The sequence below is a fragment of the Paenibacillus sp. sgz302164 genome (assembly GCF_056120505.1).
The window spans coordinates 170,905-284,923 of record NZ_JBVYOL010000006.1; the positions used below are offsets into that span (position 1 = coordinate 170,905).

General features: G+C 53.5%; 114 protein-coding genes, 2 pseudogenes and 1 riboswitch (1 of these 117 cut by a window edge). Of the genes and pseudogenes, 16 read left to right on the plus strand and 100 right to left on the minus strand.

The window, feature by feature from the left end:
* From AC0LWT_RS11980 to AC0LWT_RS12100, 25 genes and pseudogenes are all read right to left on the minus strand, one after another.
* A protein-coding gene (locus AC0LWT_RS11980; protein ID WP_474681480.1) for a non-ribosomal peptide synthase/polyketide synthase crosses the window boundary here: on the minus strand, positions 1 to 17,554 show its 5' portion. 9,818 nt of this gene lie to the left of the window's left edge; 17,554 of the gene's 27,372 nt are visible here — the first part of the coding sequence; it begins with the start codon at positions 17,552 to 17,554; its stop codon lies off the left edge, out of view.
* Between the two features lie 126 nt (positions 17,555 to 17,680).
* Complete coding sequence (locus tag AC0LWT_RS11985) at positions 17,681 to 19,477, minus strand: ABC transporter ATP-binding protein (RefSeq protein ID WP_474681481.1); 1,797 nt, start codon at positions 19,475 to 19,477, stop codon at positions 17,681 to 17,683.
* A complete protein-coding gene (locus AC0LWT_RS11990) occupies positions 19,452 to 21,245 on the minus strand; it encodes an ABC transporter ATP-binding protein (RefSeq protein WP_474681482.1) in 1,794 nt (597 codons plus the stop codon). The genes AC0LWT_RS11985 and AC0LWT_RS11990 overlap by 26 nt, the downstream gene beginning before the upstream one ends.
* Before the next feature lie 42 nt (positions 21,246 to 21,287).
* The gene (ectB, locus tag AC0LWT_RS11995; RefSeq protein ID WP_474681483.1) at positions 21,288 to 22,562 is read right to left on the minus strand and encodes a diaminobutyrate--2-oxoglutarate transaminase; all 1,275 of its coding nucleotides are present in this window, start codon (positions 22,560 to 22,562) and stop codon (positions 21,288 to 21,290) included.
* A gap of 129 nt (positions 22,563 to 22,691) precedes the next feature.
* Positions 22,692 to 23,495: a thioesterase II family protein gene (locus AC0LWT_RS12000; protein WP_474681484.1), complete on the minus strand. Its 804-nt coding sequence runs from the start codon at positions 23,493 to 23,495 to the stop codon at positions 22,692 to 22,694.
* Between the two features lie 741 nt (positions 23,496 to 24,236).
* The gene (locus AC0LWT_RS12005) at positions 24,237 to 24,731 is read right to left on the minus strand and encodes a methyl-accepting chemotaxis protein (RefSeq protein WP_474681680.1); all 495 of its coding nucleotides are present in this window, start codon (positions 24,729 to 24,731) and stop codon (positions 24,237 to 24,239) included.
* A 39-nt stretch (positions 24,732 to 24,770) separates the two neighbouring features.
* A pseudogene (locus AC0LWT_RS12010) lies at positions 24,771 to 25,166 on the minus strand (PAS domain-containing protein); the annotation flags it as partial.
* Between the two features lie 231 nt (positions 25,167 to 25,397).
* Positions 25,398 to 26,153 (minus strand): RNA polymerase sporulation sigma factor SigF, encoded by a 756-nt coding sequence (gene sigF, locus AC0LWT_RS12015; protein ID WP_474681485.1) that lies wholly within the window; start codon positions 26,151 to 26,153, stop codon positions 25,398 to 25,400.
* A gap of 11 nt (positions 26,154 to 26,164) precedes the next feature.
* Positions 26,165 to 26,611 (minus strand): anti-sigma F factor, encoded by a 447-nt coding sequence (gene spoIIAB, locus AC0LWT_RS12020; RefSeq protein WP_474681486.1) that lies wholly within the window; start codon positions 26,609 to 26,611, stop codon positions 26,165 to 26,167.
* A complete protein-coding gene (gene spoIIAA, locus AC0LWT_RS12025; RefSeq protein ID WP_474681487.1) occupies positions 26,608 to 26,961 on the minus strand; it encodes an anti-sigma F factor antagonist in 354 nt (117 codons plus the stop codon). The genes spoIIAB and spoIIAA overlap by 4 nt, the downstream gene beginning before the upstream one ends.
* A gap of 130 nt (positions 26,962 to 27,091) precedes the next feature.
* A complete protein-coding gene (locus AC0LWT_RS12030; RefSeq protein ID WP_474681681.1) occupies positions 27,092 to 28,267 on the minus strand; it encodes a D-alanyl-D-alanine carboxypeptidase family protein in 1,176 nt (391 codons plus the stop codon).
* Between the two features lie 2 nt (positions 28,268 to 28,269).
* On the minus strand, positions 28,270 to 28,755 hold the full coding sequence (locus tag AC0LWT_RS12035) for a hypothetical protein (RefSeq protein WP_474681488.1): 486 nt from the start codon (positions 28,753 to 28,755) through the stop codon (positions 28,270 to 28,272).
* A gap of 134 nt (positions 28,756 to 28,889) precedes the next feature.
* The gene (locus AC0LWT_RS12040) at positions 28,890 to 30,191 is read right to left on the minus strand and encodes a pyrimidine-nucleoside phosphorylase (protein WP_474681489.1); all 1,302 of its coding nucleotides are present in this window, start codon (positions 30,189 to 30,191) and stop codon (positions 28,890 to 28,892) included.
* Between the two features lie 65 nt (positions 30,192 to 30,256).
* A complete protein-coding gene (locus tag AC0LWT_RS12045) occupies positions 30,257 to 30,646 on the minus strand; it encodes a cupredoxin domain-containing protein (RefSeq protein WP_474681490.1) in 390 nt (129 codons plus the stop codon).
* 177 nt (positions 30,647 to 30,823) lie between these two features.
* Positions 30,824 to 31,255, minus strand: a complete 432-nt coding sequence (locus tag AC0LWT_RS12050) for a flagellar protein (protein WP_474681491.1) — start codon at positions 31,253 to 31,255, stop codon at positions 30,824 to 30,826.
* A 202-nt stretch (positions 31,256 to 31,457) separates the two neighbouring features.
* Positions 31,458 to 32,312, minus strand: a complete 855-nt coding sequence (locus tag AC0LWT_RS12055; RefSeq protein WP_474681492.1) for a purine-nucleoside phosphorylase — start codon at positions 32,310 to 32,312, stop codon at positions 31,458 to 31,460.
* Between the two features lie 21 nt (positions 32,313 to 32,333).
* The gene (locus AC0LWT_RS12060; RefSeq protein WP_474681682.1) at positions 32,334 to 33,152 is read right to left on the minus strand and encodes a purine-nucleoside phosphorylase; all 819 of its coding nucleotides are present in this window, start codon (positions 33,150 to 33,152) and stop codon (positions 32,334 to 32,336) included.
* Positions 33,153 to 33,183: 31 nt separating this feature from the next.
* A complete protein-coding gene (gene deoB, locus AC0LWT_RS12065; RefSeq protein ID WP_474681493.1) occupies positions 33,184 to 34,359 on the minus strand; it encodes a phosphopentomutase in 1,176 nt (391 codons plus the stop codon).
* A 106-nt stretch (positions 34,360 to 34,465) separates the two neighbouring features.
* Positions 34,466 to 35,359: a site-specific tyrosine recombinase XerD gene (xerD, locus tag AC0LWT_RS12070; RefSeq protein ID WP_474681683.1), complete on the minus strand. Its 894-nt coding sequence runs from the start codon at positions 35,357 to 35,359 to the stop codon at positions 34,466 to 34,468.
* A gap of 85 nt (positions 35,360 to 35,444) precedes the next feature.
* Positions 35,445 to 35,684 (minus strand): DUF4227 family protein, encoded by a 240-nt coding sequence (locus tag AC0LWT_RS12075; RefSeq protein ID WP_474681494.1) that lies wholly within the window; start codon positions 35,682 to 35,684, stop codon positions 35,445 to 35,447.
* Positions 35,685 to 35,742: 58 nt separating this feature from the next.
* Positions 35,743 to 36,873 (minus strand): alanine dehydrogenase, encoded by a 1,131-nt coding sequence (ald, locus tag AC0LWT_RS12080; RefSeq protein ID WP_474681495.1) that lies wholly within the window; start codon positions 36,871 to 36,873, stop codon positions 35,743 to 35,745.
* Positions 36,874 to 36,999: 126 nt separating this feature from the next.
* Positions 37,000 to 37,470 (minus strand): ferric iron uptake transcriptional regulator, encoded by a 471-nt coding sequence (gene fur, locus AC0LWT_RS12085; protein ID WP_474681496.1) that lies wholly within the window; start codon positions 37,468 to 37,470, stop codon positions 37,000 to 37,002.
* Between the two features lie 106 nt (positions 37,471 to 37,576).
* The gene (gene spoIIM, locus AC0LWT_RS12090) at positions 37,577 to 38,215 is read right to left on the minus strand and encodes a stage II sporulation protein M (protein WP_474681497.1); all 639 of its coding nucleotides are present in this window, start codon (positions 38,213 to 38,215) and stop codon (positions 37,577 to 37,579) included.
* A 64-nt stretch (positions 38,216 to 38,279) separates the two neighbouring features.
* Positions 38,280 to 39,461 (minus strand): endonuclease Q family protein, encoded by a 1,182-nt coding sequence (locus tag AC0LWT_RS12095; RefSeq protein ID WP_474681498.1) that lies wholly within the window; start codon positions 39,459 to 39,461, stop codon positions 38,280 to 38,282.
* Positions 39,462 to 39,463: 2 nt separating this feature from the next.
* A complete protein-coding gene (locus tag AC0LWT_RS12100) occupies positions 39,464 to 40,021 on the minus strand; it encodes an NUDIX hydrolase (protein ID WP_474681499.1) in 558 nt (185 codons plus the stop codon).
* Between the two features lie 114 nt (positions 40,022 to 40,135).
* On the opposite strand from AC0LWT_RS12100, the pseudogene mciZ reads away from it, so the two are divergent.
* Positions 40,136 to 40,207, plus strand: a pseudogene (gene mciZ / locus AC0LWT_RS12105) (Z-ring formation inhibitor MciZ); the annotation flags it as partial.
* Between the two features lie 28 nt (positions 40,208 to 40,235).
* Here the strand turns inward: mciZ and AC0LWT_RS12110 are convergent.
* Positions 40,236 to 41,348 (minus strand): DUF3866 family protein, encoded by a 1,113-nt coding sequence (locus AC0LWT_RS12110; RefSeq protein WP_474681500.1) that lies wholly within the window; start codon positions 41,346 to 41,348, stop codon positions 40,236 to 40,238.
* Between the two features lie 136 nt (positions 41,349 to 41,484).
* Between AC0LWT_RS12110 and AC0LWT_RS12115 the strand changes: the two genes are divergently transcribed.
* Complete coding sequence (locus tag AC0LWT_RS12115) at positions 41,485 to 43,551, plus strand: methyl-accepting chemotaxis protein (protein ID WP_474681501.1); 2,067 nt, start codon at positions 41,485 to 41,487, stop codon at positions 43,549 to 43,551.
* 820 nt (positions 43,552 to 44,371) lie between these two features.
* On the opposite strand, the gene AC0LWT_RS12120 is transcribed toward AC0LWT_RS12115, so the two are convergent.
* Complete coding sequence (locus AC0LWT_RS12120) at positions 44,372 to 45,502, minus strand: M20/M25/M40 family metallo-hydrolase (protein ID WP_474681502.1); 1,131 nt, start codon at positions 45,500 to 45,502, stop codon at positions 44,372 to 44,374.
* A gap of 90 nt (positions 45,503 to 45,592) precedes the next feature.
* Here AC0LWT_RS12120 and prli42 point away from each other — a divergent pair, with 90 nt between their 5' ends.
* Positions 45,593 to 45,691: a stressosome-associated protein Prli42 gene (gene prli42 / locus AC0LWT_RS12125; RefSeq protein WP_474681503.1), complete on the plus strand. Its 99-nt coding sequence runs from the start codon at positions 45,593 to 45,595 to the stop codon at positions 45,689 to 45,691.
* Positions 45,692 to 45,720: 29 nt separating this feature from the next.
* Here prli42 and AC0LWT_RS12130 read toward each other — a convergent pair whose 3' ends face one another.
* The 4 genes from AC0LWT_RS12130 to lpdA all read right to left on the minus strand — a co-directional run bounded on the left by AC0LWT_RS12130 (position 45,721) and on the right by lpdA (position 50,846).
* On the minus strand, positions 45,721 to 47,112 hold the full coding sequence (locus tag AC0LWT_RS12130; RefSeq protein ID WP_474681504.1) for a dihydrolipoamide acetyltransferase family protein: 1,392 nt from the start codon (positions 47,110 to 47,112) through the stop codon (positions 45,721 to 45,723).
* A gap of 201 nt (positions 47,113 to 47,313) precedes the next feature.
* A complete protein-coding gene (locus AC0LWT_RS12135) occupies positions 47,314 to 48,294 on the minus strand; it encodes an alpha-ketoacid dehydrogenase subunit beta (protein WP_474681505.1) in 981 nt (326 codons plus the stop codon).
* 3 nt (positions 48,295 to 48,297) lie between these two features.
* Positions 48,298 to 49,308, minus strand: a complete 1,011-nt coding sequence (locus AC0LWT_RS12140; protein WP_474681506.1) for a thiamine pyrophosphate-dependent dehydrogenase E1 component subunit alpha — start codon at positions 49,306 to 49,308, stop codon at positions 48,298 to 48,300.
* 113 nt (positions 49,309 to 49,421) lie between these two features.
* A complete protein-coding gene (gene lpdA / locus AC0LWT_RS12145; protein ID WP_474681507.1) occupies positions 49,422 to 50,846 on the minus strand; it encodes a dihydrolipoyl dehydrogenase in 1,425 nt (474 codons plus the stop codon).
* A 167-nt stretch (positions 50,847 to 51,013) separates the two neighbouring features.
* Here lpdA and AC0LWT_RS12150 point away from each other — a divergent pair, with 167 nt between their 5' ends.
* Positions 51,014 to 51,274: a DUF2627 domain-containing protein gene (locus AC0LWT_RS12150; protein WP_474681508.1), complete on the plus strand. Its 261-nt coding sequence runs from the start codon at positions 51,014 to 51,016 to the stop codon at positions 51,272 to 51,274.
* Between the two features lie 4 nt (positions 51,275 to 51,278).
* Here the strand turns inward: AC0LWT_RS12150 and AC0LWT_RS12155 are convergent, their stop codons facing one another.
* The 4 genes from AC0LWT_RS12155 to steA form a co-directional block, all read right to left on the minus strand.
* Positions 51,279 to 51,497: a hypothetical protein gene (locus AC0LWT_RS12155; RefSeq protein WP_474681509.1), complete on the minus strand. Its 219-nt coding sequence runs from the start codon at positions 51,495 to 51,497 to the stop codon at positions 51,279 to 51,281.
* A 658-nt stretch (positions 51,498 to 52,155) separates the two neighbouring features.
* Complete coding sequence (locus tag AC0LWT_RS12160) at positions 52,156 to 53,040, minus strand: hypothetical protein (RefSeq protein WP_474681510.1); 885 nt, start codon at positions 53,038 to 53,040, stop codon at positions 52,156 to 52,158.
* Positions 53,013 to 53,795, minus strand: coding sequence for a glycosyltransferase family 2 protein (locus tag AC0LWT_RS12165; RefSeq protein ID WP_474681511.1), 783 nt, complete (start codon positions 53,793 to 53,795; stop codon positions 53,013 to 53,015). Before AC0LWT_RS12165 ends, AC0LWT_RS12160 begins: the two co-directional genes overlap by 28 nt.
* Positions 53,792 to 54,946, minus strand: coding sequence for a putative cytokinetic ring protein SteA (gene steA, locus AC0LWT_RS12170; protein ID WP_474681512.1), 1,155 nt, complete (start codon positions 54,944 to 54,946; stop codon positions 53,792 to 53,794). The genes AC0LWT_RS12165 and steA overlap by 4 nt, the downstream gene beginning before the upstream one ends.
* A 134-nt stretch (positions 54,947 to 55,080) precedes the next feature.
* Between steA and AC0LWT_RS12175 the strand changes: the two genes are divergently transcribed.
* The gene (locus AC0LWT_RS12175) at positions 55,081 to 55,263 is read left to right on the plus strand and encodes a hypothetical protein (protein ID WP_474681513.1); all 183 of its coding nucleotides are present in this window, start codon (positions 55,081 to 55,083) and stop codon (positions 55,261 to 55,263) included.
* Positions 55,264 to 55,333: 70 nt separating this feature from the next.
* Here AC0LWT_RS12175 and AC0LWT_RS12180 read toward each other — a convergent pair whose 3' ends face one another.
* Positions 55,334 to 55,510, minus strand: a complete 177-nt coding sequence (locus AC0LWT_RS12180) for a hypothetical protein (RefSeq protein WP_474681514.1) — start codon at positions 55,508 to 55,510, stop codon at positions 55,334 to 55,336.
* Between the two features lie 114 nt (positions 55,511 to 55,624).
* Between AC0LWT_RS12180 and AC0LWT_RS38960 the strand changes: the two genes are divergently transcribed.
* Positions 55,625 to 55,873 carry a hypothetical protein gene (locus AC0LWT_RS38960; RefSeq protein ID WP_488199538.1) on the plus strand — a complete coding sequence of 83 codons (249 nt, stop codon included), beginning with the start codon at positions 55,625 to 55,627 and terminating at the stop codon, positions 55,871 to 55,873.
* On the opposite strand, the gene AC0LWT_RS12185 is transcribed toward AC0LWT_RS38960, so the two are convergent.
* Positions 55,823 to 56,074: a hypothetical protein gene (locus tag AC0LWT_RS12185; protein WP_474681515.1), complete on the minus strand. Its 252-nt coding sequence runs from the start codon at positions 56,072 to 56,074 to the stop codon at positions 55,823 to 55,825. The genes AC0LWT_RS38960 and AC0LWT_RS12185 overlap by 51 nt on opposite strands.
* A 103-nt stretch (positions 56,075 to 56,177) precedes the next feature.
* On the opposite strand from AC0LWT_RS12185, the gene AC0LWT_RS12190 reads away from it, so the two are divergent.
* On the plus strand, positions 56,178 to 56,444 hold the full coding sequence (locus tag AC0LWT_RS12190) for a hypothetical protein (protein ID WP_474681516.1): 267 nt from the start codon (positions 56,178 to 56,180) through the stop codon (positions 56,442 to 56,444).
* Positions 56,445 to 56,549: 105 nt separating this feature from the next.
* Here the strand turns inward: AC0LWT_RS12190 and AC0LWT_RS12195 are convergent, their stop codons facing one another.
* The 12 genes from AC0LWT_RS12195 to AC0LWT_RS12250 form a co-directional block, all read right to left on the minus strand.
* Positions 56,550 to 57,959 carry a cobyrinic acid a,c-diamide synthase CobB gene (locus AC0LWT_RS12195; protein WP_474681517.1) on the minus strand — a complete coding sequence of 470 codons (1,410 nt, stop codon included), beginning with the start codon at positions 57,957 to 57,959 and terminating at the stop codon, positions 56,550 to 56,552.
* Complete coding sequence (locus AC0LWT_RS12200) at positions 57,956 to 59,113, minus strand: cobalt-precorrin 5A hydrolase (protein WP_474681518.1); 1,158 nt, start codon at positions 59,111 to 59,113, stop codon at positions 57,956 to 57,958. The genes AC0LWT_RS12195 and AC0LWT_RS12200 overlap by 4 nt, the downstream gene beginning before the upstream one ends.
* A complete protein-coding gene (gene cobM, locus AC0LWT_RS12205; protein WP_474681519.1) occupies positions 59,110 to 59,886 on the minus strand; it encodes a precorrin-4 C(11)-methyltransferase in 777 nt (258 codons plus the stop codon). The genes AC0LWT_RS12200 and cobM overlap by 4 nt, the downstream gene beginning before the upstream one ends.
* Positions 59,887 to 60,597, minus strand: coding sequence for a precorrin-2 C(20)-methyltransferase (cobI, locus tag AC0LWT_RS12210; RefSeq protein ID WP_474681520.1), 711 nt, complete (start codon positions 60,595 to 60,597; stop codon positions 59,887 to 59,889).
* The gene (gene cbiE, locus AC0LWT_RS12215) at positions 60,590 to 61,825 is read right to left on the minus strand and encodes a precorrin-6y C5,15-methyltransferase (decarboxylating) subunit CbiE (RefSeq protein ID WP_474681521.1); all 1,236 of its coding nucleotides are present in this window, start codon (positions 61,823 to 61,825) and stop codon (positions 60,590 to 60,592) included. The genes cobI and cbiE overlap by 8 nt, the downstream gene beginning before the upstream one ends.
* A gap of 18 nt (positions 61,826 to 61,843) precedes the next feature.
* Positions 61,844 to 62,947: a cobalt-precorrin-5B (C(1))-methyltransferase gene (locus AC0LWT_RS12220; protein ID WP_474681522.1), complete on the minus strand. Its 1,104-nt coding sequence runs from the start codon at positions 62,945 to 62,947 to the stop codon at positions 61,844 to 61,846.
* Between the two features lie 7 nt (positions 62,948 to 62,954).
* Positions 62,955 to 63,605: a precorrin-8X methylmutase gene (locus AC0LWT_RS12225; RefSeq protein ID WP_474681523.1), complete on the minus strand. Its 651-nt coding sequence runs from the start codon at positions 63,603 to 63,605 to the stop codon at positions 62,955 to 62,957.
* A 6-nt stretch (positions 63,606 to 63,611) separates the two neighbouring features.
* Positions 63,612 to 64,388, minus strand: a complete 777-nt coding sequence (cobK, locus tag AC0LWT_RS12230; protein WP_474681524.1) for a precorrin-6A reductase — start codon at positions 64,386 to 64,388, stop codon at positions 63,612 to 63,614.
* Complete coding sequence (locus AC0LWT_RS12235) at positions 64,385 to 65,347, minus strand: sirohydrochlorin chelatase (protein ID WP_474681525.1); 963 nt, start codon at positions 65,345 to 65,347, stop codon at positions 64,385 to 64,387. The genes cobK and AC0LWT_RS12235 overlap by 4 nt, the downstream gene beginning before the upstream one ends.
* A gap of 67 nt (positions 65,348 to 65,414) precedes the next feature.
* Positions 65,415 to 67,088: a precorrin-3B C(17)-methyltransferase gene (gene cobJ, locus AC0LWT_RS12240; protein WP_474681526.1), complete on the minus strand. Its 1,674-nt coding sequence runs from the start codon at positions 67,086 to 67,088 to the stop codon at positions 65,415 to 65,417.
* 145 nt (positions 67,089 to 67,233) lie between these two features.
* A riboswitch (cobalamin riboswitch) is annotated at positions 67,234 to 67,437 on the minus strand.
* Positions 67,438 to 67,480: 43 nt separating this feature from the next.
* Positions 67,481 to 67,711, minus strand: a complete 231-nt coding sequence (locus AC0LWT_RS12245) for a hypothetical protein (protein ID WP_474681527.1) — start codon at positions 67,709 to 67,711, stop codon at positions 67,481 to 67,483.
* Positions 67,712 to 67,725: 14 nt separating this feature from the next.
* Entirely contained in the window at positions 67,726 to 68,394 is a 669-nt protein-coding gene (locus AC0LWT_RS12250; RefSeq protein ID WP_474681528.1) for a DUF1361 domain-containing protein, read from the minus strand.
* A gap of 167 nt (positions 68,395 to 68,561) precedes the next feature.
* Between AC0LWT_RS12250 and AC0LWT_RS12255 the strand changes: the two genes are divergently transcribed.
* Positions 68,562 to 69,140, plus strand: a complete 579-nt coding sequence (locus AC0LWT_RS12255) for a guanylate kinase (RefSeq protein ID WP_474681529.1) — start codon at positions 68,562 to 68,564, stop codon at positions 69,138 to 69,140.
* Positions 69,141 to 69,185: 45 nt separating this feature from the next.
* Here AC0LWT_RS12255 and AC0LWT_RS12260 read toward each other — a convergent pair whose 3' ends face one another.
* Positions 69,186 to 69,473, minus strand: a complete 288-nt coding sequence (locus AC0LWT_RS12260) for a hypothetical protein (protein WP_474681530.1) — start codon at positions 69,471 to 69,473, stop codon at positions 69,186 to 69,188.
* A gap of 259 nt (positions 69,474 to 69,732) precedes the next feature.
* Positions 69,733 to 70,242 (minus strand): S-layer homology domain-containing protein, encoded by a 510-nt coding sequence (locus AC0LWT_RS12265; RefSeq protein WP_474681531.1) that lies wholly within the window; start codon positions 70,240 to 70,242, stop codon positions 69,733 to 69,735.
* A 752-nt stretch (positions 70,243 to 70,994) separates the two neighbouring features.
* Between AC0LWT_RS12265 and AC0LWT_RS12270 the strand changes: the two genes are divergently transcribed.
* Positions 70,995 to 72,578: a M4 family metallopeptidase gene (locus AC0LWT_RS12270; RefSeq protein ID WP_474681532.1), complete on the plus strand. Its 1,584-nt coding sequence runs from the start codon at positions 70,995 to 70,997 to the stop codon at positions 72,576 to 72,578.
* Positions 72,579 to 72,833: 255 nt separating this feature from the next.
* On the opposite strand, the gene AC0LWT_RS12275 is transcribed toward AC0LWT_RS12270, so the two are convergent.
* Positions 72,834 to 73,289: a GNAT family N-acetyltransferase gene (locus AC0LWT_RS12275; protein WP_474681533.1), complete on the minus strand. Its 456-nt coding sequence runs from the start codon at positions 73,287 to 73,289 to the stop codon at positions 72,834 to 72,836.
* Between the two features lie 226 nt (positions 73,290 to 73,515).
* Positions 73,516 to 73,776 (minus strand): hypothetical protein, encoded by a 261-nt coding sequence (locus AC0LWT_RS12280; RefSeq protein WP_474681534.1) that lies wholly within the window; start codon positions 73,774 to 73,776, stop codon positions 73,516 to 73,518.
* Between the two features lie 311 nt (positions 73,777 to 74,087).
* On the opposite strand from AC0LWT_RS12280, the gene AC0LWT_RS12285 reads away from it, so the two are divergent.
* The 3 genes from AC0LWT_RS12285 (at position 74,088) to AC0LWT_RS12295 (ending at position 76,148) form a co-directional block, all read left to right on the plus strand.
* Entirely contained in the window at positions 74,088 to 74,411 is a 324-nt protein-coding gene (locus AC0LWT_RS12285; protein ID WP_474681535.1) for a YciI family protein, read from the plus strand.
* Between the two features lie 53 nt (positions 74,412 to 74,464).
* Complete coding sequence (locus tag AC0LWT_RS12290) at positions 74,465 to 74,758, plus strand: type II toxin-antitoxin system HicB family antitoxin (RefSeq protein WP_474681536.1); 294 nt, start codon at positions 74,465 to 74,467, stop codon at positions 74,756 to 74,758.
* Between the two features lie 346 nt (positions 74,759 to 75,104).
* A complete protein-coding gene (locus tag AC0LWT_RS12295; RefSeq protein WP_474681537.1) occupies positions 75,105 to 76,148 on the plus strand; it encodes a tyrosine-type recombinase/integrase in 1,044 nt (347 codons plus the stop codon).
* A 732-nt stretch (positions 76,149 to 76,880) separates the two neighbouring features.
* Here the strand turns inward: AC0LWT_RS12295 and AC0LWT_RS12300 are convergent.
* The 20 genes from AC0LWT_RS12300 to AC0LWT_RS12395 all read right to left on the minus strand — a co-directional run bounded on the left by AC0LWT_RS12300 (position 76,881) and on the right by AC0LWT_RS12395 (position 88,499).
* Positions 76,881 to 77,336: a phBC6A51 family helix-turn-helix protein gene (locus tag AC0LWT_RS12300; protein ID WP_474681538.1), complete on the minus strand. Its 456-nt coding sequence runs from the start codon at positions 77,334 to 77,336 to the stop codon at positions 76,881 to 76,883.
* Between the two features lie 13 nt (positions 77,337 to 77,349).
* Positions 77,350 to 77,979 (minus strand): hypothetical protein, encoded by a 630-nt coding sequence (locus AC0LWT_RS12305; protein ID WP_474681539.1) that lies wholly within the window; start codon positions 77,977 to 77,979, stop codon positions 77,350 to 77,352.
* 53 nt (positions 77,980 to 78,032) lie between these two features.
* Positions 78,033 to 79,700 (minus strand): tape measure protein, encoded by a 1,668-nt coding sequence (locus AC0LWT_RS12310; protein ID WP_474681540.1) that lies wholly within the window; start codon positions 79,698 to 79,700, stop codon positions 78,033 to 78,035.
* 69 nt (positions 79,701 to 79,769) lie between these two features.
* On the minus strand, positions 79,770 to 79,916 hold the full coding sequence (locus AC0LWT_RS12315) for a hypothetical protein (protein ID WP_474681541.1): 147 nt from the start codon (positions 79,914 to 79,916) through the stop codon (positions 79,770 to 79,772).
* Positions 79,917 to 79,930: 14 nt separating this feature from the next.
* The gene (locus tag AC0LWT_RS12320) at positions 79,931 to 80,329 is read right to left on the minus strand and encodes a phage tail assembly chaperone (protein WP_474681542.1); all 399 of its coding nucleotides are present in this window, start codon (positions 80,327 to 80,329) and stop codon (positions 79,931 to 79,933) included.
* A gap of 65 nt (positions 80,330 to 80,394) precedes the next feature.
* Positions 80,395 to 80,727 carry a hypothetical protein gene (locus AC0LWT_RS12325; protein WP_474681543.1) on the minus strand — a complete coding sequence of 111 codons (333 nt, stop codon included), beginning with the start codon at positions 80,725 to 80,727 and terminating at the stop codon, positions 80,395 to 80,397.
* A gap of 48 nt (positions 80,728 to 80,775) precedes the next feature.
* The gene (locus tag AC0LWT_RS12330; RefSeq protein WP_474681544.1) at positions 80,776 to 80,958 is read right to left on the minus strand and encodes a hypothetical protein; all 183 of its coding nucleotides are present in this window, start codon (positions 80,956 to 80,958) and stop codon (positions 80,776 to 80,778) included.
* A complete protein-coding gene (locus AC0LWT_RS12335) occupies positions 80,958 to 81,590 on the minus strand; it encodes a hypothetical protein (RefSeq protein ID WP_474681545.1) in 633 nt (210 codons plus the stop codon). Before AC0LWT_RS12335 ends, AC0LWT_RS12330 begins: the two co-directional genes overlap by 1 nt.
* Entirely contained in the window at positions 81,559 to 82,011 is a 453-nt protein-coding gene (locus tag AC0LWT_RS12340; RefSeq protein WP_474681546.1) for a hypothetical protein, read from the minus strand. The genes AC0LWT_RS12335 and AC0LWT_RS12340 overlap by 32 nt, the downstream gene beginning before the upstream one ends.
* A complete protein-coding gene (locus tag AC0LWT_RS12345; RefSeq protein ID WP_474681547.1) occupies positions 82,008 to 82,349 on the minus strand; it encodes a cold-shock protein in 342 nt (113 codons plus the stop codon). The genes AC0LWT_RS12340 and AC0LWT_RS12345 overlap by 4 nt, the downstream gene beginning before the upstream one ends.
* Entirely contained in the window at positions 82,346 to 82,567 is a 222-nt protein-coding gene (locus tag AC0LWT_RS12350; protein WP_474681548.1) for a hypothetical protein, read from the minus strand. The genes AC0LWT_RS12345 and AC0LWT_RS12350 overlap by 4 nt, the downstream gene beginning before the upstream one ends.
* Positions 82,560 to 82,856 carry a hypothetical protein gene (locus AC0LWT_RS12355; RefSeq protein ID WP_474681549.1) on the minus strand — a complete coding sequence of 99 codons (297 nt, stop codon included), beginning with the start codon at positions 82,854 to 82,856 and terminating at the stop codon, positions 82,560 to 82,562. Before AC0LWT_RS12355 ends, AC0LWT_RS12350 begins: the two co-directional genes overlap by 8 nt.
* Positions 82,853 to 83,089 carry a helix-turn-helix domain-containing protein gene (locus tag AC0LWT_RS12360; protein ID WP_474681550.1) on the minus strand — a complete coding sequence of 79 codons (237 nt, stop codon included), beginning with the start codon at positions 83,087 to 83,089 and terminating at the stop codon, positions 82,853 to 82,855. Before AC0LWT_RS12360 ends, AC0LWT_RS12355 begins: the two co-directional genes overlap by 4 nt.
* A gap of 140 nt (positions 83,090 to 83,229) precedes the next feature.
* Positions 83,230 to 84,054 carry a hypothetical protein gene (locus tag AC0LWT_RS12365; RefSeq protein WP_474681551.1) on the minus strand — a complete coding sequence of 275 codons (825 nt, stop codon included), beginning with the start codon at positions 84,052 to 84,054 and terminating at the stop codon, positions 83,230 to 83,232.
* Between the two features lie 12 nt (positions 84,055 to 84,066).
* Complete coding sequence (locus tag AC0LWT_RS12370; protein WP_474681552.1) at positions 84,067 to 85,269, minus strand: DEAD/DEAH box helicase family protein; 1,203 nt, start codon at positions 85,267 to 85,269, stop codon at positions 84,067 to 84,069.
* Positions 85,270 to 85,628: 359 nt separating this feature from the next.
* Positions 85,629 to 85,823 (minus strand): hypothetical protein, encoded by a 195-nt coding sequence (locus tag AC0LWT_RS12375; RefSeq protein WP_474681553.1) that lies wholly within the window; start codon positions 85,821 to 85,823, stop codon positions 85,629 to 85,631.
* A gap of 465 nt (positions 85,824 to 86,288) precedes the next feature.
* Positions 86,289 to 86,837 carry a DUF3102 domain-containing protein gene (locus AC0LWT_RS12380; RefSeq protein ID WP_474681554.1) on the minus strand — a complete coding sequence of 183 codons (549 nt, stop codon included), beginning with the start codon at positions 86,835 to 86,837 and terminating at the stop codon, positions 86,289 to 86,291.
* A gap of 813 nt (positions 86,838 to 87,650) precedes the next feature.
* Positions 87,651 to 87,830 carry a hypothetical protein gene (locus tag AC0LWT_RS12385; protein ID WP_474681555.1) on the minus strand — a complete coding sequence of 60 codons (180 nt, stop codon included), beginning with the start codon at positions 87,828 to 87,830 and terminating at the stop codon, positions 87,651 to 87,653.
* Positions 87,831 to 88,155: 325 nt separating this feature from the next.
* Positions 88,156 to 88,278, minus strand: coding sequence for a hypothetical protein (locus AC0LWT_RS12390; RefSeq protein ID WP_474681556.1), 123 nt, complete (start codon positions 88,276 to 88,278; stop codon positions 88,156 to 88,158).
* Entirely contained in the window at positions 88,275 to 88,499 is a 225-nt protein-coding gene (locus AC0LWT_RS12395; protein WP_474681557.1) for a hypothetical protein, read from the minus strand. Before AC0LWT_RS12395 ends, AC0LWT_RS12390 begins: the two co-directional genes overlap by 4 nt.
* 169 nt (positions 88,500 to 88,668) lie before the next feature.
* On the opposite strand from AC0LWT_RS12395, the gene AC0LWT_RS12400 reads away from it, so the two are divergent.
* The 4 genes from AC0LWT_RS12400 (at position 88,669) to AC0LWT_RS12415 (ending at position 90,849) form a co-directional block, all read left to right on the plus strand.
* Positions 88,669 to 88,905 (plus strand): helix-turn-helix domain-containing protein, encoded by a 237-nt coding sequence (locus tag AC0LWT_RS12400; protein WP_474681558.1) that lies wholly within the window; start codon positions 88,669 to 88,671, stop codon positions 88,903 to 88,905.
* Between the two features lie 48 nt (positions 88,906 to 88,953).
* Complete coding sequence (locus tag AC0LWT_RS12405) at positions 88,954 to 89,574, plus strand: MltR family transcriptional regulator (protein ID WP_474681559.1); 621 nt, start codon at positions 88,954 to 88,956, stop codon at positions 89,572 to 89,574.
* 586 nt (positions 89,575 to 90,160) lie between these two features.
* Positions 90,161 to 90,376: a type II toxin-antitoxin system HicA family toxin gene (locus tag AC0LWT_RS12410; protein WP_474681560.1), complete on the plus strand. Its 216-nt coding sequence runs from the start codon at positions 90,161 to 90,163 to the stop codon at positions 90,374 to 90,376.
* 53 nt (positions 90,377 to 90,429) lie between these two features.
* The gene (locus tag AC0LWT_RS12415) at positions 90,430 to 90,849 is read left to right on the plus strand and encodes a type II toxin-antitoxin system HicB family antitoxin (protein ID WP_474681561.1); all 420 of its coding nucleotides are present in this window, start codon (positions 90,430 to 90,432) and stop codon (positions 90,847 to 90,849) included.
* Positions 90,850 to 91,168: 319 nt separating this feature from the next.
* Here the strand turns inward: AC0LWT_RS12415 and AC0LWT_RS12420 are convergent, their stop codons facing one another.
* The 27 genes from AC0LWT_RS12420 to AC0LWT_RS12550 form a co-directional block, all read right to left on the minus strand.
* On the minus strand, positions 91,169 to 91,594 hold the full coding sequence (locus AC0LWT_RS12420; protein WP_474681562.1) for a hypothetical protein: 426 nt from the start codon (positions 91,592 to 91,594) through the stop codon (positions 91,169 to 91,171).
* A gap of 427 nt (positions 91,595 to 92,021) precedes the next feature.
* Complete coding sequence (gene spo0A / locus AC0LWT_RS12425) at positions 92,022 to 92,819, minus strand: sporulation transcription factor Spo0A (RefSeq protein ID WP_474681563.1); 798 nt, start codon at positions 92,817 to 92,819, stop codon at positions 92,022 to 92,024.
* A gap of 239 nt (positions 92,820 to 93,058) precedes the next feature.
* Complete coding sequence (gene spoIVB / locus AC0LWT_RS12430) at positions 93,059 to 94,387, minus strand: SpoIVB peptidase (RefSeq protein WP_474681564.1); 1,329 nt, start codon at positions 94,385 to 94,387, stop codon at positions 93,059 to 93,061.
* A 117-nt stretch (positions 94,388 to 94,504) separates the two neighbouring features.
* On the minus strand, positions 94,505 to 96,232 hold the full coding sequence (gene recN / locus AC0LWT_RS12435; RefSeq protein WP_474681565.1) for a DNA repair protein RecN: 1,728 nt from the start codon (positions 96,230 to 96,232) through the stop codon (positions 94,505 to 94,507).
* A 15-nt stretch (positions 96,233 to 96,247) separates the two neighbouring features.
* Positions 96,248 to 96,697 (minus strand): transcriptional regulator AhrC/ArgR, encoded by a 450-nt coding sequence (gene ahrC / locus AC0LWT_RS12440; protein WP_474681566.1) that lies wholly within the window; start codon positions 96,695 to 96,697, stop codon positions 96,248 to 96,250.
* A 3-nt stretch (positions 96,698 to 96,700) separates the two neighbouring features.
* Positions 96,701 to 97,153 (minus strand): hypothetical protein, encoded by a 453-nt coding sequence (locus AC0LWT_RS12445; protein ID WP_474681567.1) that lies wholly within the window; start codon positions 97,151 to 97,153, stop codon positions 96,701 to 96,703.
* A 107-nt stretch (positions 97,154 to 97,260) separates the two neighbouring features.
* Positions 97,261 to 98,088: a TlyA family RNA methyltransferase gene (locus tag AC0LWT_RS12450; protein ID WP_474681568.1), complete on the minus strand. Its 828-nt coding sequence runs from the start codon at positions 98,086 to 98,088 to the stop codon at positions 97,261 to 97,263.
* Positions 98,089 to 98,155: 67 nt separating this feature from the next.
* Positions 98,156 to 100,042 carry a 1-deoxy-D-xylulose-5-phosphate synthase gene (dxs, locus tag AC0LWT_RS12455; protein WP_474681684.1) on the minus strand — a complete coding sequence of 629 codons (1,887 nt, stop codon included), beginning with the start codon at positions 100,040 to 100,042 and terminating at the stop codon, positions 98,156 to 98,158.
* An 87-nt stretch (positions 100,043 to 100,129) separates the two neighbouring features.
* Complete coding sequence (locus tag AC0LWT_RS12460; protein WP_474681685.1) at positions 100,130 to 101,026, minus strand: polyprenyl synthetase family protein; 897 nt, start codon at positions 101,024 to 101,026, stop codon at positions 100,130 to 100,132.
* A 1-nt stretch (position 101,027) separates the two neighbouring features.
* Complete coding sequence (gene xseB / locus AC0LWT_RS12465; protein ID WP_474681569.1) at positions 101,028 to 101,288, minus strand: exodeoxyribonuclease VII small subunit; 261 nt, start codon at positions 101,286 to 101,288, stop codon at positions 101,028 to 101,030.
* The gene (gene xseA / locus AC0LWT_RS12470; protein ID WP_474681570.1) at positions 101,278 to 102,645 is read right to left on the minus strand and encodes an exodeoxyribonuclease VII large subunit; all 1,368 of its coding nucleotides are present in this window, start codon (positions 102,643 to 102,645) and stop codon (positions 101,278 to 101,280) included. The genes xseB and xseA overlap by 11 nt, the downstream gene beginning before the upstream one ends.
* Positions 102,646 to 102,654: 9 nt before the next feature.
* A complete protein-coding gene (gene folD, locus AC0LWT_RS12475; protein ID WP_474681571.1) occupies positions 102,655 to 103,521 on the minus strand; it encodes a bifunctional methylenetetrahydrofolate dehydrogenase/methenyltetrahydrofolate cyclohydrolase FolD in 867 nt (288 codons plus the stop codon).
* A gap of 57 nt (positions 103,522 to 103,578) precedes the next feature.
* Positions 103,579 to 104,034, minus strand: coding sequence for a transcription antitermination factor NusB (gene nusB / locus AC0LWT_RS12480; protein ID WP_474681572.1), 456 nt, complete (start codon positions 104,032 to 104,034; stop codon positions 103,579 to 103,581).
* Between the two features lie 110 nt (positions 104,035 to 104,144).
* Positions 104,145 to 104,372, minus strand: a complete 228-nt coding sequence (locus tag AC0LWT_RS12485) for a DUF2273 domain-containing protein (RefSeq protein WP_474681573.1) — start codon at positions 104,370 to 104,372, stop codon at positions 104,145 to 104,147.
* Between the two features lie 14 nt (positions 104,373 to 104,386).
* Positions 104,387 to 104,947, minus strand: coding sequence for an alkaline shock response membrane anchor protein AmaP (gene amaP / locus AC0LWT_RS12490; protein WP_474681574.1), 561 nt, complete (start codon positions 104,945 to 104,947; stop codon positions 104,387 to 104,389).
* A gap of 64 nt (positions 104,948 to 105,011) precedes the next feature.
* The gene (locus AC0LWT_RS12495) at positions 105,012 to 105,425 is read right to left on the minus strand and encodes an Asp23/Gls24 family envelope stress response protein (RefSeq protein ID WP_474681575.1); all 414 of its coding nucleotides are present in this window, start codon (positions 105,423 to 105,425) and stop codon (positions 105,012 to 105,014) included.
* A 195-nt stretch (positions 105,426 to 105,620) separates the two neighbouring features.
* Complete coding sequence (gene accC, locus AC0LWT_RS12500; RefSeq protein WP_474681576.1) at positions 105,621 to 106,979, minus strand: acetyl-CoA carboxylase biotin carboxylase subunit; 1,359 nt, start codon at positions 106,977 to 106,979, stop codon at positions 105,621 to 105,623.
* A gap of 26 nt (positions 106,980 to 107,005) precedes the next feature.
* Positions 107,006 to 107,503 carry an acetyl-CoA carboxylase biotin carboxyl carrier protein gene (gene accB, locus AC0LWT_RS12505; RefSeq protein WP_474681577.1) on the minus strand — a complete coding sequence of 166 codons (498 nt, stop codon included), beginning with the start codon at positions 107,501 to 107,503 and terminating at the stop codon, positions 107,006 to 107,008.
* 175 nt (positions 107,504 to 107,678) lie between these two features.
* Positions 107,679 to 108,491, minus strand: a complete 813-nt coding sequence (locus AC0LWT_RS12510) for a SpoIIIAH-like family protein (protein WP_474681578.1) — start codon at positions 108,489 to 108,491, stop codon at positions 107,679 to 107,681.
* Between the two features lie 66 nt (positions 108,492 to 108,557).
* Complete coding sequence (gene spoIIIAG, locus AC0LWT_RS12515; protein ID WP_474681579.1) at positions 108,558 to 109,193, minus strand: stage III sporulation protein AG; 636 nt, start codon at positions 109,191 to 109,193, stop codon at positions 108,558 to 108,560.
* Positions 109,194 to 109,241: 48 nt separating this feature from the next.
* Complete coding sequence (gene spoIIIAF, locus AC0LWT_RS12520; protein ID WP_474681580.1) at positions 109,242 to 109,967, minus strand: stage III sporulation protein AF; 726 nt, start codon at positions 109,965 to 109,967, stop codon at positions 109,242 to 109,244.
* Between the two features lie 112 nt (positions 109,968 to 110,079).
* On the minus strand, positions 110,080 to 111,225 hold the full coding sequence (gene spoIIIAE, locus AC0LWT_RS12525) for a stage III sporulation protein AE (RefSeq protein WP_474681686.1): 1,146 nt from the start codon (positions 111,223 to 111,225) through the stop codon (positions 110,080 to 110,082).
* Between the two features lie 84 nt (positions 111,226 to 111,309).
* The gene (gene spoIIIAD / locus AC0LWT_RS12530; RefSeq protein ID WP_474681581.1) at positions 111,310 to 111,699 is read right to left on the minus strand and encodes a stage III sporulation protein AD; all 390 of its coding nucleotides are present in this window, start codon (positions 111,697 to 111,699) and stop codon (positions 111,310 to 111,312) included.
* A 12-nt stretch (positions 111,700 to 111,711) separates the two neighbouring features.
* Positions 111,712 to 111,915 (minus strand): stage III sporulation protein AC, encoded by a 204-nt coding sequence (gene spoIIIAC, locus AC0LWT_RS12535; RefSeq protein WP_029197158.1) that lies wholly within the window; start codon positions 111,913 to 111,915, stop codon positions 111,712 to 111,714.
* Between the two features lie 60 nt (positions 111,916 to 111,975).
* On the minus strand, positions 111,976 to 112,500 hold the full coding sequence (gene spoIIIAB, locus AC0LWT_RS12540; protein WP_474681687.1) for a stage III sporulation protein SpoIIIAB: 525 nt from the start codon (positions 112,498 to 112,500) through the stop codon (positions 111,976 to 111,978).
* 6 nt (positions 112,501 to 112,506) lie between these two features.
* Entirely contained in the window at positions 112,507 to 113,511 is a 1,005-nt protein-coding gene (gene spoIIIAA, locus AC0LWT_RS12545; protein WP_474681582.1) for a stage III sporulation protein AA, read from the minus strand.
* Between the two features lie 72 nt (positions 113,512 to 113,583).
* Positions 113,584 to 113,850, minus strand: a complete 267-nt coding sequence (locus AC0LWT_RS12550; protein ID WP_474681583.1) for a YqhV family protein — start codon at positions 113,848 to 113,850, stop codon at positions 113,584 to 113,586.
* Positions 113,851 to 114,019: the final 169 nt, after the last annotated feature.

A 114,019-nucleotide genomic window follows, 5' to 3' on the forward strand; every position in this document is an offset into this window, starting at 1 on the left:
CGTGCGCGAAATCTTTGGGCAGCGGACTATAAACCGTCTGTTCGACCCGCTCCCAGTACGCCCGCTCACGCTCCAGCGCCTCGCTTGCCGCATAGCTGGAAAGCCGCTGCGCCCAGGCTTGGAACGAATCCGTTTTAAGAGGCAGACGAATCGTTTCGCCTTGCAGGAACTGCCCGTAAGCCGCAGCGAGATCTTCGAACAAAATGCGCCAGGATACGGCGTCTATGGCCAAATGGTGCACAGCGATCAGCAAGTGGTCGCCATCCGTGCAGCGGAACAATCCGAGTTTCAAAAGCGGTCCTTCGCCAAGCTTCATCGAACCTTGAATGTCGGTCGACTTGGACTCGACGATTGCTGTGCAGTCGGGTTCGTGCTGCAGATCGGCGACAACGAGTTCGAACAGCTCTCCCTCGCTTGCGCTCCGGTATCGCGCCTCATGAACGCCGCCGTCCGTCGGGAACACCATCCGCAGCGCGTCGTGATGCTCGGCAATTTTCTTCATGGCGGCGCGCAGCGCGCCTTCATGGAACCGCTCCGGCCGGTACAGCATGACCGATTGGTTAAAATGGTGCGCATCCGTCTGATGATGCTCAAAGAACCAGCGCTGCACCGGCGTTAGCTCGGCCGCGCCCGTAACTTCCCCTTGGTCGGCAATGCGCGTCAGCGTCTTGATATAAGGGCCCAGAGCCGCTATGGTCGGGTACTTGAACAAGTCCTTCATGTCCAGCTTGTAGCCCGCCTGCAGCAATCGGGACGATACTTGAATGGATTTAATCGAATCTCCGCCCAGATCGAAGAAATTGTCTAAAATGCCTACCGCACCGACGCCCAAAACGGTTTGCCAAATCGCGCAAAGCGTCCGCTCCACGTGCGTGCGCGGTGCGGCGTATTCCGCTCCGCTGCGGATGCCGGCATGCGGCTCCGGCAGCTGTTTGCGGTCGATTTTGCCGTTCGGGCTGAGCGGCATCTTGGCAAGCTGCACGAAGAACGACGGCACCATGTAGCCCGGCAGCTCCTGCGACAACGCTGCGCGAAGCCGGTCGGCGGACAGCTCTCGGTCCGCGACAAAGTAAGCGCACAGCTGTTTTTGCCCTTGACCGTCCGTACGGGCGACGACGACCGCTTCATCCACGTGCTCCACGTTCAGCAGCTGCGACTCCACTTCGCCCAGCTCGATCCGGTAGCCGCGGATTTTTACCTGGTGGTCGATCCGGCCCAGGTATTCGATATTGCCGTCCGGCAGCCAGCGCGCCAAGTCCCCGGTCCGGTACATCCGGCCCCCGTCCGCGAACGGATCGGCCACGAATTTCTCCGCCGTCAGCTCCGCACGGTTCAGGTAGCCCCGCGCCACGCCGACGCCGCCGATGCACAGCTCCCCGGCCACACCCACAGGCTGCAATTGCAGCGTGCCTTCTTTCACGATGTACAGCCGCGTATTGTGGATCGGCTTGCCGATCGGGATGACCGGATAATGCACATCCGGCTCGCAGTCGAAGTACGACACGTCCACCGTCGCTTCCGTCGGTCCGTACAGGTTGATCAGCCGCGCGCGGTTCACCCACGCTACCGCCTGCTGGAACCGGGTCACGTGCTGCGGCGGCAATGCTTCGCCGCTGGCGAATACTTGGCGCAGCGTTCCCAACTGCCCGGCCAGCTTCGCTCCCGGCTGCTGTTCCGCGTAATCGAGGAACGCGTGCAGCATCGCAGGCACGAAGTGCATCGTCGTCACGCCGCTGCGCTCGATCGTTTCCAAAATCCGCTCGGGGCTCTTCTCGCCCCCGACGGACAGCAAGCACATGCTGGAGCCGACCATCGCCCACCAGAACAGCTCCCACACCGACACGTCGAACGTGAACGCCGTTTTTTGCAAAATAACGTCGCTCTCGCCGATCGGATACCGCTCATGCATCCACAAAATCCGGTTGATGACCGAGTGGTGCTCGATCATAACGCCCTTCGGCTTGCCCGTCGAACCCGACGTGTAGATTACATAAGCAACGTCGCGAGGCCCGGCGAGCGGCTCCAGAGGCGAGCCGTCGTGCGTGTACGCGCCGCTGTCGTTCAGATCGATCAGCCCGGCCGCTTCCGCAGCGATGGCCGGCAGACGATCGAGCACATGCCGCTGGCTGAGCAGCACCTGTGCGCCGGAATCTTCGAGGATGTAGCGAATCCGCTCCTCGGGATACTCGGGGTCGATCGGCACGTAGGCGCCTCCGGCTTTCAGAATCGCGTAGATGCCGACGATCATCTCCATCGACCGCTCGGCCAGGATGCCGACCTTGCCGTCCGGCCTCACACCTGCGGCGCGCAGCTTGCGGGCCAGCCGGTTCGCCCGCTCGTCCAGCTCGCCGTAAGTCATCACGGCGTCTTCGAAACGCACCGCGATCTTCTCCGGCGTACGCACAGCGTGCTCCTCGAACATCGCGTGGATCGTCGTATCGTTCGGATACGCCGCCGCCGTGTCGTTGAACTGCTGCATGATCAGCGTTTTTTCCGCCGGAGCGATCAGCTCCAGTTCGTTCACTTTTGCGTACGGGTTCGCTGCAAGCTGCTCCAGAAGATGAACATAGTGCGATCGTATCCGCTCGATGACGTGCGCATCGTACACGCTCGCGTTATATTCGAAATCGACGCGAATCTCCCGTCCCGGCATGACGATCAGGTTGAAATCGTAAGTCGTTTGCTCGGACAAAGCTGCGTTCCTAATGGCAAAGCCGCCGTCCTTGCTTCCGCCTCCAAGCTGTTCCACCTGCTGCTCCACCGGATAATTTTCAAAGATCATCAAATGACAGATCAAATCCTGCTTTTGGCTCGTCAAGCCTTGAATCTCAAACAACGGATGCGTATCGAACGCGCTTGATTCCAGCGCCTGCTTCTGCATGCGCTGCATGACGCCTGCGGCCGTTTCGCCGGGCTCGCTCTGCATGCGGACCGGAATCGTATTGATGAACAGGCCGATCATGTTCTCTACGCCTTGAATCTCGGCCGGGCGTCCCGATACGACGCTGCCGAACACAACGTCATTGCTGTTGTTGTAATTTTGCAGTGCAATCGCCCAAGCCGTCTGCATCAGCGTATTGATGGTGACCTGCTGCTGTTTCGCCGTCTCGTTCAGGCTGTCGGTCAGCTCCGCGCCGAGCATGCAAACCAGTTTCTCGGCGGCGTAAGGCCGTTCCTCGCCAGACACATTCGATTTCGGCAGCAGCGTTTGCTGCTCGTAGCCGGACAAATAGGCGGACCAATAGTGGGAAGCCTCTTCGGCGTTCCGGCTCTCCAGCCACTGCACATAAGTGCTGAATGGCGTTACCGGAGGCAGCGAAGGCTGCTTTTGAGCGGCAAATTCAAAATAGCTGCCGAATACTTCCCCTGTCATCAGCGACAAGCACCAGCCGTCCATCAAAATATGATGGAAGCTCCATATGAACCGGTACGCCCGATCGTCGATTTGCAAAATCGCAACGCGCATCAGCGCTTCTCCGCCCAAATCGAAGCCGCGTTCCTTATCCCTGGCGGCAAAAGCTTCCGCATAAGCGAACCGCTCGGACCGCTCCATGGCGCGCAAATCCTCATACGCGAAGCCGGCCGCCCGATCGCGGAATACAACCTGGAACGGCTGCTCTCCAAGACCTGCATAGAAATTGGAGCGCAAAATCGCGTGTCTTTGCACGAGCAAATCCAAACTTTTCCTGAACGCTTCCACTTGGAAGACGCCTTCCAGATCAAAGGTCGCCTGCTCAAAATAGGCGCCGGACAGCGGCTCCATCATGCTGTGGAACAGCATCCCTTTTTGCAGCGGCGTGAGCGCGTACACGGTTTCGATCTCGCCGATCGCCCGCGTCTGGTCTTCAATCTGCTCCAGTTGGTACTGCTCGATGCCTTTGAGCAGCACATCGCTCGGCGTCAGGCTCGGATATTCCTTTGATACGCAATGCGTCAATACTTGGCGCAAGCTTTCCTGCAGCAGACCTGCGAACCGCTCCATGGTTTGCCTGTGATAGGCAAGGCCGTTATATCTGATCTCAAGCTCCAGAACGCCGCCGCTGATCATGCCGCTGACGTCGAGCTGATGCTGTACTTTGGTCCGCTCGCTGACGACGGAACCGATGGAATACGGCGAAAATTTCATGCCGCTGTGCTGCAAATCCTGATCGAACTGGCCCAGGTAGTTGAAGCTGATTTCCGGTTCCTGCAGGAGGGCCGGCTTGTCTTCGGAAGCGGACAAATAGCGGATGATGCCGTAGCCGATGCCTTTGTTCGGAATGCGGCGCAGGCTCTCTTTGACCGTTTTGATATGCTGCGCTTCGGTTCTGCCTTCGCCCAAATCCAGCACGATCGGGAATTGGCTCGTAAACCATCCGACCGTCCGCGAAATATCGGTGACGCCGGTCACATCTTCGCGGCCATGGCCTTCCAGATTCACATAGATGCGTTCCATTCCCGTCCATTCGCGAATCGCCATGCCGAGCGCGGTCAGCAGCAAGTCGTTGATTTCCGTCTTGTAGGCGCGATTCGCTTGTTGCAGCAGCTGTCTCGTTTCCTCTTCCGTCCACTGAACGGCCAGGAGTCCGGTGTCGCGAACCTCGAGAGCGCCGGGGTTAGCCGTGTCTTTCGGCAGCGTATCGTGCGGCGCAGCGGCGCCTGTTTGCCGCCAATAGGCGAACTCTTCTTCTATAGCCTGACTGCCCGCATATTCGTTCAACCGCTTCGCCCATGTTTGGAACGATTCCGTCTTGGCCGGCAGACGTATCTCCTGCCCTTGCTCGGCTTGCTCGTAGCCTGCGGCCAAATCCTCGAACAAGATCCGCCAAGACACGCCGTCCACAGCCAGATGGTGAATGGCTATGAGCAAATGGTCGCCGTCCGCGCATTGGAACAGTCCGAGCCTCACGAGCGGCCCCGAAGCAAGGTTCATGCCCCTCTGGATCTCGCTCGCCCGAGCTTCTATAAAGGAAGCGCAATCCGCATCCGTTCTGCAGTCGAATACGTCCAGCGTGTACAGTTCGCCGTCCGCCGAGCTGCGGTTCCAAGCCTCGATGCCTTGATCCGCGCTGCGGAAAACGAGCCTCAGCGCATCGTGGTGCTCCACGATCTTCGCGATCGACCGGTGCAGCGCCGTTTCTTCAAAGCCCGCTTCCCGGTAAAGCATGACGGCCTGGTTGAAATGGTGCGGCTCCGCCTGCTCTTGCTCAAAGAACCAGCGCAGGATCGGCGTCAGCTCGACACGGCCTGCCGCATCCCCCTGGAAGACGTCGCTTCCGGCGCGGGCAACCAGGTGGCCGAGCTCCGCAATGGTCGGATGCTGGAACAGGTCTTTGATTTGCAGCTTGTAGCCGGCCTGCAGCAGGCGCGAGGATACTTGGATCGATTTGATCGAATCCCCGCCGAGATGGAAGAAATTATCATGAATGCCAATCTGTTTGAGTCCGAGAACGGATTGCCATACAGCGGCCAGCGTTTGCTCCTCAGCCGTACGCGGTGCCGCGTAGTCCGCTCCGCCTTCCAGCCCTTCTTCGGGGGCCGGCAGCGCTTTGCGGTCTACTTTGCCGTTGACGGTGAGCGGGAATTCGTCCATCCGCACGAAATGCGCCGGTACCATGTAAGCCGGCAAATCTTTGGCCATTTCATTGCGCAGCTCGCCGGCACCCAGCTCGCTATCGGCCACGAAGTAAGCGCAGATGTATTTTTGTCCGCCTGCATCTTCCCTCGCGAGAACAATAGCGTCTTGAACTGCCGCTATATTTAACAGCCGCGCTTCTATTTCGCCGAGTTCGATCCTGTAGCCGCGAATTTTCACCTGAGCGTCAATCCGTCCCACAAAATCGATACTGCCGTCAGGCAGCCATTTTGCAAGGTCGCCCGTCCGGTACATCCGCTCGCCGGGAACGAACGGGTTGTCTATGAACTTGTCGGCCGTCACGTCAGGCCGGTTCAAATACCCTCTGGCCACGCCGTCGCCGGCAATGAGCAGCTCGCCCGCTGCCCCGACAGGGCACAGTGTGCCGCCCGGGCTGACGATATAAGCGGAGGTGTGGCTGATCGGTTTGCCGATCGGCAGGCTCAATGCATGCTCGTTAACATGGTCTACCGGATAAAACGTTGCGAATACGGTCGTTTCGGTCGGTCCGTACACGTGGAGCAATTTGCCTGCGCCGAGGAAGTCCAGCGCTTTGCGCACGTGATTGACGGATGCCCGTTCGCCGCCGAACAGCACTTTGCGAACCGTCCGCAGCGCTTGAATATTCACGTCTACCAAGACGTTAAACAGCGCCGTCGTGATGAACATGACCGATATTTGCTCGTGTTCGATCAAATCCGAAAGCTTTTCCATTTCCAGGAAATGTTCTTTGGAAACGAGCACAAGCTTCGCGCCGTTAAGCAATGCGCCGAAGATGTCAAAGGTCGAACCGTCAAACGCGTAGCTGGACAGCTGCAGCACGATATCCTCTTCGGAGATTTCGATATAGTTGGTCTGCTTGACGACGCGAACAATGTTGCGGTGCGTGGTCAAGTTTCCTTTTGGCTTGCCCGTCGTACCCGACGTGTAGATGACATAGGCCAGACTGCCGGCGTCATCGGCCGCATTCAGATTCGTGCCGTCCTCCTCATAGGACGATGCGTCGTCGAGCAGAACGAGCTTGCCTTCAAACGCCGCTTGTTCCAGCAAGCGGGATTGCAGCAGCAGCACTTTGGCGCCGGAATCCTCCAGCAAGAAGCGGATCCGCTCTTCCGGGTATTCGGGATCGATCGGGACGTATGCCGCTCCGGCCTTCAAAACGGCGAGGATGCCGACAATCATCTCCAAAGACCGTTCGGTCATTAAACCGACGAAGTCTTCCGTCTGCACGCCCGACGCCCGCAGCGTTCTGGCCAGGCGGTTCGCTCTTGCGTTCAGCTCGGCGTAAGTAAGCTGTTCCGCGCCGAAAACGACGGCTGTACGGTCCGGATGCCTGAGCGCCTGCTCCTCGAACAACGAATGAAGCGTTCGTTCGCGCGGATATGCCGATGGCGCACGGTTAAACCCGCCCACGAGTTGCGCTTTCTCCTGCGGAGTGACGACTTCCAGCTCATCCACCCGGACATTCGGATTGATGACGATCTGCTCCATCGCCTGCGCGATATGGCCGCGAATCCGCTGAATATCCGCCTCGTCAAAGCGCAAAGCGTTATAGGATATCCGCATAAGAATGTCTTCGCCAGGCATAACGATCAGATTGAAGTCATAATTCGTTTGCTCGGTCGACTGCACGTTCGCGATGAAGAAGCGGTGTGCGCTATCTTTTCCGACTTGTTCGACTTCCTGCTCGACAGGATAGTTTTCGAACGCGACGATATGGCCGATCAGCTCCTGTTTCAGCTCGGACAAATGCTGGATCTCATACAAAGGCGTCGTTTCATACCGGTTGGACGCAATCGCCTGCTCCTGAACGCGTCTGAGCAGCGCCGGCAGTTCTTCGCCTGCCTCCGAGCGAATCCGCACCGGAATCGTATTGATAAACAAGCCGATCATGCTTTCCACGCCCGGAATCTCCGCAGGTCTTCCGGCAACGACGCTGCCGAACACGACATCCCGGTGATGGTTGTAGCGCTGCAAAACAATGCCCCAGACGGTTTGAATCAGCGTATTGACCGTCACCTGCTGCCCTCTCGCCAGCCGTTCGATCCGGCCCGTCAATTCGCGTCCGAGACTGAAATCGAGTCTCGCCGCTTCGTAGCCTTCCGCTGAAGCCGATACAGGCAGTGAGGCAGGCAGCGCCGTGCGGCTTTCGCAATCCCGCAAATATTCGCTCCAATACGCGGCCGCCTGGTCGCGGTCTTGTTCGACAAGCCACTCGATATACCGGCTGTAAGAAACCGCAGGCGGAAGCTGCAGCTTCGCGCCGCCGCAAATGGCAAAGTAGCTGTCAAACACTTCCTTCGTCATCAAGGACATGCACCAGCCGTCCATCAGCATATGATGGAAGCTCCAGACGAATTTGTAGCGCTCTTCGCCCGTGCGCAGTATCGCTACCCGCATCAGCGTGTCCTGCTCCAAATTAAAGCCCAGCTCGCGGTCTTTCTTGGCGAACGCCTCCAAATAAGCGGGAAGCTCCGCTTCCTCCAGCCCGCGCAGGTCTTCCACATGAAGGGCTCCTTTGCGGCTGCGGAAAACGACCTGCACCGGCTCTTCGGCGAAATCTCTATAAACGTTCGTGCGCAGCGCTTCATGCCTTTGCACCAGCATATCCAGGCTTTGCCGGAAAGCTTCGGCATCAAAACTCCCGGACAAATCAAAGGTTGCCTGTTCGAAATACGCGCCAAGCTGCGGGTCCATCAAACTGTGGAACAGCATGCCTTTTTGCATCGGCGTCAGCGCATATACATTTTCGACCTCACCGAGGCGGGACGTTTGCTTTTGCAGCTTGTCCAGCTCTTGGATCGTCAGACCTTTGAACGACACGTCGCTAGGGGTCAGCTCTGCCGACGTTTTGGACAAGCAGTGTTCGATCAGCTGCCGGACGCTCGCTTTTAACGATTGCGCAAAACGTTCCATCGTCCCGGCTTCGTATTGTCCTTTGCTGTAACGAATGATGATTTGCAGGACGCCGCCCGTCACAATGCCGTTAATATCCAGGTTATGCTCCAAAAACGCATTGCCGCTAACGTGATCGCCCTCGGCGAACGGCGACTTCATCAGGCCGCTGTGCGCGAAATCCTGATCGAACTGCCCCATGTAGTTGAAGCTGATTTCCGGTTTCGCGGACAGTCCGGCTTCGCGCGCGGAACCTTGGCCGCTCAAATATTTCAAAATGCCGTAGCCGATTCCCTTATGCGGAATTTGACGCAGCCCTTCCTTGACTTGCTTGATCGATTCCGAAAGCTGCCCGGTGCCTGCCACATCGATGACAACCGGGAACATGCTCGTAAACCATCCGACCGTACGGGCGATATCGATGTCAGGCATAATCGATTCTCTTCCGTGTCCTTCCAGATTTACCAGAAGGCGACCGATTCCGCTCCAATCCTTAACAGCCATACCGAGCGCCGTAAGCAGCAGATCGTTCATATCCGTGTTGTACGCGCGATGAACAGGCTTCAAGAGCTGCTCCGTCTCCAGCTCGCTCCACTCGACAATCAGCAGTTCGCTGTCCTTGAGCAGCGTAACGGGACATTCCTTGTCTTTAGGCAGCGGAGCAGCCTCGGTTTGGCTGACCCCCTCCCAGTACGCCCGCTCGCTCTCGATGGCTAAGCTGTTGGCATAGTCGAGCAGTTTTGCCGACCAAAGTTGGAAGGAATCCGTCTTTTGCGGCAGGCGGATCGCCTCTCCGTTAATGGCTTGATCGTAGCCCGCTGCGAGATCTTCGATAATAATCCGCCACGAAACGCCGTCGACAACCGCGTGATGGATGACCATCAGCAAATGATCCCCTTCCGCACAGTGGAAAAGCCCCAGCTTGACAAGAGGTCCCGCTTCCAGCTGAATGCCGGATTGAATTCGGTTAGCCAACGCTTCTATTTTTGCGGCGGTATCCGTTCCCGTTTCATGCTTCAGATCAAACGTATCTAAAGTGAACAATTCCCCTTCGCGAACGCTGCGGTTCAAAAGCTCATGGCCTTGTTCATTTACCCGCACCACCATCCGCAGGGCGTCGTGATGTCGGGTAATGCTTGCCATTACCCGGCGCAAAGCCTTTTCGTCAAAGCCTTCCCGGCGGTAAAACATCATGGCCTGATTGTAATGGTGCGCATCGCCATGCTGCTGTTCGAAAAACGCCCGCAAAATCGGCGTAGCGGCTACGCTTCCGGTTACTTCGCCTTGATCGGCGATGCGGCCGGCCAGACGAATGCGCGGGCTCAGCTCCGCCACCGCCGGATATTGGAACAAATCCTTCATCTCCAGCTTGTAGCCGGCTTGCAGCAGCCTGGAAGAAACTTGCAGCGCTTTGATGGAGTCGCCGCCAAGCTCAAAGAAATTGTCGCGGATGCCTACAGCCCGCACGCCCAGCACGTCTTGCCAAATCGCGGCAAGCGTCTGTTCCACGGCTGTACGCGGAGCCTCGTAGCTGCCGCCGGCATGAACCGGCTCCTCCGGAACCGGCAGCGCCTTGCGGTTCACTTTGCCGTTCGGCGTCAAAGGAATTTGCTCCAGCAGCATCAGGCGCGCCGGCACCATATGAGGCGGAAGCACCTGCTGAAGATGCGCTTGCAGCGAAGCGAGATCGCCATCTTGCTCAGGCACGGCGTAGCCGCACAAATATTTGTTTCCGCGTTCATCCGTCAGATCGGTCACTACGGCTTGACGGACGCCCGGACAGCGGAGCATGGCCGACTCAATTTCGCCGAGCTCAATGCGGTATCCGCGAATTTTCACCTGATGGTCGATCCGGCCGATAAAGTCCACATTGCCGTCCGCCATCCAACGCGCCAAATCCCCCGTGCGGTACAGCTTTTCTCCAGGCTTGTACGGATTGGCGACAAACTTGTCGGCCGAAAGCTCCGGACGGTTTAAATAACCGCGGGCGACGCCAGGACCGCCGATGCACAGCTCGCCGTCCACGCCGACCGGCACCGGATTCAGATGCGCGTCGAGAATGTAAAAGCGGGCGTTCAGCAGCGCCTTGCCGATCGGCACGCTGCCGGATGCAGGCAGCTTCGCCAATGGCTCGTCGTAGAAGCTGGAATCGATGGCCGCTTCGGTTACGCCATAGCTGTTAATAATGCGCATGTGCCCGCCGAAACGCTCCTGAAGCTTCCGGTAATCCAGCACGCTGCAGCTGTCCGAGCTTGTAATCAGCAATTTCATGGAAGAAATATCCAGATTGTTATTTGCAATATATTCCATAAACGGCACGATCAGTGCAGGCGTCGATTCGAAAACCGTAATCTGGTGATCGCGCAAATACCCGTATAAACGTTCCGGATCGATTCTGTCCTCCTTCGGACAGATGACCATCGTCCCGCCGTTCAAAAGCGTCCGGGCGATATCGCCGGTAAATACGTCAAAGGAGAAGCTGGCGAGCTGCAAAAGACGGACCGGGAACTCGGTTAACCGGTAGTCCCTGCGGTAGGCAACCGCCGTATTCACGAAGCTGCGGTGCTCGATCATAACTCCTTTCGGACGCCCCGTCGTACCCGAAGTGTAGATCACATAAGCCAAATCGTGCGGCTCATTGACGGAAGGCCGGTCAGCCGGGTCGCCGGTATAACTCGCTTCATCGTCGAGGCATAGAACCGCGCGCGAAGCCTGCTGCTCGCCGGACTGGCCGGACTGCCCGGGCTGCGCCACATGCAGCAAATGCGTTTGCGTCAAAAGCACAGCCGCAGCGCTGTCTTCCAACATAAATTGAATGCGGTCGGCAGGATAGTCCGGATCCAGCGGAACGTAAGCCCCGCCCGCTTTCCAGACAGCCAGACAGGCAACGACCAACTCCGCGCAGCGGTCTGCGAGAATGCCTACTACAGTCTCACGTCCGACGCCCAAATCGCGCAATTCGCCGGCCAGACGGTTCGCCCGCTCGTTCAATTCGCGGTAAGTCAGCTGCTTGCCGGCATAGATGACGGCGATATGCCCGGGAGCTTTTTGCGCCTGCTCTTCGACGTAGGCGCAGAACGGTTTTTCAAGCAGCAGCTCATCTCCCTCGGCGCCCTTGCCGCTGAACGCGTCTACGACCACCGCCATCTCCTGCGCGTTCACAAGCTTCAGCTCGCACACAGGGAGTGCCGGATTGTCGACAATTTGCTCCAGCATGTAAAGCAAATGCCCATGAATGCGCGCAATGCTCGCTTCATCAAAAGCCAATGCATTGAATTCATAGTCAATTCGGATATCTTCACCCGGGGTAACGCAAAGATTGAAATCGTAATTCGTTTGCTCGCTCATTGCGGCGTTGGCAATCGTAAAGCCGGCTTCACCGCTGCTGCCGGACTGTTCCATATTCAGCTCGACCGGATAATTCTCGAACACCATGATATGGTTGATGAGGTCCTGCCTGAGCTCCGTTAAAGCTTGAATCTCATAAAGCGGGAACGTTTCGAATTCGCGCGCATCCAGCGTTTGTTCATTGTTCCATTTCAGCAGGTCGGCGAATAATGTCTCCGCTTCGCAGCGTATGCGCACCGGCACCGTATTGATAAACAACCCGATCATCGTTTCGATGCCGGCGATATCCGCCGATCTGCCCGACACGACGCTGCCGAAGACGACATCCCGGCTGTTGCTGTATTTTTGCAGCATAACGCCCCAAACGGTTTGCAGCAAAGTATTGATCGTCACCTGCTGCCCTCTCGCCGTCCGGTTCATTCGTCCGGTAAGCTCACGGCCTATCGTGTATGTGCGTTTAACGGCAGCATAACCTTCTTCGCGATGGACCAAATCGGACTTGGGCAGCACAGCCTGCTGCTCATATCCTTCCAGATAGGCGCGCCAGTAGTCGGCCGCTTCGAAGCTATCCTGCGTTTGCAGCCACGAAATGTAGGTGCTGTAAGGCGCGACCTCCGGAAGTACAGGCTGCCTGCGCTCCAATATGGCGAAGTACGTATCGAACACTTCCTTCACCATTAAAGGCAAGCACCAGCCGTCCATAATAATGTGATGGAAGCTCCAGAGCACATAATAATTTTCGTCGCCCGTTCTGAGCACGGTGACGCGCATGAGCGTATCTTTCGTCAGATCGAAGCCTTGACGCTTATCTTGCTCGATGGCTGCCATTTGGAGCGCCCGGCGCTGTCCTTCCTCATGCTCGCGCAAATCTTCGACGCGGAATTGCACCTTTTTATGTTTAAATACGACCTGTACAGGCTGATCTTTCCAACTGTTGTTAAAATTCGTCCGCAGAATCGGATGCCGCCCGATCAACGAATCCAGGCTTTGCTCGAATATTTCCGTATGGAATGCGCCGTGCAAATCGAAAGAAGCTTGTTCGAAATAAGATCCCGATTGCGGGTTCATCAGCGAATGGAACAGCATCCCTTTCTGCATCGGGGAAAGCGGATAAAGATCTTCCACTTCTCCGGCAGGACGGCTCACCTCGGTAAACCGTTCCAGCTCTTCGATCGTCAAGCCTTGCAGCGTGACATCGCTTGGCGTCAGCTCCGTGCGCTCTTGCGACAGGCAATGGGCGATGATAACGCGAAGACTTTCGCGGAACAGTCCGGCCAAACGCTCGACCGTTGCGCGCTCATACTGCTTTATGCTATAGCTGACGGTAAAGGTCAGCACGCTTTTGGAAATCATGCCGTTCCAATCGAGCGCAGCATGCCGTTTGGCTTGCCCGCCGACGGAAGCTCCTACGGAGTAAGGCGAAAATTCCAGGCCGCTGCTGCTCAAATCCTGATCAAACTGGCCCAGGTAGTTGAATCCGATCTCCGGCTGACGCTGCTGGCCTGCCGAAAGCGAAAGTTCGCCATTCCCCCTCAAGTAACGCAGCATGCCGTAGCCGATGCCTTTGCGGGGAATGCGGCGCAGCTCTTCCTTGACGTTCTTGATCCGCTTCGTCACATCCTGGCCCGGATCCATGTCAATCACGACCGGATATTGGCTCGTAAACCAGCCTACCGTCCGCGATACGTCAAGATCCGCAAAAAGATCCTCTCTGCCGTGCCCTTCCAGATTGACGGCGATTCGCTCCAAGCCCGACCAGGCTTGTACCGCCGAGGCGAGAGCCGTCAGCAGCAAATCGTTCACATCCGTGCGATAGGCGCGATGGACGTGTTTCAGCAGCTGCTCCGTTTCCTGCTCTGTCCATTCCACGGTCACGGTAGCGCTGTCGCTGACAGCGTTGTGTTCCTCGTCCCTGTCCTTCGGAATCGGCGGCATGCCCGTTTGAAGCTTGCCGTTCCAGTAGGCCAGTTCGGATTCCATGTCCGGACCGTTCGCATACTCGGCCAGGCGCTCGCTCCACAATTGGAACGAATCCGACTTAAGCGGAAGCCGCAGCTCCTCTCCTTTGGCCGCCTGTTCATAGCCGTTGGCCAGATCTTCCATCAAGATGCGCCACGATACGCCGTCAACCGCCGTATGGTGAATAACGACCAGCAGATGGTCTCCGTCTGCACAGTGGAACAAGCCCAGTTTCATTAACGGGCCTTCGCTCAAATCGAAGCTGCCTTGCAGCTCGTTTGCTATGGCTTCAATTTGCGAACCGCAGTCCGCTGCGTCGCGAAAATCGTACTCGTCCAGGCTGAACAGCACGCCTTCGTTCAAGCTGCGTTTCCGCGCTTCGTATTCGCCGCCAGCCCCTTGGCGGAAAACTAGGCGCAGCGCGTCGTGGTGCTCGGCGATCTTTTGCACCGTTTTACGCAGGACGGCTGCATCAAAACCTTGCTTGCGCAGCAGCATCAGCGCTTGATTAAAATGATGCGTATCGCTCGTTTGATGCTCAAAGAACCACCGCTGGATCGGACTCAGCCTGACTTCGCCTGTGACTTCGCTCTGGTCGGCCGTCCGGTGCACGGATTGCACCCTCGGGCTCAGTTCCGCAATCGTCGGATGCTGGAAGAAATCTCTTGTCTCCAGCTTGTATCCTTCCTGGAACAAGCGGGAAGACACTTGTATCGACTTGATCGAGTCGCCGCCAAGCTCAAAGAAGTTATCGTAAATGCCCACCGATGCCGCACCCAGTACCTTTTGCCACATCGAAACGAGCATTTCCTCGATCGGCGTGCGGGGCGCAGCGTACTCGGTACCGGTTTGCGCGCTTTCCTGCGGCGACGGCAGCGCTTTGCGGTCGATTTTTCCGTTTGGCGTAAGCGGCATTTGTTCCAACTGCACGAAGTAAGACGGAATCATGTAAGCGGGAAGTTCCTGCGCCAGCAGCGCGCGCAATTCGCCGGACGGCACCTGAGTGCCCGCGACAAAATAAGCCGCCAGCTGCTTCTGGCCGTGTTCGTCGTCCAAAGCGACAACAACAGCCTCCTGCATGGAGCTTCCTTTCATCAATTGCGCTTCGATCTCGCTCAGTTCGATGCGGTATCCGCGAATTTTGACCTGATGGTCGATCCGTCCCAAATATTCAATATTGCCGTCAGGCAGCCATCTGGCCAAATCTCCGGTTTTGTACATGCGCCCGCCTTGCACAAACGGGTTCCGCACAAACTTCTCTTCGGTCAACTCCGGACGGTGGAGATACCCTCTGGCGAGCCCTTCGCCTCCGATGCACAGCTCGCCCGCCACGCCGACAGGCAGCAGATGATGGTTCGCATCGACGATGTAAACCTGGTGATTGCATATCGGCCGGCCGATTGAAACGAACTTCTGGCTGCTCAGCTCCTCCTGATAAGCCCAAACGGTTGAACAAATCGAATCTTCCGTCGGACCGTAGGCGTTGAAATACTCTACATGATCTTTCCATGCTTGAACAAGTTCTGCGGAAGGAGCCGAACCGGCCGTAATGAGCTTCTTCAAGCTTGGCAAACGCTCAGGCTCCAAATAAACCGCATAGGTCGGCGGCAATGTCGCAACGGTAATTCCATGCTCGGTCATATAATTTTCAAACAAGCGGTAGTTAAAGATGACCGAAGACGAAGGCAGGTATAACGTAGCGCCGAAAAATAAAGCCATATAAGTTTCCCAGCTCGCAGCATCGAATGAAAAGCTGGCGAATTGGATAATCCGGTCGCTCGCATCGATACGCAGGTCCTGTTCGAAAAAAGTTCTCAAATTGCCGAGCCCGTGATGCTCGACCATAACCCCTTTCGGCCTGCCGGTCGTTCCGGATGTATAGATGACATAGGCTAAATGGTCCGATTGTACAATGTGCTGCAAATTCGAACCGTCATGATGGTACACGCCGACGTCGTCCAGGGAAAGAATCTTCCCGCCGAAAGCCGCCTGATTCCGCAAATGCTCCTTGATAAGCAGCAGCCCGGCTCCCGAATCTTCCAGCATGTAGCGGATCCGTTCTTCCGGATATTCGGGATCGATCGGGATATAGGCGCCTCCCGCTTTCAAAATCCCCAAAATACCGACGATCATTTCCAGGGACCGGTCCGTCATAAGTCCGACCAACCGGTCCGGTCCGACGCCTTCGGCCCGCAGCGTCCTGGCCAGCCTGTTGGCCCGCTCGTTCAATTCCCGGTACGTCAAACGCTCGTTCTCGAAGACGACGGCCGCATGATCCGGCGTGCGTTCCGCTTGTTCTTCGAACCATTGGTGAATCGTTTTGTCTTTGGCGTACGGCACGTCGGCCCGGTTGAACACAGTAAGTACCGTGTCCGCTTCCTCTTTGCCGATCAGGGACAACTGCTCGATTGCGCTCTCCGGCTGCTGCGTGATTTGTTCGACAATCGTCAAATACTGTTTGAAAATTTGTGCGATTTCGTCCTCGTCAAACAACTGCGTTCTATAGTCGATATGCAAAAGAAACTGCTGATCGTCGAGCATTTCCACGATATGGACATCGAAGTCATTGCCGGTATGCCCGGCGAACGGGGTGTCCACTTGATAGCTGATCTCTTCGTTCTCCAGCCAGCTGAGTGTCCGGTATTGAACGCTGACGCCAAAAAGCCGCTGAATATCTTGATAGTTGTGAATTTCCCGCAAGTCCTGAATCAGCTTGTTGTACGGATAGCGCTGATGGCGAAGAATCGCCGCCTGTTCCTTGCTTAAGGTTTGCAGGAAAGCCGTCAGCTTGGCCGCCGGCTCGACATATGCGCGTGTGGCGACCGTACTGACGTACATACCCAGCGTTTCTTTTTCTTTCTTCGTTGTCCGGTTGGCGTATGCGGTTCCGATCGCAATATCCTGCAGATTGGTTGCTTTGTGCATATAAATGTAAAACGCACCAAGGAAGAACGTAAACAAGCTCACATTGTTGTTTGCGCAAAAGTCTTTGACATTTTGAAACATGTCATCGGACATTTGCACTGTCGCTCTGACCGCTTCCGTGCTCATAGCAACGGGATTGTACAGCTTTAATCCGAGCGCCTCCGGCAAAGTCCGAAATTTTTCGAACCAGTAATCTTTATCTTTTTGATAACGCTCCGATGCTTCGTAGTCCTGTTCCGTTTGTAAAAAGTCTATATACGCCGGACGCTTGTCACCGCTAGGCTCTACCCCTTTTAAATATTCCAAATAAAACTGCGTGATCCAATTGACCGCCGCATTCGTCGAGACGCCGTCTGTTGCGATATGGTGCGTTTTGATGTTATACCAATGCTCGTCATCGCTGATTTTCAAAATGACGAACTCGTACAAATCCGCTTCCATCATTTCCATCGGCTGCCGAATGTGCCGGGATACCCACGCTAAGGCGGACTGAGCGCTGTCGTCCTCGCCGGAGAAATCGACCCAGGGAATCTCCTTGGGCGAAAACGGCTCCATATACTGCTGCGGATTGTCGTTAACGGTAGTAATCCGGATGCGGAATGCATCGTTTTGCCGGATCACTTCATGAATGGCGCGAGTCAACGCATCGGCGTCGAAGCGGCCTCGAATGCGGACCGTCACCGTCACCGTCGAGATGCTTGTGCCGGGATTCATAATATCCATGTACCAGATGCGCTGCTGCGGTTGTGTTAATGCAAATGTTTGACGCGATTTGGGACTGACACGCTTTTTGCTAGTTAATTCACGACTCATGATACGCACGCACACTCCTGTCAAATTATAAAGATGGAATCCAGGGACAGCCCCTTCTATGTGTGAGGAGTCTGTCCGAGGAACTCCGTAGAAGGTTTGCACAAAAGCAACCCGTCGGACAGACTCCTAGGCCGGCTCTTTCTCTAAATGCGAATGAAATTGCAGGTTGTAAAGTTCGGCGTACAAGCCGTCCTTATCCAGCAGTTCTTGATGTGTGCCCTGTTCTTCCAATTGGCCGCCGGCAATTACGCAAATTGAATCCGCCTTTTCGATCGTCTTCAGCCGATGAGCGATCACAAGCGTCGTTCGGTTCGCCATGAGCGTCTCCAGCGCGAGCTGGACTTCGTGCTCCGACACCGGATCCAAAGCAGCGGTCGCTTCGTCCAGCAATAAAATCGGCGAATCTTTCAGCAGCGCTCTGGCGATGGCGATCCGCTGACGCTGGCCGCCGGACAGATTGGCTCCCCGCTCGCCGACGACAGCGTTATAGCCGTCTGGGAGCTCGGCAATAAACGAATGCGCGTTGGCCGCCCTGGCCGCCCGCTCCACTTCATCGTCGCCGGCATCCAACCGGCCGATGCGTATGTTTTCGGCAATCGTGCCGTGAAACAGGAACGCCTCCTGAGGCACATAGGCGATCCGCCCTCTGATCTCTTCGAGCGAATACTGCGCCGCCGGCTTCCCGTTTATTTTCAGCATGCCTCCGCTCGGCGGATACAGCCCCAGCAATACTTTCATTATGGTGCTTTTGCCGCCCCCGCTCGGACCGACGAGCGCTGTTACGGAGCCTTCATGCACGCTCAAAGTCAAATCGCGAAGCACGGGCCGCTCGGCCTCATAGCCGAACGAAATGCCGCTCAGCTCAATAGCCGCCGGCTCTCCGCCCGTCACATCGGCAATCGAACCTTTATCCGGATCGGCAGGCAGAACCTGCCTCCTCGCATGCTCCCCTTCTGTCGGTTCCTGCAAAATTTCCGTGACTCGCGCAGCGCCGGCAAAAGAGTTCTGTATCAACGCTACAGCCGCTCCGAGCTGAAAAAACGTACGCGAAATGTTGCTTTGCAAATGAACGATTTGACCAAGCACACCCAGCTCCAACTGCTGTTTGGATACGAGGAACAATCCGATGAACAACATGCCGCCCATGCTCAGAAACTGGATTAGGAAGTTGCCCGCCTCAAGCAGCCCGGACTGGTGCCCCTGCTTGATGCCTGACTCGCAGATGTCTTCGCTCATCTCTTCGCAGCGCCGTCCCACCCTGTTTGACAAACCGAACAGTTTGACGACCTGCAATCCGGCGATCAAGTCGCCCATCCGCTCCGTAAATGCGCTCATTTGAAGCTGCAGCTTATCGCTGATTTTGCGCATCGGCTTTGCATACTGCGTATTGAAAAGCACGGTGAACAGGCTGAGCACGATCAGCACCGAAGCGAAGCGCCAATCGACAACGATCAGCACCATGATTGAGCCTGCAAAAGTAATGATTTGGGATACGATCGATTTCAAATGCTCGTTGTAGGTCTGCTCGATCGTCTGCACGTCATTGGTTAAACGGGAAAGGAGGTCCCCTGAATGACGGCGCTCCGCAGCCGGGTAGGAAAGCTCTCCAATGTGTCCGAACAGCCTCGTGCGGATTTGACCAAGCGTTATTTTGATACTGCGGAGAAATAAATAGCTGAACAGGGGCGACAAAAGACTTAGCGCCGCCACGGACACGCTAACGAGCAGCACCGCCCGCGTAAGCTCGTCCGTTCGGCCGGATTGCGCATAATTAAGCAAATGCTGGATGACGAAGGACATCACAATCGTCAGACTCGCATTCACGAAACTGTCCCCGACAAGCCCTGTAACATACATGTTTCGTTGAGGTTTCATAAATGACATCAGTTGGCGAAAATCAGCGAAGGCCTGACGGAACGGCATAAGCAGCCCCCCTTTCTCGAGACTTATCTTCGCCTTCCGGCTCCGTTTCCGTAAGGGAAAGCTGATGCAAATAGAGCTTTTTATACACGCCGTTAAACTCAAGCAGTTGGTCGTGCGTTCCGCTCTCCGCAATCGTCCCTTGATCGAGAACCACAATGCGGTCAGCCTGCTTCACCGTCGAAAGGCGGTGCGCGATGACGATAACCGACGTGTTCGTCATCAACTGCTTCAAAGCTTGCTGGACTAATGCTTCGGACATCGTATCGAGCGCGGATGTGGGCTCGTCCAGCAGCAGCAGCTGCGCTTTTTTCAAAAACGCTCTCGCGATGGCGACGCGCTGCCTTTGCCCTCCCGACAAGCCGCCGCCCCGCTCGCCAAGAAGCGTGTCATAGCCGTTTGGCAGCTGCATAATGAACTCATGCGCGTTCGCCGCTTTCGCTGCGGCAATGATATCCTCCCGCGTGGCGTCCGGCCGACCGTAACCGATGTTCTCGGCCACCGTGACCGGGAACAAATACGTGTCCTGTGCGACAACCGACAGGCAGGAACGGAGTTCGGACAGCTTCCAGTCGGAAAGCGGGCGGCCAAACAATTTCACACTGCCGGCTTGTTCCGGTTCGTAAAAACGGCAAAGGAGCTTGAAAATCGTACTCTTGCCGCCTCCGCTCGCACCGACGACCGCCAATGTTTCCCCCTGCCGCAGCCGGAAGCTCACCTTGTTCAGCACGTTCGTCTGCCCGTCATAGCTAAAGGATACGTTGTCGAAAACGACCGGATCGCCCGTTAGATCGGCCTCCTGCACCGGCGTCCCATCCGTCTCCACGGGCCAGTCCAAAGCTTCGAACAAACGGCGGGCGGCACCCAAGGCCTCCTGAATTTGCCCCAGCATGGTCGGAGCCATACTGACCGGCTGCAAAATAAAACCGAGCAGGTACAGGAACAAAATGATGCCGCCGGCATCCAGCTCGCCCTGCGCGATCAAACGGCCGCCGTATACGATAACAAATACGAAAGGAGCAGCAAGAAAGAAGATCGCTATCGGGCCGAGAGCGGCATACCTTTTTTCCAGACGCAAGCTCATTTGGACGGTGTCCCTCATCAGGTTGCTGTATTTTTGAAAAAAATACGCTTGCGCCTGAAACGCCTTGATGACGGCAAGGCCTGAGACCGCATCTTGGGCCAGCGCATTGAGCTGACCCATATTTTGCTGCACTTTCTCGGAAAAAGAGCGCATGGAATTCGTCAACAAGGCGGCGATCGCCATGCCGACCGGAAGCAGGATGAGCGTGGAAAGCACCAGCTTCCAGCTTGTGAGCAGCAGCATGACCAACGCCCCGGCAAAAACGATCGGCAAGTAAAACAAATTCGCAAAATGCTGAATAAAAAAGTTTTGCAGCACTCCCGTATCGTTCGTCAATCTGGAGACCAGATCGCCGGATAAATTGCGTTCAACGGTTTCAACCGGCAGGCGGCTGATTCTGCCCACCAATTCACTCCGCAAGTCGCGCAGCGCCTTCACGCTGAATCTGGCCGAAGCGTATTTGATGAGATACCTGAAAGGCAGACCGATCACAATCATTCCTGAGATCAAGAATACAATTTCAGTTAGTGAACCGACCGTCCCGTCAACCATTCGTTCGATATACTTGCCCAGCACAATGTCTAATGCAGCCAAAATAAGCGATGCAACTACCGTAACTGCGACCCAGAAAGAATACGGTTTGACATAACGTATTAATCTGCGAAATACCGGTATGCGTTTGGTCAAAGTGGTACTCCCCCGATCACTGAAAATACCTTATTCACACAATTAACTGTTTACGAACTCAAGTTTGCCGACTGCCCGCTGCATGGCGTGTTTAATAATTTCGCAGCCGGTTTTCAAGTTTTCCATCGAAATGGTTAGCGGTGGAAGGAGCTTGATTACGGTATCCTGTCTACCGGCGCGCTCGATAATAAGACCGTCCTCGAAGCACAAGTTGGTCATAAGCTTCGCCGTCGCTTCGTCCGCAAAGCCGGAAACGTCAATGCCCCAAATTAATCCTTGTCCTCTAATGGAAATAGTTTGATTTAAAGGTTTGATTTCATTCTCAAGAAACGATTTTACGAACATTTCCTTCTTCTTCACTTGCTCGTCCAGTTGAACCAGGTCCCGGAATTCCAGCGCTGCCTGGGCGGCGACAAACGCAAGCTGGTTCCCGCGAAATGTTCCGTTATGCTCGCCGGGCCCCCACTCGTCCAATTCCGGTTTAAGCAGCAGCAGCGACATCGGAAGCCCGTAACCGCTAATCGATTTGGACAATGTAACCATGTCCGGAACGATTCCTGCATGTTCAAAAGAGAAGAACGAGCCCGTTCGGCCGCATCCCACCTGGATATCATCGATGATCAGCAATATATCGTGTCTGCTGCACAGCTCCCGAAGGCTTCTCAACCAGTCCGGGCTTACCGGGTTGACACCGCCCTCCGCCTGGATCGTTTCGATGATAACGGCTGCCGGCTTATCAATGCCGGAATGCGAATCGAGCAAAATTTCCTCCATATACGCCAGGGAATCCACGCTTCCGTATGGGTTGCCGGGATGCGGGATGAACGTGACCTGATCGAGCGGCATACCCGCACCGGCCCGCAGCGATTTATTGCTCGTGGCCGACAAGCTGCCGAGAGACATGCCGTGGAAAGCTCCCATGAATGCGAAAATTCCCGTTCTTTTCGTCACCTTCCGCGCCAGCTTCAGCGCCGCCTCCACCGCGTTCGTACCGGTCGGGCCGCAAAATTGAAGCTTGTAGTTCAAATGCTGTGGCTGGAGTACGCGCTCGGAGAAAGATAGGATAAATTCCTCCTTCGCTTTCGTGTACATATCCAAACCGTGCATGATGCGGTCTTTTTGCAAATAGTCAATCATTTTGTCTTTTATAAAATCGTTATTATGCCCATAGTTTAAAGCGCCCGCGCCGGCGAAAAAATCAATATAGGCGCGCCCGTTATCCGAATATAACAAATCCCCCTTTGCCCGGTCGAATGTCACTGGAAAAGTTCTGCAATACGATCTTACATTGGACTCCAATTGTTCAAAAATACTCATTTCACCGCACCCTCCGCTGGTTTCAATTGTTTTTTGACGCATTCATCCATGTCGCATCTTAGAAGTAATATTTTTGATATTATGGGATTTAATACAAATAGATACTATCATATCGTGAAGCAAGCGTGTCTAAATTTTGTGTAAAACAGCTTCCCGCCCGGTTGCGGGAACCAAAACCCGGGTTTCCGCCAGGTCCCTCAGCATGTAAGCTTTGAGAGATTCGAGTTCTTCGTGAATAAAGAAATGGTCTCCCTCGAACATATGCAGAGCAAACGGACCGCTTACCCGCTCTTTCCATCCTTCCAAACCCGTCCGGCTAACGCCGGTATCCTTCAAACCGCCGAACACGGTTACCGGACAAGAAACCGGCAGCTCGGCCTTGTAACGGTAAGTTTCGCAGATGGCAAAGTCGGCCCGCAGTCGTGGCAGCAAAATTTCCATCAGCTCGTCGTTTTGCAGCAGTTCGTCGGGCGTCCCGTTCAAGACGCGAAGCTCTTCCTTGAACTCCTTTTCCGGCAGCAGATGCACCTCTTTCTCCTCTACACGAAGTTGCGGAGCCGTGCAGGCCGAAACGAATAGCCGCTCAGGGCTTACGCCGTAACGCTTGTTCACCTCCTGTGCAAGTTCATAGCAGAGTAAAGCGCCCATGCTGTGCCCGAACAGCGCAAACGGCTTGTTCAGCAGCGGCTGAAGCACTCCGGCTAACGTTTGCACGACATGTTTGAGATCCGCCAAAGGCTCCTCCAACCCGCGATTCTCGCGGCCCGGGAGCTGAATCGGGCAAACATCAATGTTCCGGGGCCATGTTCTGCCCCAAGCTCTGTACAGCGATGCGCCTCCGCCGGCATAAGGCAGACAAAACAATCGCATATCTGCATTCGACTGCGGATTGGCATGAAAAACCCAGGAATTCAGTTGTGAAAACAAATTCATGGAACACTCCCCTATTCTTTTTTTTCAGGATGATGCTGTCCGGTTAAATAGACAGACTCATCCCAGTACTAACGCACAATAAATATGTTCCATATCCGCTTTTACCCGAAACCGCAACGATAAGTGTATAAATTCCCTCCAGTGCTATGATAGTGCTATGATTTCGCTTGCGCCTGCATTCTATATTTCATATTCGGCCGCAGGAATTCCAGAACCGCCAATGAAAATCGGTATCCTCCTTTTCCATGTGAATCGTTGTTCGAACCGTTCTTCCGAAAATATTTTAAAAACCTGCGCCCTGAGGCCGGCTTTGCTCACACAATCGCCAATTCCACACCCATTGCAAATGACAAACGATAATTCATAAATAATTCCATTGCAACTAATATGATGCTATTACGTCCAATATGTTGTAAGATTTCTTGCTCATTTGCTCTCTCCTTTATTATTGGGTATTAGGTATTTTCTGACATTTCCATGTTATCCCAGAGAATTGTTTTCGGTCAAGTCATTTATTTGTTAACAAAATTAGTCTAAAGTTGTTACTATTTACCTATTGTTTTGTCAAATGTTGGACAAGCTCGTAATTTGTCATTTTTTGTCTAGTTCGTTATTCATGTCTTATTTAAATAAAAATGTCCCCTTTTTGTATTCGGGGACATTTTCTTTACGTGCATTTTAAATTTTATTTACGGAACTCCCATAACATTCAGGCGTGGTGATAGTTCAGCTTGCTTCGTGTCATTGCAGCATATCCGCCAACGCCTTCGCTTGATGGTCAAGCTGGCGCGCGGCTTGCCCGATGCCGGTAAATTCGCCGACGGCCTGCTCGATGCGCTGACGGCTGTCGGCGATGACCGTTTGCGAACGTTTCGTCCCCTTGGCGATTTCGCCAACCTGGGCGGCGATGCCTTCCAGATTGGCATTCACTTCCTTCACCGCATCTTCCGTCTGCTTGGCCAACTTCCGAACTTCATCGGCTACCACGTTAAAGCCGCGCCCGTGCTCTCCGGCGTGGGCGGCTTCGATCGCGGCATTCAAGGCAAGCAAATTCGTCTGCGATGCGATATCGCGGATCGTCTTCAAAATGCCGCGAACCTCATCGGCTCTCTTTTCCAGCACTTGCAGCGCCTGCGTATTTTCAATGGATTCCTTAACGACCCGTTCAATGGCCGCTGCAATTTCATGGCTTCGGGAAATCCCCGCTTCCGCGCGGTTCAAGAGATCTTCGGCCATTTGCCTCAGGTCGCTTGTCACTTGGGTGGCGGCATTTTCCCGGGCCGTAATATCCGTAGCCACTTTTATGACGGCCTGCACCTTGCCTTCCGTATCAAAAACCGGAGTATACGTAGCCTCAAACCAGAGAAGACGCCCCTCTTTGTCGACCCTCAATATTTTTTCCTGAACGGGATGCCCGCTGTTCAAACTTCTCCAAAACGCCGTGTATTCCGAGCTGTTTGCAAACGCCGGTGTGCAAAATTGCCGATGCATCAATCCGGGCATTTCGGCTGCATCATATCCCATTGCCCGAGCAAAATTATCATTGGCCCACAGCACTTTTCCTTGAGTGTCGAATTCGATCATGGCCAGTGACCTCTCCATTGCTGCTAAAACCGCGCTTTCGTCCAATACTTGGGTGCTCGGATACATACTCATTTTTACGTCACTCATTCGGCACCTACTTTACTTTTTTTGGATTATGCAAGTTAAATTATACGGAAACGGCACTATGTAAGCAAGATCTTACTTGATTTCTAATGAGCAAGGCAATTGACCTAAAAATCAGGAATCCATACCCAAACAAACCCAAACAATTGACGAATTGTGGCGGATTGTGCCGCAGGTAAACTACGCATCCGCGCACAAAAAAAACGCCCTCGCAAAGGAGAACGTTTTCGGCGGTTATTGAGCAATCTGATCTTTGATCGATTGTAAAATTTTCTTTTCGAGCCGCGACACCTGCACTTGGGAAATACCCAGCCTGCTTGCCACTTCCGATTGCGTCTGGTCGCGGTAATACCGCAGGTAGACGATGAGTCGCTCCCGCTCTGAAAGCGTGCCTATCGCTTCATTGAGCGCCAGCTTCTCGAACCACTTTTCCCCGGAATCGTCGGAAATCTGATCCATCAGCGTGATCGGGTCCCCGTCGTTCTCGAATACCGTCTCATGAATCGACGACAGCGGCTTGTTCGCTTCCTGGGCGAAGACGACTTCCTCCGCCGTAATCATCAGCTCTTCGGCCACTTCCTTGATCGTCGGAAGCCTGCCGAGCCGTTTGGACAGCTCATCCTTCGTCTTCCTGATTTTATTCGCCAGCTCCTTCAGCGAACGGCTCACTTTCAGCGTTCCGTCATCGCGAAGAAACCGTTGAATTTCCCCGATAATCATCGGCACGGCATAGGTGGAAAATTTAACGTCATACGATAAATCGAATTTATCGACCGACTTCAGCAGTCCGATACAACCGATTTGAAACAAATCCTCGGCTTCGTATCCTCTGTTCAAAAACCGTTGAACTACAGACCAAACCAGTCGGATGTTACAGCTAACAAGTGTCTCTCGGGCAAGCCCGTCTCCGGATTGGCTGAGCGCGATTAACCGTTTGACTTCACTGTCGTCCAAATAACTGTGAGAGGCGTGTTTCAAATCGACGTCCATATATCAAACCCCTAATTGTATAAAGCTTTTTTAGATTCAATTCGCTTCATCATTTTAATTTTGGTTCCGATTCCGACAGCCGTCACAACTTCCACTTCGTCCATGAAATTTTCCATAATCGTAAAGCCCATTCCGGACCGCTCCAGCTCCGGCTTGGAGGTGTACAACGGCTGCTTCGCCTGCTCCAGATCCTCGATGCCCGAACCGCTGTCCTCGACGGTAATATGCACGATGTCGTCCTCGATCTGGGTCGTAATCGTGATGACCCCGTCGCGCCGGTTGTCATAGCCGTGAATAATCGAATTCGTCACCGCCTCGGAGACGACCGTCTTAATGTCGGTCAGCTCGTTGAGCGTCGGGTCCAGCTGCGAGACGAACGCAGCCACCGCTACCCGGGCGAAAGCCTCATTCTCGGAACGGCTGGAAAATTGCAGCGTCATAAAGTTTTTATCGCTCATAGCGCAACCTCCAGACTGGAGATCGCAGATCTTTCGTTGTCCTGTATCGATACGATCTTGAATAAACCGGACAGTTCGAACAGGCGATATACAGCGGGGGTTACGTCGCATACGACCATTTTGCCGCCCTTGCCCGTTATTTGCTTATAACGGCCGAGAATGACGCCCAAGCCCGAGCTGTCCATAAAGGAGAGCTCCTTCAGGCTCAGAATGACATGGCGCGTATCTTCCTTGGCGATCGCTTCCTCCATCCTCGCTTTCACGCCGTCTGCCGTATGATGATCCAGCTCGCCTTTCAATCTGACAATCAGCGCTCTTCGGCCTTGCTCGAATTCAATTTGCAGGCTCAACCTTGCTCACTCCTTCCCAGTCATGAAGACTAGATTTCTACAAAGGAAGTGGAAGTTCCTGCCACCCGACAAAACTAGAAGAAAAGCGCTAAAACTAGTAAAAAAGCGAGTTTATTCGTGATTCCGGCCGTTAATTCGTATGGAACAGGTTGGAAGTCGTCCGTTTGAACAGCTTCCACCAGGACGCTTTATTGACGGCAAGCGGCGATTCCAGCGGATACTCGGCCATCACGGTTTCGCCGTTGTATACGACGATTTTGCCGATAGACTGCCCCGCCCGGATCGGCGCCTTCAGATTAGGGTTGATCTGCAGCTCGTGCCGGATATTTTGCGAAGGCTCTCCTTTTTTCATCAAAATGCTGTAGTTTTGCTTCGCTACGAGAGGCAGGGATGTGACTTCGCCTTTGCTGATTCTAAAGCTGCCCAGGTCGTCGCCGGATTTGAACAGCGGATAATTGGTGTACTGGGCAAAAGCGAAATCGAACAGCTTCGTAACCTCGGCGTTGCGCGTCTTCGTGTTCGGTTCGCCCATCACGACCGCAATGACGCGTAGATTGTCCCGCTTGGCCGTCGCCGACAGGCAGAACTTGGCTTCGCTCGTATAGCCGGTTTTCAGGCCGTCCGCGCCCGTGTAAAACCGAACCAGCTTGTTCGTATTCACCAGCCAAAAAGGATGGGCCGTATCCTTGCGCAAATAGTCCTGATATACCCCGGTAAATTTCGTAATCTCATCGTGCTTGAGCAGTTCCCTCGACATCGTCGCGATGTCTTGGGCGCTTGTATAGTGGTTATCCACAGGCAGCCCGTTGCAATTTGAAAAATGCGTATTTTTCATTCCAAGCTGCTGTGCGCGTTCATTCATCATTTGTACAAAATTTGGCTCCGAGCCGGCGATTTTCTCGGCCATTGCAACGGAAGCGTCATTGCCGGAAGCCATCGCAATGCCTTTGAGCATTTCCTGGACCGTCATTTCCTCGCCCGGCTCCAAAAAAATTTGCGATCCGCCCATGGAAGCCGCATATTCGGAAGCCCGGACTTTTTCATCGATTTTGATTTTGCCTTGATCGAGCGCCTCCATGATCAGCAGCATGGTCATAATTTTCGTAATGCTCGCCGGAGGCAGCTTGGCATCCTTATTTTTATCGACGATGACCGTACCCGTGTCTGCGTCCATCAGTACGGCGGATTGCGCGTTCGGCGCCAAATCGAGCGGCTCCGCCTTCTTTTCTTCGGCAAAAGCCGCCGGCATCAGCAGCAGCGCGAGCAGCTGCCAACACATCAAACTCACAAGCCCTTTTTTAAGCATAGTCATTCTACCCCTCCTGGAAATGTATGAAGCAAAGACCGCAAATTGCAGCTTGAAGTACTGCTAATCAGTCTTGACGTTTTGCCCACAAAATATTCCAGATCGGGAAAAATGCCGAAAAAGAAACCGCCTATACGGCAGCCGCCGGTATGGCGGAAACTTGACAGCCGCAAAGCGGCAGCGGCCGCCCCACGACCCACGCCTCTCCAGCACGGGTTGCGTCGCTGAAGCGGGATGGCGCAAGGACGGCTCGGCACTGGGAAACCCTGCAAAAGTGCAGGTTTTTCCCATAAAAACGGCTCATTTTCGCGAAAAGCCTGCAATTGTACAGGAATTTTCGATGCAAATGAACCAGAGCCCATGTTCGCGGCGAAATACCTGCACAATTGCAGGAATTTGTCGTGGCTAACGCATCCATCGAGCAAAAACTGTATTTTTGCAGTTTTTTTTCGCGCAACAAGGCAAGATGGTGCGACCGGCTCTAGCAAGTGGACACCTGTAGGCTTCTGGGCACCTAATATTTCCCAAGCAATAAAAAAAACACCTTCAACCTCAACGGTTTTGAAGGTGCTTTTTGTTCGTACTCGGCAATTGTCCTCTCTCTGCGAGAACAACAGTTCGCTTAAACGATCACATCGTAAATCAACCGGGTGGCGGGAGGCTGCCGGTCTTCAATGGTGTAAGCTTGCAAAATCATCGTTTCGACCTCCCGCACGTCTTGACGATTCGCATGGATCGTCACGATCGATTCGCCGGCCGATACGGCGTCGCCGATTTTTTTGTTCAGCGTCAGGCCGACGGAATAATCGATCTGATCCTCTTTTTTCGCGCGGCCGGCGCCTAGCAGCATCGCGGCGATGCCGATTTGCTCCGCCTCGATCCGGTTCACATAACCGGACGCAGGTGCAAGCACCTCCATCCGGTACGCTGCTGCCGGCAGCAATTCCGGCCGGTCAACGATGTCGGCATTGCCGCCCTGGCTCGCTATAAAACGTTTCAGCGTGTCGATGGCTTTGCCGTTCGCGATAATATCGCGCACCGCGGCCTGCGCCTCCTCGAACGTGCCGAATGCTTTGCCGAGCACGGCCATGTAAGCGGCGACCGAGACAGCCACCTCGGTCAAATCGTGCTCGCCCGCTCCGCGTAGCACTTCGATGGATTCGCGGATTTCGTTGGCGTTGCCGATTTGCCGGCCGAGCGGCTGCTCCATATCCGTAATCATCGCAATCGTGTTGCGGTTCAAGCTTTGGCCGATGTCGACCATCGTGCGGGCCAGCACTCCCGCTTCCTCGGCGGTTTTCATGAACGCACCGGAACCGATTTTTACATCCAGCACGATGGCGTCCGCCCCGGAAGCGATCTTTTTGCTCATGATCGAGCTGGCGATCAGCGGAATCGAGTCGACGGTAGACGTCACATCGCGCAGCGCGTACAGCTTTTTATCCGCAGGGGCAAGGTTGCCGCTCTGTCCGACGATCGCGATTTTGTTGCGGTTGACCGCCTCAATGAACGCCTCGTTCGTCAATTCGATTTGAAATCCCGGGATCGCTTCCAGCTTATCCACCGTTCCGCCGGTGTGGCCGAGTCCGCGCCCAGACATTTTGGCCACCGGAACTCCGAGGGAAGCGACGATCGGCCCGACGATCAGACTGATTTTATCGCCCACTCCCCCAGTGGAATGCTTATCGACTTTTACGCCCGCGATCGCCGACAAATCGATCATATCTCCGGACCCGGCCATCGCCATCGTCAACGCCGACGTCTCTTCGCTGGTCATGCCGTTAAAAAATATCGCCATCAGCAGCGCGGATATTTGATAATCCGGAATATCGCCTTTCGTATAGCCGCTGACGATATGCTCTATTTCAGGTTGGCTCAGCTCGCCGCCCGCCCGTTTTTTATGGATCAAATCTACCATTCTCATGGACATATTCCTCCTGTCAGATGAAAAAAGGGAGGCGCTCGGCGCTCCCTCTGTCGTGTCATTTTTTATTGAACGATTAATTTCGATTTCATTTTTGCATGGCCTTCTCCGCAAGGAAGCACGCACTCAATGTCATATGTACCCGGTTTGTCAAACGTGAACTGCTGGGAAGGATTTTCTTTAGTCAGCTTGATTTCGAAGCCGTCCCCTTTAATATCGACCGCATGAATGCCTTCTTTCAAAGACATGGACACTTTCGTCGGCTCGCCTTTCTTGACTGTGTAGTCGGCCGCGTCAAACTGCCAGTTCGATGCTACGATTTTCAATTGCTGTCCTTTGCTGGCTGCAGCGTCCGCTTCCCGTTCCTGCTGGCGTGCGGAAATATCTTGAAAAAGGACTCCCAGCCCCAGTGCGCCCGCAGCAATAAATAACACGAAGAAAATCCATTTTTGCATGCAATATCCCCCCATAATGTGATCGCTTCATCTATTTTACCTAACAACTCCAAACAATCCCATACGGATATGGTGGCAAAATGTTGACGGTTTTGTGACAAAAATGTGAAAATGCCGTTCGAAAAAATATCCTCCTTGCGGAGGAAGTACTTTTACTATTGCCCAAAATACAAAATATTAGACGCGGCCGATTCTGCCGCTGATCTGAAAAGCGCCCGCCGTTCCAAGCGCTGCGCCCCTGTGCGGGCCGGGACGTTCCTTCAATTGCAGAGCCTGAATATCTCGGTTCAGCCGCACCAGGCAATCCGGGCACATTTTGTGCTTGCGGATCGGCGCAGCGCAAGTTTCGCACGGATACGACAGGTTCGGATAGTCGGCGAGCAGCAGCTTGCCTTCTTTCATCCAGGCGTACAGCTGATGAGTGGAAACGCCTGTCTTCAGGCTAACCTCATGGCAAGTCGATTTATAATGTTTGCGCAAATAATCCAGACAGCCGTTAAGCGCCGTATCCATGCTCCGGGAACAATCGGAACATTGATTTCTCAAGTTTTTCTGAAATACTTTGCCGCAGCGCGGGCAGTTGGCGACCATTAATTGCGGGGTTGACATGCTCCATCACATCCTTGTATCGGAGATGGGCCTAACCGGGATCAGGCCATTTCACATAGGAGTCTGTCCGACGGAGTTACTTTTGTGTATACATTCCACGGACCTCATCGGACAGACACCTAGTTCCAAGTAACCATATTGTAGCATGATTCCCCCGCATTTAATAGGTCTAAAGCAGTTGGTCCGAAAAAATATATGCCTCTCAGCCCAGCTTGACTTCCCGCACAAATCCTTTTACGAGCGCGATGAACTTGGGCTTGGTCCGATTCGCCACAGCTACAACCTGCTCGTGCGTCAAAGGTTCAAGCTCTTCCCCGATCGCCATGTCGGTAATGCAGGAAATGCCCAGCACCTTGAGCCCTGCATGGCGGGCGGCGATTACTTCGCCGACGGTAGACATGCCGATAGCGTCCCCGCCTACCCTAGCCAGCATCGTCAGCTCGGACGGCGTCATGTAAGTCGGTCCGGTAATACCGGCGTACACGCCTTCCTGCAGCTTCAGCGCTGCGCCGTTCTCGTCGACGATGGATGCCGCCAGCCGGTGAGCAAGCGCGCGGTACTCGCGGTTATAGGCTTCGGACATATCCGGAAAACGGACGCCAAGCTCGGCGTGATTCGGCCCGATCAGGGGGTTGTCGCCGGTCATATTCAGATGGTCGCTGATGACCATCAAATCCCCGGCCCGGAAGCCGCGGTTCATGCCGCCGGCCGCATTGGTCATCACGACGGCCTCGACGCCCAGCGCTTTCATCACATAGACGGGGAACACGACCTTTTTCATCGAATAGCCTTCGTAATAATGAAAGCGGCCCTGCATCACGATGACCTGCTTGCCTTCCAGCGTGCCGGCGACAAAACGGCCCTCATGGCCTTCTACGGTCGATACCGGAAAATGCGGAATGTCGCTGTAATCGATGGCGACCGGATTCTCCACCTGGTGAGCCATGTCTCCCAGACCGGAACCGAGCACAAGCCCGATGGCGGGCTTCACGCCGCCCAGACGGCCCGCAATGTATGCGGCGGCTTCCTGAATTTGCTCTATGTAGGTCAATTCCACAAGTAAGTCCTCCTAGTCCTATTAAAGAGCTGCAATGATGCCAAGAACGAGCTTAAGGAATCTCGGTTTCACTTTTTCCGTCGTCTCCATAACTTCATGGTGCGAGAGCGGTTGATCCAGAATGCCGGCGGCCATGTTCGAAATGCAGGAGAAGCCGAGCACTTCAATACCCGCATGACGGGCAACGATAACTTCAGGCACCGTCGACATCCCTACCGCATCCCCGCCGAGCGTGCGGAACATGCGGATTTCCGCAGGCGTTTCGTAGTTGGGGCCGAGCAAGCCCACATATACGCCTTCCTGCAGGGAGAAGTCCTGCGACGCAGCGACATCGTGCGCCAGCTTGCGCAGACGCTTGCTGTAGGCTTCGGACATATCCGGAAAGCGGACGCCCAGGGCGTTGTCGTTCGGACCGATCAGCGGGTTGCGGTACGTCAGGTTCAGGTGATCGCTGATGACCATCAGATCGCCAACCTGGTACGAAGTGTTGATCCCTCCGGCCGCGTTCGTAACGATCAGGGTTTGCACGCCAAGCTCCTTCATCACTCTGACGGGAAACGATACGGTTTGCGCGCCGTAGCCTTCATAAGCATGAAAACGGCCTTTCATGACGAGCACCTGCTTGCCTTGAATCGAGCCTACGACCAATTCGCCCGCATGGCCTTCCACCGTCGATACGGGAAAATGCGGAATGTTGGCGTAATCCACAACGATCGGCTGCTCGATCAAATCGGCCAGCACGCCGAGCCCTGACCCGAGAATCAGGCCGATTTGCGGCTTGATCCCCGTTTCCTTGCTAATGTAAGCTGCCGCTTCCTGAATTTGTTGCATCATCGACATTTCTGACATGCAAATCCCTCCCAATAAATGATTATTTCAGCAGCGATAAAAAGCTTTCGCCGTTTCCGGCGGTCGGAACGCCAAAATTGTCGGCGATCGTCGCTCCCAGGTCGGCAAACGTAGCGCGGACGCCGATTGAGGCGGGCGACTGCAAGCTGGGGCTGTAGATCAAAACGGGAACGTACTCCCGCGTATGATCCGTTCCTGCGTGAATCGGGTCATTTCCGTGGTCGGCCGTAATGATCAGCAGATCGTTCGGGCCTATTCCCGCTTTCAATTCCGGCAAATGGGCGTCGAATTCCTCCAGCGCCCGCGCATACCCGACGGGATCGCGCCGGTGGCCGTAAAGCGAATCGAAATCGACCAGATTAGTGAAGGCTAGCCCTTTAAAAGGAGTGCGGATGGCCTCGATCGTTTTTTGAATGCCGTCCAGATTGCTCTTCGTCGAAGTCGTCTGCGTCACGCCCTCGCCGTCGAAAATATCGTTGATTTTGCCGATTGCGATGACGTCAAACCCCGCATCCTTGAGGTGGTTCATCACGGTCGGCGCAGGCGGCTTCACCGCATAATCATGACGGTTAGGGGTTCTTTTGAAAGCGCTCGGTTGCCCGACATACGGTCTGGCAATGACCCGTCCGACTGCAAATTCCTCTTGAAGCGTAAGTTTTCTGGCGATTTTGCATGCCCGGTAGAGCTCTTCCAGCGGGATGACTTCCTCGTGCGCGGCTAGCTGAAATACGCTGTCTGCGGACGTATAAACGATCCACGCGCCCGTTTTCATCTGCTCTTCGCCGAGCTCGTCCAATATTTCCGTACCGGACGCCGGCTTGTTGCCAATGACTTTGCGTCCGGTTTCCTCTTCAAATTGACGAATGAGCTTCTCCGGAAATCCGTCCGGATACACGTTGAAAGGAATCGTCACGCGGAGTCCCATCAGCTCCCAGTGACCGGTCATCGTATCTTTGCCGACGGATACTTCGGCCATTTTGCCATAATAGCCTTCGGGCGCGTCTGCTGCAGGTATGCCTTTCAGTTCGGCGATGCTGCCAAGACCCATTTTCTGCAAATTCGGCAGTGCGAAGCCTTCCACTCGCTGCGCAATGTGGCCCAGCGTGTGCGAACCCAAGTCGCCGAAGCGCTGCGCATCCGGCAATTCGCCGATGCCGACGCTGTCAAGGACGATTACACTAATCCGTTCAAAACGCATATGCTTCCCTCCAAATAAAGCTTCAATAACCACCCTATATTATCTCATTTCCCTGGAATGAATGCAAAAAAACGGCCCTCCTGCTCCGAGACAGCCGCTCCTGCGTTTACATATGGGCCCGGGGATGGGCACGGTCGTACACTTCTTTCATTTTCAGCTTGGTGACTTGCGTATACATATGCGTTGTGGAAATATCGGCATGTCCCAGCATTTCTTGAACGGACCGCAAATCCGCTCCGTTTTCAATCAGGTGGGCGGCGAAAGAATGGCGCAGCGTATGCGGAGTAATATCGCGGGTAATGTTCACTTCTTCGGCATATCGCTTCAAAATTTTCCAAAAGCCCTGGCGCGTCATGCGCGTGCCTAAATGTCCGACGAACAGCGCCCCTTGGTCCGTCTGCTTGGCCAGCTTCGTCCGGTGCTTGGTCAAGTAAGCTTGCAGACAGCGGATCGCAAGCGTGCCGATCGGAATGTTGCGCTCCTTGTTCGCCTTGCCGACGCAGCGGATAAAACCCATATAGATGTTGACGTCGTCAACGTTCAGCGAGATCAATTCGGAAACGCGAATGCCCGTCGCATACAGCAGCTCCAGCATCGCCTTGTCCCGCGAGCCGTTCGCCGTATCTTCGCGGGGAGCCTCCAGCAGCGTGCTTACTTCTTTGACCGAAAGCACTTTGGGCAGCTTTTTCTCCGGCTTGGGCGCTTCTATATAAATAGTAGGATCCGAATCCGCCAGACGTTCGCGAACCAAATACTGGTACAGCGCCCGAATGGAAACGATGCTGCGGGACAGCGTAGCGGAAGCTCTTCCAAGCTGCTTGAGCTTGGCCAAATAACCGGCAACGTGCGTCTTGCCCGAATCCCTCCAGGCTGTAAGGCCTTGCTCTTGCAGATAAGCTGCAAACTGCTGCAAATCCCTCTCATAGGATTCGAGCGTATTCCGGGATAATCCCCGTTCCGCCGACAAAAAGCGGATGAAGGCCTGAAGGTCATTGATCATCATGCCGGTATGCCCCCCTCGCCAAATTTCCTTGAAGCTAAAGTAAGCATTCCACGATTCGCTCCCATTTTCCTCTTTTTTACGGTTATTCGCCGTACCAATAAAACAAACGCAGCCTGTCGCTCATCGTTCCCGACTCCGGAAGTGACGCATGCTGGTGCGGCTGAAATACTTTCTCCGCTCTGCCGGCAGGCGGCTTGTATTTGTTCGCCGGCTGTATCCAGCCGGAAACCATGGCCATAACCTGGTAAAGAGCGAGCGTCAGCACGATAAAAAGCACCGCGAACCGCAAACGGGCTAGCAGCTTCCGATACGAAAAGATCATAGTCCTGTCCCCTTTTCCCGCTTCCTTTTAGGGACAGGATATGATCGTTCCCGCGCATTTATGCCATTTCGGACAACTTCACCCACGGCTGTCCGAGCGCCTGCGCAACGGCAGGATGCGTAATTTTCCCGCGGTATGTGTTCACGCCCGCCAGCAGGGACGAGTTGTCCGCGACCGCTTGCGCAAACCCTTTGGCGGCGAGCTCAAGCGCGTAGGCGATCGTCACATTCGTCAGCGCAAGGGTGGACGTGCGCGGCACGGCCCCGGGCATGTTCGCCACGGCGTAGTGGATAACCCCGTGCTTCTCGTACGTCGGGTCGCTGTGCGTCGTTACGCGGTCAATCGTCTCGATGGAGCCGCCCTGATCGACCGCGACGTCGACGATGACCGCGCCCGGCTTCATCTGCCGGACCATCGCTTCGGAGACGAGCCTCGGCGCCCGCGCCCCGGGGATGAGGACGGCGCCGATCAGCAGATCGGCCTTTTGCACCGCATTGGCGATATTGTAGGGATTGGACATCAGCGTGCGGATGCGGCCGCCGAAAATGTCATCCAGCGCGCGCATCCGGTCGGCGCTCCGCTCGATAATGACGACGTTGGCCCCGAGCCCAAGCGCCATCTTGGCCGCGTTCGTGCCGACGATGCCGCCGCCGAGAATGATCACGTCCGCCGGCGGCACCCCTGGAACGCCGCCAAGCAGAATGCCCCTGCCGCCGTAATATTTCTCCAAAAAATGCGCGCCGATTTGCACGGACATTCTGCCGGCGACTTCGCTCATCGGTGTCAGGAGCGGAAGCCCTCCGCCCGGCAGTTGAATCGTTTCGTAGGCGATGCCGGTCACTCCACTGTTCGCAAGCTGCTCCGCCAATTGTCCCGCCGCGGCCAAATGCAAGTACGTAAACAGAATAAGCCCCTCGCGAAAAAAAACGTACTCCGATGGAAGCGGTTCCTTCACCTTCATGACCATGTCGCTCTGCGCCCAAACTTCCGCGGCTTCCGGCAAAATGGCCGCTCCTTCCTTGACGTAATCTTCGTCCGGAAATCCGCTGCCCGCTCCCGCACCGCTCTCCACCAGCACCCGATGCCCGGCCGCGTGCAGCATTCCCGCTCCGGCCGGCGTAAGCGCAACCCGGTTTTCGTTATTTTTAATTTCCTTGGGCACTCCAATGACAAATGGGCTGGACGCCATATTCCCTACCTTCTTCCATTCCGAAGTATACCTCATAATGTACCCATGCCTGCAGCAAGTTTATGTGAGGCGGCCGCTGATCATGCAAAAAAATGCCTGCGCTCGCCGCAGCGAACACAAGCATTCTTATTTCGGTTTATCTGGTGAGTCCTGATTTACTGTATCGATGCAGCGATGGCAAATGCCTTGAAAATCAAGCCGATGATCGAGCACATGAAATTGAAATTCCTTCTCCAGACGCTCCTCGAGAGGTCCCAGCCAATCTTCCATAATTTCATCGACCGCGCCGCACTGCACGCAAATTAAATGATGGTGATGATGACGGGTGTTGTCGTTTCTCAAGTCATACCGGGCCACGCCGTCGCCGAAGTTCATTTTCTCCAGCACATGAAGCTCGCTTAACAGTTCAAGCGTTCTATATACGGTCGCCAAACCGATCTCAGGCGCTTTATCCTTAACGAGCATGAATACTTCTTCAGCGCTCAGATGATCTTCTTCGTTCTCGAGCAATACCCGCACTGTCGCTTCCCGTTGAGGGGTCAGCTTGTACCCTTGGGATTGCAGCTGCTGCTTGATCTTCTCGATTCTTGCTTCCATACTCCTCCCCCTCGGTCCGGTGGGCAAAGACGCCCGTATTCAGCCACTTTCTTCATTATAGGGGGAGCATACTGGCAAAGTCAAACATAAGATGTCAGGAAGCAAATCAATACAACCCTTCCAGCATCGGGGTTACCCATTTCATCATGCTCTGGGACATATAACCTTCCCACAGCGCCGCGCCGATCATGAATATACCCATCAGCAGCGTAATGGACGTATACCTCATGAACGGCTGGTAGATCGTTCCTTTACGCCCGATAAACCGGTTGCGGATCATAAAAATGGAAAAAGATGAGGCGGCAACGCTGCAAAACAGGATGGCCGGAACGACGATCAGGTTTTGCGGCGCTACGGAAACGAGCGCGAACAGCATCCCTTTCCACGACATTTGCCCGACCAAATACCCGACCGTGAAACCGATCAGCACGCCTTTCAGAAAATCGAGCACCCATATAAGCGGCAGTCCGATCACAGACAAACCGAACAGCCAAATGAGCAATATCCATTTCATATGCATGCCGAATGATTGCACGAACGATTGCCTGCCGTCAATCTCGGCCCCGCCCGTCATTTCGTGAAAAAAACTGCCGAGATACCGGGACATCTCCTGCTTCTGCTCAAGCGACAGCGCGCCCACCATCACAGACCCGAATACGACGCCAATCACAAACAGCACGGAAACAAATACAAAGAGAGGCACGTTGTCTCTCAAATACTGCTTCATCGACAGGTTTCTGTTCATCCCGCTGCCCCTTCCTTCATCAAACAACCTTTACAAAGACAAGCTTATGAAGGGGAGCGGGAATCTATGAATAATTTTTGCTTACTTTGCCGTACTTGCCTCCCCCGCCCACTTCCAGCTCAAGCCGGCCTTCCCGGGCCTGGACGATGCAGGCGGCGATTTCTTCGCCGACGACGGCGGCAAGCTTGTCGCTGCTCGTCCGGTGCAGGACGTTCATTTCCGTGCCGAAAGCGTGCAGCAGTTGATCCAGCTTCTTGGGGCCGAGCCCCGGGATGAACTCCAGCGGGACCTGGTAGCGGTACGGCGGCCGGCTGGCCGGCACATACGGCTGCTCCCGGTCGGCCAAGGCGAGTATCCGGTCCATGACGCCGCGCACAATTTTGCCGCTTCCGCAGTACAGGCAGCGTTCCACAGTTGTGACGCTCTCGTCAAGAATCGATTCGCAATCGCCGCAGTAAGTGCGGTGATATTTCCCGAGCCTCGGATTTAAACCGTAGTTCGCGGCAATACCACGTCCTTCCTCCCCGCGCAAAGCTTTTACCAGTTCTTGAAAATTCGGTGCGGCGAGCTTGATCTCGTTGTACTCGCGCCCGATTTTGCCCAGGGAATGCGCGTCCGAGTTCGTCACAAACGCATACCGGTCCAGTTCCGAGAGCAGGCCCGCCATCTCCGTATCCGCGCTAAGCCCCAGCTCGACGGCCGCAATGCCGTCCAGATCAAGCAGATGCTCCATGCGGGTCGAACTGCTGCCGTACACGCTTTTGTGCGGCGTGAAAATGTGCGCGGGAATGAGAATCCCGCCCCGCCCGAGCACTTCCTCTTGCAGCGTTTTGGCCGGCACGTAGATGCGCTGGGAGCTGAGCTCCGGATTTTTCATATGCTTTTGCATAAACCGGGTGAAATCTTGCATCGTGGCCAAATCCGGCATATACGCGAGCAGATGCGCCGGGCCCATGCCCGGGTCGCGCACTTCGATTTCGCTGCCCAGCATGATGACCGATTCCTGGTAACGGATTCCGCCGCCGTCCTGCTCCAGCATGTCTCCGCGGTCCAAATACATCATGATCTCCTCTTGCACAGTCGGGGAGTGGCAGTCGATGATGCCGATCATCTGCATCCCTTTGCGCCCGGAAGCTTCGCGCGCGATATTGAAAAATGTCAGATCGCCCGCGGCGCTGATTTTGACCGCGCTCCCTTTTTCCGTACGCCCGATATGAATATGAAGATCAGCGTAATAGAAATTCATTGTTAAATGCTCCCGGTCAGCTTATACAGCTGCCAGGCGTATACGGCCATGATCGTTTTGGCATCGCTGATGCGCTGTTCGCGGATATACTGCTGAGCCTCTTCCAACGTGATCGCTTCGCACTCCAGGAACTCGTCCTCGTCCGGACGCGCTTCGCCTTTGACCAAGTTTTCCGCTACGTATAAATGAAGAATTTCGTCGGCAAACCCCGGCGATGTATAAAAGGAACTGACGTGCCGGATATGCTCGCTGCGGTACCCGGTTTCCTCTTCCAGCTCGCGCAGCGCCGCCTTGGCCGGATCTTCGCCGGCGTCGAGCTTGCCCGCGGGTATTTCCACCTGGCTTTTCTCAAGCGGCTTCCGGTACTGTTCGACGACGATCATTTTATCGTCGACAAGCGCCAGAACGGCAACCGCGCCGGGATGCTTCACGATTTCCCGCGTAGCCGTCTCCCCGTTCGGCAGCTGCACGTGGTCGACCTGCAGCGAAATGATTTTCCCGGTAAAGATAGGCTCGGTCCGCAGTGTAATTTCCTCAAACTTCTTATGTGGATTGGTCATAATTGCTTTTCCTCCTAATTGAATATCTCATCCGGCAAAAGGCTGACATAGCTTGTCCGGCCTCCGCATAAAGATTATTATATCAAATCTTTCGAAGAAGATGGGGGACTCGCGATGAAAAGCTATATCGATGACCGGCAAATCCGCCTTGTAGGCAAAGCTTGGGAAATCCGCCACTGCTTGCAGCGGATGGCGCAAACCGCCGGTAAAGACGTCAAATTGATCGACTACATAAATCGAACGCCCAATCCGCAGCCGCGCAAACGGCACAAAAAAACGCAGGATCTTCGGATAGTCCCCTTCCCATCGAAGTAATCGGAACCGGGTAGGCGCCCAGCGCCTCCGCCGCGGCTAGCAGCGTCGGACCGGCCGCCCGGACAAGCCGGTGCCTCTGCAAAGAGGCGCTGTTCCACTGCGCCTCGATCAACTGCCGCTGTTCCTCCGCCAAAGCGGGAACAGGGACGTATGCGCCGCTCGCGGCCACCTGCAAAGCCGTGAGCGTATGATGGCTCATCCCGCGGTGGCGCTCCCGCGGATCGGCAAAGCTGAGGCGCGGCATCACGACGGCCGTCCCGCCGAGGACGGCAACCGCGCTGCACAGCTCGCCGACTTCCAGCCCCGAGTGGCCGTAGCGGGTGCCTGTGCCGACGATGCCCGGCCCCATCGCGGCAATGCACAGATCCGCTCCGGCCGCGTGCCTGGCCGCTAGCAGTGCGCTGAACTTGTTGACCGCCTCCAAGTTCCCCCCATAAGCGTGACCGTACGTAACGGTCGCATCCAGCCAGCCGAGGCTCTCCAGCCTCGGCACATGCTCGCTCCACGCCAGCGGCAGCGCTGCCCCGTCGGTCATTACATAAGCGATGCGCAGCTTTCTCCGCAGCGGAGCGCATCGTTCCCGGTAGCGAATCCAGCTAACGGCGGCAGGCAGCATGCTGTGCAGATCGCCAAGCAGCACAGGCATTCCCTCCAGCGTCTTTTCCCCGTCAAACAGATCGTGAAAAGGACTTCCCGCCTCCTCCACGGACCGGACAACCCGCTGCAGTGGCGTATATCTAAGCTTGACGATATGGCCCTCAGATGACTGCGCAGCCGGATACGACGCATCGCCGAGCGGCGCCGCTACGAAATGGACCCCTCCCGTTCCCAGCCCAAGCTCGACCGCCGTTGCGTTGAGCAGCACTTCATCCCCTTCTTCCAGCAGCCGAAATACGGATGTGTCATGAACCGCCCGCTGCCTGCTCCCGTCCGCCGCCGCCACGATGACGGTTTGCATCCCGCTCCGAGCGGACAAACATTCCGCAACAACCCCTTTTTTCCAAAAAATCATGCGTTATCCCCTATTCTGTTCGAATCAAAAATAAATGAGCAATCTGGGCGATATGCGGTTCAAAGTTCAAAAGCATTCGCCGATATATATGAATGAGCAATCAAGTTGCATTTTTAAAACAGAAAGAGGAGCCAAAATGACGACATCAACAGCCAACAAACAGCGAAAGACATTTTCTCAAGTATCCCTGCGGGTGAAACTGCCCATATGGATCAGCATTTTGGTAATTCTTGTTCTTGCAGGTACGAGCATCTTTTCCTACATGTTTGCATCAAAATTGCTGCTGGCCAAAAGCAGCGGCGAGATCGATATGAACGCAGAGCGGATCGGGGAAAATCTGTATTCGATCATGAAGCTGGAGGAGCAAAGCTCCTACCTTACCTCCGTTCAGGACACATCCAAGGATCTGCTTAAGCTCAGAAACCAAAAGAAGCTGTCCGACACGGATTTCTTTTCCGCAAAAAACGACCTTCAGGCAAAAACGAACGCCATTCTCGCTCAAAGCCTTAAAGGATCTCCCGGCATGCAAACACTGTCGCTGGTTGATACTCAAGGGCTTACCGTAGCCAGCAGCAATCCGGGCAGTGTGAAAGTGGATCTTTCGGATCGGGAATATTTAAAAGAAGCTCTCCAGGGAAAATTCACCATAAGCGATGCGCTCTATTCGAAAACGCAAAATATCTTAGTAACGGTGTTCGCCCAGCCCGTAAAAGATGAGGACGGCAAAGTTCTAGGCGTATATATAGGCACAATCAACACATCTTTATTCGTCGAAAACTTAAAAAATGTTAAAATCAACCGGGACGGGAGAGTGTTCGTCGCCAGCCGTCAAGGAACGATCATCTATCATTCCGCAGTTCCGGACATGGTCGGACAAAAGCTTGATGCCGATATGTATGCGGAAGTGCTGAAACCAAATCCAACGGACGGAATGCTGCAAGGCAACATCGCCAGCAAAGATACTTATTTCCGCTACGTCAAAATTCCGAAGTCCGACTGGACGGTAGTCGTTGCCGACGAATATGCGGATATTAACAAACCTTTGGACGATCTGTTCAAAGATATCGTGATCGCGGCACTCATCGCCTTCGTCATCGCGATAGCGGCCGGCCTGCTTTTATCGAGAACCATCACATCGCCGATCGTCAAATTGACGGACTTGTTCAAAAAACTGTCCGAAGGGGACTTAACGGTACAGGCCGAGGGCAAGTTTACGAGCGAATTCGGACAACTGGCGGCTAACTTTAATGTTATGGCGGAAAAAAATAAACTGTTGATCGCCGGTATGAACAGCTCCATCGAAGTGCTGAACGAAAGCACGAACGAATTGGAACAAACGTCGAAAAATGCGTCCCAATCGATTAATGAAACATCCGTCACAACGACGGAAATCGCCACAGCCATGGAGTCTCAATCTCGGGAGACCGAACAAATCGCTTCCAAATTTTATGATCTTGGTGAAAAAATCGCGCATTTGAACAGCAGGACACAATTCATCAAGGAACGATCCGAAGCGATCATCGTGGTATTCCATGAGAACAGGGAAATTATAGAAAGCCTGATCGAAGTCAACGGCAAAAACGAGCAGGAAGTGCAAAAAATTTCTTCGAGTACGGCGCAGCTTGTGGAAAGCTCCAACCATATCCGCAATATAACCGGGGCGATCGGCAATATCGCCAAACAGACCAACCTGCTGGCGTTGAACGCTTCCATCGAGGCAGCCAGAGCGGGCGAGCACGGAAAAGGCTTTGCCGTCGTAGCCGAGGAAATCCGCAAATTGGCCGAGCAATCCTCGCAGCAATCCGGCGTTATCAACGAGATCATTCAGCAGACGCTAGAACAAGTGGATGAAAACAACCAAAGCGTGAGCGAAATCCACGCGATCGCAGTCCAAGCGAACGAATTCGTCGAAAAAACGCGGCAATCGTTCGAAACGATTATCGAGCACGTTACGGACATCATCGGGCAAATTAAATCCATGGCCGACGAAGTGGATCTGATGGAAGTCGTTAAAGACGAAGTCGTCGGATCGTCCCAAAACTTGTCCGCTTCGGGAGAACAAGTATCGGCTTCAGTGGAAGAAGTGAGCGCCACAATCCAGGAACAGTCGGCACTGATTCAAAAGCTCGCGGCTATGGTGGAAAGCATCGACAGCTTGACCAATGAGCTAGCCAACTCGGCTTCGCAATTCAAGGTGAAATAAACAAGCGGAAAGCCTGCTATGGCGTGACAGTTGAAAAAACCGCCACGCCGGGAGATCCCGCTTCTGCTTGGCAGCGAGAGGAAAGCCTGCAATAGTGCAGTGTTTTGCTCGTCGATGTGCTTTTCGTGAAACATTCCTGCAAATGTGGGAGGCTTTTTCGCGAATACATGAGTTCGGGCCCGTTTTTATCGAAAAAACCTGTACAATCCAGGCTGGCGAGGAACCCACACGCTAGAGCCGGTCCACATCTGCCGGGTTGCGCGAAGAAAACCTGCAAAAGTACAGTTTTTGCTCGATGGTTACGCCGGCTACGACAAATTCCTGCATATGTGCAGGCTTTTCGCCGCGAACAGGGGCTCAGATTCATTTTCATCGAAAATTCCTGTACTTTTGCAGGCTTTTCGCCAAAATAAGCCAATTTCAGAGGAAAAACCTGCACTATCGCAGGTTTTTCCCTCACCAAGCCGACTAGTGCCCCCGCTTTAGCTCCGCAACTCGTGCAGGAGAGACATATGTTGAGGGCGGCTGCCCCCTTTGGTTCCTCTCCCCCGTTGCTTTATCAACATTTTGACTATCTCTCAAAATGAACCGCTTGCGTCGCAAAACCTGCACTTGTGTGCTCTTGTGCAGGTTTTGCGGGTGTGCGGGCTGCTGGACGCCACAAAAACAAACCACCCTCTGCCAGCCATTCGGCTGAGCAAAGGGTGGTTTTTTATTGACGCCGAGCGGGTCCATCATGTTAGGAGTTACTTGCATATATACGCTAACGCTGCACAGCATCCGTCATTTCCCACGTCTACTGAGTTCATCGGACAGACTTTTAGCTTTTTGCCGCTTCTTTCACAAGCGCGACGAGCAGTTCCGCCGTTTTTACGAGATCGCTGACGGCGATATGCTCTTTGGTCGTATGAATTTCTTGGTAGCCGACAGCCAGGTTGACCGTCGGGATGCCCATACCGTTAAAAATGTTGGCGTCGCTGCCCCCACCGGTGTGGAACGTATGAGCTTGCAAACCGAGCGTAGACAGAGCTCTTGCAGCGAGCTGCACGACCGGCGCGTCGTCGGCATGCATATAGGATGCGTACACGATTTCTGCATTGAATTCGCAGGTCGTCCCGGCATCTGCAGCGGCCGATTCGCAAGCTTCGCGCATGGAAGCGATTTGCGCTTCCAGCTTCGGCTGCACGATGCTCCGCGCTTCCGCTTCCATCTTGACGCGGTCGCATACGACGTTCAGCGGGCCGACGCCGGAAAAGCTGCCGATGTTCGCCGTCGTCTCGCTGTCGATGCGCCCGAGCTGCATGCGCGCAACCGCTTTGCTCGCCACTTGAATGGCGCTGATTCCGTCTTCGGGATTGACGCCGGCATGCGCCGATCTGCCGTGGAAAATAATTTCGATTTCCGCGCGGCCTGGAGCGGCTGTAGCGATATCGCCGATGCTGCCGTTAGAATCCAGGGCATAGCCGAATTTTGCTTCCATCCATTTGGCGTCCATCGCCCGGGCGCCTTTGAGCCCGCTCTCTTCCCCAGCGGTAATGACGAATTGAATGCGGCCATGCGGAATATTCTGTTCCTTCAAAACGCGGATTCCTTCGAGCATCGCCGCAATTCCCGCTTTATCGTCGCTGCCCAGAATCGTCGTTCCGTCGCTGCGGATATAGCCGTCTTCGCCGATTTGCGGCTTGATGCCTTTGCCGGGCGCGACCGTGTCCATATGCGAAGTGAAGAAGATGACCGGAATTGCCGGATTCGCGTCCGTCGCCTCCAGCGTGCAGATCAGATTGCCCGAGCCGTGCCCGCTTTTGGCCGCAGAATCGTCTTCGGCTACTTGAAGGCCGAGGCTGGCGAATTTTTCTTTGAGCACCTTGCTGATTTCTTGCTCGAATCTCGTTTCGCTGTCCACCTGCACGAGCGAGATAAACTCTTGGACCAAACGTTTCTCCTGGATCATGGACTTTCCTCCGATACATGCAATGAGTTACAATAAGTAGGTACAAGCTGTAAAATCTCCCGGCGATCCGGGATAAAAGGGGTGAACCGCATGTTCCAAAACAAGCTCGTTTTCAAAATCGTCATATACGTAATGTTGATTACGATGGTGTTGTCCAGCCTTTTGCTTTCTTTCAGCTACTTCCTGTAAGCAAGTTCGGCAGGGCGGTTGTAACAAGCTTAGTATATTTTCGTTTCGGAATTATATCCCTCAAGATTTTCCTTCACCCGCTGCAGGAACCTTCCGCAAATTACGCCATCCAGAATCCTGTGATCAAGCGACAGGCACAGATTGACCATGGAACGCACGGCAATCATATCCTGGATTACGACAGGCTTCTTCACAATCGATTCGAACGTCACGATCGCCGCCTGCGGGTAGTTAATGATCGGATACGACAAAATCGAGCCGAAGGAGCCTGTATTGTTGACCGTGAACGTGCCGCCCACCATGTCGTTCAGCGCCAGTTTCCCCGCTCTTGTCTTTTTCGTCAGCTCGTCGATTTCCCGGGCCAGTCCGGCGATGTTTTTCTGATCCGCTTTTTTGATGACCGGCGTCAATACCGAATCTTCCGTTCCGACGGACAGTGAGATGTTGATGTCGCGCTTGACGATAATTTTATCGACGGCCCATACGGAGTTGATGATCGGATAATCTTTAATGGCGTTGACGACCGCTTTAAGCATAAACGCCAAATATGTCAAATTGATGCCTTCCCGGCGCATGAACTCGTCCTTCACTTTGTTCCGCAGTACGACGAGATTCGTCACGTCCACCTCGATCATCGTCCAGGCGTGCGGAATTTCCGTTACGCTCTGGCGCATCCGGGTCGCAATCGCGTTGCGGATCGGCGTAACATCGATGAAATATTCGTTGCGCGCATCCGATGTTTGGCCTTCCACCTCGATCAGCGGCGTAGGCGGATTCGCCGACAGATGAATGCCAGAGCTGCGCACCGGCATTTTGGCGGCGGTTTGCGTCAAATCTGCCGCAGCCGCAGGCGCAGCCGGAGGGACGGGCACCGCACTTGCCGCAGGCGCAGCCGCCAAAGCAGCCGGCTGCCCGGCCGGCGCAGCAGTTCCGCCGGAGGCGATGAACTGCTCCACATCCTTGCGGGTGATGCGGCCGCCGAGACCTGTGCCCGTTACCCGGGACAGATCGACGTTATTGTCCATCGCCAACCGATGGACAGCCGGCGAGAACCGGCCCCGCATGCTTTGATCGCCGCCTGCGGCCAGCGCAGCCCCGGCGGCAGGCGAAACCGCTCCGCCTTGCGCCCCGAAGCCCTGCTGCGGCTCGCTTGCGCCATCCTCAGCAGGCAGCTCCAGCAGGCAGATCGCCTCGCCGACAGCGGCGGTTTCCCCTTCGCCGACCAATATTTTAACAATTTTGCCTTCAATCGGCGAAGGCATCTCCGTATTTACTTTTTCCGTAAACAACTCGCAAATGACGTCGTATTGCTCGACATAGTCGCCGGGCTGCTTGAGCCATTTTCCAACGGTTGCGGACACAAGGCTTTCCGCCAGGTGCGGAATCGTGACCTCCGCGATCCGGCTGTTTGTACCGTTCATGTAGGTACCTCCTAATCAGGCCCCCGCACAATGCGGAAAAGCTGCAAAACTTTTCCGCATTCTCGACAGCGGCGCCCTAAATAATAACAATTTATAATTGCAAAACCGGCCGCAAACAGCCGTTCCAATCCGTACAAACCGGCAGCTCAAAACGGAACACGGCCCCATCCAACCTGCCAAGCTCCGTTATCAAGCCTTCTCTTAGAACATGGCGAGCTTGCGCATCGCGTCCTTCAGCTTATCCGGGCTGAGCAGGAAAAACTTCTCCATCGGCGGATTGTTGCCGACAGCCGGAACGTCAGGACCGCACAGCCTGGCGATCGGCGCGTCAAGCTCGAAAAGCAGCTCCTCGGCGATGATCGCCGAAACTTCGGCGCCGACGCCGCCGGTCTTGTTGTCCTCGTGCGCGATAAGCACCTTGCCAGTCTTGGACGCCGCTTCAAGAATCGCTTCCTTATCGAGCGGCTGCAGCGAGCGCAGATCCAGCACATGCGCGCTGATCCCTTCCTTCGCAAGCTCCTCGGCGGCGATCAGCGCATAATGAACGGCGATCCCGTAGGCGATTACCGTGATGTCCGTCCCTTGGCGCTTGACGTCGGCTTTGCCGATCGGCACGATGAAATCGTGCTCCGGCACGTCTGCGGAAAGCGCCAAATAGCACTTCTTGTGCTCGAAGAACAGCACAGGGTCAGGGTCGCGGATCGCCGCCTTCAGCAGCCCCTTGGCATCGTAAGGATTCGAAGGCGCTACGATTTTCAGCCCCGGCGTGCCGAAAAACACCGATTCCGGGCACTGGGAATGGTACAAGGCGCTGGCGCCGGTTGCCCCGTAAGGCGCACGGATGACGACCGGGCAGCTCCAGTCGTTGTTCGAGCGGTAGCGGATTTTGGCCGCTTCGCTGATGATTTGGTTCGTTGCCGGGAAGATGAAATCGGCAAACTGGATTTCGGCGATCGGCTTCATGCCGTACATCGCCGCTCCGATCGCCACCCCGACAATGGCGGACTCCGCCAGCGGGGTGTCGAGCACGCGATCTTCGCCGAACTGATCGCGCAGCCCTTTGGTGGTGTTCAGGACACCACCCTTGCCCACGTCTTCGCCGAGCACGAAGACGTTGTCGTCCTGATGCATTTCCTCCTGCATCGCAGAACGGATCGCTTCCAAATATGTGATCACTGCCATATGTTATACGCCATCTCCTTCCGCATAAACGTGGAGGAGCGTATCATCCGGTTTCGGAAACGGAGCCAAATCCGCATACTTCGTAGCCTCGTTAACTTCCTGCTTTTGCTTGTCCTGCAGCTCGCGGTCCTGCTCCTCGCTCCACAAACCGCATTCCATCAAATACTCTTTAAATTTAATGATGCCATCCTTTTGGCGGTTCGCTTCAACCTCTTCTTTAGTCCGGTAAAGCATGTCGTCATCCGAAGTCGAATGCGGCATCAGACGGTAAGACATCATTTCGATCAATGTCGGGCCTTCGCCGCGAAGCGCTCTTTCCCTGGCTTCCTTCATGACCCGGTACATTTCCAGCGCATCGCTTCCGTCAACCTGGTAGCCCGGGAATCCGTACCCGATCGCCCTGTCCGCGATTTTGCCGGATACCTGCTTGTGAAGCGGTACGGAAATCGCATACTGATTGTTTTCACATACAAAAATAACCGGAAGCTTGTGAACGCCCGCAAAATTGCAGCCTTCATGGAAATCCCCCTGGTTGCTGGAGCCTTCCCCGAAGGATACGAACGTGACAAAATCCTGCTTTTTCATCTTGGCTGCCAGCGCGATGCCTACAGCATGCGGCACTTGCGTCGTAACCGGAGACGAGCCCGTCACGATATTGTTTTTCTTGTCGCCGAAATGTCCGGGCATCTGCCGTCCCCCGCTGCTCACGTCTTCCGCTTTGCAAAACAGCGACAGCATCAGATCTTTAAGCGTCATGCCGATCGCCAGCACGAAAGCAAAATCCCGGTAATAAGGCAGAAAATAATCTTTATTCGCCTGCAGCGCAAAAGCCATCCCCACTTGTCCTGCATACTGCCCGCTTCCGCCGATATGGAACGGAACTTTACCGGCGCGCTGCAGCATAAGGCCGCGTTCATCGTACTTATTGGTGAGCGACATGATCGTATACATCCGAACGGCATCTTCGTCCGAAAGCCCCAAACTTCTATGCTTATAAAGCTGACCGATTGACATGGAGGTTGCCTCCTTAAAATAAACATATTTATTACCTGGTCCTAAGACTTGACTCTATAAGCTTATTATAAACGCATTTGCTTCCGATTACAATTTCTAATCCGCAAAATGAGTTATCCGTTTATCGCCACGCCGTCAACCGCCAGCATCGCTTCCCCAAGCGCTTCCGACAACGTCGGGTGCGGGTGAATCGTTTGGCCGACTTCCCACGGTGTCGCATTGAGCACCTGCGCCAAAGCCGCTTCCGTTATGCTGTTCGTAACCTGCGGACCGATCATATGCACGCCGAGAATGTCGTTCGAATCGGCATCGGCCACAACTTTGACGAAGCCGTCCGCCGCCCCGTATACAAGCGCCTTGCCGACCGCCTTGAAGCTGAACTTGCCCGTCTTAATGCGATGCCCGCGCTCCACAGCCTGCACTTCCGTCCAGCCGACGCTGGCAATCTCCGGTCTTGTATACGTGCACTTCGGCACCAAATGCGCCGCCAATTCGTGCGGCGTTCGACCGGCGATATGTTCGGCCGCCAATATGCCTTCATGACCGGCCGCATGCGCCAGCATCAAGCCGCCTGCAACGTCGCCCACTGCGTAAATATGCGATTCCGTCGTTTGCATAAAGCGGTTGACGCTGATGAAGCCCCGCTCGATTTTAATATCCGTATTTTCCAGCCCGATGCCTTCCGTGTTGGCGATGCGTCCGACCGATACGAGCACTTTGTCCGCTGTAAGCGGGATAGTTTCGCCCTGCAGGTCGGCCTGCAGCGTCACTTTGCCGTCAGCGATCGTGACGGTCTCGGGCAGCACTTTTGCGCCCGTAACAATGCGAATGCCGCGCTTTTTAAACAAACGCTCCAGCTCTTTGGAAATATCCGCATCCTCCTGGCTGACCAAATGCTTGTCCAACTCGACAATCGTCACACTGACGCCAAAATCGCTCAGCATCGACGCCCATTCGACCCCGATCACGCCGCCGCCGACAATGATAATCGACTCCGGCAGCCGGTCCAAACGCAAAGCCTCTTCGCTGGACAAAATATACTGCCCGTCGACCGTAAGACCCGGCAAATCGCGTGGTCTGGAGCCGGTCGCGACAATCAGATTTTGCGAGAGCAGCATCTCGATTTCGCCATCCTCCCGCTCGACGGAAACCGCCCCGCTGCGCGGCGAAAAGATCGAAGGGCCGATGATGCGGCCGTTGCCGTGATGGACCGTAATTTTATTTTTTTTCATCAAAAATTGCAAACCCTGGTGCATCTGATCCACAATCTTCTGCTTGCGTTCTTGCACCCGGCCAAAATTCAGCTCTACGGACGCCGCCGCGATTCCGTATTCTTCGCTGTGCCGCATCGCCTGAAATACCTCCGCGCTGCGCAGCAAAGCTTTGCTCGGGATGCAGCCCTGATGCAGGCAGGTGCCGCCCATCTTGTCCCGCTCGACGACCGCGACCGTTTTGCCGAGCTGTGCCGCCCGAATCGCCGCCGTATATCCTCCAATGCCCCCGCCAAGCACGACGACATCATATCTATATTCGCTCATTTCGATTCCTCCTCGCTCGCAAGAGCATGATCCAATTCCTGGTAACGGTTGTACGCTTATCTCTACTATATTACTCTTTTTTCGTATGAGAATCATAGTCTAATTTGTGAATTAGACAGGGAAACCGATTCGGAGTATGATGATAGAAAACAACGTAAGGAGCCTTTATGAAAGCGCCATTTTATCGATTTATCGCGATTCTTTTGCTCGTGATTCCCGGCCTTGCCGCGACCTATGGCTTTCTCGCCATGAAGGACGCTTTTTTTGCGCAATTCAACAGCGACGACGGACATATGCTGTGGGGCAAATTTGCGCTCGGACTGATTCTTTTTCTGCTCGGCGTCGCTTTCATCGGCGGATGGACCTTTTTCCGCGACCGCAAACGCAACTACGTCGCTCCGAGATTTAAAGCCAAACGGCAAAAATAAACCCCTACATGCCCCCGGGAATTTGGCCTCCGGGGCCGCGGAGCGGACGGCACTCGCAATCTCCGCGGCCAGGCCGATCGAATAAAAAGATCGCTTCTCCCCGCTTGCTTCCCGGCAAGCTGGAGCGCGATCTTTTTTTGATGCGGACATCGCTGCTTCTTCCATCGGGGCGGCCGGTCGCCCCCTTCATAGCAATCGGTCCAACCGAGGCGGGAGCTCGCATTGCGGCAGTCTCCTTATCGGAAAGCATGTAGACGTAGCAGCCATTCGCACATTAGGCGGTCCGGCCGAAAACTATTTCAGCGTCATGGACGCGGGTATACTCGATTACAACGATGCCATACATCGTTACAGCGGCGCATAAGGGCTCATGGAATGCGTGACGCCGCCGTCCGAAAACGGCGCAACTGCGCGGGATACAGTTCGCAGGCCCACGAAGTTCCGAAAGAACTCATGACGCCATGGACGTCGCCACATATAAAGCTCAGGCAGTCCGTCAGAGCGTGCACATTTACTTGGCAGCGCTGCGCACACAGGGATATCCTGGTATATGTGCTGCCCATAAACCCACGCGCCAGGCCCGGTCGCCCAATCTACCTGCTTCGCGAAGAAAACCTGCAATGATACATCTTTTTCTCGGTTGATAGGCTGGTCAAGAAATATTCCTGCAATTGTGCAGGCTTTTCACCGCGAACATGGGCTCAGACTCATTTTCAGCGAAAATTCCTGCACTTTCGCAGGCTTTTCGCCAAAATGAACCATTTCTACGAAAAAAACTGCACTTTCGCAGGTTTTTTCCCTGCCAAGCCTCCTTGTCCCCCCACTTCAGCTCCACAACCCATCCAGGAAAGGGCGGATGGACTCAGGGCACTAGTGCTGCTCTATGTCCGGCCCCAGCGGTCAATCCAGTTCAGTATGCGGTTCCGCTCGATCAGCAGCGTCAGCGAGCTCGTCTCGGCCAGCAGATGAACGTAAGCCAGGACGGCGATCAGCCCGATTTGCCCGACCGGCGGGCACGTCATGACGACGCCGTATCCCAGCGTAAAGCCGAGTAAGTTCGCCCCCGCGTCCCCCAGCATGCCCTTCCCCTGTACATCCTGATAAAAAAGCAGCAGACCTCCGGCGGCAGCGGGAAGCAGCGGCAGCAGACCGGCCGAAGGGCCGACAATCAGGAGCAGAAAGAGACAGCCCGGCAAAAAGGCTTTCAATGCTCTTCCGGGACGAACGTCCAGCAAATTGAGCGTGTTTGTCAGCAGCAGCAACAGCAGCAACCGAATCCCCATTTGCCAGATGGGAATTCGGGCGTCCCCGGCAGTCGCAAGCAGCAGCCATGCGCCCGCGCCAAAAACGGCGGCCGCCTTCACGGCCCCCATGCTGAAGGTTCGCGTCTGCCGCCAATACCGGTAGTGACCGCGAAGCCCTTTTACCGTTTTGCTGCCGATAAGGTCATCCGTCCAACCGGCGAGAAAGACGACCGTGGCGGCCAGCACGAACGCGCGAAAATCCGCCTCCCGCAGCGCAAGCGCGGCAACATGTCCGCCTTCGACCGCCAGCCCGGCGGCCGCAAGCTGCAATCGCGCCTGCAGCATCCCTTCCTGCAGCCAGATGAGCAGCCAAAGCACTACCCCCAGCCCGCACGGAACCGGGCGGCCCAAATAGTTCGCTTCCAGGCGGCCATGCGCCTCCAGGAAGCGGCGAACGTGCGGCAGCAGCCACAGCCCTGCCGCAAAAAGCCCGATCAGATCGAGGATCGATCCGATGTCCATGCCGGCTTCCTCTCCTTCCAGCGAGTCAGCAGCGCGCGCCCCACCGCGGCAAACTGCCTGCCGCGGTGAAGGAACCCGTGCCAATCCCGCCCCGTCTCGCGGTGCGTGAATGGCACGTCGATCTCCGCGATGCGCAGGCCGCGCCGCGCCGCATCGATCGTCATCGCGACTTCGACACCGAAGCCGCGGGCCAGCGCCCCCAGTTCCCGCAAACGGTCGGCGCGAATCGCGCGCTGTCCGGACAAGGGAGCTGCCGTTCTGTAGCCGCTGAGGCGGTAGATGCCCTCGCGCGCCAGCCCCTTCGCCAGCCCGAAACCGGCGCTTTGCCCCGGCCTTGGCAGCCTGGCGATGACCAGATCCGCCCCGGCCGACCGGATCGGCTCCAGCAGCAGCGGCGCATGGGCGATGGACGACCGGAGATCGGCGTCCAGGAACAAAAAAATGTCGCCTCTCGCCCGGGCAATACCCGAGGCCAGAGCGGCGCCTTTGCCCATGCGCCTGGCATGCTTCACCAGCCGATCGGCCCACGGCCACGCTTCCTCGTAAGTCCGGTCTGTGCTGCCGTCGTCCACGACGATGATTTCATACGTTTTGCGGAAACCCCCGTCCCGTAACGGCTTGTCGTCGTGCCTTTCGTCCGGTACCAGCTGTTTGACATGGAGCTCCCATGCAATGTTCAGCACATGGAGGAGCGTTTCCGAGATCGCGCTTTCCTCGTTCCAGGCCGGGATGATGATCGACAAACCCGGTTTCATTCGTTCCCCCCCAGTTTCCATACGGCGTGCGCGAGCCGCCTGGTGATCCAGTGCAGCTGCAGCAAGCTCAGCGCAACGAAGCTCAGCGACAGCAGTATCGAAATAAGCGCATCCTGGAGCCGGGACGAAGCTTGCCGGTACCGGATGCCGAGCCCCCTAATATCGATCAGCCTGTCCCCGATTTTCATCCGGACGAGCAGCGTGCTGCCCATGCCTTGTCTGCCTTTTTCCAAAAAATCGGCCATATGGGCGTGAGCGCCGGCAGTTACAATCCACTCGCCCCGCTGAGCGTATGCTAGCAGCAGCGCCGCATCCTCGCTCGTGCCGATGCAGGGAAACACATGCGCTTTGAGTCCCAGCGCTTCCACCCGCCGGAGGCCCGGCGCTTCTCCGTCCCGGTAGGCGTGGACGACCAGCTCGGCTCCGCAGCATAACGCCCGGTCGGATACGCTGTCCATATCGCCTACGATAAGATGCGGCTTGTAGCCGCACTCCAGCAAGGTGTCCGCCCCGCCGTCCACTCCGATCAAAACCGGCTTTTCCTGGCGGATATAGGCTCCGGCCGCCTCAAGCTCCTGTTTGTTCCCCTTCCGGCGGGCTACGACAAGCACATGCCTGCCCTCTATTTCAGTTCGCAGCGGGAGCGGAGCCACCGGCTCGGCCGCCGCGCTTTTTTCCTGCATGGCAAACACCAGCGTATTTTCGATAAAACGGTCTGTTAGCTCCGCGGCCTTGCTCTGTGCTAGCTGATGCTTGTGCAGCCATTCCTCTTTTGTAAAAGCCCGGCACGGGATCGTACAGCCCGCCGTTTCCGCGGCGTCTGCAAAAATGCTGATTTCCGCATGCTGAACGAACTTTTCAAAATCGCCCGGCTCCGCCTCCCAGAGCGGAATGCCCTGGCGCAGCAGCAGCAGCGGGCCGTGCGTCGGAAACTCGCCGCTCATCGTCGCCTGGCAGTTAATCACCGCCTTGACCTTGCGGTCAATCAGCTCCTGAGCCGCCATTTCATCCAGATCGCGGTGGCGGATCACCGCAATTCGCCCGGGCGGCAGTTCCCGCAGCAGCATTTTCGTGATGGCGCCGACACTCGCCCTTCCTTTGCACACAGGCTGCGGCTTGCCGGAAAACAACGACAGAGACGGCCAATTCATAGCAGAACACCGACTTTCTTTTGCCTCTGTATTCATGGCCTTATTTTGCCCTTCAGCGAATTATTCTATGTATAATTTGCCTTTTTAATGGAAAGTATTGGGACTAATAACTTTAAGAGAAGGGGACCCATTCGATGGAGCTAAACATGAGTGCAGACGAAGTTCTGAGTCAAATTGTGCAGCTTCACAGCAGCGGAGAATCGTTAGCCAAAAAAAATGTGAAGAAGCAGCATCCTGACTTGATGAAAAACGCTTTGTATTATTATCCGAGCTGGGAACACGCGCTTCAAAAGACCGGCGTCAGCACCGCGCATTAGCAATAGGCCCATAATGCACAAAGCTCCGGACAGGATTGTTCGTTCCCGTTCGGAGCTTTTTTGTGCCGCTTTACTCCAGCACTTCCCATTCGACTTGCAGCATGCGGTCGAGCCATGAGCGGATATTGATCTCAATCACGCTCTCGATTTCTTCGTCCGTCAATTCGCCCAGCTTGTGCTCGGCAATTTCCAGAACTTCCTGCTTGACCGCACGGCCCTCCACGGATAATTGCACTTGAATGCGCATGAGCCTCACCTTTCTTGAAAACAGCCGCATAAGTATAATGAAACTTTCCTTTGCCGCCGCCCGTATGGTTTATGTATAATCAAAATAACTTCAGTTCGAAAAGAGGAGATTCGCATGTCCGCATCATCAGCCAAAAAGAAACGCAGCAAACTATGCCGCGCAGGAAAATCCGATCCAACCGCCAACCGTCTGGATTGGAACGGTGTACGTCCCGTTACCAGAGCGACGCCGACTTTGCAGGAAACGCTAATTCGTCACAACCGCAAACACAAAACGGGGAATTGGAACCAATCACATGGGGACGATTCCTTTTTACATTTCACCCGTTATCGCAATCTCTTGCTCCGTCATATAGCGCTTTAACTGCTCCCGCTCCTCCGGCTTGAACGCATACTTGCAATCAAAACCGTTAAAGTACAGCTTCCAGCTGCCGACCCGCCCGTCCCCGCCGACTTCAAGCTCCGCCACATACAGCGAATCCGGCTCGTCTTCGAATTGCAGTCCGATATGAACCAGCAGGCTGCCGCCGTCGGCCGGCTCCTTCTCCAGATAGTCGATAATCACTCGTCCGCGCCTCCTATTGAATAAAATGACGTTTATTAATATAATATACTAATGCACCCTTCCTAACAAAGATGAGGTCATGCTAGTTTGAGGAGGAATTCATGTGGCTTATGATCCGCAGGTTGTAGATGCCAAAATTGTTAGTGACAACAAAAAAAACGGTCTTTTCGAAGTCGTTGCCGTACTTAAGGACCGGAACCAATGCCGCCTTATCTTCGAAAGAGATCCCGAAACAGGGATCGGTAAAGTAACGAATTTGAATAGATTGATGAAAGAGCCCTGCCCGATTTGCCGCAAGGACTACTTGTGCAACTGCCTTGACCGCTATAAGCAAAGTATCGCAGATCAATCCATGCATTACATAAAATAATTGTTTTTCATGGGCAAAAAAGAACCTGACCATCGATGATGGACGGGTTCTTTTTTTGTTCACCGCTGCGATATCGTTAACGCGCTGCCGGATCGGGACGATGGCTCATCGCTCGGAGCCGCCGTTCGAATCGGCAAGCCGGTTTTGCCGGTAAGCCGCGCACGCAGCCAGCCAGCGCTCCGCGAGAACCGGGTTCGAGCCAAAATGAAGATGCGTGTAGCCCGCCACCACATTCGGCGCCGTGAACCCTTCCGCTTTCGTGCCGAAGCGGCCCTTGGACTGAAATGCGGGCGCGTATTCCGCCCCTTCATCCGGCTGAAACGTCGAGTAGTGGAACTCGTGGCCGCGCGCTTGTTCCCCCGGTCCGAGGAGGAAGTTGCCTTCCGTGCCCTCGACTTCCCGGTAGCCCAGCGCCGCCAGCTTCCGCTGCATGACGACCTGGCCGGGCACGATGCCGGCCATCGGGTAAGCATTGCCCGCCGTATCCGCCAGCTGCCCGGTGAGATACATGTAGCCGCCGCATTCGGCCAGCGTCGGAATGCCCCCGGCGATCCGCTGCCGGATCGACTGTTTCACGGCGTCGTTCGCCGCAAGCCGGGCGGCAAACTCCTCGGGAAACCCGCCGCCGATATAAAGTCCGTCCGCATCCGCCGGAACCTCTTCGCCCGCAAGCGGGGAAAAGTAGACGCACTCCGCGCCGCCCGCTTCCAGCAGTTCGATATTTTCAGGGTAATAAAAGTGAAAAGCCGAATCTTTGGCGATTGCGATTTTGACCTGCTTGTCCGAAACTGGTCCGGCAAACAAGTAAGGGACGCTTTCCAGCGGCTCGCATACCGACAGTTCAAGCAGCTTGTCCAAATCGATATGTTCCGCCGCAAGCCCGGCCAAACGATCGAAAAAAGCGCCGAGCTCCCCTCTTTCAATCGAAGGAACGAGACCGAGATGCCTTTCCGGCAGCGTAACGTCCGTGTTCCTGGGCAGCCAGCCGATTACCGGAATGCCGCATTCCTGCTCGACCACTTCCTTGACCAGCTTGTAATGGCCGACGCTGCCCGCATTGTTGGCGATAATCCCGGCGATTTTGCCGGCTTGATCGAAATGCTGGAAACCTTTTACAATCGCCGCAGCGCTTCGCGCCATACTCGCTATGTTCACGACCAGCACGACCGGCGCGTCGATGATCCGGCTTATGTCCGCGGTGCTGCCTTCGTCAGACAGCGGATTTTTGCCGTCGTACATCCCCATCACGCCTTCGACGACCGAAATGTCCGCGCCGGCGCTGCCGCGCCCGAATATTTCCCGGACCGCTTCGCGTCCGACCATCCAGCTGTCCAAATTGCGCGAAAGCCTGCCCGTAACCGCCGTGTGATAAGTCGGATCGATATAGTCGGGGCCGCATTTGAAGCCCTGCACGGTGCAGCCTTTCTTTTGCAGAGCGGCCATGATGGCTATGGTCAATGTCGTTTTCCCGACTCCGCTGCCTGTTCCTGCAATCACGATTCTCCGCTGCATCATGCGCCTCCTGCCGATGCCTGCGCCGGAGCAGGAAACTTGAGCAAACCGACCGAAATCGTCACATTCCCCGACTTTTTCTTCACCACGGGAAGCTCATCCGTGCCGGCGTACAGCTTGACGGCCGGTTCGCTCACGCCGTAAGCTCCGGTGAACCGGAAGACGGTTTCCGACGGGGCCTCGATGTTCACCCGATTCAATTCCTCCGCCGGATAGCAGACGAATTCCCAGCCGAATTTGCGGGTCACTTCCAAAAGGCCCTCTTCGTCCTGCTTCAGATCGATCGAGCATATCGCTTTTACGCTGCGCATGGAGAAGCATAGCTCGTCCAGCGTTTCGCGAACGACCGCCTCGATCTCCTCCGCCGAAGTGCCGCGATTGCACCCGATCCCGAGCGCAACGACTTTCGGACGGTACAGCACGCCATTGCTCAAAATGTGCTCCTCTTCCGGCTTCAGCAGTCTGTGCGTGATGAGCAGCACGGCCTGGGGCTCGCTCGCCCCGGCGCCCTCAATCGTGTCGAACACCCGGATGTTCGGCGGCACCGGACGATCGTGCGTCCACCAATTCGGCTCGCCCGACTCCTGAATGACGGCGATCCGCTCCTCGTTGACGACCGAGGCGCTGACCGGCGTCAGCTTGTCGGCCGACTCCCACTGCCAGCCGAACCTGCGGCCGAACAGATCGACGGGGATCGTCTTTTGCACATCGGAAGCCGTCGTAATGACGGGCCGCGCGCCCAGAGCGGCGGCCACTTCGAGCGTCAGCTCGTTGGCTCCGCCCAAATGGCCGGACAGCACGCTGATGACGTGCTCGGCTTTATCGTCGATCACGACGACGCCGGGATCTTTCTTTTTATCCTGCAGCAGCGGTGCGATCATCCGTACGACCGCGCCGAGCGAAATGATGATGATCAGCCCCTGATAAGCGGGAAATAATGCGGGAAACAGCAGGCGGACGCTGCCGTCGAACAGCTGAATCCCCCGCTGCTCTTCATCGCCGCGGGCAAATTTGCCCATGTAATAAATGTCCGTGCCGCTCATGCGCTCATGCAGCCTTCTGGCGGTTTCCACGCCGTGCTTCGTAATCGCCACAATCGCGTAATCGCCCTGCTGTCGGATCGCCGGCACGACGCCTTCCTCAAGCGCGATGGTCATTCTTTCACCCCTCTGCGGAACCGGTGCGTGAACGATTTGTCGTACAGCTTGGAGCGGTACTCGTCTTTGCCGTGAATGTCCGGGTCCAGCGCCCAGCCGGCCAAAATCATCGCATGCGCACGGATGCCGTGCTCGCGCATATCCGCCTCCAATCGGCCGACAGTCGTACGGACGATCAGTTGGTCGGGCCAGGTCGCGCGCTGCACGACCGCGACAGGCGTTTCTTCGCTCCAGCCCGCTTCAAGCAGCTCGCTTACGACCTTTTTCGTCAGCGTCGCGCTGAGGAACAAGGCAATCGTGCAGTGGTGAGCCGCCAGGTCGCGCAGCTTTTCCAGCTCCGGCACCGGTGTGCGCCCTTCGGCGCGGGTCAGGATGACGGTCTGCGTCAAGTCAGGAATCGTCAACTCCGCGCCGATCGCCGCCGCCGACGCGAACACCGAGCTGACGCCCGGCACGATTTCGCAGCCGATCCCCTCTTTGCGCAAAAGCGCGATCTGCTCCATCGTCGCTCCGAACATCGCCGGATCGCCGGTATGTACGCGCACGACTAATTTGCCGTCCTTGACGCGGTCGACCATCAGCTGCACCATCTCGCCAAGCTCCATGCCCGAGCTTTTGACCACTTCCGCTCCCGGCTTCGCTTTGGCGATCAACTCGTCATTCACCAGCGAGTCCGTGTACATGACGACATCGGCTGCCTGCAGCAGCTTGAGCCCTTTGACCGTAATCAGATCCGGATCGCCGGGTCCTGCACCAACGATATATACGTTCATCTATTTTCTCACCACCATCAGCGTTAAATATTCCAGTTCCCGCCCCTGCAGCTCCTCCACGTTGCGCCAAATCATTTCTTCGGAAGAAGTGACTTTCGTCACGACGGAAGCTTTGTGCACCAGGCCGAGATCGCGCAAAACAGCCAGCATCAGGTCGATCACCTTGGCGACTTTAATAAACACGATGCAGTCGTGATCTTCAATCGCCCGGCGCATTTTGTCGTAGTCCTCCACAGCCGGCACGATGGCGATTTGCTCATCACCGTCGGCCAGCGGAAAGCCGAGTCTGGATGCGGATGCGTTCACGGACGAAATGCCGGGAATCGAAATCGCCTGCACCTCGGGATGCCGCTCCTTCATCAGCCTCATGAGATGGATGTACGTGCTGTAGATCATCGGATCGCCTTCGGTCACGAAAGCGACATCTTTTCCTTGCGCGAGAAAGCTCCATACGCTTTCCACCGTTTTGGTCCACTGCGCTTCCAGCGCGTCGCGGTCCCGGGTCATCGGGAACGTCAGTCCGAGCATTTCTTTTTGCTCCGTATTGACGTACAGCTCCGTAATCGCCAGCGCATAGCTTTTCGCACCGCGCATTTTCCGCGGGTAGGCGATCACCGGGCACTCCTTCAGGAGCCGGAACGCTTTAACCGTAATCAATTCCGGGTCCCCGGGTCCGACGCCCAGCCCGTATAAAGTTCCAACCTTACTCACCGCTGCTTTCCTCCCCTTCCGAAACTGCGCGCCGCTTGGCCGTAATGATATAGACCGGGTTCAGCGCTTCAAAACGTTTCATGTTCAAAATCGGCTTGCTCCTCGACACCTGCGCGAGCGTAACCGCAGTAACGAAGCCAAGCTTCGCGAACGTCTTGTCCGCCTCGTACAGCGTCTCCATCGTCGCCGCGTTGAGGACGATCGTACCGCCTTCTTTCAGACGGGCCGCGCAAATGCTGAGCAGCTCCTCCATCTCGCCGCCGCTGCCGCCGATAAAGACAGCATCCGGGTCGGCAAAAGCTTCCAGCCCTTGCGGCGCCCGCCCCTGCACAGCCGTCAGATCGACGCGGAACTTGCGGCTGTTGTCCAGGCAGTTTTGCAAATCGTCGGGATTTTTCTCGATGGCGTACACTTCGCCGTTTCTCGCTATTTTGGCGGCTTCAATCGCTACCGATCCCGTGCACGTGCCGATATCCCATACGACGCTGTCGTGCTTCAAGCCCATCTGGCTCAAGCTCAGCACGCGGACTTCTTTTTTCGTAATCAGCCCTTTATCCGGCTTGCGCTGGGCGAACTGCTCGTCTTCGATGCCAAGCGTCCACTCGGGGCCGGCGGATTGACGCTTCAAAATAACAACATTGAGCGGGGAAAACGATGCCGCTTGCATCTGCTCCAATTCGTACCATCCGGTGCGTTCGTTCTCGCCGTCCAAATTTTCCGCAACGAAAGCCCGGTACTCCGTCATGCCAAAAGACAGCAAATAAGCCGCCAGCTCCCCAGGCGTATTCGTGTCGTCCGTAAGCAGCGCCACTTTGTCCTTGCCGTCGATGCGCTGCGCCAAACCTTTCATGCTGCGTCCGTGCACGCTCGTGACGAAAGCGTCCTGCCAACTTTCACCCATACGGGCAAAAGCGAGCTGAATCGAACTGACGTTCGGGTAAATATTTACGCCGTCCAGTTTTTTCGCCGCATAGCCGCCGATCCCGTAAAAAAGCGGGTCGCCGGAAGCGAGAATGACCGTGCTTCTGCTCTCGTTTTGAAGCTGCGCCATAAGGCTCTGCAAGCTTCCCTTAATTACGATCTTTTCTCCCCGAAAATCGGGAAAAAACGCCAGCTGCCGCTCGCCGCCCACGAGCACTTCGCACTCTTCGATCCATTTGATATACAAAGGGAGCAGGCTTGCCTTTCCGTTATCGCCGATCCCGATCATTTTGATGGTGCTGCTCATCCGTTTCATCCTATCTGTTCAAAATTGTTGCGGCCGCACGGCCGCTTGTCCCAACAGCTCCGCCTTCATGGAAATGATGACGGTTTCGATTTCCGCTAACCCGCCGCCGACCTCTTGTAGTCCGGCCTGGCAGCAGCGGTCGCACAGCTTTTCAAAAAAGCCGCTGACGCCGTTTGACGCCATCATGTCCCCTACCTGGGCCGCCGTGTTGGCTCCGCGGATTTCGGCGGCCAGCGCTTCAGAAACCCCCGCTTCTTTCGCCACCTGCGCCAAAAATCCGAAATCGACCGGGGCGCTTTTGGAATGGACCATCATGACGCCCTGGGCCACTTTGGAAAATTTACCCATCATCCCGACAAGCGTCACTTTCCTGACCCCTTGTCTTTGGCACTGGGTGAGCGCGAAGCCGACAAAATCGCCCATCTCGACGAAAGCTTCCTCCGGCAGCTCCGGGTACATGCCGATGCCGTAAGTCTCCGTCCGGCCACCGGTGGACAAAACGATATGGTCGCAGCCGCATTTGACGGCGACGCGGATCGCCTGGGCGACGCTCGCTTTGTAGGCCGATGTGGAGAAAGGCACCACGATTCCGCGAGTGCCCAGAATCGAGATGCCGCCGATAATGCCCAGACGCCCGTTGAGCGTCTTCTTCGCAATTTCTTCGCCGTCCGGCACGGATACGGTCACGTCGACGCCGCGCTTTTCTTCGAAGCCGTCGAGCACTTCCTGCACGGTTTCGCGGATCATTTTACGCGGCACCGGATTGATCGCCGCCATGCCGACCTCGACCGGCAGGCCGGGCTTCGTCACGCGTCCGACGCCGACGCCGCCGTCAATCGCGATGCCCGGCTCATCGCGCCAGCTTACCCGCACGACGATTTTCGCGCCGTGCGTCGCATCGGGATCGTCGCCGCCGTCCTTGATCACCGCGGCTTCGCCCCACAGCTCCGTATACTCGCAGCTGTGCAGGTCAAAGGCGACCGTATCCCCGGTCGGGATACGGATGCGCACTTGCGCTTGCGGCGCCTGCCCGATGAGCGCCAGCAGCGCGGCTTTGGGTCCTGCGGTGGCGCAGGAGCCGGTGGTGTAGCCGTAGCGCAGCGGCTTCGCGTCCTCTGCCATACGCGCGCTACTCCTTGCGCGCGGCGAGAATCGACAGCGCGTTCACCGCTGCGACGGCCACGGGGCTGCCGCCCTTGCGGCCGATGTTCGTGATGAACGGCACGTCCAGCTTCGCGAGCTCCTCCTTCGATTCCGCCGCGGATACGAAGCCGACGGGCACGCCGACGATGAGGCCCGGCTTGGCCGCGCCTTCCTTGACGAGGCGGATCAGCTCCAGCAGCGCCGTCGGCGCATTGCCGATGGCGAAGATGCCGCCTTCCGCTTCCTTGATCGCTTTGCGGATGGAAACGATCGCCCGCGTCGTGTTCAACCGCTTCGCTTCCTCGATTACGTCGGCATCGGAGATGTACACCTTGACTTCTCCGCCGAACTGCTCGATCCGCGGCTTGCTGATGCCGACCTGCACCATCTGTACGTCGGCCACCAAAATTTTGCCTGCACGGATCGCTTCCACGCCCGCCTGAATCGCCCGCGGATGAAACACCAGACTGCGTCCCAGCTCAAAATCCGCCGAAGCGTGAATGACCCGCTGCACGACCGGGTACTGCTCGTCCGTAAACGGATGCTCGCCAAGCTCCTCCGTAATCATCTCGAAGCTTTTTTCCTCAATTTCCTGCGGTTGTACGGTTAAAGGTTTGAACTCTGTATGAAATTCCACGTAGAATTACGCCTCCTTATTGATCGACTCCCCGATATGCCGAACGACTCCGTCAAAATCCGAGAACAGCGTCCCGTATTCGATGCCCGGCCTGCCGATGACGATGCTTTCGATGCCCATCTCCAGCGCCGCTTCGAGCTTTTCGTCCACCGCTCCGACTTTGCCGCTTTCCTTCGTAATCATCAAAGTTACGTTGTAATGTGCATACAGCGCTTTGTTCAGCTCTTTGGAAAAAGGCCCCTGCATGGCGACGATGTTTTTTTGCTCGATGCCGAGCTCCTCGCATTTTTCCATGTTGTCTTTGCGCGGCAGCATGCGGGCGACGAGTGTCGTGTCAGGCAAACCGTTCAGCCGGTCGGCAAAAATTTTCAGCGTCTTGCTGCCCGTAGTCAGCATGATGCAGCCCTTTTTTTGCGCGGCGGCCTCAGCGGCCTGCTTGTAGTCGTCCACGATCGTGACGAGCGCGCTCTGCTCGTAGGCAAGACTTTGCCGCTCGAACCGCACATACGGAACTTGCGCCGCTTGCGACGCGGCCATGGCGTTCTTCGACGCTTCCTCGGCAAAAGGATGCGTGGCGTCCGCTACGACGCGAACGCCCTTGTCGGCAATCAACCGCCGCATATCCTCGGCTGTCAGCCTGCCTGTCAGCACGGGCAGCCCTGCGGCTTCCATGCTTTTGGCGGCGCTCTCCGTGACGACCGTCGTCAGCACGGCATGCCCGGCTGACCGGATCCGCAGCGCCAGCTCCCTGGCATCGCTTGTGCCCGCTAAAACGAGTATCATCGCTTCGTTCCTCCCGCGTGCTCGTGCTCATGCTCGTGATCGTGGTGGTCATGGTCGTGGTCATGATGATGATCGTGTTGATGATGGTCGTGATCATGATCATGGTGATGGTGATGTCCGTGATCATGGTCATGGTCGTGATGATGGTGGTGATCGATATGCTTCATCGCCTCTAGACGGTATTGGCACATGTCGCAGTTCATTTTAACCTCGTCCTGCACCGCTTCCAGCGCCCGGCCGATCAAAATTTCCTGCAGCAGCGGATGGAAGCCGAAGTAAGGAGCCAAATGAAATTCCTGCTCCCGATACTGCCGGCGGTATCCTTCCACCATTTCCTCCATCCGCTGAATCAAAATGCCTGTAAAAAGAAAATAAGGCAAAATAATTACTTTTTTGGCGCCGAGCTTGATGCATCGTTCCACGCCGTCATCCATCAGCGGAGCGGTAACGCCGATAAAAGCCGTCTCCACCCATTTTACTTTCAGCCGTTCCCAAAGCAGCCTGGAAATTTTGAACAGATCGCTGTTGGCATCCGGATCGCTGCTGCCCCGGCCGACGATCAAAAACGCCGTGTCCTCCAGCTCATTCTCCAGCCGAACGCCGGAATCCTGCACTCTGGACGTTAAAATGTCCAAAATTTGATCGTGTACGCCGATCGGTCTGCCGTATGTAAACCCGATATGCGGGTATTTCCGCTTAGCCTCGTCAATCGCCGCGGGAATATGAATTTTGGCATGACCGGCCGCAAATAAAATAATAGGTATGACCACAACCCGGTCCGCGCCAAGCTCGATACAGCGATCGATTCCTTGAGCGATGGTCGGCTCGACGAATTCAAGGAAACAAGTCTCTACGATAAAACCGTCCATCTTCCCGGCAATTTCCGCAATAAACTGCCGGACCTCCTCATTGCCTTCCTCATCCCGGCTTCCGTGCCCTACAAACAAGACAGCATTCATGTCTTTATCCCCTCCCAAAACTTCACCGTGCTCTATCCATAAAAAACGAACATGCTGGTATAACGTTCTAATCGCCGCAGACGGCGTTTTCAATGACGAATCCTTGCGCTTCCTGGTGGCGGTAGCCTTCTATTTCTTTAACGCGTTTAAAAAACTTGTGGAACCGCTCGTTCGGATGCCCTTCCCGCTTGTACCGCTCGACAATTCTGACGACCTGCTCGACGAGCTCCGACGGATCGATGCCTTCCGCTACCGGTTGGGCCGGATGCGCGTTTCTGCCGACGGTTTTGCCTCCCAAAAACAAATCGAACTTTTCCTTCCGGTATACGATGCCGATATCCTGCTGCACCGCGCCATAGCAAGCCATGCCGCAGCCGTTGAAGCCGATTTTTAGCTCCTTTGGCACCTCCATGTTGCCGATTCTTTGATGCAGCGCCTCCGCATAAGGAATCGATTCCCCTTTTTCCAGATTGCAAAAGTCGCAGGCTTTAATCTGCGCAACGTCGCCGATCGGCGAAAGCATGAGGCCGAGCTCGCGCAGCTCGGAAGTGATTTCCTGCGGATTGTCCGTCTGGATGCGGACGATCAATTGATGGTGCGGCGAATATTCGATGTCGCCCCGGTCGCCGACGATTTCGCCCAGCGCGCATAACTGCGCCGCGCTCAGCCGTTTATTTGCGATCCCCGGGCTTACCGCAAATTCAAAGATCGACTTTGTCGCGGCAAACGCCATCGGCTCCAAAGCCCCCGCAGTGCCGCCGCTGCCCCGGGAAACCAGCTCCAGCGCCTCCAGCGCCAGCTGCAAAGGGCTGCTGGCTTGGGCCGCCGCTTGCGCTGCCTGCCGAACGGCCGGCTCTCCGCCGGCTGCGGCTCCCGCTCTTTCGCTTCGGTCTTCGGCCGGAGCCTCTTCCTCCTGCGCGAGCGCCCAAGGCTCCGCCTCGGCCCGCAGCCGCTGATGCGGCTTGAGCGGCTGCGTCTCCGCGCCCAGCGTATATTTGCGCTGATACCCGCGCGGGGTTATCAGCAGGCCGTCATAATTTTGGGTCGCCGAGTTGCCGATAATAATCGTTGTCAGCATCCCGATATCGTGATTCAGCATATCGGCCAGCGTCGTTACGACGACGTGCTCCCGATCCCGGTATGCGCTCTTGACGATGCCGACCGGCGTTTGCGGCGAACGGTGCTGAAGCAAAATGCGCTGCGTCTCGACGATTTGACGCGTCCTTCTTCCGCTGCGCGGGTTGTACAGCGCAATGACAAAATCCGCCTGCGCCGCGGCTTCCACCCGCCTTTCAATAAGCTCCCACGGCGTCAAATGGTCGCTCAAGCTGATCGTGCACGCATCGTGCATAATAGGCGCGCCCAGCAAGGATGCGGCGGAATTGATGGCCGAGATGCCGGGGATGATTTCAACTTCGACGCCGTCCGCTTGCGTCCACCCTTGCTCCATCAACACTTCGTAGATAAGGCCGGCCATCCCGTACACACCGGCGTCTCCGCTTGAGATAACCGCTACCTTTTTCCCCAGCTTCGCTTGTCTGACCGCCTCCTGCGCCCGGCTCACTTCCTCCGTCATTCCGGTTCTTACAATTTGCTGTTCCGAAATCAAGCCGGATATAAGATCGACATATGTATTGTAGCCGATGATGATTTCACTTTCTTGAATAGCCTCGCGCGCCCGCTTCGTAATATGTTCGAAACTTCCCGGCCCGAAACCGATGACGAGCAATTTCCCCGGCATAGCAATCACCCTTTCTAAAAACCTTTTGCACGAATAAAAAAGCATTTCCAACACAACATCATGTTAGAAATGCCTGGTTTGAACGTCTTTTCAATAAGCACAGGAGCAACCGCCCTCTAACACACCCTAATTCCTCGTAGGGCAAAAGTGTCGTTCAAACCGGGCAGGTCTCCTGACTTCGATCATACTCCCGGCGTCTTCCCGGGTATTGCCCAGTGACATGCTGCCAAGGAGAGGCTTTGCTCCAAAGCCCGATCGTTACAGTGGCGGGTCCGTGCCGGATTCTCACCGGACTTCCCTTTTAACTGAATGAAACGTATCATTCAGCACCTGGTTCCATCCATATGCAATTAAAATCATCCTATCATCAATCGTATGCATTGTCTATGCAATTATTCATAGACAGAGCGGTAGAGACCTTCCAGCAAACTCTTATAATCGGCCGGATCGTACGCAATTTCGGAAAAGCCGACATGAATCACTTTGTTTGTCGTACGCACGACAAAAAAACTTTCTTCCGTCCGCGCCGGATCGATGTATGTATAGCATTCCAGGTGAGTGCTGCCTGTTCTGTTTTGCAAAAATTGCGTTGCCTCGATACTTAGATTTGCGTATTTGGGCATGAAAACTCTCCTTCTTAACGAACGTTCTTTGCGGCGGCCCGATACCGGACAGAAGCGTAAAAAACAAGGTACAAACAGCTAAGAACCAGCATAAACACGCCGATAAAAACGAGCGCATCCCGCTGCTCCAGCAGCTTTAAGGAATCTTGCGCGATCGCCCAGGGCTTGCGGAATAAATCCCAGCTATTATACCGCAAAAAGCGGCCCAAAAACACGCCAACGCTGCACAGCAGCAGCAAGACGCCGGCCAACATCCAGCTTGCGGCCGGGCGAAGCAGTCCCTGCCATATTTCGTGCACGAGATAGAAGGCAAACAAGCCGACCCAAAGGGCAATAATCGCCGTAAAAGCGTTCAGCAATACGTCAAAATGTACGGGAACCGACGATTTCAAATATGTCAAATGCACCAGATCCGTCAACATATACGGAGCATTCGGCAAAAACAGCAGCCATACCAGCAATCCGATCAGCAGTCTGATGCGGAATGTTTGCTGCATATGCCACCAGTAACGAACGGCCAGCGCCGCCGCCAGCGGAATCCAGGCCAGCATCAAGTTCGGCGCAATCAGCCATCTGTACAGAAAACTGCCCGACGACCCGTAAATACGGACCAGCAGCAGCGCCGTACAAGCCGCTGACGCGACCGCAAGCATACCGACCAAGTAAAACAAAGCCCGATTCATTTGCACATATATTTTGAAATTCAGCAGGAACAGCTCCTTTCGACGTTTCTATTATACCGCACAATCTATGAAACACGAATTCTCTCTTTAATTTTCCGAATATTCGTACTATAATAAAACTATCACGATATCGCTTTCAAAATTTCATATTTGGAGGAGGATTCATTATGGGCGGACAGCAAACCGGCGGATTGATCTTTGTGTTCACAGGCACAAGCGGTTCCGGTCGCAAAACAATTGCGCACCAAATTGCCAAAGAGCTCGGCTTCTCATCGGTTGCATCTTACACAACACGAACTCCAAGACCTAAAGAAATCGAAGGCAGAGATTACAAATTCATTTCACGGAAAGCGTTCATCGATGCGGATATTAACGGTGAATTTTTTCAGACGGCGGAAATCGACGGAAATTTTTACGGAATCAAACGTGCGGACATCGATCAAGCTCTCAAGGAACACGGCTCTATTTACGTTATCGTCAACCGCTATGCGGCCAACCGTTTCAAATATGAGTTCGGCGAACGGGCTGTCCGAATTTTTATTTATGCAAACAAGCAGACGATTATGGAAAGGCTTCTGGCGCGCAGCACGCCGATGGACGTTATCGATCATTATATGAACCACTATATCGAGGAAGTTTCCTACCGCAAGCAATGCGAACATGTATTTGAAAATATGGACTTGAGTCAGACTACGGAACTTGTGAAAAACACAATGCTTTCCTACGTACCGGCGCCAGCAGGCTGAACCACCTAAAAAGAGACCCGCCTTTACAGGCTGGAGTCTCTTTTTTTAGCGATTCATGCTCCGCGCATGCTTGCGTCTTAACGCCACATGGCCGCCCAATAAAGAAACCGGCACGATGACGATCAGTCCGATGATTTGGTACCAAAAAGCAACGCCGGGATTGGAAATCAGAGAATCAAAGCCGACCGCCGCGCCAATCACGCCTATGCATCCGGCATTGAAGTACTCGGCCCGTTTGGCTACCTTGGCCGCTACGTAAGCGCCGTAGAAAGACCAAAACATGCCGATAACCAAAAACGCAGCCAGCCATCCCGTGTAAGAATAAATTTTCATCAGATCTTGTTCATTGTCAGATTGCGTGGACAAAAAAATGAGGCTTATGCTTGCAGAAGATAAAAAAGTCCCTACATTGTCCACAATTACGCCTAAAATTACGGCTAAAAAATGAAAACTTTTTTCGCTTTTTTTGTTTTGTTCATCCATATTATGATGTGTTTACCTTTCCTATATACTACTGCCGACTACCATTCATCATAACATGGACGTATGCGGAGTATCCAGTTTGGCGGAATATTCGCTTATTTAAGCGTGCTTATGGCGTCACGGTCGGAGTTGCAGTTGTCGTAGCTGCAGGCGTTGTAGTCGGCGTCGAAGTGCCAGTTGCCGTTGCTGCAGGCGTAGCGGTTGGCGTCGTAGTCGGCACTGGCGTTGTCGTGGCCGAAGGTATGACAATATATCCTTTGTCCGCCAGGGAGCGAATAATTTTGACGACTTCGGCTCTAGTGATCGCTCCATTAGGAAGAAAAGTGCCGTCCGGGTAACCGTTGACCAAACCCAAGTTGGCTGCCCAGAGGACGTTGTCCGTATACCATTGTCCGCTTGGAACATCGCTGAAAATGCTTTGCGCCGTGCCGGCAGCATTTGTCGGGCTTGGGGTCGCCGTTCCGACATCCAGCGGCCGAACATAGCCTTGATTTCTGGCCGCAATATCAGGATTACGGTAATGATCGACGCTTCTCGCCCTCATATTGTTGCTGGTGCATCCGGCTATTAAGGACATGGACAACACGGCTGCCGATAAGCACAAATAAAACTTTTTCATTGTTAGCTCACTCCTCTGTTAGTTTCCTTCATAGCATTTGCACGAATCCTTCAAATCAATCGGACGTTTTGACTCCTATGTATGGAAACTAACCCGGTTAGCAAAATGAGACCCATTTAATCAAAAAAATGCCGCTTGCTTACCGGTTGTTAAAAACCGATAAAACAGCGGCATTCTTTTTAAAAATGTGAAAACCGAATTACAAATCAAGAAAGCTTTGGATCAGCAAAAACGGCAGTGCACCAATCGCAATAAATGCATAAAGAAAACCTTTTAAAAAACTCATAACTTGTTTCACAATAATCACTCCTATTCTTTTGTCTATATTGTGAACTTAGTTCCATCTTACTCCTTTTTTTCGGCCGTTTTATTAAAGGAACATGAAAGCAACATTAATTTTCACAGCAAAAATGGCCGCAATCGCTTCCACTTGTGATTAAAATCATAGTCAACAAAATTAATTCTCATTTATTTCCATTTTATGTATTTCATTATTGATAGTTTTATGTTACTATATATATCATAATGATGTTATTATTTCTCATATAACCCTTTATATGGGCATTTGTATGCAGAATCTTGCATCATTATCCATTGCGCTTGCTAGTCTTAGATGCGCACTAAACTAGTACAGCCCAATATTGACCATTGGTTAAAAAAGGAGGCGATGTTTAAGTAGCAGTATCCAAACCATTTGTTTCCTTTAAACGGGAAAACAAAACTAAACCATTTAAGTTGGGAGAGATTCATTGATGAGAAAAGTATGGGTATCTATGATTACGGGTGCATTTTTGCTGGGGGCTGTGCAATCCGCACAAGCGGCTCCGCAGAGCAAGCCTGATGCTCTGAAAGATTGGTCTCCTGCCTTGTTCACAGCGGAAAATTGGAGCGCACCGAACGGAACTCCGGGCGAAGAAAAAATTTGGAAGTATCTCGACAGCAAAAAAGAGAAGCTGCAAATTGGCAAACGCGTTGCGCTTAAAGATCAAATTAAAATCGTGAAACAAGAAACCGACGCTAAGACAGGCGTACAGCATTATCGGTTAAAGCAGTATATTCAAGGCGTGCCGGTTTATGGCGCGGAGCAGACGGTGCATATTGATAAAGAAGGAAAAGTCACTTCCTTCTTCGGCAGTGTGCTGCCGGATGACAATCAAGCGTTGTCCAAAGGCATCGCTTCCCAAATTACGGAACAGCAAGCCATCTCTATTGCCGAGAAAGATACAGAAAGCATCGTCGGTAAACTTGGCGAGCCCCAAAAAACACCAAAAGCTGAGCTGAACGTATACTTAAATGATGGACAACCTGTGCTCGCCTATATAACGGAGGTCAACGTTCTGGAGCCAACGCCGACCCGCACGCGTTATATAATTAGCGCCGAAGACGGCAGCATTATATTCAAATACGACTTGCTGCAGCATGCCACGGGTACAGGCACAGGCGTACTGGGCGACACCAAAACGTTCACAACCACTTTATCCGGTTCGACTTACCAATTATTCGATAGCACCCGTGGCAACGGCATTGTAACTTATACCGCTTCCAACGGCACCTCGCTGCCTGGAACTTTACTGACCAAGTCCAACAATGTTTGGACGGATGGAGCAGCGGTAGACGCGCATACGTACGCAGAAAAAGTATATGACTTCTACTCCTCCAAATTCGGCCGGAACAGCCTGGACGGCAACGGCTTGCGGATCAAATCGACGGTTCATTACAGTACCGCTTACAACAATGCCTTTTGGAACGGCAGTCAAATGGTGTTCGGAGACGGGGATGGATCTGTTTTTATCCCGCTATCCGGTGATTTGGACGTAGTCGGCCATGAATTAACCCATGGCGTTATCGAGTATTCCGCCGATTTAAATTATTACGGAGAATCCGGGGCGCTAAACGAATCCATTGCCGATATTATGGGAAATACGATCGAATCCAAAAACTGGCTGATCGGCGATGCCGTATATACGCCTTCCGTCTCCGGAGACGCACTTCGCTCCATGTCAAATCCAACATTGTACGGCCAACCCGACTACTATCCGAACCGCTACACCGGTTCCTCTGACAACGGCGGTGTGCATACGAACAGCGGAATCAACAACAAAGCGTTCTACCTGCTTGCTCAGGGCGGTACGTTCAAAGGCGTCACCGTAGCCGGAATCGGCCGGAGTGCGGCTGTAGATATTTATTATCGTGCCCTTGTTTACTATCTGACCCCTACATCCAATTTCTCAGCTATGCGCGCTAGTGCCATCCAGGCGGCAACCGACTTGTACGGAGCAAATTCCAGTCAAGTAACAGCGGTTAAAAATGCTTATTCCGCGGTTGGGGTATCATAATCCGCCGCAATACGGCACCGCTTATGAAACAAATCGTTAAACATTAATGGATGAAAAGCAGGGCTGGCCCTTGTCATAGCGCAGTCGATTGAACCACTTGCGAGTGCAAACAATCGCTTCAACGTTATGCGAGGGCCAGCCCTCTTTTATTAAAGAAAAACTGCTCCTTTGCCGATGCGAGCGCTTATATCTTCCAGCCGCGAAATGCTTGCCTTCAACCAATGGAAACAGACCCTTAATCTTAATACACGTACGTTACAAATGCAGTTCCATGGGATCGTTACATAGCGTATACCCGTTCCTTGAATAGAACTCCCTGCTCTCTTCGCTTGGCCAGACGATAATGAATTCAAACTTGCTAGCCGTCGCCCACTCACGAATCACATGTAGAAGTTGACCACCGATTCCTCGTGACCGATAGCCTGGGTCGGTGTAGACGTTAGTCATGTAGGCAAACGGATATGTATTTCTTCCTGGCCGCGGCACTTTATCGATCAATTGGATATAGACATGAGACGTTATGATGCCATCCAATTCTGCAACCCAAATATGCCAGCGTTCGCCAAGTATAGCTTGTTCAAGAAATGCTCGGCACTTTGCAGCAAAAAGATCGAAATCATCCCGTACATGGGGTTGATGTTCCAAAGTAAATTCCCACCGCATCAAAATCAACGACTCAATGTCATTCTCAGTGGCCTTTCTAATGTTCATGAGCGACCTCCAACGTATTCATGTTCTAAGATCGAATACTGGTATGAATCGTGCCATTTCCCTTTGTTCCATCAGTATTTGGCCCCCAAATCATATATCGAACAACCTCGGCATCTGATGCGTAACGATGAACAGCGTTATAATCTTCAATTAAGAACTCTCTAATTATCAGACGATCCGTTTCTAGCCTCATAGTATCTCCCCTGCCTTTTTAGTCACTGAATCGCTACATCTTCTCATTATCCCTAAAGTGAAAATGTTCGTGGTAAATTCCGTTCATTCCGATCAGTTTGCCGCTCTTCTTATGATAGTAAGGAAACGTACGATTTATGGGCAACTGGAGGAGATGATAATTCATATTTTTCGGTAATGCATCCAGTTCAGCGATAGCTTTATCGCGAGAAGTGTAAATTCCGATCGGATAAAAGTTGGGGAAGCCTCCTGTATTCTCAGCTACAAAAATCGCCCAAATGTACTCATCCACCATTCAAAATAATCCTCACTTTCCACATGCGCCCGATTTACAAGTTCCAAAATTGCTAGTCCCCCTCAAAAGCATAAACCTTGTGGAGCAATCTTCGCAATGAAAAATCAAGTATTGTAACGTTCATATCTGTGTTAATGCTAGCTAGTATGCCGTGAGTCATTCTGAAAACGCGGGCCTGTATAATGCAGACGCTATTTGCGTTGAATCATCTATGTTACTTGTATAACGAAAAGGATTTGTGGGATAATTGACATTGAGCGTCATGGGTATGAAATACAATTTTAGGGTAATGGAATGGAGGGTTTTCCGTAATGTCGGATAGCACCAGCAATAATCCGGGAAAAATGCACTTTATGTTATGGTCTACGCCGCCAAGAACAACTTTTCCACAGGATATGACCGCAGAAGAACGGAACGTTATGCACCAACACATTGCCTATTGGACGGATAAACAGAATCAGGGGATTGTTCTGGTTTTCGGACCGATTCGAAAACCGAACGATCCTCACGGGCTCGCCATCATCGAGGTTGAAAATGCAGACCAAGTCCCACAACTCATCGCAGAAGATCCCGCCGTTATAGCGGGTGTGATGACTACGGACTTTTATCCGATGTTGGCAACCTTACCCAAATAACAATCTTCACTAAAGAATTCACTTGCGGCGATACAGACAATGAAGCCTTGCGTATGGCTAAAGAGTGTTTAGCGCTTCATCTATACGGTATGGAACGTGATAATGACGATATTCCGGAACCAGCACGGGTAATTGATATCAAAAAGGAAAATGAGCGTCAGGCAATCGTACTCATTGAGGTGTGGATGACTCCTTTTCGCGATGAGATGGCGAACAAGTCCGTAAAGAAAACGCTGACCATTCCGAAATGGCTCGACGATATCGCAGTAGAGCAGCACGTAAACTTTTCGCATATATTACAGGATGCGCTTAAAACGTATCTTGGCGTAAGCGATCGGAATAAATAACGTAGAAAACCTACCGTTTAGCCGCGGTAGGTTTTCTACGTTATCTGAGCAAATCTAGCCGCTAAATTAACCCGTTTGTTACATGAAGGAACGATCAAGTGGTTTAGCGAGCTTCCAAACTCCGCGTCATTCCCGCTTTCACGACACCTTATGCTCAATTCTCAGCTTATCCGCCACCATCGCGATGAATTCGCTATTCGTCCCGAGAACAGAGCGGAACTATACGTCAAGGAATCGCATAGTGGCGCGGAAAATTTACGGGAACAAAACGTTCAGCAATCGCAATAGCGATAAACTTTATCGGAATATATGACGCAAACTTTATCGCAATGGAGGCGTCCGATAAATGTCACACAATATTAATAGAAGTAATCCGAAATTTACGTTCATTAGTAAGCGAGACAGGCCCGTAAAATTTGACGTAAATAAAGCAATATCCGATTATATTTACGCAAAGCGAATCGAGAAACGTTCACCTAAAACGATCCAAGCGTACGAACAAACGCTAAATCAATTTCGTAAATGGTACGAAGATAAGAAACACGAAGCGGTAACCACGGATTTACTTCGCGAATATATTCATTACTTAACGTTCGAAAAGACGAGATGGGATGACCATCCGACCAGCCCTAACGGTGAAGTCGGCCTGTCTGCTAGATCGGTTAACAACATCATTCGTAATATGAAGATATTTTTCAATCAACTCGTTAGGGAACGTGTAATATCATATTCACCGATGGATGGGGTAAATTATCAAACGGAAGACAAAGATACTTTCGAGGTATTTACGGATGAGGACGTATTGAAATTGATAGGTGCACCGAATACACGGATTTATACCGGTCTGAGAGATCGATGCATGATGCTCGTACTCTGCGATACCGGCCTTAGATGCGGCGAGTTAACGCAGCTAAAGATATCGGATGTTGACCTTAAAATACGCCAAATAACAGTTCGTGCCGAAATTACTAAAACTAATACTACACGGATCATCCCAATTTCAAAGCAGACGGTTAAAGAGCTGGAAAAATTAATTTCGTACATGAACGTTAATGAAGACGATTACTTATGGCTTACACAATTCGGTGAACGTTATTACGCGGATTCGTTCAGCAAAATGCTGAAAAAGTACGGTAAGAAAGTCGGCATCATTAACGCAAGAGTATCCCCGCACACTTGGCGTCATTTCTTCGCGGTAAAATTTCTTCGTTCTGGCGGCGATCCAATCGCATTAGCACGATTGCTCGGCCATACATCGCTTGAAATGACACAAGTCTACGTTAGGTTCACGAAATCTGACTTACACGAGCAGCACGAGAAAGCGAGTCCTGTCGCGAACCTTATCGATAGTGGTAACGAACGCAAACGCGGTAAAATGAAATTCAAATAAAACGTAACCCCCGACATTAAAAATATTGCGCGGATTTTGCGAGCACCTAAACGAAGCCACAAGAGCCCCCCACTTGGGGGGTCTACGTTTTTATGCACTATTTATACACTTGAATAACCGACGAATAGGTAGTTTATCGGAATAGCTAAAAACCCCGCAATCCGCACTACTACGCCATTCTCCGTCTTCACGCTCAAACAGCCCGTTATACACTCATATGCATTCTCGCGAAAAGCCCGTCGTTATGCGGTTCTTCGTTATCCGTAATCATAACGGTATGCATCGTTTATACACCGCTGACCCCTGAGTTATAGAGCACGTGTCCGCCAGAGAGTTCCACCCGATAAAACGGCGCTATCGTCCGATATTGTCGGATACGTCTACCCGCGCAATCATACTCATGTCAGCGTTTTTTGACGGTTGCACAACGCTCACCCTACCGGACTTGCTCGGAAAATGCTACTATGGAAGCGAGGTGTTTTTATGACGGTTAATAAACAATTCCGCGTACAATTAGATTGCTTTATGGTCGAGGATTATCCGGGAGGATATTCGGAAGAGTGTCCGTACTCCGAGGTTATCTTAGTGAACAAAGAAGAGTTAGAAATGTTGCAGTACGACGAGTATCCGCTAGTCTGTAAAATATGCGGAGCTAATCCGATTCCCTATACGGTGTTGGACGAGGAATAAACGCAAAAACTGGGGCGCAACTGCACCCCGTTAAGAGTACGGTTACGCCCCGTTTATCATCGCGTCCAGTGCCGCAATATCCTTTTGAATTTCTTCGTCTGTCTTCCGTCTTGTCTCGATGTGTTCGCGTGCGTCCTCTACGAGTGTTCTATCGGTCAATAGCGCGAATCGACGCATATATAAATCGAGTGCTCTTACGCTCGGCACACCGTTACTACCTCCGCGAATAAGCTTCATAATAGCGACGTTAACCTCTGACCGCATACTTTCGAGCTGCTTATCGGTAAGATAATTCACGTAGGCAGCGAATGCCTCCTGTGATCTCCATTCGAATAAGGTCGACCGCGCAATTCCAATCTCATCGGCAAGTTCTTGCGCCGTTTTCTTCTTCCCGTTCTCGTTTAACAATTCCGCCCACTCATTATTAACGAGTAATTGCGCAGCCTTACGTTGTTGTGGCGTTAGTTGCGACTCTAATACTTTTCTCCGTTGTGTCATCAGATTCCCTCCGTTATATCTCGTCCTTAATCGTTTCAAAGTGCGCCCAGGCTGCCGCCAGCTCCGTCTCTAATGCTTCTTGATTCGCATTAAGTCGATCAACTTCGGCTCTGATGATGCGTGCTTGTTCAGACGGCGGTACATCGCTTTTATGATTGTATTCGTCTTGCCGCGGATCACCGCTTGCGAGCTTGAGAGCAAAATGCAGACTCCGAGTAACATTCGTATCAAGTTCGATCCCTGTTTTAATAGCGGAGTTAACTGTTTCCATTACTCCGAGCAACATGCGGTATCCAACGGCAATCAATCCGCAATGGAAACCGATCGACATGTTTAAAAGCTCTATGTCTTTGCGATAACTTTCGAACTTAGACGTATCAATCGGTATCAGCCGATCTTCTGCGATTATGGCCGCGTATTTCGTTGCGATTGGCAATAAAAACAGCTTCAACCGCTCGGCCAATACGATCGATAGCGGCAAAGTCACGAACTTTTCCGGAGGCTCCGGTAATTGACCGCGTTCTAGTCGCGCTTTTCTATTCCGTTCCTTTGCTTCTTCAATCCATTGGCTAAGTCTGTCTGCCGTTCCCGACACCTCGCCACCCCTTCCCGTCTGATTTCCTCTTTGCTTTCGTTTATCCATTCGCTTTAATGCTCTGGCACTAATCTCATCGCTAATATCGGGGCTATCGCCACTTACCTCCCCGCGAGTTCTACGGCAATTGCCTTCGCGATACGTTGAATATCCGCGTTCTCGCGCACCGTTACGCCGTTCATCGTCACGTTAACGTTAGTTCCTCCGCGGCGGCCGCCGGATGAGCGGTAGTCGTCCGCTGCCGCTGGCGTGAGCACCATTTCGTCTTTATGCGCGTACATCGGGTATCGATCGTAAGGAACGCGATCGAGTCCGCCAGCGTGGCCCGGCGGCGTTGACTCGGTAGCCTTTCCTCCAAATAGCGAACCTAAATCGCTCGACATTCTCTGGTTCATCTCAGAAAGAGCGTTCGTAACAGCGGACATTCCCGGAATCTTTTGGATGCCGGAGGTCAGATCGGTAGCAAATTGCGGGATTCCGCTGTTCATAATTGCCGATTTGGCTTGGTCTGAATAGCCCTGCGCGGCTACACCTAACGCGACAGCTACTTTACCTTGTACGGGAACAGGCGCGGCCGCCCCGGCAGCTAATCCGGACAAGATCGGATGATTCTTTACAGTTTCGCTGAGTCCGTTGATTAACCCAGTTCCGATCGATCCGCCTATCTTAAGCGCAGCATCCGTAATCGGCCCTGAGGCAGACTCAATGCCGGACGCGAGCGTAGACGAAATGTCCGCAGCGATGCTCTTTAATTTCGCGTTGCCCGTATCTGCATACCATTTATCAAACGATCTCTGAATATCTTTGAAGACGAAGTCAACTTGACTCTCGAACGTGTCCAGCTTCTGAAACTCCGGATTGTCGATAAAATGCGTCTTTACGTAGTTTCCGGCTTGCTCGAACTTGCGTATAATCGCGTCAACCGCTAATCCCGCCACTTTTTCAATGTTAGTGCCCCAACGATTGATAGTCGCTTCGTTTTTATTAATCCAATCGACGATTTTCTCAAAGCGAGGCTTTAGTGCGGACGTAATCCCGGTACCAAATCTAACAAGAATCCGATTATCGAAGGTATCATGCATTTGATCGTATAGGCCTTTAGTCGACCTACTCATTTCATCCATCATACCGCCAAATTGATCGTTCATTCCGTCGACTAGTATCCTAATCGCTTTGTCTGCGGGGATCAGTCCCTTTTCCGCCAGCTTCATGACTTCGGCCGTCGATACGCCTAAACGCTTCGATAGGATATCCCAGCCGTTTACCCCTGCCTCAACAAGTTGGAGCATTTCGTCTGCGGACACTTTCGTTTTGGCTTTCATTTGCCCTAGCGCTTTTGTGATGCGGTTTACTCCTTCCTCGCCTAGCGCCAGCCCCGCGGACGCGTTACCGATCCCGGTCAGCATCGGAATAACTTTTTTCGCGTCGAACCCAAACGCTAACAACAACTTCGAAGCGTCGCGGACCTGCGCAAGTCCAAACGGGGTCTTCGCGGCGAAATCAGTCATTTCCTCGATAAATTGATTCGCTTTCTCACCGTCTTTGAGCATTGTCTTAAAGGCAAGTCCTGCTTGCTCCGCATCCGACGCCAGCTTGAGCGCGTTGCTCGTCATTTTCGTTGCAGCAACCGCCGCCGCACCCGTGAAGATAGCGGTCGATAGGGAGCCGAGTTTCATGCTCGCGCTGAGTGCATTTGTGGAGCTGATTACACGCCGGATTCTCGGGCTAAAATCGTCAATCAGCCGCAGCCGCGCGGTTAAGTCGAACATCCTACATCAATCCTTTCATTAACGACCGCTTATGAGCGCACCGTTCCCATTTTTGATCAATCGTCAAGGTTAACGTTCCCCTTTCGCTCTATCTTCCTCTTCGATCGCCAGCAATGTAGACGCTATAATGAAGCGTTGCACATTTACAGGCTTCGCGTAAAACTCGTCAGGCGGGAGGTTGTGGCGCTGGAATACCGCATGAAGCACATACGGCATTCCGCCCTCCCTTATTAGTTTTTTACTTGGTCGACTTCCTCGCTCTCCTTACTAAATCCGGACAAATCGAGAATTTCTGCGCTCAGCATAGCGGCCTCCCCCGCGAGCAGCCGTTTTTGTACCGCATCTTCCGGAAGGGGCCCGAATTGTGCGATAACCTGCGCGTCTGACCAGTTAGGCTGAACGCAAGCGCTCACGATAAGGAGCGCGGCCAGCTTTTCCTCGTCAACCGTTGTTCCGCCGCCTTTGGTCGGGTAAGACGCCTGAGAACGCAGCCTTGCGAGTTGCTTGCCGTCCAGCCCCTTAATCCGAAAATTGAGCCCGAATCGCTTCATATACACGTCTCTTTCGGGTACGAGGTCGGTCGTTAGGAATGCTGTTAAAAATTCGTCCGTTGTGATCGTTTTTGCCATGTTCTCATTTCCCCTTTTTTTATTGTTTTGGTTTTAAAAAGGAGCCCGCCAGCTCCTACGCTAAGTTACCGATATAAATATTCCGCAGAGTGCCGCCATTCGTCAGGGTCTCTCGCTGTATGCCCGTCGTACGCTGTGTCCGATCCGGCTTCAATTTTAATGCGGTCGAAAGCCGGAACACGGAACATCATCGTATCCCCTACGATTAATTTGATCGGCCCCATTGTATCTCTAAATTTATCACCAGTTGTGACCGTTACTGACCCAGGTCCTTGATTTTTAAGAACTATATAATGTGCAATATTCTCTAGGATAATAGTCTTGTTACCTTTACCTTGAAAAAAATTATCACACACGGGCACACACATCCGAGCAAACCGCTCCCACCAATAACCCATACGTCCATCTTTCACCTCTTCCCAAGCGATATTCTTCCTAACGGAAACCTATTCCGCTGCCTTTTCGCTCACTTCGTGCAGCCGCCGCAATGTCGCATAAAGCACGCGATTCTCGATTGAGCCGGTTTCTTTCGCTACATCGGCGGCCGCTGTAACGTCTTCTCTCGTGATCTTCTCGCCCGCAATCACTTTCGCAGTTAATTTGTGTTTTAGAAGGTTGTAGTTCGTCATTATTTTCTGCCTCCGTTTTTTACTCGTCTCAAATCGCTTGGTAATTCTCGGCGAGCCTCCAGGTCAATAAGCTCGCTATTAGAAATTCTTGGGAAGTCGCTGTAATCCGCGATTTCATGCGGGTACATCATATTGCCAGGATGGCTCCTATTATCTTCGTGTGCCAGATCGCGTAAATCGCTATATGCCGGAGAGTAGTCCGACTTAAATTCAAGAAAGTCTAAGATACCGTTCAAGTACTCTTCACGCGCACGCTTGATCCGCTCCACGATCGGTGCTAATTCCGTTTCACGTACAGCGCTCCGGTAAGGGCCGTTCCAATCGAGCACTAACTGCCGAACTGTGATCCGATCCTGCTGTGCAACTTGGGCGAACTCCCACGCTTGTTTGTGCTCTGTTTCCGCTGCCTCAAGAGCTTCCTCCGCGTCGGCAATTTTACCGCGCAGAAGCTTCTTTTCTCTGGAGAGGTCTTCTCCCGTTTGAAACTCCCTTCGTATGAGCTGCTCCTGTTCCGCGCGCAGGGCTTGCAATCTTGTTTCCGCCTCAATCTCGTGCTGATGGTAGCGCTCAAGAATTAGACCGTATTGCTCGTGCTGAACGTTATATTTTTCTCGTAGTTCCTGTTTTATCATCGCGTATCCCTCCGTTAGTTATCTTCGTTAATAGACGCCGCCACCAGGACGCCCGCTCTCCGACTGCTACCGTTTTATGCTCGCTCAACTTCGGCGCGAACAGGTCTTGAAGAACGCCGAACTGCGGGTTCGCCGGAGTAAGCGCGTCGTAGAGCGCCGTTAATTCCGTGATCGATACGAGCTTCACATTTACGCCCGATATCGAGATAAACGCCTTAAACGCCCCCTCGTCGTCTGTCTCAATATCGACCGTTTCGAAACTATGTGCGGTCATTAAGTCGGCCACCGCGAAGAGTATCGCGTCAGCGCCATCTTCGCGAACAATCTGATCGCAGAAGCGGCCTTGATCGTCGAAGGCGTGAACCACGATTAATTGTACGGACTCAAACGGAGCCGTCACGATCTGCAATAGCGGCCTCATCGAGCTTCCTCGACATGTATCGCCGTCTCTCTCCCGCGCGAATCCATCTGCAATTCATACGTCATTCGCTGCCCATACGTAAGCCGTTCGTCCATCCCGGCGCGCTGTAGTTCTGAAACGTGAATAAATACGTCCCGGCCGCCGTTGTCCGGGCGGATAAAACCGAAACCGCGGCCGTGATTCCATTTCGTAACCGTGCCGGTCAGCCTGATCGTTCGGGCCGGACGTTCCCGCTTAACTTCCGTCTTCCTTACGTAACCTTCGAATGGCACGATATCCAGCATGTCGCCTGTGGCATCTCCGCCCGACCACGTTTTTGCTTGCGCATATCCACTCATAGTAAATCCTCCCGTTTTAATGGCTTGACTTTCGGATCGTTCAGTAGCGTCGATAGCAGTACTCCTGCATGGGCCGCCGAGCAGCTCTCGCCAACGCGATAAAATAGCGTCCGCTCATCGGAAGTGATAACCCGGGCAATTTTCCCTTTCGTTCCGGGATAGAACCGGCCGCCGTCGCAAAGGAGAAACGCGGTCATTTCCGCTAGGCGCTTAGGCATTGGTGGGCTCCTCATCATTTCCGTGGATTAGCCGATCAAATTCCCCTAGCGCTTCCGTGTCGGTCGAGTAAACGAAAACCGCCGTTGCGTCAAAACGATCACTCCAAGCCCATGCCTCGTGATATCCCGCGAGAATTGCGTCGACTGACGTAGTCTTCTCGTCTACAGGCCAGCGGGCAACGCGAAAAGCGTAGTCAGCATCAGGCGGGGATATCATCACGACATGCGTGCCATCGTCAATCCGGTGATTTACGATCATTGCTAGTACTTCCGTTTCTTGTGTTTTCATAGGCGGCCACCCCCGCTAATTTCCTCGTAAAGAGTATGAATGCGCGCTAGTTTTTCTACGGTCAGCGCAAGTTCTTCGACTACCTTGCGCTCAATGCCATGCGTGAGGTTACGATAGCCCTTTTCGACTTTAGATACGGTCGAAACAGAGCAGTCGAGCAAATCCGCAAACTCCCGTTGTGACAGCCCATGTACAACGCGGATAATGCGGAACGATTCGGGACTCAGTTTCACCTCATTGAACCTCCTTCTTTGTGATTGTTTTTATACATACGGACAACAAAAAAGGCGCTCCGCTTACACGGAACACCCATTTCGTTAGAAAATCGCAAAGACACAGCGCGCCCGAGTCCTTACGTCTTCCTATATCTATACTATAAAATTATTCCACGAAATTGCGCGGAGACTCGCCGCCATTCGTTACCGAAACGATATCGCCCGGCCTCATCTATCGTATGCTCAACGTCCTGTATATTGAAGCAAACGATCTCGCCGTGTTTCTTCCGCGCTTCGTCCGCGCCCGGCCGGAGGTCTACTTGTGTTTTCTTCCGATGAATACGATAGTCCCTGCCATCCGTAGCAAGACCGAACGCGGCCCGAAGTGATACTTCCGTATAAAGCCGCAATTTCTCGACGTACGCCAAACGGTGACTCTCGTAGACTTTGACCGGTATGAATGTGCCCTTATCCCGTAACCGTTGGTTTGCAGCTTTCTGTTCTTTCCGGCAATCCGCGCTACAAAACTTAGATGTTCGTTTGCCGATTTCGCGATAGGTCATATGGCAGTTCCACGCCTCACATACGCGAAATCCTTCCGGCGGAATTGGTTTCACGCCGACATATGACCGTTCGATTGTTTCCCACTCGCTGCGAGTCCGCTGCACGGCCTCCGTTTTGTTCCGCTGGCGGTCGATATTCTCGCAAACATACGCGATCTTGTCCGACATGAATCCAACCGCCTGCCAAAACTCGCTCGAATAAACGCGATTTGCTTTATCGCCAGGCATTTTGCGTGTGTCTGGCGTCACTAAATCACGCACATCGACGGTATCCGTGTGACGATCGATCATTTCGCGATAAGAGTCCATCACACGTTGGACGTCGGTATAGGTAGCAGTTAAATTACGATTAAATTTCGTTACTCTTCGTTTAAATTCGCCATGTGTTAGTGGCTGGCCGACATCAAGAACCGCAGTCAAACGATCGCCTCCTTAAATTTCGTACTTACTCCACGCGATCAATAGAGAACGCATTCGGCTTGACGGTAAGTAAAGTTTAACGGGCTCTCCTCTTCGGATTCGTGAGCGCCAAATCCATTGTAAGAGATCGCTAACGGCTAGTAGGTCTTGATCAATCACGATTCCGTATTTGCCGAAAAACATCTTCTCCTCCGGATTAGCGAAACGGTTAAACGCATATGCCAGCGCCCACGTATCCGAATATTGATTCGTTCCGCGACAGTTGATCGGTGTGAAGGCGTTTACGTAATCCTTTACCTTAAACGCGCCTTTTTTCGTTGTCCACAACGCATCCGCGGTACGTGCTCGCTGTACGTTTAGCAAGAAATTACGTGTAGCACGCTGTAGCGTTTTCCGATCGTCTAGCGTTGTCGAGCGCGCGAACCACGAAGAAGACAAGGCAGTCTCCTTCCGGCCAACTTCATTAAGCGGGCCGTCGTAGATATCGATAAGCGAATAAAGACCGGGTCGCCTTTCGTTTTCTACGTCATGGTCAATAATTTCATAAGTACCTTCCCGCATTTTTCTGATCGCTTTAACTTCGTATTCAATCCCGTGTAAGTCGAAATAACACCGCTGTTGCTGCGCTTTAAAAAGGTAAGTCAAACAGTATACTTTTGAAAACGCGTTAAATGCTTCGGACGGGAACGCTTTAATGAACATCTTGCCGCTAAGATGGTATAGCGTACCGGCTTTAGCATACGCTTTAATGTCCACGAAGCGTCCGTCGTAATCATCCTTTAGCCAAACAACGCGCCCGTCGGAATCAAACGCGATATTCTTCGCCTCTATAAGCGTCTCGATATCCTTCGCTTTAACGTCCGATAATTCGATTACCGACATAGCCTCGTCTAATATCAACGTATAGTTATTCTCGCGTACATACGCTAAGAACTCCGCGTCAGCAGCACGGAATAACGAGTGAGTCGTACAGATATTAGCGCGATCTTGTAGCCACTCCTTAACAACGTGCATCTTACGGCCGTTATACTTATCTAAATTCGTACTACGGAATGCGCGCCCAGGACACGCTTCCTTTATCCGGTCAACTTCGGTATTAATCGGTGTTACGTAGATAAAGCGCTCGGATGCGTTAGCTTCATCGCTCATAAATTGAATCGCCCAGCTACTCTTACCGCTGCCCATTACGCTATCGATTACCGTTATGTTCGGCATAGTTACCTCCGTTATCGCGAGAGTATGTAATAATGGACACGTTCAAGGCGCTTTTTGCCTTGGACGTATGAATTGGACGAGTGAGTTTCTCGGACAAGAAGTGTAATAGCGGTACTACGCTCAACGGTCAGTTTCCAAACTGGTCGCGAGCCTAAGCACAGTTTCTTGCCGCGGGAAATCACCGCGTCAATTCAACCGATCACGAAGAAGACCGCTTCGCAATCGGAACAACTTAGGGAATTAACCTCCCTAAATCGCGCAAAAAATCCAGTAATGACGCGGGTTTTCGGCGTTTTTCCGTAAGAAGAAGTATAGACGTAAATATAACGTTGGGAGTATGGATTTCAATTCCGATAAAATTAATCGGATATATCTTTCATCCGCTTCAAACTCGTGTTATATGCGCTATTGGCGATAATGTACGCGTCGCGTTGAACGATAGGACTAAAACTGCCCGTACATCGCTTACGTATTAAATCGAGTTTCGAACGTAGCCAGCGGATTTCCCGCTTAAGCTGGCGATTTTCTTCGGTCAACTCCGTCGTCGATTTCATCGTATACCCTCCTCGTAATTGTTCGCATAAGAAAAACCAGAGCGCGGCAGCGAGTGGATTGCGACGGCCACCGCGTTAGGTTTCGTAAGATTTGTGATTAGCTTACGCGTGGCTCGTACGATTCTAGTACCTTCGCAATAAGCGCTCGTCCAGGCACATTATTGTCAATATAAATCGCGATCCTGCCAGCGTATAGCGGTCTAACTCGTATCGTGGCACCGCATTCGGACGCCAGCAATTCCGTTATTAGTCTCCTACCGTGCTCGTCGTTTTTAACGTAAACCGCGTTTTTACCGTTTTGCAAATGTTTGATGTTTACCATATTCCAATCGCTCCCTTATCGTTTTGTTGGTGCGCTTATTCGCGCTCACATACCGTTTATGTACGGCCGGAGGCATTTTGCACACTTTCGCGAAAAAAATCTAGTGATTTCGCCGACTATAGCCGTCCCCGTAACATACGACTCTACTTTCGTTTTTGTACACTTTTGCTTAGCCGCTCGGACTCGGTAGGATCGCGCACGTACTCAATTTTCGGCGGCGCGGCACGTATCGACTCGATTGTATCCGCCAGAGCTGCCGCTTTTTCTTCCGCCTGGTCGCGTTCCTCTTCCGCAGCTTTTAGCGCAGCCTTGACTTCGCGAAGCTCGCGCACCGTCATTTCGTCGACCGTTTTTGTCGCGCCAGTTGACGGAACCTTGTGCGGGCGCTCGCGCTCTTTTTCGGGGAAGAGCGCAATCTCATACAATCGAGTAATCCCGATTTGACAATTTGGATTGTCATTTCCGCCTAACTCTTCGTATACGACAATGAACTTGTCTGCTTGCTGGCGTGTCATCCCGATATCTGAGGTACACCACCGCTCCCACTGACCGTGCACCAGGTCGTTTTCCTTAACGTGCTTCAACCGCCGTCCGATCTCGAATATCGCGTGCCCAGCGATTTGCTTGTAGGAGTTTATTTCTGCGGCAATTACGTGGATATCGGTTTGTAACGTTTGCGCTGGCGTTGACATTTTGCCGCCTCCTTAACGAGTGCTTTCTGCTTATACTGTATTGTACAAAGTTATTTTTCTGACCGCACAACTTCCGCGCAAAGTGATTAGCCAACTCGTTCCCTATCATTTATATTCCCACATCCAAACTGAACTTTTTGGTACGTATCTGAGCAATAAAAATTTGTGTTACATACTTACTAACACGTTGACAAATGTGAATGTCGTACACTGTTATATACTACGGTCTGTACCTGTCCGCACACTTCCCGCGAAGAAAATTTCACGGTATCGGATATAATACACGTCCACCGATCGACGTTTTAGGACATTCTAAAAAATATTTTTGAAATTCTGAAACCTATCGAATACACGTTCGTATCATAGTGTATAGAAAGAAACGCGCAGACGATTCCACTCACCCGCGCGCTATGTTGAACTCTCTGCGTTGCCTAACGGAGTATCAAACGGTCGGTTGCCGCCGACCCACTCCCGCAAAGAAAAACGATGTAAAAAGTGCCACCGGAAATGTTAGCGCAAGACCGGCGGAGAAAAACCCGGCGTGGCGATCCCGCTATCGCGTTGGCAGCACGGTAGCTAGGCACCGGGGAAGAATCGGAGCCATTTGGCGCTGGCTCCCTCCGAATCGCAGGTTAACGAAGCGTTGGCGCACAAAGTTAACCCAAAAAGCGGGAGCTATTCGTATTAACGGTACCTAGCTCCGAAGTGTGCGTTAGCGCGCATTCCCCGACCGTGTCATTCACGGCTCGCAAATCCGTACTTCTTAATTTTATCAGAACATACGTTCCATTTCCGGTCAGAAAGCGGCCACCTTCATACAGCAAGAGCCGCGATTAATGCATGCAGTTCCGTTGGCGCGGACTGAATGCGGACATACATTTTTAAATCGATCGGAATTTCGAAGCTGCCGGAGGACGTGCGCGAATACGTACCGTCATTCCGCAACTTGACGCGGGATATTGTAACGATTTCGTCTTCCGGCTCAAGGATCATCGCTACGTCCTCTGTCAGTAGATACGCGTTCCAAAATCGAAAACTAACATTTCATTAGCAACGTCATCCCGATGTTTCATTCGTACCGTTATCTCGCGAATAGCCATCACCCCCTTTCCGGTCAGACGAAACCTCCGTCAGTCGTCGCGTGGCTTCCCGTAAATATTGATCGGCGGCCTTTTCCGCCTCGGATTCCGATTTCATATCGAATACGTACAACATTTTGCCGCGAACCTTGGCGATAGTCTCGCGGTCAAAACCGAGGTCACGCAGCGCAAGAGTCGCATACGCAATAGCCTGGTAATTATCGATGGTAGCCGCCTCCTTACGTTAAAAGCTCGCGGACAAGCGCGGCCAGCGCGATGCCGAGTAATTTCGCGATCGTGCGCCCACTTATGCGGCGACGGCGAACGGGTGGCGGCGGATAAAATGAGGTTCCGTACGTCATATCGCTTCCCTCCTTTCCGCAACGGGAACGATGAAGCCGAGAGCGGCCGCGATGAATGGCGTAACCTCTATCGCACCCAGGACGGCATCGCGGCCGACCCCGGTGACCGCGCAAAAGAAGCCGCGCTGTACAGCGATGGTCTGGCGGGCGGTACCGTTGAACATTGTCGTGTGGATAGTGCCGGATAAGTGCGTAATAAAGCGGATGTGGACGTTTGGCATAGTGAGTGAAACCTCCCAAAAATAATTTTTCACACTTTAGTGTACATTATGCACATTTAAGTGTTAATTTCGCTACTCACAGATTACACCCTATAGTGTGCATTGTCAACACTGTAATTGAAATTTTTAACACTTAGAAATATAATTACATTAGGAGGCGATTACATCTATGATAAAGGTACATTTATCCCGGCTCATGGGCGAACGTCGCTTGAAGATTGCGGATATTGAACGAATGACTAAAGAGCAGGGAAACGGTCTACACCGCAATGGAATAACGAAGCTCTATAATGAAAAGACTGACGGTATTAAATTCGAAACTCTCGAAGCTTTATGTAAAGCGTTAGACTGTACCGTTTCAGATATTCTCGAATACGTACCGGACAACAACGAAAAGACCCCGTAAACAGCAAGCCTGCTGCCTGAGCGTCTTTTCATTGAGGAGGAACATTTAATGTCAACCGAGGATCAACAGTATTTGGCGCAGTTTACGAGCGAAGCCCTTGACGCTGTGGTTGAAAGTTTAGGACATAGGCCTATCTCTAATGAAGTATTCGAATTTCGTCAGTCCTTAATTCACGAGACGGATAGGGGATGCGCTCTAATGGCTGCCGCATTCTTGGACGAGTTCCTATATGAATTATTACGATGCTATATGGTAGACGACGAAAATGCCGCTGATAATTTACTAAGTGGCTCTGGGGGACTATCCTCATTTTCAAGTCGAATTGAAGTAGCTTACTTACTAGGTCTAATAAGTAAGAGTGTAAGAAGAGACTTAAATCTTATTCGTAAAATACGTAATGACTTTGCCCATGTATCACAATCAATAGACTTTGAACACGGTCCAGTAGCATCCCGGATTCAAGAGCTGCATCACGGCGACTATAAAAATCCGCGAAATTCGAGGGCTAAATTTATTAGAGCTGCTTTTGGAATTGCCGGGAAAATACACGGTAAGAAAGTAACACTGAAAAGAGTAGAGGAATTGGAACACAAAGAAATTAATGATATATCCTTCCTTCAATTGATGGGTATCGAAATGGAAGAAAAAGACGGCGACCGATCGGAATAATCCGAAAAGCTACCGTCTTTTGTATTTTACTTCCCTGTAAAACTACGCTTAATCTCCGCTAAGTCCTCACGATGCTTGTCTGTCATTCTAAAATTGTTCCCGCGGCAGATCGGACACTCTTTCCGCTGCAAAAACACGTAGTAAAGCAAGTATAGTCCGGACAGTATTGCGCCGATCACTGTCATGAAGATCAGTAGAACGATAAGCACAGCGATCACAATTAATGACGGCCTCTTGACGGGCCTTACCGGTCGGTCGCAGTGTTTGCAATGGCGTATATTACCATCAAACCACAATCCGGGCACTCGTTGAGGCTTCTCATTAAAGCGGTCTTCGAACTTTTTATCAGTCACGATAACAACCTCCGTAATTGCACTTATTCCACTTAACGTATTCGCGATCCCTTTTGGGTAATCCTTCCATGTCACATATTTCGCCTAACCGCCAAAAGACACAGCCCCTCTCAGAAGCTGCGCCATCTGATCGATATACCCCCATCGTATATAACGCGCATAATTATACGCATAAATAAGTTGACACGCGTTATAATGCGTGTTATAATAAAGGTAGGAAAGGAGGGAGCGCGATGGGGAAACAGAAAACGGTTCGAGAAGTGTTGCAGGCGCTTAAAAAGGCCGGATTCATTAAATCGCCGACGCACGGTAAGGGAACGAGCCACAACCGCTACATACACAAAGATGACCCGACACGGTTTGCGGACATAAGTTGCCACAGCGGCGGCGAAACGATACCGAAAGGAACACTAAGAAGCATAGAGCGCTCATCCGGGGTTCAATTCTGACCCCGGTTTTCCCACAATCGCGCTCCCTTTATTTGAAATCAGGAGGAATGGACATGAGTTTACAAACGCATTTCATGTACCCCGTTGTTGCGGAAAGAGCGGAAGACGGCGGAATCGGTATGTATTTCCCTGACTTCCCAGGCACCGCCATATTAGCCGCAGATATTTCCGCAGGCGTTCGTCAGGCGAAAGACGTCTTAGTTAGCCGGTTGCTCGACTTGGAGGCCGAAGGAACCCCTGCGCCCCCTCCGTCCGCTCCCGATCATATAGAACTGCTGGACGCTACTGACAGGATCGTGTTCGTGGAGGTCTATATGCCGCCCTACCGCGACGAGGCTGCCAATAAGTCGGTGACGAAAAACTGCACGCTGCCAAAGTGGTTGCGCGATGCTGGCGATAATGCGGGGCTTAATTACTCGCTGATTTTGCAGAACGGGCTGAAAGAGGCGCTCGGGCTGTCTAAGAACGAATAAACCCCGCGTAACAGAAGAGCGCCGCGAGATATCTAGGCGCGTTCTTTGTTCGGCTAGCGTTGTATCGATGGTTGCACTCGTTGGTACAAAAGAGTCCTGGTTCCCATTTGAGCCAGGCTTTTTGTTATACTTCGGCGGCCTGTAAAACGTAGAAAACCTACCGCGCGGCTAAACGGTAAGTATTTTGCGTTATTTGAGCGAATCTAGCCGCTAAATTAGCTCGTTTTTTACGCGAAGGAACGAATATACTAATGCCGATAACTAACGCTTAATTTCCGCGTCAGATTCGCTGATTTTTTGTGACGTCAAGAAGCCGGAATTAATTTCCTGCAAGTAGTGTCAGCCCGTCGTTAGCGAAAACTGAAACGTCCCCTATCTCTATGTCATCGAAGAACGTTACTGCGGTCAATATATTTTTAGCTGCGGCCTTCGTACTCTCTTTTGGATACAAATCCGTTTTTACTACGATAGTGTACTTATTCTCCGATTTATGGATTTCGTAGTCCCTTATATAATCATACCATGACGTTTTTCCTTTCGGATCAATACCGCCACCGAAGTTTTCCGACATATACGTTAGCAATTTTGTTTTGGCAGCCGCTTCCTCAACGACTTTTGACTCGGCATCTATGTTAGTGGTTGACGCTGCCGTCTGTACAGGCGTAGGACTCGCGCTTACTACTGTTACCGCAGTTCTAACCGCTTCCCCTCCGCTACTGCAACCGCTTATAGCCGCAGCTAACATTACGAATAGACCTCGTTTCAACTCTACGCCACTCTTATTTCCATAATATTCCTCTATTGTATACTGTTTCTTACGCGCTGGCTAGTTATAAACGCAAAAAAGAGCGCCGCCCAACCGCTATCAAACGGTCAAACGACGCCCTTTTTCGTAATCACTCCGCAGCCAGCCCGGCCGCCTTCCGTAATTCATTCGCGAGCCAATGCAGATAATCGCGTTTCTCGAACAAACGTTTGTAAATACGTGCAAAATGCGTTAAGATTGAGGCGTACATATATCCGATAAATCAAAACGGGAAACGGAGGTAAAATCGTAAATGTTTATCGCAATTGCTGCGTAAAAGTTTATCGGAACCTTACCGCTAAGTGGACGATAAATTTACGCGAACAAGCGTTTTGGAAACCGTCCAAACTCCGCGTCATTCCCGCTTTCACGACACCTTATGCTCAATTCTCAGCTTATCCGCCACCATCGCGATGAATTCGCTATTCGTCGGTTTCGATTTCGATATATTAATCGTGTAGCCAAAAATAAAGCTGATGCTGTCGATGTTGCCGCGGGTCCAGGCGACTTCAATCGCGTGGCGGATGGCGCGTTCGACGCGGCTTGGGGTTGTTTTGTATTTTTCGGCAATGGCCGGGTACAGCGTTTTGGTAATGGCTCCAAGAATCTCGATGTTGTTGTAAACCATCGTAATCGCTTCGCGCAGGTACTGGTATCCTTTAATATGTGCAGGTACGCCGATTTCATGTATGATGCTCGTAATGTTGGCGTCCAAATTTTTACCTTTTGGCATATGAACAACGTTCGCTTTGGGTGAAGGCGAAGTCATGGCCGCAGATTGATTGCCTCCAACCAGCTGACGGATTCGATTCGTAAGCACTTCCATATCAAAAGGTTTAAGTATGTAGTAAGAAGCTCCCAGTTGAACGGCTTTTTGGGTGATGTTTTCTTGCCCGAAAGCGGTCAGCATGATGATTTTGGGCTGCGGATTCAAATTCATTTCGCGAAGCTTTTCAAGGACGCCGAGGCCGTCCAGATGAGGCATGATGATGTCCAGAATCAGTACATCCGGCACTTCGCGCTGCTGTTCAATGAAGCGAAGCACCTCATTTCCGTTGTAAGCGACGCCTGCAATTTCCATGTCCTCTTGTTCACCGATAAACTCTGATAATAAGTGAGTGAACTCACGATTATCATCTGCCAGCAACACCTGAATTTTTTGCAACTTGAAATCCTCCTTTTAGCTACTAATACAAGTTGATTTGGTAAATTTTCTCTCTTAGGTTAAGGTATTCGACACCCTGGTTTAAATTCCTCCTGTCGAAAATTATTTTTCTTTCCTTTTTTTTCGATTTCTTATATAATTAAATATTTATCTTCTATTTCCAACATTTTTCGACATGATTATTTGGAAATTGAACCATATTAGAAAGAGAGGCCATATAAGAGAAAAATCAAAGGCCTCTAGCTAGCCTTTGATTCTGTCGATGAAGGTCTCAAAATGATACCGGAATCCTGCAGCATCCATTCGATGAAACAGCCATAGCCGCTCGTCGGATCGTTGACAAATACATGCGTAACCGCTCCGATCATTTTGCCGTTCTGGATAATGGGGCTGCCGCTCATGCCTTGCACGATGCCGCCTGTTTTCTCCAAGAGCCGCGGGTCGGTAATTTTGATCACGATGCCTTTTGTGGCCGGGAAGTCCTGTTTGGAAACGTGGACGACTTGAATATCGAATTTCTCGACTTTTTGACCTTCCACAACCGTGTAGATTTGGGCTGGACCTTCTTTCACTTCTTCCGCAAAAGCAACGGGGATCGCATCTTTCTCCAGGCTGTGATCCGGTGCCGTGTACATTTTGCCGAAAATACCGAAGGCGGTATTTTTCTCGATATTGCCGATCACTTTGCTGTCTTTGTACAAGGTGGCGCGTTTCTCACCGGGTTCTCCGTTGTGGCTTTTGGCGATGGATGTTACGTTCGAATAGACGATGTCCCCTGCGCCAACGACGATCGGAGTCTGCGTATCCATATCCGTAATCACATGCCCCAGCGCCCCGTATACGCCCTGATCAGGCGCATAGAAGGTCAAGGTGCCGACACCGGCCGCGGAATCGCGAATATACAGCCCTAGCCGGTACGATTTATCGACGATGTCGTAAGCAGGCTGCAGCTTGACTAGAATCTCTTCGTTATTGCGGCGAATCGTCAGATCGAGCGGTGCTTTACTTTCTCCAGCTTTCGTAACGAGATCTGCTACTTTGCTGACATCTTTGGATTCTTTGCCGTTAATTTTGGTAATGAGATCGCCGACCTGAATTTTGGCTTCTTCTCCGGGGGAAATCTTTTTGTCCTGGGCAACGGAAACGAGATGGTGGCCGACGACCAAAATACCCGCCGACTTGATTTTTACGCCTATCGTCTGGCCGCCGGGGATCACTTTCAAATCGGGAACGACGTTCACTCTAACCGTTTTGATCGGAATGGCGCCGAACAGCTTGACTTTCATTTCCGTTTGGCCGGAACGGTCGGACTGCAAAGAAATAGGCTCTTTCAAATTAACCTGAAATGAGTGCTTGGCATTGCCGTTGACTTTTACGATATCCGGATTGTTGACCGTGACCTGGGCACTCACCGGCATCGTCAATTGGAGCTGTTTTTTCTGGCCGCTGAACAAGCGCAGCTCTTCGGGAAATGAGGCAAAGCTTTGGAAAGGCGCGGACAAACTAACCATACAAACGAAGAAGACGAGCAAGAGTCCTATCAATCTTTTTCTTTTGCTGGATTGCAACTATTTCACGCTCCTTTACACTTCCTGAGCCCTGACGAACAGCTTCGTCAAATGCGTACCTATAACTTAACCCCACTCCCCCGGTTTTATAACTGAAAATGATAGCTGTGCAAACTTTTATATCCTTGATTTCTTTTCATTCGCCAAAGTAAGCATTTCTTCCGCATGGTGCAAGGTTTTATCCGTAACTTCAACGCCGCCGAGCATTCGCGCCAGTTCCTGCGTCCGCCCCGCTTCCGGCAAATCGTTGACGCGCGTAAACGTACGCTCGCGGTCCACTTCCTTATGGATGGCAAAATGAACATCGGCCATGCAAGCCACCTGCGGCAGATGCGTGATCGAAAATACTTGGCAGCTGCGCGAAAGCACCGACATTTTCTCGGCGATCGCCTGCGCGGCCCGGCCGCTTACCCCCGTGTCGACCTCGTCAAAAACGAGCACGGGAATTTGATCGATGCGGGCGAATATCGCCTTCATCGCCAGCATAATCCGCGACAGCTCGCCCCCCGAGGCGATTTTGCTCAGCCCGCGCAGCGGTTCGCCGGGATTCGGCGCCATCAAGAACTCGATCTGATCGATGCCTTCCCGGCTGAAACGGACTTTGCCGCCGTCCACATCGATTCCGCGTTCATCCGGTACACGCTGGACTTGCACCCGGAATTGGGTTCGTTCCATTTGCAAGTCGCGCAGCTCCGCCTCAATTTGCACGGCCAATTGTTCCGCAAGCCGCTTGCGGATGTCCGAGAGATCGACCGCCGCCGCGGCGAGCTGCCGCTCCAGAACGGCCAAGCGGTCCTCCAGCCTGCGGATATGCTCGTCTTTATTTTCGATGGTGTCCACTTCTTTGATGATTTTATCCAAATAAGCGAGCATTTCCGGTATATGTTCCCCATATTTGCGGCGCAAAGAGGAAATCAGGTCAAGCCGCTCCTCAATAAAATCGAGCCGCTCGGGATTAAATTCGATTTCATCGCGGTAATCCCGCATTTGATAAGCCGCGTCCTCCAACTGGTAGTAAGCGGATTGCGCCTGCTCCAGAAGCGGGTTCAGCTTGGCCGAATCCAACTGGACGATGTCCTGCAGCCGGTTGATCGATTTGCGCACCGCATCCAGTCCGCGATTGGAGGCGTAAAGCAAATCGTAAGACTCCGAGGCGCTTTGGTACAGCTTTTCGGCATTGGCCAACTTGCGCTTTTCCTCAGCCAGCGTTTCGTCTTCGCCCGGCTTCAGCTTCGCCGCGGACAGCTCCTCGATTTGGAACCGGTACAAATCGAGCATTTGCAGCGCCTGCTTGCTCGTCTCCTGCAGCTCGCGCAGTTCCTTTTGCAGACCGGTGTACTGGTCGTACGCCTCCTGATACGTTTGCTTCGCCCGGCGGATTTCCGCTTCGCCGAACAGATCGAGCGAATGAATGTGCTCGTCCACTTTTAACAAAGACTGGTGCTCATGCTGCCCGTGAATGTTGACCAGGCTTTCGCCCGCTTCCTTTAGCATCGTCAAATTGACCAGTTGCCCGTTGATCCGGCTGGAACTTTTCCCCGCTGTCGTCACTTCCCGGCGTATGATCAAATGCTCGCTAGCATCGGCTTCTATTCCGAGATTCGTAAGCGTTTGCCAAACCGGATGATCGGCAGGCAGCTCGAACATCGCTTCGATCTCCGCCTTATCTTCGCCGTAACGAACCAGCTCCGACGAGCCGCGGCCGCCTGCGATCAGTGTCAAGGCATCGATAATGATCGATTTCCCTGCGCCTGTCTCCCCCGTCAATACATGAAAGCCTTCTTTAAACCGAATATGTACATGTTCAATGACCGCCAGGTTGCGAATCGATAGTTCCGTCAGCATGTTTTCCTCCAGGCATTAGGATAGTAAGGACATGATTTGATTGACAAAAGATTGGCTTTGATCTTTGCCGCGGCAAATAACGAGAATCGTATCGTCCCCGCCGATCGTTCCCATCACTTCCGCCCACTCCAGGTTGTCGAGCAGCGCGCAAATCGTATTCGCCGTTCCCGGCAAGCATTTCATGACGACGAGATTGTCCGTATAATCGATGCTCACAAAATGATCGCTGAGCGCCCTGCGCAGCCGCTGCATCGGGTTGTAGCGCTGATCCGCCGGCATCGAATATTTGTAGCGGCCGTCATCCAAAGGAACTTTGATCAGATGAAGCTCTTTAATGTCCCGGGAAACGGTTGCCTGCGTTACATGAAAACCGGCGGCGCGCAGCGATTCCACAAGCTCATCCTGAGTTTCAATCTCATGATTCGTAATGATTTCCCTTATTTTCACATGCCTTTGACCCTTCATTGCTTACACCTCTATATGAAACGTAATTTTTTTAATTTTTTGCTGCTCCATATCTACATACAACACGCCGGACGCTTCCGGATAAATAAGGCTGTAGGGCAGCAGCATATCGCGAACGGCGCTTCCCGTCATTTCGAGAGGCTTGCGGTCTTTGGCCAGCTTTACCAGGTACAACTCTTCGTTCTTTTGCACAAAATAGTCGATAAAATACCGGCTTTCCAGCTGTTCGCTGTCATTCACAACCATGGTGACGGGAACCTTGGTTTTCCCTGCGAGCACATCAAACCCGGCTCCTTCCAGCAGTTCCACAGTATCGTCATAAGGAACATCCGCTTCGGCAGGCACGCGAAAACGCTTCTTTACAGGCGTATTCAGCCACCGCTGGAAACGCAGCATCATAAAGCCCGTAAAGACGATCAGGATTAGCAAAATGACTGTAATATCGCCCTTTTCCATGTCCATCACCTCGCCTTACTATTCGCGGGGTTCCCGGAAAATCCTTTTTTTCCAGCAAAAAACCCATCTCTGCGCCCTCATGTCACACGGACGGGCTCAGGATGAGTTTATTTGCCATGCAGTTTCTGCGCTTCACGAACCGTAGTCTGAATGGCAGACTCCATGCCCCCCGCTGCAATCGAAGAATGCTCCCCGCCGCAGGTCCAGTACGCCAAAAACTCAATATTGCCTTCCCCGCCCGTAATGGGAGAAAAAGTCAGCCCCTGCAAGCGAAAGCCCAGCTCATCGGCAAAGGCAAGCACGGACCTCAGCACTTCTTCGTGTACTTCGGGGTCGCGAACGACGCCGGATTTGCCGACTTTGTCCCGGCCGGCCTCGAATTGCGGCTTGATCAGCGCGATGACGGCGCCTTGCTCCCGGAAAATCTCTTTCAGCGGCGGCAAAATGATGCGCAGCGATATAAAAGAGACGTCAATCGTCGCAAAAGTCGGCTGCGGTCCCGTCAAATCGTCCCTTTTGGTGAAGCGGAAATTCGTCCGCTCCATGACGTTCACGCGCTCGTCGTTGCGCAGCGACCAGTCCAGCTGGTTGTAACCCACGTCGACAGCGTATACGTAAGAAGCCCCGTTTTGCAGGGCACAGTCCGTGAACCCGCCGGTCGATGCCCCGATATCGAGCATCACCGCCCCTTGCAAATCGATGTCAAACAGTTTCAGCGCTTTCTCCAGCTTCAGCCCGCCCCTGCTTACATAAGGATGCACGGCGCCTTTGACCTTGAGCGCGGCTTTGCGGCTGATTTTGGTGCCTGCTTTGTCCACAGGCTCTTCATCCGCAAAAACAAGGCCTGCCATAATAGCGGCCTTCGCTTTTTCCCGGCTTTCAAAATATCCATGCTCCAAAAGCAAAATATCAATTCGTTCTTTATCCGACGACATGTAAAGTTTGAACTCCTTGTCTCGCAGCTTCGTTAGCGAAGCGGCTGCGTGCACCGCCCCGCCGGTTTTACGCCCGCTGGCGTTTGCGCGGAACTAAAGCTTTCACTTCCGCGACAAGATTTTGCAGCGTCAGGCCGACTTCCTCGCGCTGCTCCTTCACCGAACCGTGCTCGACAAAATAGTCGGGCACGCCGAGCAGCTTGACGGGCAGCCCCACAATACCGCGAGCCGCATAAAATTCCAGCACCGCGCTGCCGAATCCGCCTTGAATCGATCCTTCTTCCATCGTAACGACCGGAAGAGCTTCATGCGCCAATTGCAGCAAATACGCTTCGTCCAGCGGCTTAATAAACCGCGCATTGACAACGCGCAGATGGAAGCCCTCTTTCGCCAGCAGTTCGGCCGCTTCCTCGGCGATTTCCACCATCGGACCGACGGCCAGCACGGCCGCATGGTCGCCGTCCCGCACCGTATCCCAGGTGCCGATCGGAATCGCTTTCGGGACCTCGTCAAGCTTCGCGCCCCGCCCGTTAATGCGGGGATAACGGTAAGCGATCGGACCCTCACCGTATTCAAGCGCCGTCTGCATCATATCCCGCAGTTCCCGCTCATCCTTCGGCATCATCAGCACCATATTCGGCAGCGAGCGGAGAAAGGCGATATCGTACACGCCTTGATGCGTCTCGCCGTCCGGCCCGACAAAGCCCGCGCGGTCGATGGCGAACGTCACGTTCAGCTTCGGCCGGCAAATATCGTGAACGACTTGATCGTAAGCTCTTTGGAGGAATGTCGAGTACACGGCATATACCGGTTTCAAGCCTTCGCTGGCCAGTCCCGCGCACAGCGTTGCGGCGTGCTGCTCGGCGATGCCTACGTCGATCATCCGATCCGGGAACTGTTTGGCAAACTTCAGCAGCCCAGATCCTCCCGGCATCGCCGGCGTGACGGCAATGATCCGCGAGTCCTTCTCCGCCAGCTCGATCAGCGTATTGCCGAAAACTTCCGTATACATCGGATGGCCTGCGGATTTCAGCATTTGGCCCGATTCGATCTTGTACGGCCCTGCGCCGTGCCAGGTCAGCGAATCTTTTTCCGCCGGCGTGTAGCCTTTGCCTTTGGTCGTTACGACGTGCACGAGCACGGGTCCGGCCACTTTTTCCGCCTGTTTGAGCGTATCCATAAGCACCGGCAAATTATGTCCGTCGACAGGGCCGATATAGGTGAAGCCCAATTCTTCGAACCAAACGCCGTTCAGTACAAAATATTTGAGACTGTCCTTCAGCTTCTCCGCCGTCTTGGCCAGCGTTCCGCCGATGGCAGGAATTTTCTTAAGTAAATGCTCGACTTCCTCTTTCGCTTTCAAATAGTGGCGGTCCGAGCGGATCTTGCTTAAATAGTTATGAATCGCCCCGACGTTGGGCGCAATCGACATTTCGTTGTCGTTGAGCACGACAATCAAATTTTTCTTTTCATGGCCGATATGGTTCATGGCCTCCAGCGCCATGCCGCCTGTAATCGCGCCGTCGCCGATAACGGCGACAACTTTGTAATGCTCGCCTTGCAAATCCCGCGCCATCGCCATGCCCATCGCCGCTGACAGCGATGTGCTGCTGTGGCCGGCCTCCCAGACGTCATGCTCGCTTTCGGAGCGTTTGACAAAACCGCACAAGCCCTTGTATTTGCGGAGCGTATCGAACTTGTCCATGCGGCCTGTCAATATTTTATGAACGTAAGCCTGGTGGCCCACGTCAAATATCAATTTATCGTACGGGCTGTGGAACAGGGTATGCAGCGCTATGGTGAGCTCAACCACACCTAAGTTGGGGGCCAGATGTCCACCTGTAACGGACAGCTTCTCGATCAGAAATTGCCGGATCTCATCCGCCAACGTCTCAAGCTCCGTTATGGATAAACGCTTCAAATCCTCAGGCTGATTGATTTGTTCGAGCAGCACGCTTGTTTCCTCGCTTTCAATGTTCAAAATGCTAAGTTTGCACCATTATAACATAAAATGGAGCGCGACGTACTATATCGGCGTTCGCTAGTGATCCCTTTGCATCAAATAATCCGCCAGCTGCAGCAGACGGGCGGGATTCGGCAGCTGCGCTTTCAACAACGCTTCTTTGCCTTCGGCGGTCAGCTGTCTCACTTTTTGCTCCGAAGCTTCGATCCCGATGAAATACGGGTACGTCACCTTTTCCTGCTTCTCATCGCTTTTAACCGGTTTGCCCAGTTTTGCTTCATCCCCGATGAGATCCAGAATATCATCCTGAATTTGGAAAGCGAGGCCGATGCATAGCCCGAACCGGCTAAGCGCGGCGAGCTGCTCTTCCGACGCTTCGGCAATGTGGCCGCCGGCGCGCAGGGAAAAGACGATCAAATCGCTCGTTTTGTGCGTATGAATATATTCAAGCTCTTCCAGCTTCGTGATGCCCTGCTCGCCCAGCATGTCGGCGGCTTGTCCGCCAACCATGCCCCGGGCTCCGGCAAAGATGGAAAGCTCTTCGGTAATGGCAAGTATGCGCTCGGCCGACGCGCCGTGAACCTTGCGCGCCTGCGCAACGCTGTAGAACGCATGCGTCAGCAGCGCGTCGCCGGCCAGAACGGCCATCGCTTCGCCGTATACTTTATGGTTCGTCGGCTTGCCGCGGCGGTAATCGTCATTGTCCATCGCAGGCAAATCGTCGTGAATCAGGGAATACGTGTGAATCATCTCGATAGCGCAGGCGACCGGAAGCGCCGCTTCCTTCGAACCTCCAAGCGCCTCTGCCGCTGCCAGGACGAAAATCGGCCGCAGCCGCTTGCCCCCGGCCATCAAAGAGTAATTCATCGATTCCCGCAGCGGACCGGGGACTTGCCACTGGGCAGGCAGCGACTCAGCGAGCGCCGCCTCCACTTTTTCCGCTTCTTCGGTTATATAGTCGCGTATCGTGCTTATGTTATTCAACCGAATTCCCCTTATCCTCCAAGGCCGGTTGGAAAGGCTTGCGGGTGACGCCCGCTTCCCCTTCCACCAACATCTCGATTTTCTTCTCGACCTGCTCCAGCTTCAAGCCGCACAGGTGGGAAAGACGAACCCCTTCCTGATACAGCTCGATCGCTTTTTCCAAAGGAACGTCCCCGCTTTCCAGCTGGCCGACGATGCGTTCCAACTGCTCGATCGCCTGCTCGAAGCTGAGTTCCGTTTCGCTATTTGACATCCTCGATCTCCTCCATACCCCATACGTGACAATCCAGCTTGCCGTCCGACAGCCGGATTTTGATAACGTCCCCGATCTGCACCTGACGGGTGGAACGGATCAGCGTCCGCTCCTTCTCGTCGTACGCCAGATTGTAGCCGCGCTGCATGACTTTCAGCGGGCTGAGCGCGTCCAGATGGCGGACGCCGGACTGCCACTCCTGCTTTTTGACGCGCAGGAGGCTCTGCATCGCCGTGTCCAGCTGCCGGCCGGCTGTAACCAGCCGCCGCTTCGCATACACGGCCTGCTCGCGCGGATCGAAGCCGGACAGCTTGCGCTCCAGCTTCATGTGGCGCTCGGCAGCGCGGGCAAGCCGCTGCCGGATGCGGTAACCGAGCTGCTCCGCCAGCCGGTCGAGCCGCTGCGCAGGCTGCATCAGCAGCTGCCTGCGCGGGTTCGTCAGGAACGGGGAGCGCTTCGCGCGCTCCAGCCGTTCCTGCTTGCGGCGCAGCTGCTGGAGCAGCCCGTAATGCAGCCTCTGCGCATGCTGCGACAGCTGCTGCTTCAGCTCGAGGTGGTGCGGCACCGCGAGCTCGGCCGCCGCCGTAGGCGTCGGCGCTCTGAGATCGGCGACGAAGTCCGCGATCGTGAAGTCCGTCTCGTGGCCGACGGCCGAGATGACGGGAATCGCGGAGCCGACGATCGCCCGCGCGACCGCTTCCTCGTTGAACGCCCACAGCTCCTCGAGCGAGCCGCCGCCGCGGCCGACGATGAGCACCTCGGCTTCACCGAGCCGGTTCATCGCTTCGATCGCCTTGACGATCGAAGGCGCCGCCTGCGCCCCCTGTACAAGCACCGGGTACAGGAGAATCGGGATCGACGGGTAGCGCCGCTGCAGCGTGATGATAATATCGCGGATAGCGGCCCCCGTCGGAGACGTGATCACGCCGATCGCGCGCGGAAACCGGGGAATCAGTTTCTTGCGCTCCGCCGCGAACAGCCCTTCGGCTTCGAGCTTCTTTTTCAACTGCTCGAAGGCCAGATACAAGCTGCCGATGCCGTCAGGCTGCATCGCCGTCACATAGAATTGGTACGCTCCGTCCCGCTCGTACACCGAAATGTTGCCGCGGGCGATGACCCGCGTGCCTTCCTTCGGCATAAACGCAAGCTTCTGGTTATGCGAAGCGAACATGATGCTTTTCAGACGTCCGTCCGCATCTTTCAGCGTAAAATACATATGCCCGCTGGAATGATGCGTAAAGTTGGATATTTCGCCGCGCACCCACACGTCCTGCAGACGGGGGTCGCCCTCCAGCGCCATTTTGATATAACGGTTCAAATCCTTGACGGATAAGATTTTCGCCTCGTTTTTAGCCATAACTTCGCGCTACACGCTCACATTCGCTTGAGCGGCGCGCTGTGCGGCGTCAACGGTGTTGCGCAGCAGCATCGTGATCGTCATCGGGCCGACGCAGCCGGGAACCGGCGTAATCGCCGAAGCGATCTCTTTCACCGCTTCAAAATCGACGTCCCCGGTCAGCTTGCCGTCAGCAGGGCGATTCATCCCGACGTCGATGACGACGGCGCCCGGTTTGACGTGATACGCTTTGATCAGATGCGCCTTGCCGACGGCGACGACAAGAATGTCCGCCTGCTTCGTAATCTCTTCCATATTCGGCGTGCGGGAGTGAACGACCGATACCGTAGCATGCTCGCGCAGCAGCAGCATCGCCATCGGCTTGCCGACGATATTGCTGCGGCCGACGACGACGGCGTGTTTGCCGGCGATTTCCACGCCGGTGCGCTTCAATATTTCGATGACGCCGTGCGGCGTGCAGGGCTTCATGCCGTCTTTGCCGATCATCAGGTTGCCGACGTTGACGGGATGGAAGCAATCGACGTCTTTGGCCGGATCGATTTCATCGACGACCGCTTCTTCGTCAATATGCTTCGGAAGCGGAGACTGCACGAGAATCCCGTGTATCCGGCTGTCCGCATTGAACTTGTGAATCAGGTCGATCAACTGCTCCTGCGTCGTGCTTTCCGCCAAGCGGTGCACTTCGGAATAAATGCCCACATCGTCGCAGGACTTCGCTTTGTTTCTTACATATACTTGCGAAGCCGGGTCTTCCCCGACGATGACGACGACGAGGCCGGGCTGATGGCCTTTGGCGGTCAGTTCGGCGACTTCAGCTTTAATTTCCTCACGAATCGAGCTTACGAGTTCTTTTCCATTAATTACTTGTCCGGACATGCAGGACTCCTCCTCCAACGAAATCGATGATGTGTATGAAGACGCAGCGCCTTCCAATCAATGCGCAGGCTTGCTTTTGATGTTTGCCAGTTCCTTGATCATTTTGCCGAGTACTCCGTTGACAAACTTCCCGGATTCTTCCGTGCCGAAATGTTTCGCGAGCTCGATCGCCTCGTTCACGACGACTTTCGGCGGCACATCCTCGCGGTAAATCATTTCGTAAACCGCAAGCCGCAGCACTTCGCGGTCGATGCGGGACAGCCTGTCCATTTGCCAGCCTTTCAAATACTCTTCCAGCACTTCGTCGATCCGGACCTTGTTGACGGTTGTCCCCTCGACCAGCTCATAAATATAGGCCGGCGAAATTTTCTCGTCGGCGACATCGAGCTGCGCTTCGTTGTCATGTTCCGCTTCATGGATGGCGTTCTCGACGGCCTCCTTCGGAGACGCCTCATTCATCTGTATTTGGTATAAACTTTGTAGCGCAATTTCCCTTGCGACCCTGCGTTTCATTCATGTCCTCCTAAAAATTCGGGTATCGTATCCGAATCATTGCTTTTCCTCTAGTATACGTCATTCGTGAATGAATCCAAACAAAAAAATCCATGGAAAACCCAAGGATTTTAGCGAAACATTCTCCATTTTTGCGTGAGATAGCGCCAAATGTCTTCGAGCACCGGAAAGCCTTCCCTGCGGTCGAGCCTGTTGCCGACATACAATCCAAGCAGTACGATACATGCAAAAATGAGCATGTTCCAAAAACCGAAAAACAAATAAATAAAGCCAAAAAATACGCCCAAGCCAGTTCCGATCGTCTTGCCCCTATGCTGCTCCCACAGCTCATTCCACATGGGTGGGTTCACCTCTATTCGACACGGCTTTTAAATGATGGAGCGGACTGCACGATGTTGGCAACGTATACGGTTACGGAAGCTACCGGGATGCCGGTAATTTCCTCAATATGCCGTTTCACGTTGTTCTGCATCTCTTCGGTCAGGTCGGGAATGGAGCTTTCCCCGTCTACCACGGTGCGGATCAACAGTTCCAGACCGGATTGGCTGACCCGGACGCGGGCCCGCAAATCTTTGACCCCTCTCGTGCGCCCGGCCGCTTTCAAGGAAAGATTCTCCACCGTTTCGATGGAAATCCGAATGTCGCCCACCTCCGTACGCTGATCGATGGACGGGGATTGGGAGCGGCTTCTGCGCAGCGATATGTATAAAAAGCGAATGCTGATGAGCAGCACGATGAGGCTGACGGCTATCGCTGTGTAAGCGTAGTTTTTATCAAAATAAAAACTGCTGAGCACGGCATCGGCCTGTTCTTTCGGAATCCAGCTGCTTGCCACGGATAAAACGGCGATGGAAACGGCGAATATGATAAGGCTGTACAGGAATAACAGAAGCCTGTCTGCAATTTTACCCACGAGAGCTTGTCCCCTTCCTATGAAGAAACCCCCTGCAACCTGTAGGGGGCTTCAAATGATCCGCTTATTTCACTCGTTGCGCGGCCGGCGACTCTTCTTCGACCGGTTTGTCGTTCGATTTGAAATGGACGTCGTGGATGTGTACGTTCACTTCCACTACATTCAACCCTGTCATCGATTCAATCGCCTGCTTGACATTTTGTTGAATTCCGCCGGCCACTTCCGGGATTCGATTTCCGTATTCGACAATAATGGAGACGTCAATGGCGGCTTCGCGCTGCCCCACTTCAACTTTTACGCCCTTGGACAAGTTCTTGCGTCCGAGCAATTCGGCAATTCCGCCTGCCAGACCGCCGCTCATCCCCGCTACTCCCTGCACTTCAACCGTTGCCAGACCGGCAATGATTTCAATAACTTCAGGGGCAATTTGGATGCTGCCCAAGTCTGTCTTGACGTAATCCGGAGCGATTGTGGTCATTGTGGCACCTCCTAAAAATTTTCGCCAGAAAACCGGCTTCGTAAACATTTGCGCTGCACAGGCGCGAAAGTATAACCGGCCTCGTCAGCATGTATCAATTTTATCGTGTTTGGGATAAGCTGTCATAATAAAATACTATACCATTTCGCCGATTATATGACAAACAAATGTCTGGGAGTCTGTCTGGGCAGACTCCTAGGATTCCGGATCGTTCACATCGTGTTCTTCCAAAAATTTGATGTCGTGGTCGCCCTGGATAAATTTCTTGTGCTCCAGCAATTTTTGGTGAAACGGAATTGTCGTATGCACGCCTTCGACGGCGAACTCCGTGAGCGCCCTTTTCATCCGGGCAATCGCGTCGTTGCGGTCGGTTCCCCACACGATCAGCTTCGCGATCATGGAGTCATAGTGCGGCGGAATCGTATAGCCCGGATATGCCGCGCTGTCCACCCTGACGCCGAAGCCCCCCGGAGGCAGGTAAAATCTTACTTGTCCGGCGGAAGGCATGAAGTTCTTGTTCGGATCTTCCGCATTGACACGGCATTCGATAGCCCAGCCGTTGATTTTGACATCATCCTGGGAGAACGACAGCGGATTGCCTTCGGCGATGCTGATCATCTCTTGGATAATATCAATTCCCGTGATCATTTCCGTAACCGGATGCTCGACCTGAATTCTCGTATTCATTTCCATGAAGTAGAATTGACCGTCCGGAGCAAGCAAAAACTCCAGCGTTCCCGCACCGGAATAATTCACGGCCTGCGCTGCGCGTACCGCCGCTTCCCCCATCGCTTTGCGGATTTCCGGGGTCAAAATCGGACATGGCGCTTCTTCGACCAGCTTCTGCCTGCGGCGCTGCACCGAGCAGTCGCGTTCGCCCAAGTGCACGACGTTGCCGTGCTTGTCCGCAAGAATTTGAATTTCGACGTGCTTCATGCCGGTCAAATATTTCTCCAGATAGACGCCTGAGTTGCCGAAAGCGTTCTGCGCCTCCTGCTGTGCGGTCGCAATTTGCTGAACGAGCGTATCCTCGTCCTCCGCAATGCGGATGCCTTTGCCGCCGCCGCCGGCCGTAGCCTTGATAATGACCGGATAACCGATATCTCTGGCGATGCTCAGCGCGTCCTCGATGTTCTCTACCAGACCGTCGGAACCGGGAATGATAGGCACTCTCGCTTCTTTCATCGTCTGCTTGGCGACGGACTTGTCCCCCATCCGGCTGATCGCATCCGGGGAAGGTCCGATGAACGTCAGATTGCAGCTCTCGCAAATCTCCGCAAAATCGGCGTTCTCCGCCAAAAATCCGTAGCCGGGATGAATAGCGTCACACTCCGTTAGCGTAGCTACGCTCATGAGGTTCGTGAAATTCAAATAGCTGTCTTTGGACGCGGTCGGCCCGATGCAGTAAGCTTCGTCGGCAAGGCGCACATGCAGCGCTTCGCGGTCGGCTTCCGAATAAACGGCGACCGTATCGATGCCGAGCTCTCTGCAGGCCCGAATAATACGAACGGCGATCTCTCCGCGGTTCGCGATAAGGATTTTATGAAACTTCATGGTTTTCCCTCCTGAACAAAACGCGCTTACTCCGGTCTGACCAAAAATAATGGTTGGCCGTATTCGACAAGCTGGCCGTTTTCGACGAGCACTTCAACGATTTCGCCTTTGATTTCCGCTTCGATCTCGTTCATCAGCTTCATCGCTTCCACGATGCATACGACCGTTTTGTCGACGACTTTGGAGCCGACGCTGACGTAAGGAGCGGCGCCCGGGGAAGCAGCCTGATAAAATGTGCCTACCATCGGGGACACAATTGTGTGAACGGACGGGTCGTTCTGCTTCGCGGCCGGAACGGACTGCACGGACGCGGTCTCGGCGGCAGGCGCAGGCGCCTGGTGGACAACGCTGGCATGTCCCGCTTGCGCGTATGTATGCTGAACAGGCGCAGCAACCAATACAGATTCCGTTTTATTCGGCTTACGAATCGAAAGTCGCGATCCTTCGTTTTCGATTTCAAGCTCTTGTAAATTGGATTGATCAACCAGCTTGATCAGCTCTTTGATTTCACTCAATTTGAACATTAAAGTCACTCCTTCAAAGTTGGTGAACCTTTAACACGGGCACGTAACCTATGAAAGCGGGCTACTTCACCCGCAACGTTAGTATTATACCCATAAACGCAAGAAATGGAAAGAGTCCAGTTTCGCGGACCCTTTCCGGCGGATTGCGTCATTTTTTGCGGTTTGACGCCAGAATCTATGGACGGACGTATTGAATCTTAATATTTTCGGGAGCAGCGCCAAGCTCTTTCATGACCATGTCCACGATCGTAACGCCCTGGCTTTTTTCAAGTTTGCCGCTTTGCACCGTCACTTTCCAGGCGTTGCCTTCCTGCGTCACGATCGCCTGCGAATAATCTTTCATCAGCATCCCTTCCAGGTTCTCGATCTTGTCGTAGTCGCCGGACAGCTTCTCGAGGTCGTTGTTCGCTTTGGCTACGGCTTCCGGAGTTTGATTTTTGTCCGTGATCAGATCCAGCAGATCGGAAGATTTTTTCGTGTACGCTTCATGACGTTTCAACTGCTCGTTCGTAAAATAGTCGCTGGCCGATGTCGCTTTCGACTGCTCCTCGACCTGCTGCAAAATTTTCGCGTCCGCGCTTTGCTTGGCGTCACCGGATGCGTCGGCCGATGGTTTGGCATCTGTTTTCGCGCCTGTTTTGGCGTCAGTCTTCACATCCGTTTTCGCGCTCGTTTGCGGGTTCGTTTGCGGGTTCGCCTTGGCATCTGTTTGCGTATTTGTTTGCGTGCTAGTTTGGGCGTTTGCTTTTGCGTCCGTTTTGGCATCTGTGCCGGCAGCGGCTTTTGTGTCCGTTTTGCCTGTATTCGCGGCGGCTGCGCCCGGGTCGACCTGGCTCATGTCGATTTTGACTTCCTGCGGCTTTTTGACGTTTTCTGTCGAAGCGACATCCAGCTTGTTCACGTCTTCGGTAAACAAGTAGTAAGCGGACAGCACCACCATCAGGCTAAGCATGGATACGAGCCAAATTGTTTGTCTTTTTGCGTTCATTGAAAATTCCTCCTTGGATATTTGAAATTGGGTATGATGAATGAAATGGTTGAACAGTTGCAGCGTTTAACCTGTTTTTCTCGGCAAAATCGAGATTTTATGGGCGGGAACGTCCAGGCCCCGCTCCACCGCTTCGGAAATCATTTTTTTCACGGTCAAATTTTCCGCGCCCCTGGCGACGACGATAACCCCTCTGATTTTGGGTTTGATATATTTGAGCACGAGCGGCTTCTGGTCCCCCGAAACCTGGTAGATGACCACTTCCCCGCTCCGCGTAACCTGGGAGATGTTTCTCGTAGCGCCATTCGTATCGCGCTCGGTCGTCATTTGCTGGCTGTCGTTGTAGTTTTTATCGACGGTCACTTCTTCCGTGGATTCGATCGTTACCAGCACTTCCACATCGCCGACGCCGACAATTTTTTGCAAAATTTCTTTCAACTGCGCGCCGTAAGCTTCCTCGTAATCGTGAAAAGCGGAATTTTCTTTCGGCTGGCTGCCGAGAAACGTCGTTTGGTTCGGAGGCGGAGAGGCTCTGCCTTCGTTAATGGGATCGGCATCTTTTACGGTTAAAAAAGAGTTCAGAATCATCAGCGCAGCTCCCGAGAGACCAATCAATACGACCCACAGGATTGTATTTTTGCGTTTGGGTCCTCCGGGACCTCCTCCGAATTTCTGCTCCATCCATTGCAGCAATGTTCCCATCCGTTCACCCCGCTTCGTTTCGTGAATGTGCCCCTCGCCCGTGCGCTGTTACAGCTTGCCCGCATCGGTTAGAATGCGGATGCCGATTTGCGCCGGTTTTATTTGCCAGTCACGGCTGATTCCTTGAATGAGCCGGTCGCGTTCCTGCTGCAACCGCTGCGGCAGCGGCTCCTGCCCTTTGCTTGCCGGCGCGGACTTGCCGCCGGCTTGAATGTCGATCCGCACCGGATCGACGGGCTTGACCGGCTGCATCGCGGCGATGCTGCCGTCTTTAGCCCCGGGCTGCGGCTGCCGCTTCGCCTCTATATCATGAAGGGTTACCCTGACATCGGTAATGATGGGTTTCCCGTTATTGTCGATTTGAGCGCGCACTTGAACGTCGCTGACGGCGAGATCCGTTTGTTTTTGCAAATCTTCCTTCATCAATTCGGCCAGCCGGGTTTGGATCAGCTGCACGGACTGTTTGTTCCCTTCGGCCGCAAGCTTTTGCGCTTCGCGCGTAATGTCGTCAAGCGATTTCATCAGGTTTTTCCCGCCGCCAGCCTGCAGGGCGGCTTCGCTCTGCCTCGTTTCGGCCGAGGCAAGCAATTGGTCGACGCTCCAATCTTTGCGCAGCAGTTGGACGACCGGCGAAAGCAGCGTCAGCAGGATGAACAGGCTGAGCACGGTTTTGACATAGCGCTGCATCGTATTGCTCGGCAGCAGCAAATCTGCGAAGGTCGCAAGCAAGATGACCATGATGACGGTTTTGAGCCATCCGCCTAACCAGTCCATGGGAGGTCCTCCTGAGCATCTTTTTCAAACATACCGACCGTCAGACTCCTGGGAGTCTGTCCGACGGAGTTACTTTTGTGCATACCTTCTGCGTGGTTCATCGGACAGACTCCTAGCGCATCATGACCGACACGTTGCTGATTGCGATCATGATCGTGATCGCCAGGAAAAACATCAGTCCTACCGCAGCGAGCGCGGCAAACACGTACACCATGCTTTTGCCGATCGTCTGCAGACAGGCGATCATCGGGCTGTCGCCGATCGGCTGCATCATTGCGGCGCTTAGGTTATATATAAAAGCGAGCGTCAATATTTTGATCGCCGGGAAGGCGCACAGCAGAATGAGGATGATGACGCCGACGAGCCCGATCGCATTTTTGACGAGCAGCGAAGCGCCAATGACGGTTTCGGTGGCGTCGGAGAACAGCCTGCCGACGACGGGAATGAAATTTCCCGTAACGTACTTGGCCGTCCGGATCGCGACTCCGTCCCTGACGGCGCCTGCGGTGCCCTGCACCGATATGACGCCGAGAAAAACCGTTACAAACACGCCAAGCAGGCTGAGGCTGACCGTCCGCAGCAAATTGGCCAGCTGCGTCACTTTGTACCGTTCGCTGAGCGAACTGACGATGTTCAGTACCGCCGAAAAGAACAGCAGCGGAAACACGAACACATAGATGGCGGTGCCGATCGAATGGACCATGAAGATGATCAGCGGATGCAGGATCGCAACCGAGGTTACGTTTCCCATCGAAGCGAGCAGTGTCAGCAGCAGCGGAACGATAGCGACCATGAACTGGATCATCGACGTGATGGCTGTCTTGGCATAGCCGATAGCAACGCTGAAGCTGTTGATCGCGATAATAATCAAGACCATGTAGGCGATGGAGTATCCGAGCTTGCTGACCGTATTTTTTTCGAACGAGCTTTGCAGTGTCTCCAAAATCATGCTGAACACGGTTAAAATCACGATGGAGGCGAGCAGTTTGCCGTTAACAATCACTTCATGGAACACATAATTCAATAGTCCCCGGAACAGGCTGGATACGCTGATTCCTTTCGTCCCCAGCAGCAAGTCCATAAAGCTGGGCGTCTTGCTTTCCGGGAAATAGCCGCCGTATTCTTTCATCAGCTTATCCCAATACTGCTCGACCTGATCGGTGTTCAGATGGCTGGCCTGCTCTTTAATCAGCGTATCCGCCGGAGAGTAGGCGTTTGACGTGCCCGTCCATCCGAACCAGAAGCTGGCCAGCAAAATCACAAATATCGTCCATCGGTTGTCGGGCGCGCGGCGCAGGGCGGGTGGGATCACTGGGTTCAGCTCCTTAAGCGTTGCTGCGCCTTAAGCGGGCAGCAGTTTGACGACCGTTTCTATAATGACCGTTATGATCGGAATCGCCATCACCATAATCAAAATTTTGCCGGACAGCTCGATTTTGGAAGCGACGGATTCCTGCCCGGCGTCCCGGACGATTTGGGCGCCAAATTCGGCGATGTAAGCAATGCCGATGATTTTCAGTATCGTTTTCAGGAAAACCATGTTGACACCGGACTTTTGCGCCAAATTCTCGAGCATTTGGATGACCGCCGATATTTTGCCGATCAGGAACAGGAAGATCATAATTCCTGCAAACGCTGCGAGCAAAAAAGCGAACATCGGCTTCTGCTCTTTAATAATGAGCGATAGTATCGTAACGATAAGCCCCAGACCGACGATTTGAATAATTTCCATAGCGAGGTCCGCCTACTGAAAAAGGAATATCGTTTTGATTTCTTTAAACAAGTGATCCAGCATGCTGACGACCATGAACAGCACGACCACGAAGCCGATTACCGTCACCCAATGCGCCATATCCTCTTTGCCCATCTGCTTGAGCACCGAATGAATCATCGCGATGATGATGCCGATGCCGGCGATCTGGAAAATGGCGTTTACATCTACGTTCATTCCGGGCACCCCACTCTGTTGACAACTGATAAAAGCTTGGCGAATGTACCGCTGCATCTTTTAATACATCAAGATCACGATTAATGCTCCTATCAGGACACCGAGGCTTTTCCACATTTTTTCGTACCTGCGCTGCTCTTCTCTCGCTTCCGTTTCCTCAGCCTGCAGTTGGCTGACGGCGAGCCGCAGATGCTTCACCTGATCTTCGCGATCGGAGATTCCGAGCACCGATCCGAGTTGAAGCACGATCTCCTGCTCGGGCATTTGCAGCGAAGTCCGCTTCCATACGTCCGTCACCGTTTGCCGCCATATTTCACGCGCGGACATTCCCGTTCCGTCCGGGGATGCAAGACGCTGCGCAGTCAGCCGAAACAGCGAGGATACGGGCTCGGCAAGCTGCTTGCTGAGCGACAGGAACGCGTCGGGAAGCGGTGTGAGCGCAAACACGATCTCGGTTTCCATCCGCTGCAAAGCTCCGATCAGCAGCCGAATTTGCCTGGGGCGTCTGGCATAGTGGGCGGCTTGCAGAAAACCAAGCAGAGCGGCGGCTCCGAGGATGAGCACCGATCCGGCAAACTTCAGCATCATCGATCATCCTCTTCCCGTTCGATAGGCTTGGAGCTGTCTTCCGGAACCGTCCAGCACCCGAAACGGCGCGTTACCCTGCTTGCGTCTTCCCAGCACGACATATCTGGCAAATACCCCCTCGTCCAGCAGCTGCCTCATAACCGGCCGGAGCCGCACATCCTCATAGTCGGCGCCATGAGCGGTCGCGACCAGCCGGATGCCGGCGTGGACCGCCTCGTGGATCGCCGACGCATCCTCGGGCCGGCCGATTTCATCGACGACCAGCACGTCCGGTGACAGGGAGCGGATCATCATCATCATCCCCTCCGCTTTGGGGCAGCCGTCAAGCACATCCGTGCGCGGGCCGAGATCGAACCGCGGAACGCCTCTGACGCTGGCCGCCAATTCCGAACGCTCGTCGACAACGCCGACTTTGCGTCCGATCCGGGCCGGCGGTTCATGTGCCGCCTCCCTGACAGCCGAACCCCAGTCGCCCCGGCTCACCAACCTCGCTAGATCGCGGACGAGCGTCGTCTTTCCTTGCTGCGGAGGTGAAATAATGAGCGTATGGTGGATGCTTTGCAGCGCGGGATCGAACAAGTACGGCATCACCTCTTTGGCGGCCCCTTGGACGTCCCTCGCGACCCGGATGTTAAAGGAGCTTACGTCGCGGATTTGCTTGACCTGCCCCTGCTCGAGCACCGTCCTCCCGGCCAGTCCGACCCGATGGCCTCCGGCAACGGTAATGTAGCCCCGGCGCAGCTCCTCCTCGAACGTGTACAAGGAATGATTCGTCAGCATTTCCAGAAGGGACCGGCAGTCCGCCTCGCCGGGCTTGTAGGCTGCCGCTTCGTCGTATACCAGTTGGCCCCGGCCGTTCAAAAACGCGTACTTGCCGCAAAAGCCGATCTCAAGCGGCCGCGACTCTCTCACCCTGATCTCTTCCACGCCCTGTTGAACGTCTGCCGGAAGCTGCGCCAAAATCGTTTGCAGCGAGCGGGGAAGCAGGTTTATTATCGAATCCAGCATAGTGGGCCATGCCTCCAGGTTGTCCAGTCTTCTCTATTCATTTGTATGCCTGATAGAAAGAAATATGACAGTTTACTTTTTTAATATGCCTATGAAAATGCAGCTTACACCCGCAATCACCCATAGCATTTTGCCAAATGATAGTTTTTCGGCAATAGCTACTAGACCGATAGTCGTTGTCGTCAAAAGTACTAGAGGACCTACCAAAGCCAGTCCCGTATTGACCAGCAAAGCTTTATCCACCTGATTCAACCGGATCATCAAAATCGCCGCAATGATCTCGATGCTTCCCGACATCAACCTCAGCGACGCCATGCTCAGAACAATTTTGTTGATCATGCCTTCTTGCTTCCCTCCTTTAAAAAGGGCATCCTCCTTGTGAACCCGGGCTGAAGCTGCAAAAGCGCAGAGATTGGAAAAAAGCCGGAGACGATACTTTTGTAAAGCCGTTTCTACCGCCCGAAGGCCAGTCCAATAAGGAAACGGCTTTACAACGGGAGTCGGAGGT

Bases quoted from the DNA above. Each gene is read 5' to 3' on its own strand.
- AC0LWT_RS11985 (WP_474681481.1), bottom strand. From the start codon at position 19,477: ATGCCGTTCCGTCAGGCCTTCGCTGATTTTCGCCAACTGATGTCATTT.
- ectB (WP_474681483.1), bottom strand. From the start codon at position 22,562: ATGAGTATTTTTGAACAATTGGAGTCCAATGTAAGATCGTATTGCAGA.
- AC0LWT_RS12000 (WP_474681484.1), bottom strand. From the start codon at position 23,495: ATGAATTTGTTTTCACAACTGAATTCCTGGGTTTTTCATGCCAATCCG.
- AC0LWT_RS12005 (WP_474681680.1), bottom strand. From the start codon at position 24,731: ATGGCCGAAGATCTCTTGAACCGCGCGGAAGCGGGGATTTCCCGAAGC.
- sigF (WP_474681485.1), bottom strand. From the start codon at position 26,153: ATGGACGTCGATTTGAAACACGCCTCTCACAGTTATTTGGACGACAGT.
- spoIIAB (WP_474681486.1), bottom strand. From the start codon at position 26,611: ATGAGCGATAAAAACTTTATGACGCTGCAATTTTCCAGCCGTTCCGAG.
- AC0LWT_RS12030 (WP_474681681.1), bottom strand. From the start codon at position 28,267: ATGCTTAAAAAAGGGCTTGTGAGTTTGATGTGTTGGCAGCTGCTCGCG.
- AC0LWT_RS12040 (WP_474681489.1), bottom strand. From the start codon at position 30,191: ATGAGAATGGTAGATTTGATCCATAAAAAACGGGCGGGCGGCGAGCTG.
- AC0LWT_RS12045 (WP_474681490.1), bottom strand. From the start codon at position 30,646: ATGCAAAAATGGATTTTCTTCGTGTTATTTATTGCTGCGGGCGCACTG.
- AC0LWT_RS12050 (WP_474681491.1), bottom strand. From the start codon at position 31,255: ATGTCAACCCCGCAATTAATGGTCGCCAACTGCCCGCGCTGCGGCAAA.
- AC0LWT_RS12060 (WP_474681682.1), bottom strand. From the start codon at position 33,152: ATGTCGATGATGCAACAAATTCAGGAAGCGGCAGCTTACATTAGCAAG.
- deoB (WP_474681493.1), bottom strand. From the start codon at position 34,359: ATGCGTTTTGAACGGATTAGTGTAATCGTCCTTGACAGCGTCGGCATC.
- xerD (WP_474681683.1), bottom strand. From the start codon at position 35,359: ATGATCAATGACCTTCAGGCCTTCATCCGCTTTTTGTCGGCGGAACGG.
- AC0LWT_RS12075 (WP_474681494.1), bottom strand. From the start codon at position 35,684: ATGATCTTTTCGTATCGGAAGCTGCTAGCCCGTTTGCGGTTCGCGGTG.
- ald (WP_474681495.1), bottom strand. From the start codon at position 36,873: ATGGCGTCCAGCCCATTTGTCATTGGAGTGCCCAAGGAAATTAAAAAT.
- fur (WP_474681496.1), bottom strand. From the start codon at position 37,470: ATGGAAGCAAGAATCGAGAAGATCAAGCAGCAGCTGCAATCCCAAGGG.
- spoIIM (WP_474681497.1), bottom strand. From the start codon at position 38,215: ATGAACAGAAACCTGTCGATGAAGCAGTATTTGAGAGACAACGTGCCT.
- AC0LWT_RS12095 (WP_474681498.1), bottom strand. From the start codon at position 39,461: ATGAATTTCTATTACGCTGATCTTCATATTCATATCGGGCGTACGGAA.
- AC0LWT_RS12100 (WP_474681499.1), bottom strand. From the start codon at position 40,021: ATGACCAATCCACATAAGAAGTTTGAGGAAATTACACTGCGGACCGAG.
- AC0LWT_RS12110 (WP_474681500.1), bottom strand. From the start codon at position 41,348: ATGATTTTTTGGAAAAAAGGGGTTGTTGCGGAATGTTTGTCCGCTCGG.
- AC0LWT_RS12115 (WP_474681501.1), top strand. From the start codon at position 41,485: ATGACGACATCAACAGCCAACAAACAGCGAAAGACATTTTCTCAAGTA.
- AC0LWT_RS12120 (WP_474681502.1), bottom strand. From the start codon at position 45,502: ATGATCCAGGAGAAACGTTTGGTCCAAGAGTTTATCTCGCTCGTGCAG.
- prli42 (WP_474681503.1), top strand. From the start codon at position 45,593: ATGTTCCAAAACAAGCTCGTTTTCAAAATCGTCATATACGTAATGTTG.
- AC0LWT_RS12130 (WP_474681504.1), bottom strand. From the start codon at position 47,112: ATGAACGGTACAAACAGCCGGATCGCGGAGGTCACGATTCCGCACCTG.
- AC0LWT_RS12135 (WP_474681505.1), bottom strand. From the start codon at position 48,294: ATGGCAGTGATCACATATTTGGAAGCGATCCGTTCTGCGATGCAGGAG.
- AC0LWT_RS12140 (WP_474681506.1), bottom strand. From the start codon at position 49,308: ATGTCAATCGGTCAGCTTTATAAGCATAGAAGTTTGGGGCTTTCGGAC.
- lpdA (WP_474681507.1), bottom strand. From the start codon at position 50,846: ATGAGCGAATATAGATATGATGTCGTCGTGCTTGGCGGGGGCATTGGA.
- AC0LWT_RS12150 (WP_474681508.1), top strand. From the start codon at position 51,014: ATGAAAGCGCCATTTTATCGATTTATCGCGATTCTTTTGCTCGTGATT.
- AC0LWT_RS12155 (WP_474681509.1), bottom strand. From the start codon at position 51,497: ATGCGAGCTCCCGCCTCGGTTGGACCGATTGCTATGAAGGGGGCGACC.
- AC0LWT_RS12160 (WP_474681510.1), bottom strand. From the start codon at position 53,040: ATGGACATCGGATCGATCCTCGATCTGATCGGGCTTTTTGCGGCAGGG.
- AC0LWT_RS12165 (WP_474681511.1), bottom strand. From the start codon at position 53,795: ATGAAACCGGGTTTGTCGATCATCATCCCGGCCTGGAACGAGGAAAGC.
- steA (WP_474681512.1), bottom strand. From the start codon at position 54,946: ATGAATTGGCCGTCTCTGTCGTTGTTTTCCGGCAAGCCGCAGCCTGTG.
- AC0LWT_RS12175 (WP_474681513.1), top strand. From the start codon at position 55,081: ATGGAGCTAAACATGAGTGCAGACGAAGTTCTGAGTCAAATTGTGCAG.
- AC0LWT_RS12180 (WP_474681514.1), bottom strand. From the start codon at position 55,510: ATGCGCATTCAAGTGCAATTATCCGTGGAGGGCCGTGCGGTCAAGCAG.
- AC0LWT_RS38960 (WP_488199538.1), top strand. From the start codon at position 55,625: ATGTCCGCATCATCAGCCAAAAAGAAACGCAGCAAACTATGCCGCGCA.
- AC0LWT_RS12195 (WP_474681517.1), bottom strand. From the start codon at position 57,959: ATGATGCAGCGGAGAATCGTGATTGCAGGAACAGGCAGCGGAGTCGGG.
- AC0LWT_RS12200 (WP_474681518.1), bottom strand. From the start codon at position 59,113: ATGACCATCGCGCTTGAGGAAGGCGTCGTGCCGGCGATCCGACAGCAG.
- cobM (WP_474681519.1), bottom strand. From the start codon at position 59,886: ATGAACGTATATATCGTTGGTGCAGGACCCGGCGATCCGGATCTGATT.
- cbiE (WP_474681521.1), bottom strand. From the start codon at position 61,825: ATGAGCAGCACCATCAAAATGATCGGGATCGGCGATAACGGAAAGGCA.
- AC0LWT_RS12220 (WP_474681522.1), bottom strand. From the start codon at position 62,947: ATGGCAGAGGACGCGAAGCCGCTGCGCTACGGCTACACCACCGGCTCC.
- cobK (WP_474681524.1), bottom strand. From the start codon at position 64,388: ATGATACTCGTTTTAGCGGGCACAAGCGATGCCAGGGAGCTGGCGCTG.
- AC0LWT_RS12235 (WP_474681525.1), bottom strand. From the start codon at position 65,347: ATGAATGCTGTCTTGTTTGTAGGGCACGGAAGCCGGGATGAGGAAGGC.
- cobJ (WP_474681526.1), bottom strand. From the start codon at position 67,088: ATGCCGGGGAAATTGCTCGTCATCGGTTTCGGGCCGGGAAGTTTCGAA.
- AC0LWT_RS12245 (WP_474681527.1), bottom strand. From the start codon at position 67,711: ATGCCCAAATACGCAAATCTAAGTATCGAGGCAACGCAATTTTTGCAA.
- AC0LWT_RS12250 (WP_474681528.1), bottom strand. From the start codon at position 68,394: ATGAATCGGGCTTTGTTTTACTTGGTCGGTATGCTTGCGGTCGCGTCA.
- AC0LWT_RS12255 (WP_474681529.1), top strand. From the start codon at position 68,562: ATGGGCGGACAGCAAACCGGCGGATTGATCTTTGTGTTCACAGGCACA.
- AC0LWT_RS12260 (WP_474681530.1), bottom strand. From the start codon at position 69,473: ATGAAAATTTATTCTTACACGGGATGGCTGGCTGCGTTTTTGGTTATC.
- AC0LWT_RS12265 (WP_474681531.1), bottom strand. From the start codon at position 70,242: ATGAAAAAGTTTTATTTGTGCTTATCGGCAGCCGTGTTGTCCATGTCC.
- AC0LWT_RS12270 (WP_474681532.1), top strand. From the start codon at position 70,995: ATGAGAAAAGTATGGGTATCTATGATTACGGGTGCATTTTTGCTGGGG.
- AC0LWT_RS12275 (WP_474681533.1), bottom strand. From the start codon at position 73,289: ATGAACATTAGAAAGGCCACTGAGAATGACATTGAGTCGTTGATTTTG.
- AC0LWT_RS12280 (WP_474681534.1), bottom strand. From the start codon at position 73,776: ATGGTGGATGAGTACATTTGGGCGATTTTTGTAGCTGAGAATACAGGA.
- AC0LWT_RS12285 (WP_474681535.1), top strand. From the start codon at position 74,088: ATGTCGGATAGCACCAGCAATAATCCGGGAAAAATGCACTTTATGTTA.
- AC0LWT_RS12290 (WP_474681536.1), top strand. From the start codon at position 74,465: ATGGCTAAAGAGTGTTTAGCGCTTCATCTATACGGTATGGAACGTGAT.
- AC0LWT_RS12295 (WP_474681537.1), top strand. From the start codon at position 75,105: ATGTCACACAATATTAATAGAAGTAATCCGAAATTTACGTTCATTAGT.
- AC0LWT_RS12300 (WP_474681538.1), bottom strand. From the start codon at position 77,336: ATGACACAACGGAGAAAAGTATTAGAGTCGCAACTAACGCCACAACAA.
- AC0LWT_RS12305 (WP_474681539.1), bottom strand. From the start codon at position 77,979: ATGGATAAACGAAAGCAAAGAGGAAATCAGACGGGAAGGGGTGGCGAG.
- AC0LWT_RS12310 (WP_474681540.1), bottom strand. From the start codon at position 79,700: ATGTTCGACTTAACCGCGCGGCTGCGGCTGATTGACGATTTTAGCCCG.
- AC0LWT_RS12315 (WP_474681541.1), bottom strand. From the start codon at position 79,916: ATGCCGTATGTGCTTCATGCGGTATTCCAGCGCCACAACCTCCCGCCT.
- AC0LWT_RS12320 (WP_474681542.1), bottom strand. From the start codon at position 80,329: ATGGCAAAAACGATCACAACGGACGAATTTTTAACAGCATTCCTAACG.
- AC0LWT_RS12325 (WP_474681543.1), bottom strand. From the start codon at position 80,727: ATGGGTTATTGGTGGGAGCGGTTTGCTCGGATGTGTGTGCCCGTGTGT.
- AC0LWT_RS12330 (WP_474681544.1), bottom strand. From the start codon at position 80,958: ATGACGAACTACAACCTTCTAAAACACAAATTAACTGCGAAAGTGATT.
- AC0LWT_RS12335 (WP_474681545.1), bottom strand. From the start codon at position 81,590: ATGATAAAACAGGAACTACGAGAAAAATATAACGTTCAGCACGAGCAA.
- AC0LWT_RS12340 (WP_474681546.1), bottom strand. From the start codon at position 82,011: ATGAGGCCGCTATTGCAGATCGTGACGGCTCCGTTTGAGTCCGTACAA.
- AC0LWT_RS12345 (WP_474681547.1), bottom strand. From the start codon at position 82,349: ATGAGTGGATATGCGCAAGCAAAAACGTGGTCGGGCGGAGATGCCACA.
- AC0LWT_RS12350 (WP_474681548.1), bottom strand. From the start codon at position 82,567: ATGCCTAAGCGCCTAGCGGAAATGACCGCGTTTCTCCTTTGCGACGGC.
- AC0LWT_RS12355 (WP_474681549.1), bottom strand. From the start codon at position 82,856: ATGAAAACACAAGAAACGGAAGTACTAGCAATGATCGTAAATCACCGG.
- AC0LWT_RS12370 (WP_474681552.1), bottom strand. From the start codon at position 85,269: ATGCCGAACATAACGGTAATCGATAGCGTAATGGGCAGCGGTAAGAGT.
- AC0LWT_RS12375 (WP_474681553.1), bottom strand. From the start codon at position 85,823: ATGAAATCGACGACGGAGTTGACCGAAGAAAATCGCCAGCTTAAGCGG.
- AC0LWT_RS12380 (WP_474681554.1), bottom strand. From the start codon at position 86,837: ATGTCAACGCCAGCGCAAACGTTACAAACCGATATCCACGTAATTGCC.
- AC0LWT_RS12385 (WP_474681555.1), bottom strand. From the start codon at position 87,830: ATGATCCTTGAGCCGGAAGACGAAATCGTTACAATATCCCGCGTCAAG.
- AC0LWT_RS12390 (WP_474681556.1), bottom strand. From the start codon at position 88,278: ATGACGTACGGAACCTCATTTTATCCGCCGCCACCCGTTCGCCGTCGC.
- AC0LWT_RS12395 (WP_474681557.1), bottom strand. From the start codon at position 88,499: ATGCCAAACGTCCACATCCGCTTTATTACGCACTTATCCGGCACTATC.
- AC0LWT_RS12400 (WP_474681558.1), top strand. From the start codon at position 88,669: ATGATAAAGGTACATTTATCCCGGCTCATGGGCGAACGTCGCTTGAAG.
- AC0LWT_RS12405 (WP_474681559.1), top strand. From the start codon at position 88,954: ATGTCAACCGAGGATCAACAGTATTTGGCGCAGTTTACGAGCGAAGCC.
- AC0LWT_RS12410 (WP_474681560.1), top strand. From the start codon at position 90,161: ATGGGGAAACAGAAAACGGTTCGAGAAGTGTTGCAGGCGCTTAAAAAG.
- AC0LWT_RS12415 (WP_474681561.1), top strand. From the start codon at position 90,430: ATGAGTTTACAAACGCATTTCATGTACCCCGTTGTTGCGGAAAGAGCG.
- AC0LWT_RS12420 (WP_474681562.1), bottom strand. From the start codon at position 91,594: ATGTTAGCTGCGGCTATAAGCGGTTGCAGTAGCGGAGGGGAAGCGGTT.
- recN (WP_474681565.1), bottom strand. From the start codon at position 96,232: ATGCTGACGGAACTATCGATTCGCAACCTGGCGGTCATTGAACATGTA.
- ahrC (WP_474681566.1), bottom strand. From the start codon at position 96,697: ATGAAGGGTCAAAGGCATGTGAAAATAAGGGAAATCATTACGAATCAT.
- AC0LWT_RS12445 (WP_474681567.1), bottom strand. From the start codon at position 97,153: ATGGAAAAGGGCGATATTACAGTCATTTTGCTAATCCTGATCGTCTTT.
- AC0LWT_RS12450 (WP_474681568.1), bottom strand. From the start codon at position 98,088: ATGTCGTCGGATAAAGAACGAATTGATATTTTGCTTTTGGAGCATGGA.
- xseB (WP_474681569.1), bottom strand. From the start codon at position 101,288: ATGTCAAATAGCGAAACGGAACTCAGCTTCGAGCAGGCGATCGAGCAG.
- xseA (WP_474681570.1), bottom strand. From the start codon at position 102,645: ATGGCTAAAAACGAGGCGAAAATCTTATCCGTCAAGGATTTGAACCGT.
- folD (WP_474681571.1), bottom strand. From the start codon at position 103,521: ATGTCCGGACAAGTAATTAATGGAAAAGAACTCGTAAGCTCGATTCGT.
- nusB (WP_474681572.1), bottom strand. From the start codon at position 104,034: ATGAAACGCAGGGTCGCAAGGGAAATTGCGCTACAAAGTTTATACCAA.
- AC0LWT_RS12485 (WP_474681573.1), bottom strand. From the start codon at position 104,372: ATGTGGAATGAGCTGTGGGAGCAGCATAGGGGCAAGACGATCGGAACT.
- AC0LWT_RS12495 (WP_474681575.1), bottom strand. From the start codon at position 105,425: ATGACCACAATCGCTCCGGATTACGTCAAGACAGACTTGGGCAGCATC.
- accC (WP_474681576.1), bottom strand. From the start codon at position 106,979: ATGAAGTTTCATAAAATCCTTATCGCGAACCGCGGAGAGATCGCCGTT.
- accB (WP_474681577.1), bottom strand. From the start codon at position 107,503: ATGTTCAAATTGAGTGAAATCAAAGAGCTGATCAAGCTGGTTGATCAA.
- AC0LWT_RS12510 (WP_474681578.1), bottom strand. From the start codon at position 108,491: ATGAACGCAAAAAGACAAACAATTTGGCTCGTATCCATGCTTAGCCTG.
- spoIIIAG (WP_474681579.1), bottom strand. From the start codon at position 109,193: ATGGGAACATTGCTGCAATGGATGGAGCAGAAATTCGGAGGAGGTCCC.
- spoIIIAF (WP_474681580.1), bottom strand. From the start codon at position 109,967: ATGGACTGGTTAGGCGGATGGCTCAAAACCGTCATCATGGTCATCTTG.
- spoIIIAD (WP_474681581.1), bottom strand. From the start codon at position 111,699: ATGGAAATTATTCAAATCGTCGGTCTGGGGCTTATCGTTACGATACTA.
- spoIIIAC (WP_029197158.1), bottom strand. From the start codon at position 111,915: ATGAACGTAGATGTAAACGCCATTTTCCAGATCGCCGGCATCGGCATC.
- spoIIIAB (WP_474681687.1), bottom strand. From the start codon at position 112,500: ATGCTGAAGTTTGCCGGATCGGTGCTCATCCTCGGAGCCGCCGCTCTG.
- spoIIIAA (WP_474681582.1), bottom strand. From the start codon at position 113,511: ATGCTGGATTCGATAATAAACCTGCTTCCCCGCTCGCTGCAAACGATT.
- AC0LWT_RS12550 (WP_474681583.1), bottom strand. From the start codon at position 113,850: ATGATCAACAAAATTGTTCTGAGCATGGCGTCGCTGAGGTTGATGTCG.